Annotated in this window: 109 protein-coding genes and 2 rRNA genes (1 of these 111 running past the window's edge); 69 read left to right on the top strand and 42 right to left on the bottom strand. The window is 57.3% G+C overall.

Features of this window, described 5'->3' with window-relative positions; translation table 11 throughout:
• Positions 1–137: 137 nt before the first annotated feature.
• From H1S06_RS03150 to H1S06_RS03165, 4 genes are all read left to right on the top strand, one after another.
• Positions 138–3,022, top strand: a 23S ribosomal RNA gene (locus H1S06_RS03150).
• Positions 3,023–3,168: 146 nt separating this feature from the next.
• Positions 3,169–3,284, top strand: a 5S ribosomal RNA gene (gene rrf / locus H1S06_RS03155).
• A gap of 138 nt (positions 3,285–3,422) precedes the next feature.
• A complete protein-coding gene (locus H1S06_RS03160) occupies positions 3,423–3,677 on the top strand; it encodes an FAD assembly factor SdhE (RefSeq protein ID WP_181737153.1) in 255 nt (84 codons plus the stop codon).
• Positions 3,655–4,125, top strand: coding sequence for a hypothetical protein (locus tag H1S06_RS03165; RefSeq protein ID WP_181737155.1), 471 nt, complete (start codon positions 3,655–3,657; stop codon positions 4,123–4,125). The genes H1S06_RS03160 and H1S06_RS03165 overlap by 23 nt, the downstream gene beginning before the upstream one ends.
• On the opposite strand, the gene nadB is transcribed toward H1S06_RS03165, so the two are convergent.
• Positions 4,094–5,716 (bottom strand): L-aspartate oxidase, encoded by a 1,623-nt coding sequence (gene nadB, locus H1S06_RS03170; RefSeq protein ID WP_181737157.1) that lies wholly within the window; start codon positions 5,714–5,716, stop codon positions 4,094–4,096. The two genes, H1S06_RS03165 and nadB, sit on opposite strands and share 32 nt — an antisense overlap.
• 244 nt (positions 5,717–5,960) lie before the next feature.
• Here nadB and rpoE point away from each other — a divergent pair, with 244 nt between their 5' ends.
• The 18 genes from rpoE (at position 5,961) to rlmB (ending at position 24,544) form a co-directional block, all read left to right on the top strand.
• Positions 5,961–6,548, top strand: coding sequence for an RNA polymerase sigma factor RpoE (gene rpoE, locus H1S06_RS03175; protein ID WP_181737159.1), 588 nt, complete (start codon positions 5,961–5,963; stop codon positions 6,546–6,548).
• A 46-nt stretch (positions 6,549–6,594) separates the two neighbouring features.
• Positions 6,595–7,419: a MucB/RseB C-terminal domain-containing protein gene (locus H1S06_RS03180; protein WP_181737161.1), complete on the top strand. Its 825-nt coding sequence runs from the start codon at positions 6,595–6,597 to the stop codon at positions 7,417–7,419.
• 2 nt (positions 7,420–7,421) lie between these two features.
• Positions 7,422–7,856, top strand: coding sequence for a SoxR reducing system RseC family protein (locus H1S06_RS03185; protein ID WP_181737163.1), 435 nt, complete (start codon positions 7,422–7,424; stop codon positions 7,854–7,856).
• Positions 7,857–7,875: 19 nt separating this feature from the next.
• Complete coding sequence (locus tag H1S06_RS03190; RefSeq protein WP_181737165.1) at positions 7,876–9,282, top strand: DegQ family serine endoprotease; 1,407 nt, start codon at positions 7,876–7,878, stop codon at positions 9,280–9,282.
• A 136-nt stretch (positions 9,283–9,418) separates the two neighbouring features.
• Positions 9,419–11,218, top strand: coding sequence for a translation elongation factor 4 (gene lepA / locus H1S06_RS03195; RefSeq protein ID WP_181737167.1), 1,800 nt, complete (start codon positions 9,419–9,421; stop codon positions 11,216–11,218).
• Positions 11,219–11,227: 9 nt separating this feature from the next.
• Positions 11,228–12,040: a signal peptidase I gene (gene lepB, locus H1S06_RS03200; RefSeq protein ID WP_181737169.1), complete on the top strand. Its 813-nt coding sequence runs from the start codon at positions 11,228–11,230 to the stop codon at positions 12,038–12,040.
• A 28-nt stretch (positions 12,041–12,068) separates the two neighbouring features.
• Positions 12,069–12,434, top strand: coding sequence for a DUF4845 domain-containing protein (locus H1S06_RS03205; protein WP_255482886.1), 366 nt, complete (start codon positions 12,069–12,071; stop codon positions 12,432–12,434).
• Positions 12,431–13,111, top strand: coding sequence for a ribonuclease III (gene rnc, locus H1S06_RS03210; protein ID WP_181737173.1), 681 nt, complete (start codon positions 12,431–12,433; stop codon positions 13,109–13,111). The genes H1S06_RS03205 and rnc overlap by 4 nt, the downstream gene beginning before the upstream one ends.
• Positions 13,112–13,113: 2 nt before the next feature.
• Entirely contained in the window at positions 13,114–14,016 is a 903-nt protein-coding gene (gene era, locus H1S06_RS03215; protein WP_181737175.1) for a GTPase Era, read from the top strand.
• Positions 14,016–14,708 (top strand): DNA repair protein RecO, encoded by a 693-nt coding sequence (gene recO, locus H1S06_RS03220; RefSeq protein ID WP_181737177.1) that lies wholly within the window; start codon positions 14,016–14,018, stop codon positions 14,706–14,708. Before era ends, recO begins: the two co-directional genes overlap by 1 nt.
• A complete protein-coding gene (gene pdxJ / locus H1S06_RS03225) occupies positions 14,701–15,474 on the top strand; it encodes a pyridoxine 5'-phosphate synthase (protein WP_181737179.1) in 774 nt (257 codons plus the stop codon). The genes recO and pdxJ overlap by 8 nt, the downstream gene beginning before the upstream one ends.
• The gene (gene acpS, locus H1S06_RS03230) at positions 15,471–15,860 is read left to right on the top strand and encodes a holo-ACP synthase (RefSeq protein ID WP_181737181.1); all 390 of its coding nucleotides are present in this window, start codon (positions 15,471–15,473) and stop codon (positions 15,858–15,860) included. Before pdxJ ends, acpS begins: the two co-directional genes overlap by 4 nt.
• An 89-nt stretch (positions 15,861–15,949) precedes the next feature.
• A complete protein-coding gene (cysM, locus tag H1S06_RS03235; protein WP_181737183.1) occupies positions 15,950–16,846 on the top strand; it encodes a cysteine synthase CysM in 897 nt (298 codons plus the stop codon).
• A 161-nt stretch (positions 16,847–17,007) separates the two neighbouring features.
• Complete coding sequence (relA, locus tag H1S06_RS03240; protein ID WP_181737185.1) at positions 17,008–19,275, top strand: GTP diphosphokinase; 2,268 nt, start codon at positions 17,008–17,010, stop codon at positions 19,273–19,275.
• A 2-nt stretch (positions 19,276–19,277) separates the two neighbouring features.
• Positions 19,278–20,081: a nucleoside triphosphate pyrophosphohydrolase gene (gene mazG, locus H1S06_RS03245; RefSeq protein WP_181737187.1), complete on the top strand. Its 804-nt coding sequence runs from the start codon at positions 19,278–19,280 to the stop codon at positions 20,079–20,081.
• Positions 20,082–20,203: 122 nt separating this feature from the next.
• Positions 20,204–22,810: a phosphoenolpyruvate carboxylase gene (gene ppc / locus H1S06_RS03250; protein WP_181737189.1), complete on the top strand. Its 2,607-nt coding sequence runs from the start codon at positions 20,204–20,206 to the stop codon at positions 22,808–22,810.
• Between the two features lie 215 nt (positions 22,811–23,025).
• Complete coding sequence (adk, locus tag H1S06_RS03255) at positions 23,026–23,682, top strand: adenylate kinase (RefSeq protein WP_181737190.1); 657 nt, start codon at positions 23,026–23,028, stop codon at positions 23,680–23,682.
• A 103-nt stretch (positions 23,683–23,785) separates the two neighbouring features.
• The gene (gene rlmB, locus H1S06_RS03260) at positions 23,786–24,544 is read left to right on the top strand and encodes a 23S rRNA (guanosine(2251)-2'-O)-methyltransferase RlmB (protein ID WP_181737192.1); all 759 of its coding nucleotides are present in this window, start codon (positions 23,786–23,788) and stop codon (positions 24,542–24,544) included.
• A 52-nt stretch (positions 24,545–24,596) separates the two neighbouring features.
• On the opposite strand, the gene H1S06_RS03265 is transcribed toward rlmB, so the two are convergent.
• The 20 genes from H1S06_RS03265 to aroQ all read right to left on the bottom strand — a co-directional run bounded on the left by H1S06_RS03265 (position 24,597) and on the right by aroQ (position 46,256).
• Positions 24,597–25,778 (bottom strand): acetate/propionate family kinase, encoded by a 1,182-nt coding sequence (locus tag H1S06_RS03265; RefSeq protein ID WP_181737194.1) that lies wholly within the window; start codon positions 25,776–25,778, stop codon positions 24,597–24,599.
• Positions 25,778–26,740 (bottom strand): bifunctional enoyl-CoA hydratase/phosphate acetyltransferase, encoded by a 963-nt coding sequence (locus tag H1S06_RS03270; protein WP_181737196.1) that lies wholly within the window; start codon positions 26,738–26,740, stop codon positions 25,778–25,780. The genes H1S06_RS03265 and H1S06_RS03270 overlap by 1 nt, the downstream gene beginning before the upstream one ends.
• A 153-nt stretch (positions 26,741–26,893) precedes the next feature.
• Positions 26,894–27,262, bottom strand: coding sequence for a histidine triad nucleotide-binding protein (locus H1S06_RS03275; protein ID WP_181737198.1), 369 nt, complete (start codon positions 27,260–27,262; stop codon positions 26,894–26,896).
• Positions 27,263–27,309: 47 nt separating this feature from the next.
• Positions 27,310–28,848 carry a SpoVR family protein gene (locus H1S06_RS03280; RefSeq protein WP_181737200.1) on the bottom strand — a complete coding sequence of 513 codons (1,539 nt, stop codon included), beginning with the start codon at positions 28,846–28,848 and terminating at the stop codon, positions 27,310–27,312.
• Positions 28,835–30,133, bottom strand: a complete 1,299-nt coding sequence (locus H1S06_RS03285; RefSeq protein WP_181737202.1) for a YeaH/YhbH family protein — start codon at positions 30,131–30,133, stop codon at positions 28,835–28,837. The genes H1S06_RS03280 and H1S06_RS03285 overlap by 14 nt, the downstream gene beginning before the upstream one ends.
• A gap of 89 nt (positions 30,134–30,222) precedes the next feature.
• Complete coding sequence (locus H1S06_RS03290; protein WP_181737204.1) at positions 30,223–32,145, bottom strand: PrkA family serine protein kinase; 1,923 nt, start codon at positions 32,143–32,145, stop codon at positions 30,223–30,225.
• Positions 32,146–32,348: 203 nt separating this feature from the next.
• Complete coding sequence (locus H1S06_RS03295; protein WP_181737207.1) at positions 32,349–33,461, bottom strand: dihydrolipoamide acetyltransferase family protein; 1,113 nt, start codon at positions 33,459–33,461, stop codon at positions 32,349–32,351.
• Positions 33,458–34,450 carry an alpha-ketoacid dehydrogenase subunit beta gene (locus H1S06_RS03300; protein ID WP_181737209.1) on the bottom strand — a complete coding sequence of 331 codons (993 nt, stop codon included), beginning with the start codon at positions 34,448–34,450 and terminating at the stop codon, positions 33,458–33,460. The genes H1S06_RS03295 and H1S06_RS03300 overlap by 4 nt, the downstream gene beginning before the upstream one ends.
• Positions 34,443–35,543 carry a pyruvate dehydrogenase (acetyl-transferring) E1 component subunit alpha gene (pdhA, locus tag H1S06_RS03305; protein WP_181737212.1) on the bottom strand — a complete coding sequence of 367 codons (1,101 nt, stop codon included), beginning with the start codon at positions 35,541–35,543 and terminating at the stop codon, positions 34,443–34,445. Before pdhA ends, H1S06_RS03300 begins: the two co-directional genes overlap by 8 nt.
• A complete protein-coding gene (locus H1S06_RS03310; RefSeq protein ID WP_181737214.1) occupies positions 35,536–36,594 on the bottom strand; it encodes a Leu/Phe/Val dehydrogenase in 1,059 nt (352 codons plus the stop codon). Before H1S06_RS03310 ends, pdhA begins: the two co-directional genes overlap by 8 nt.
• Before the next feature lie 289 nt (positions 36,595–36,883).
• Positions 36,884–37,498, bottom strand: coding sequence for a LysE family transporter (locus tag H1S06_RS03315; RefSeq protein ID WP_181737216.1), 615 nt, complete (start codon positions 37,496–37,498; stop codon positions 36,884–36,886).
• A gap of 61 nt (positions 37,499–37,559) precedes the next feature.
• Complete coding sequence (purD, locus tag H1S06_RS03320) at positions 37,560–38,846, bottom strand: phosphoribosylamine--glycine ligase (RefSeq protein ID WP_181737218.1); 1,287 nt, start codon at positions 38,844–38,846, stop codon at positions 37,560–37,562.
• Between the two features lie 17 nt (positions 38,847–38,863).
• Positions 38,864–40,450 (bottom strand): bifunctional phosphoribosylaminoimidazolecarboxamide formyltransferase/IMP cyclohydrolase, encoded by a 1,587-nt coding sequence (purH, locus tag H1S06_RS03325; RefSeq protein WP_181737221.1) that lies wholly within the window; start codon positions 40,448–40,450, stop codon positions 38,864–38,866.
• Positions 40,451–40,478: 28 nt separating this feature from the next.
• Complete coding sequence (gene fis, locus H1S06_RS03330) at positions 40,479–40,799, bottom strand: DNA-binding transcriptional regulator Fis (protein ID WP_220183745.1); 321 nt, start codon at positions 40,797–40,799, stop codon at positions 40,479–40,481.
• Positions 40,786–41,763 (bottom strand): tRNA dihydrouridine synthase DusB, encoded by a 978-nt coding sequence (dusB, locus tag H1S06_RS03335; RefSeq protein ID WP_181737225.1) that lies wholly within the window; start codon positions 41,761–41,763, stop codon positions 40,786–40,788. The genes fis and dusB overlap by 14 nt, the downstream gene beginning before the upstream one ends.
• 135 nt (positions 41,764–41,898) lie before the next feature.
• The gene (locus tag H1S06_RS15485) at positions 41,899–42,855 is read right to left on the bottom strand and encodes a DUF3426 domain-containing protein (protein WP_255482888.1); all 957 of its coding nucleotides are present in this window, start codon (positions 42,853–42,855) and stop codon (positions 41,899–41,901) included.
• A 3-nt stretch (positions 42,856–42,858) separates the two neighbouring features.
• Positions 42,859–43,764: a 50S ribosomal protein L11 methyltransferase gene (gene prmA, locus H1S06_RS03345; RefSeq protein WP_181737227.1), complete on the bottom strand. Its 906-nt coding sequence runs from the start codon at positions 43,762–43,764 to the stop codon at positions 42,859–42,861.
• A 177-nt stretch (positions 43,765–43,941) separates the two neighbouring features.
• Positions 43,942–45,282, bottom strand: a complete 1,341-nt coding sequence (gene accC, locus H1S06_RS03350) for an acetyl-CoA carboxylase biotin carboxylase subunit (protein WP_181737229.1) — start codon at positions 45,280–45,282, stop codon at positions 43,942–43,944.
• A 22-nt stretch (positions 45,283–45,304) separates the two neighbouring features.
• Positions 45,305–45,757, bottom strand: a complete 453-nt coding sequence (gene accB / locus H1S06_RS03355) for an acetyl-CoA carboxylase biotin carboxyl carrier protein (protein ID WP_181737231.1) — start codon at positions 45,755–45,757, stop codon at positions 45,305–45,307.
• A 49-nt stretch (positions 45,758–45,806) separates the two neighbouring features.
• Positions 45,807–46,256, bottom strand: coding sequence for a type II 3-dehydroquinate dehydratase (gene aroQ / locus H1S06_RS03360; RefSeq protein WP_181737233.1), 450 nt, complete (start codon positions 46,254–46,256; stop codon positions 45,807–45,809).
• Positions 46,257–46,528: 272 nt separating this feature from the next.
• On the opposite strand from aroQ, the gene H1S06_RS03365 reads away from it, so the two are divergent.
• Positions 46,529–47,557 carry a DUF2333 family protein gene (locus tag H1S06_RS03365; protein ID WP_181737235.1) on the top strand — a complete coding sequence of 343 codons (1,029 nt, stop codon included), beginning with the start codon at positions 46,529–46,531 and terminating at the stop codon, positions 47,555–47,557.
• Positions 47,558–47,576: 19 nt separating this feature from the next.
• On the top strand, positions 47,577–48,350 hold the full coding sequence (locus H1S06_RS03370) for a ParA family protein (protein ID WP_181737237.1): 774 nt from the start codon (positions 47,577–47,579) through the stop codon (positions 48,348–48,350).
• A gap of 299 nt (positions 48,351–48,649) precedes the next feature.
• Here the strand turns inward: H1S06_RS03370 and H1S06_RS03375 are convergent, their stop codons facing one another.
• On the bottom strand, positions 48,650–49,210 hold the full coding sequence (locus H1S06_RS03375; RefSeq protein WP_181737239.1) for a hypoxanthine-guanine phosphoribosyltransferase: 561 nt from the start codon (positions 49,208–49,210) through the stop codon (positions 48,650–48,652).
• A gap of 207 nt (positions 49,211–49,417) precedes the next feature.
• On the opposite strand from H1S06_RS03375, the gene upp reads away from it, so the two are divergent.
• Complete coding sequence (gene upp, locus H1S06_RS03380; RefSeq protein WP_181737241.1) at positions 49,418–50,044, top strand: uracil phosphoribosyltransferase; 627 nt, start codon at positions 49,418–49,420, stop codon at positions 50,042–50,044.
• Positions 50,045–50,058: 14 nt separating this feature from the next.
• Complete coding sequence (locus H1S06_RS03385; RefSeq protein WP_181737243.1) at positions 50,059–51,354, top strand: uracil-xanthine permease family protein; 1,296 nt, start codon at positions 50,059–50,061, stop codon at positions 51,352–51,354.
• 20 nt (positions 51,355–51,374) lie between these two features.
• Here H1S06_RS03385 and H1S06_RS03390 read toward each other — a convergent pair whose 3' ends face one another.
• The gene (locus H1S06_RS03390) at positions 51,375–52,265 is read right to left on the bottom strand and encodes a helix-turn-helix transcriptional regulator (protein ID WP_181737245.1); all 891 of its coding nucleotides are present in this window, start codon (positions 52,263–52,265) and stop codon (positions 51,375–51,377) included.
• A 354-nt stretch (positions 52,266–52,619) separates the two neighbouring features.
• Here H1S06_RS03390 and H1S06_RS03395 point away from each other — a divergent pair, with 354 nt between their 5' ends.
• The 14 genes from H1S06_RS03395 (at position 52,620) to H1S06_RS03460 (ending at position 65,611) form a co-directional block, all read left to right on the top strand.
• Positions 52,620–52,829, top strand: a complete 210-nt coding sequence (locus tag H1S06_RS03395) for a Flp family type IVb pilin (RefSeq protein WP_181737247.1) — start codon at positions 52,620–52,622, stop codon at positions 52,827–52,829.
• 42 nt (positions 52,830–52,871) lie between these two features.
• Positions 52,872–53,456, top strand: coding sequence for an A24 family peptidase (locus tag H1S06_RS03400; protein WP_181737250.1), 585 nt, complete (start codon positions 52,872–52,874; stop codon positions 53,454–53,456).
• Positions 53,453–54,844, top strand: a complete 1,392-nt coding sequence (locus H1S06_RS03405) for an AAA family ATPase (RefSeq protein WP_220183746.1) — start codon at positions 53,453–53,455, stop codon at positions 54,842–54,844. The genes H1S06_RS03400 and H1S06_RS03405 overlap by 4 nt, the downstream gene beginning before the upstream one ends.
• Positions 54,837–55,652 (top strand): Flp pilus assembly protein CpaB, encoded by an 816-nt coding sequence (gene cpaB / locus H1S06_RS03410; protein WP_181737252.1) that lies wholly within the window; start codon positions 54,837–54,839, stop codon positions 55,650–55,652. The genes H1S06_RS03405 and cpaB overlap by 8 nt, the downstream gene beginning before the upstream one ends.
• A gap of 39 nt (positions 55,653–55,691) precedes the next feature.
• Positions 55,692–57,242 carry a type II and III secretion system protein family protein gene (locus H1S06_RS03415; RefSeq protein WP_181737254.1) on the top strand — a complete coding sequence of 517 codons (1,551 nt, stop codon included), beginning with the start codon at positions 55,692–55,694 and terminating at the stop codon, positions 57,240–57,242.
• Positions 57,243–57,267: 25 nt separating this feature from the next.
• On the top strand, positions 57,268–57,531 hold the full coding sequence (locus H1S06_RS03420; RefSeq protein ID WP_181737257.1) for a hypothetical protein: 264 nt from the start codon (positions 57,268–57,270) through the stop codon (positions 57,529–57,531).
• 64 nt (positions 57,532–57,595) lie between these two features.
• Positions 57,596–58,948, top strand: a complete 1,353-nt coding sequence (locus tag H1S06_RS03425) for a pilus assembly protein TadG-related protein (protein WP_181737259.1) — start codon at positions 57,596–57,598, stop codon at positions 58,946–58,948.
• Positions 58,948–59,463 carry a TadE/TadG family type IV pilus assembly protein gene (locus H1S06_RS03430; RefSeq protein ID WP_181737262.1) on the top strand — a complete coding sequence of 172 codons (516 nt, stop codon included), beginning with the start codon at positions 58,948–58,950 and terminating at the stop codon, positions 59,461–59,463. The genes H1S06_RS03425 and H1S06_RS03430 overlap by 1 nt, the downstream gene beginning before the upstream one ends.
• Before the next feature lies 1 nt (position 59,464).
• On the top strand, positions 59,465–59,941 hold the full coding sequence (locus tag H1S06_RS03435) for a TadE/TadG family type IV pilus assembly protein (protein ID WP_181737264.1): 477 nt from the start codon (positions 59,465–59,467) through the stop codon (positions 59,939–59,941).
• Positions 59,942–59,951: 10 nt separating this feature from the next.
• On the top strand, positions 59,952–61,193 hold the full coding sequence (locus H1S06_RS03440) for an AAA family ATPase (RefSeq protein ID WP_181737266.1): 1,242 nt from the start codon (positions 59,952–59,954) through the stop codon (positions 61,191–61,193).
• A gap of 3 nt (positions 61,194–61,196) precedes the next feature.
• On the top strand, positions 61,197–62,591 hold the full coding sequence (locus H1S06_RS03445) for a CpaF family protein (RefSeq protein WP_181737268.1): 1,395 nt from the start codon (positions 61,197–61,199) through the stop codon (positions 62,589–62,591).
• Positions 62,592–62,602: 11 nt separating this feature from the next.
• The gene (locus H1S06_RS03450) at positions 62,603–63,592 is read left to right on the top strand and encodes a type II secretion system F family protein (protein ID WP_181737270.1); all 990 of its coding nucleotides are present in this window, start codon (positions 62,603–62,605) and stop codon (positions 63,590–63,592) included.
• A 3-nt stretch (positions 63,593–63,595) separates the two neighbouring features.
• Entirely contained in the window at positions 63,596–64,558 is a 963-nt protein-coding gene (locus tag H1S06_RS03455; protein ID WP_181737272.1) for a type II secretion system F family protein, read from the top strand.
• Between the two features lie 57 nt (positions 64,559–64,615).
• The gene (locus H1S06_RS03460; RefSeq protein WP_181737274.1) at positions 64,616–65,611 is read left to right on the top strand and encodes a tetratricopeptide repeat protein; all 996 of its coding nucleotides are present in this window, start codon (positions 64,616–64,618) and stop codon (positions 65,609–65,611) included.
• A gap of 19 nt (positions 65,612–65,630) precedes the next feature.
• Here the strand turns inward: H1S06_RS03460 and H1S06_RS03465 are convergent, their stop codons facing one another.
• The 4 genes from H1S06_RS03465 to H1S06_RS03480 form a co-directional block, all read right to left on the bottom strand.
• A complete protein-coding gene (locus tag H1S06_RS03465) occupies positions 65,631–66,806 on the bottom strand; it encodes a vWA domain-containing protein (RefSeq protein ID WP_181737277.1) in 1,176 nt (391 codons plus the stop codon).
• Positions 66,806–67,651 carry an AAA family ATPase gene (locus H1S06_RS03470; RefSeq protein WP_181737279.1) on the bottom strand — a complete coding sequence of 282 codons (846 nt, stop codon included), beginning with the start codon at positions 67,649–67,651 and terminating at the stop codon, positions 66,806–66,808. The genes H1S06_RS03465 and H1S06_RS03470 overlap by 1 nt, the downstream gene beginning before the upstream one ends.
• 122 nt (positions 67,652–67,773) lie before the next feature.
• Positions 67,774–68,307, bottom strand: coding sequence for an inorganic diphosphatase (ppa, locus tag H1S06_RS03475; protein ID WP_181737281.1), 534 nt, complete (start codon positions 68,305–68,307; stop codon positions 67,774–67,776).
• A 98-nt stretch (positions 68,308–68,405) separates the two neighbouring features.
• Positions 68,406–69,377 carry a class 1 fructose-bisphosphatase gene (locus tag H1S06_RS03480; protein WP_181737283.1) on the bottom strand — a complete coding sequence of 324 codons (972 nt, stop codon included), beginning with the start codon at positions 69,375–69,377 and terminating at the stop codon, positions 68,406–68,408.
• 149 nt (positions 69,378–69,526) lie between these two features.
• On the opposite strand from H1S06_RS03480, the gene mpl reads away from it, so the two are divergent.
• The 5 genes from mpl to H1S06_RS03505 all read left to right on the top strand — a co-directional run bounded on the left by mpl (position 69,527) and on the right by H1S06_RS03505 (position 73,957).
• Positions 69,527–70,909: a UDP-N-acetylmuramate:L-alanyl-gamma-D-glutamyl-meso-diaminopimelate ligase gene (mpl, locus tag H1S06_RS03485; protein ID WP_181737285.1), complete on the top strand. Its 1,383-nt coding sequence runs from the start codon at positions 69,527–69,529 to the stop codon at positions 70,907–70,909.
• Positions 70,899–71,543, top strand: coding sequence for a flavin prenyltransferase UbiX (locus tag H1S06_RS03490; protein ID WP_181737287.1), 645 nt, complete (start codon positions 70,899–70,901; stop codon positions 71,541–71,543). The genes mpl and H1S06_RS03490 overlap by 11 nt, the downstream gene beginning before the upstream one ends.
• 115 nt (positions 71,544–71,658) lie before the next feature.
• Entirely contained in the window at positions 71,659–72,351 is a 693-nt protein-coding gene (gene tsaB / locus H1S06_RS03495; RefSeq protein ID WP_181737290.1) for a tRNA (adenosine(37)-N6)-threonylcarbamoyltransferase complex dimerization subunit type 1 TsaB, read from the top strand.
• A complete protein-coding gene (locus H1S06_RS03500; protein WP_181737292.1) occupies positions 72,348–73,172 on the top strand; it encodes an undecaprenyl-diphosphate phosphatase in 825 nt (274 codons plus the stop codon). Before tsaB ends, H1S06_RS03500 begins: the two co-directional genes overlap by 4 nt.
• Positions 73,169–73,957 (top strand): class I SAM-dependent methyltransferase, encoded by a 789-nt coding sequence (locus tag H1S06_RS03505; RefSeq protein ID WP_181737294.1) that lies wholly within the window; start codon positions 73,169–73,171, stop codon positions 73,955–73,957. Before H1S06_RS03500 ends, H1S06_RS03505 begins: the two co-directional genes overlap by 4 nt.
• Positions 73,958–73,981: 24 nt before the next feature.
• Here the strand turns inward: H1S06_RS03505 and H1S06_RS03510 are convergent, their stop codons facing one another.
• Positions 73,982–74,188: a SlyX family protein gene (locus H1S06_RS03510; protein ID WP_181737296.1), complete on the bottom strand. Its 207-nt coding sequence runs from the start codon at positions 74,186–74,188 to the stop codon at positions 73,982–73,984.
• Positions 74,189–74,377: 189 nt separating this feature from the next.
• Here H1S06_RS03510 and H1S06_RS15655 point away from each other — a divergent pair, with 189 nt between their 5' ends.
• From H1S06_RS15655 to H1S06_RS03525, 3 genes are all read left to right on the top strand, one after another.
• Positions 74,378–74,833: a cold-shock protein gene (locus H1S06_RS15655; RefSeq protein ID WP_181737298.1), complete on the top strand. Its 456-nt coding sequence runs from the start codon at positions 74,378–74,380 to the stop codon at positions 74,831–74,833.
• A 129-nt stretch (positions 74,834–74,962) separates the two neighbouring features.
• Complete coding sequence (locus tag H1S06_RS03520; RefSeq protein ID WP_181737301.1) at positions 74,963–75,274, top strand: antibiotic biosynthesis monooxygenase family protein; 312 nt, start codon at positions 74,963–74,965, stop codon at positions 75,272–75,274.
• Entirely contained in the window at positions 75,274–77,352 is a 2,079-nt protein-coding gene (locus H1S06_RS03525) for a sensor histidine kinase (protein ID WP_181737303.1), read from the top strand. Before H1S06_RS03520 ends, H1S06_RS03525 begins: the two co-directional genes overlap by 1 nt.
• Here H1S06_RS03525 and hrpB read toward each other — a convergent pair.
• The gene (gene hrpB / locus H1S06_RS03530) at positions 77,343–79,865 is read right to left on the bottom strand and encodes an ATP-dependent helicase HrpB (RefSeq protein WP_181737305.1); all 2,523 of its coding nucleotides are present in this window, start codon (positions 79,863–79,865) and stop codon (positions 77,343–77,345) included. The two genes, H1S06_RS03525 and hrpB, sit on opposite strands and share 10 nt — an antisense overlap.
• 228 nt (positions 79,866–80,093) lie before the next feature.
• Between hrpB and H1S06_RS03535 the strand changes: the two genes are divergently transcribed.
• The 8 genes from H1S06_RS03535 (at position 80,094) to dnaB (ending at position 85,916) form a co-directional block, all read left to right on the top strand.
• The gene (locus tag H1S06_RS03535) at positions 80,094–80,675 is read left to right on the top strand and encodes an anthranilate synthase component II (RefSeq protein WP_181737307.1); all 582 of its coding nucleotides are present in this window, start codon (positions 80,094–80,096) and stop codon (positions 80,673–80,675) included.
• A gap of 24 nt (positions 80,676–80,699) precedes the next feature.
• A complete protein-coding gene (gene trpD, locus H1S06_RS03540; RefSeq protein ID WP_181737309.1) occupies positions 80,700–81,746 on the top strand; it encodes an anthranilate phosphoribosyltransferase in 1,047 nt (348 codons plus the stop codon).
• The gene (trpC, locus tag H1S06_RS03545) at positions 81,739–82,566 is read left to right on the top strand and encodes an indole-3-glycerol phosphate synthase TrpC (protein ID WP_181737311.1); all 828 of its coding nucleotides are present in this window, start codon (positions 81,739–81,741) and stop codon (positions 82,564–82,566) included. The genes trpD and trpC overlap by 8 nt, the downstream gene beginning before the upstream one ends.
• A gap of 26 nt (positions 82,567–82,592) precedes the next feature.
• Entirely contained in the window at positions 82,593–83,000 is a 408-nt protein-coding gene (locus tag H1S06_RS03550) for an OsmC family protein (RefSeq protein WP_181737373.1), read from the top strand.
• 136 nt (positions 83,001–83,136) lie between these two features.
• Positions 83,137–83,547 carry a 30S ribosomal protein S6 gene (gene rpsF / locus H1S06_RS03555; RefSeq protein WP_181737313.1) on the top strand — a complete coding sequence of 137 codons (411 nt, stop codon included), beginning with the start codon at positions 83,137–83,139 and terminating at the stop codon, positions 83,545–83,547.
• 28 nt (positions 83,548–83,575) lie between these two features.
• Entirely contained in the window at positions 83,576–83,806 is a 231-nt protein-coding gene (rpsR, locus tag H1S06_RS03560) for a 30S ribosomal protein S18 (RefSeq protein WP_181737315.1), read from the top strand.
• Positions 83,807–83,938: 132 nt separating this feature from the next.
• Entirely contained in the window at positions 83,939–84,385 is a 447-nt protein-coding gene (rplI, locus tag H1S06_RS03565; protein ID WP_181737317.1) for a 50S ribosomal protein L9, read from the top strand.
• A gap of 142 nt (positions 84,386–84,527) precedes the next feature.
• Positions 84,528–85,916, top strand: coding sequence for a replicative DNA helicase (gene dnaB / locus H1S06_RS03570; protein WP_181737319.1), 1,389 nt, complete (start codon positions 84,528–84,530; stop codon positions 85,914–85,916).
• Positions 85,917–85,929: 13 nt separating this feature from the next.
• On the opposite strand, the gene H1S06_RS03575 is transcribed toward dnaB, so the two are convergent.
• The 9 genes from H1S06_RS03575 to H1S06_RS03615 form a co-directional block, all read right to left on the bottom strand.
• Complete coding sequence (locus tag H1S06_RS03575; protein ID WP_181737321.1) at positions 85,930–86,361, bottom strand: acyl-CoA thioesterase; 432 nt, start codon at positions 86,359–86,361, stop codon at positions 85,930–85,932.
• Between the two features lie 34 nt (positions 86,362–86,395).
• Entirely contained in the window at positions 86,396–87,685 is a 1,290-nt protein-coding gene (bioA, locus tag H1S06_RS03580) for an adenosylmethionine--8-amino-7-oxononanoate transaminase (RefSeq protein ID WP_181737375.1), read from the bottom strand.
• A gap of 73 nt (positions 87,686–87,758) precedes the next feature.
• On the bottom strand, positions 87,759–89,684 hold the full coding sequence (locus tag H1S06_RS03585) for a sensor domain-containing diguanylate cyclase (RefSeq protein ID WP_181737323.1): 1,926 nt from the start codon (positions 89,682–89,684) through the stop codon (positions 87,759–87,761).
• Positions 89,685–89,709: 25 nt separating this feature from the next.
• Entirely contained in the window at positions 89,710–90,693 is a 984-nt protein-coding gene (locus H1S06_RS03590; protein WP_181737325.1) for an SLAC1 anion channel family protein, read from the bottom strand.
• A gap of 62 nt (positions 90,694–90,755) precedes the next feature.
• Positions 90,756–93,803, bottom strand: a complete 3,048-nt coding sequence (locus H1S06_RS03595) for an efflux RND transporter permease subunit (RefSeq protein WP_181737328.1) — start codon at positions 93,801–93,803, stop codon at positions 90,756–90,758.
• A 12-nt stretch (positions 93,804–93,815) separates the two neighbouring features.
• Positions 93,816–94,898 carry an efflux RND transporter periplasmic adaptor subunit gene (locus tag H1S06_RS03600; RefSeq protein WP_181737330.1) on the bottom strand — a complete coding sequence of 361 codons (1,083 nt, stop codon included), beginning with the start codon at positions 94,896–94,898 and terminating at the stop codon, positions 93,816–93,818.
• 21 nt (positions 94,899–94,919) lie between these two features.
• Complete coding sequence (tsaA, locus tag H1S06_RS03605) at positions 94,920–95,684, bottom strand: tRNA (N6-threonylcarbamoyladenosine(37)-N6)-methyltransferase TrmO (protein WP_328515308.1); 765 nt, start codon at positions 95,682–95,684, stop codon at positions 94,920–94,922.
• Positions 95,681–97,342 carry a Na/Pi cotransporter family protein gene (locus H1S06_RS03610; RefSeq protein WP_255482889.1) on the bottom strand — a complete coding sequence of 554 codons (1,662 nt, stop codon included), beginning with the start codon at positions 97,340–97,342 and terminating at the stop codon, positions 95,681–95,683. Before H1S06_RS03610 ends, tsaA begins: the two co-directional genes overlap by 4 nt.
• Before the next feature lie 96 nt (positions 97,343–97,438).
• Positions 97,439–98,146 carry a ComF family protein gene (locus tag H1S06_RS03615; protein ID WP_220183747.1) on the bottom strand — a complete coding sequence of 236 codons (708 nt, stop codon included), beginning with the start codon at positions 98,144–98,146 and terminating at the stop codon, positions 97,439–97,441.
• Between the two features lie 102 nt (positions 98,147–98,248).
• On the opposite strand from H1S06_RS03615, the gene bioB reads away from it, so the two are divergent.
• The 6 genes from bioB (at position 98,249) to H1S06_RS03645 (ending at position 103,062) form a co-directional block, all read left to right on the top strand.
• Positions 98,249–99,304, top strand: a complete 1,056-nt coding sequence (gene bioB, locus H1S06_RS03620) for a biotin synthase BioB (RefSeq protein WP_181737334.1) — start codon at positions 98,249–98,251, stop codon at positions 99,302–99,304.
• Between the two features lie 9 nt (positions 99,305–99,313).
• Entirely contained in the window at positions 99,314–100,483 is a 1,170-nt protein-coding gene (bioF, locus tag H1S06_RS03625; protein ID WP_181737336.1) for an 8-amino-7-oxononanoate synthase, read from the top strand.
• Positions 100,480–101,256, top strand: coding sequence for a pimeloyl-ACP methyl ester esterase BioH (bioH, locus tag H1S06_RS03630; RefSeq protein ID WP_181737338.1), 777 nt, complete (start codon positions 100,480–100,482; stop codon positions 101,254–101,256). Before bioF ends, bioH begins: the two co-directional genes overlap by 4 nt.
• Positions 101,243–102,025, top strand: a complete 783-nt coding sequence (bioC, locus tag H1S06_RS03635; RefSeq protein ID WP_181737340.1) for a malonyl-ACP O-methyltransferase BioC — start codon at positions 101,243–101,245, stop codon at positions 102,023–102,025. The genes bioH and bioC overlap by 14 nt, the downstream gene beginning before the upstream one ends.
• Positions 102,022–102,708: a dethiobiotin synthase gene (bioD, locus tag H1S06_RS03640; RefSeq protein ID WP_181737343.1), complete on the top strand. Its 687-nt coding sequence runs from the start codon at positions 102,022–102,024 to the stop codon at positions 102,706–102,708. The genes bioC and bioD overlap by 4 nt, the downstream gene beginning before the upstream one ends.
• Positions 102,709–102,822: 114 nt before the next feature.
• Complete coding sequence (locus H1S06_RS03645) at positions 102,823–103,062, top strand: hypothetical protein (RefSeq protein ID WP_181737344.1); 240 nt, start codon at positions 102,823–102,825, stop codon at positions 103,060–103,062.
• Positions 103,063–103,074: 12 nt separating this feature from the next.
• Here H1S06_RS03645 and H1S06_RS03650 read toward each other — a convergent pair whose 3' ends face one another.
• The 3 genes from H1S06_RS03650 to xseA all read right to left on the bottom strand — a co-directional run bounded on the left by H1S06_RS03650 (position 103,075) and on the right by xseA (position 105,930).
• On the bottom strand, positions 103,075–103,842 hold the full coding sequence (locus tag H1S06_RS03650; RefSeq protein WP_181737346.1) for an alpha/beta fold hydrolase: 768 nt from the start codon (positions 103,840–103,842) through the stop codon (positions 103,075–103,077).
• A gap of 50 nt (positions 103,843–103,892) precedes the next feature.
• Complete coding sequence (locus H1S06_RS03655) at positions 103,893–104,519, bottom strand: FKBP-type peptidyl-prolyl cis-trans isomerase (protein WP_181737348.1); 627 nt, start codon at positions 104,517–104,519, stop codon at positions 103,893–103,895.
• A 64-nt stretch (positions 104,520–104,583) separates the two neighbouring features.
• Positions 104,584–105,930: an exodeoxyribonuclease VII large subunit gene (xseA, locus tag H1S06_RS03660; RefSeq protein ID WP_181737350.1), complete on the bottom strand. Its 1,347-nt coding sequence runs from the start codon at positions 105,928–105,930 to the stop codon at positions 104,584–104,586.
• A 119-nt stretch (positions 105,931–106,049) separates the two neighbouring features.
• On the opposite strand from xseA, the gene guaB reads away from it, so the two are divergent.
• From guaB to H1S06_RS03680, 4 genes are all read left to right on the top strand, one after another.
• Entirely contained in the window at positions 106,050–107,519 is a 1,470-nt protein-coding gene (guaB, locus tag H1S06_RS03665) for an IMP dehydrogenase (RefSeq protein ID WP_181737352.1), read from the top strand.
• Positions 107,520–107,612: 93 nt separating this feature from the next.
• A complete protein-coding gene (guaA, locus tag H1S06_RS03670) occupies positions 107,613–109,193 on the top strand; it encodes a glutamine-hydrolyzing GMP synthase (protein ID WP_181737353.1) in 1,581 nt (526 codons plus the stop codon).
• Positions 109,194–109,501: 308 nt separating this feature from the next.
• A complete protein-coding gene (locus H1S06_RS03675) occupies positions 109,502–110,710 on the top strand; it encodes a tyrosine-type recombinase/integrase (RefSeq protein ID WP_091853616.1) in 1,209 nt (402 codons plus the stop codon).
• Between the two features lie 101 nt (positions 110,711–110,811).
• The gene (locus H1S06_RS03680) at positions 110,812–112,785 is read left to right on the top strand and encodes a tetratricopeptide repeat protein (RefSeq protein ID WP_181737355.1); all 1,974 of its coding nucleotides are present in this window, start codon (positions 110,812–110,814) and stop codon (positions 112,783–112,785) included.
• A gap of 143 nt (positions 112,786–112,928) precedes the next feature.
• Here H1S06_RS03680 and H1S06_RS03685 read toward each other — a convergent pair whose 3' ends face one another.
• A complete protein-coding gene (locus H1S06_RS03685; protein WP_181737357.1) occupies positions 112,929–113,930 on the bottom strand; it encodes a LuxR family transcriptional regulator in 1,002 nt (333 codons plus the stop codon).
• 137 nt (positions 113,931–114,067) lie between these two features.
• On the opposite strand from H1S06_RS03685, the gene H1S06_RS03690 reads away from it, so the two are divergent.
• The 3 genes in view from H1S06_RS03690 to repC are tightly spaced (at most 4 nt apart) and all read left to right on the top strand, a layout consistent with a single transcriptional unit that may run on beyond the window.
• Positions 114,068–114,247 (top strand): helix-turn-helix transcriptional regulator, encoded by a 180-nt coding sequence (locus H1S06_RS03690; protein ID WP_431739768.1) that lies wholly within the window; start codon positions 114,068–114,070, stop codon positions 114,245–114,247.
• Between the two features lie 4 nt (positions 114,248–114,251).
• On the top strand, positions 114,252–115,106 hold the full coding sequence (locus H1S06_RS03695; protein WP_181737358.1) for a helicase RepA family protein: 855 nt from the start codon (positions 114,252–114,254) through the stop codon (positions 115,104–115,106).
• Positions 115,096–115,343 carry the start of a replication protein C, IncQ-type gene (repC, locus tag H1S06_RS03700; protein WP_181737361.1) on the top strand. It continues 661 nt past the right edge of the window, so the window shows 248 of its 909 coding nt (coding positions 1–248); the start codon lies at positions 115,096–115,098; its stop codon lies off the right edge, out of view. The genes H1S06_RS03695 and repC overlap by 11 nt, the downstream gene beginning before the upstream one ends.

The raw sequence follows: 115,343 nt of genomic DNA on the forward strand, positions 1-115,343 counted from the left end.
ATCTTTTAAAGCTTCTTAGCTTTAAACGCTCTTTAACAAATTGGATCTGAAAGATTGTCTTGTATTGTTTGATACAAGCGCCAACCGGCGATAATCGTTACGAACCATTCATTTGAACAGACGCCTTCGGGTTATATGGTCAAGTGAATAAGCGTGCACGGTGGATGCCTTGGCAGTCAGAGGCGATGAAGGACGTAGTAACCTGCGATAAGCCTCGGGGAGTCGGTAAACAGACTTTGATCCGAGGATTTCCGAATGGGGAAACCCACCCGCTTGCGGGTATCTCTTCACTGAATACATAGGTGTAGAGAGGCGAACCCGGGGAACTGAAACATCTAAGTACCCGGAGGAAAAGAAATCAACCGAGATTCCCTTAGTAGCGGCGAGCGAACGGGGAGCAGCCCTTAAGCTGTCTTGTGGTTAGCAGAACACTCTGGAAAGTGTGGCCATAGTGGGTGATAGCCCCGTATGCGAAAACCTATAGACAGTGAAATCGAGTAGGACGGGACACGTGTTATCCTGTCTGAATATGGGGGGACCATCCTCCAAGGCTAAATACTCCTGACTGACCGATAGTGAACCAGTACCGTGAGGGAAAGGCGAAAAGAACCCCTGTGAGGGGAGTGAAATAGACCCTGAAACCGTGTACGTACAAGCAGTGGGAGCCGTTTTCGGACGGTGACTGCGTACCTTTTGTATAATGGGTCAGCGACTTACTTTCAGTGGCAAGCTTAACCGTTTAGGGGAGGCGTAGGGAAACCGAGTCTTAATAGGGCGCCAAGTCGCTGGGAGTAGACCCGAAACCGGGCGATCTATCCATGGGCAGGTTGAAGGTTGAGTAACATCAACTGGAGGACCGAACCGACTGTCGTTGAAAAGCCAGCGGATGACCTGTGGATCGGAGTGAAAGGCTAATCAAGCCCGGAGATAGCTGGTTCTCCTCGAAAGCTATTTAGGTAGCGCCTCATGTCTCACCTTGGGGGGTAGAGCACTGTTTCGGCTAGGGGGTCATCCCGACTTACCAACCCGATGCAAACTCCGAATACCCAAGAGTGCAATCATGGGAGACACACGGCGGGTGCTAACGTCCGTCGTGGAAAGGGAAACAACCCAGACCGCCAGCTAAGGTCCCAAAGTTCTAGTTAAGTGGGAAACGATGTGGGAAGGCTCAGACAGCTAGGAGGTTGGCTTAGAAGCAGCCATCCTTTAAAGAAAGCGTAATAGCTCACTAGTCGAGTCGGCCTGCGCGGAAGATATAACGGGGCTCAAACTAGACACCGAAGCTGCGGATGCCTTAGGGCATGGTAGAGGAGCGTTCTGTAAGCCGTTGAAGCGGAAGCCGGGAGGCACCGTGGAGGTATCAGAAGTGCGAATGCTGACATGAGTAACGATAAAGGGGGTGAAAAACCCCCTCGCCGGAAGACCAAGGGTTCCTATCCAACGTTAATCGGGGTAGGGTGAGTCGGCCCCTAAGGCGAGGCTGAAAAGCGTAGTCGATGGGAGACAGGTTAATATTCCTGTACCGCGCATAACTGCGACGGGGGGACGGAGAAGGCTAGGCCAGCGCGGCGTTGGTTGTCCGCGTTTAAGGGTGTAGGTTGAGAAGTTAGGCAAATCCGGCTTCTTAAGACTGAGACCTGATGACGAGACTCTTTATGAGTCGAAGTGGTTGATGCCATGCTTCCAGGAAAATCCTCTAAGCTTCAGGTTATGTGTGACCGTACCCCAAACCGACACAGGTGGTCAGGTTGAGAATACCAAGGCGCTTGAGAGAACTCGGGTGAAGGAACTAGGCAAAATGGTGCCGTAACTTCGGGAGAAGGCACGCCGATGTTGGTGATGGACTTTGCGTCCTAAGCTGATGTCGGTCGAAGATACCAGGTGGCTGCGACTGTTTATTAAAAACACAGCACTCTGCAAACACGAAAGTGGACGTATAGGGTGTGACGCCTGCCCGGTGCCGGAAGGTTAATTGATGGGGTTAGCTTCGGCGAAGCTCTTGATCGAAGCCCCGGTAAACGGCGGCCGTAACTATAACGGTCCTAAGGTAGCGAAATTCCTTGTCGGGTAAGTTCCGACCTGCACGAATGGCGTAACGATGGCCACACTGTCTCCACCCGAGACTCAGTGAAATTGAACTCGCTGTGAAGATGCAGCGTCCCCGCGGCTAGACGGAAAGACCCCGTGAACCTTTACTATAGCTTCACAGTGGACTTTGACATTACTTGTGTAGGATAGCTGGGAGGCTTTGAAACCATGACGCCAGTTGTGGTGGAGCCAACCTTGAAATACCAGCCTGGTACTGTTGAGGTTCTAACTCAGGTCCCTTATCGGGATCGAGGACATTGTGTGGTGGGTAGTTTGACTGGGGCGGTCTCCTCCCAAAGAGTAACGGAGGAGCACGAAGGTACCCTCAGGCTGGTCGGAAATCAGCCAATGAGCGCAAGAGTAGAAGGGTGCTTGACTGCGAGACTGACACGTCGAGCAGGTACGAAAGTAGGTTCTAGTGATCCGGTGGTTCTGTATGGAAGGGCCATCGCTCAACGGATAAAAGGTACTCCGGGGATAACAGGCTGATACCGCCCAAGAGTTCACATCGACGGCGGTGTTTGGCACCTCGATGTCGGCTCATCACATCCTGGGGCTGAAGCCGGTCCCAAGGGTATGGCTGTTCGCCATTTAAAGTGGTACGCGAGCTGGGTTTAGAACGTCGTGAGACAGTTCGGTCCCTATCTGCCGTGGGCGTTTGAGATTTGAGAAGAGCTGCTCCTAGTACGAGAGGACCGGAGTGGACGCACCTCTGGTGTTCCGGTTGTCACGCCAGTGGCATTGCCGGGTAGCTACGTGCGGACGGGATAACCGCTGAAAGCATCTAAGCGGGAAGCCTCCTTCAAGATGAGATCTCACTGGACCCTTGAGGTCCCTGTAGAGCCGTCCGAGACCAGGACGTTGATAGGCTGGGTGTGTAAGTGTTGTAAGGCATTGAGCTAACCAGTACTAATTGCTCGTGAGGCTTGACCATATAACGCCCAAGGCGTTTGCAATGAATGGTTAGACTGAAGATCAGTCAAGAATATGATTATCGCAGCTCGCAAGAGCACCGGTTGAACGCTTGTAGCGACAACACAGACAGTCACCGAATTTCAGATCCGATTTGTACCAGTTTTGCTTGGCGACAATAGAGCCGTGGAACCACCTGATCCCATACCGAACTCAGCAGTGAAACGCGGCATCGCCGATGGTAGTGTGGGGCTTCCCCATGTGAGAGTAGGTCATCGCCAAGCATTTATTCAGTGAAAACCCCGGTCTCGTTGAGATCGGGGTTTTTGCGTTTCTGGTGTGGTTATCTTTCAGGGTATGGCTCTTGCCATGGGCAAAGGGTAATATCTGTCGGTTTCTCGTCAACGAGTTTAGGGTAAGTGATGTATTCCGAAGATGATGTTCGTCGCCTGACCTGGCAGTGCCGTCGCGGCATGCTGGAGTTGGATGTGCTTTTGGTTCCTTTTATGCAGGAAGCTTTTTCAGGGCTTGAACCGGAAGATCAGAATCGTTTTGTAAAATTATTGGATTCTGAAGATCAGGACCTCTTCATGTGGTTCATGCAGCGCTCAGTGCCTGAAGATCCGGACATGCGTCGGATTGTGGATATTATCCTTGAACGCGTTCAGCCCGCTTGAAATCCGCTTCAGCGGCAGTAATTGGCTGCCGCGCCTTTTGTATGGAATTACTCCTGTTTTGGGCCTGCTGGCTTTGACGCAGTTGGCTGCCGATCCTGCGCGACATGTTCTGATCCTGATTATCTATACCTTAGTGGGCATTGTCGTGTTTTGGAAGCTGCTGCTCGATGATCGAGCGGATGAAGTACAAGGCCTGAATTGGGATGTCGAGCACCAGATGATGTCGGTACTGACGGCGTCTGCTGAGTGGGTACCTGTGGATAAACTCTATCGGCGGCTGTCTGTGCCGGGATATTTTCAATTGCTGGTATTACAGCGTCGTGATCGAGCCTTGCCGTCCTGGGTGTGGATAACGCCTGACCGTCTGCGCAAGACCGAGGCCAGGCGTTTGCATGTGGCGATTCGCTGGGCCGCCCCTATCGCACAGAATCCGGCCACTGGAAATTGAGAGGGCAGAGAACGGTATCCCGTTTCTCTTTCATTACATCAGGGTAATCAAGGGTATAGTGGAGACCTCGACTTTCCTTACGGTTAATGGCGCTACCGATGATCAACTGGGCAACTGTGGCCAGATTGCGCAGCTCGATCAGGTCGGAACTTACCTTGTAATTGCTGTAATACTCGGCAATTTCCTGTAGCAGAAGTTCAATGCGGTGCTGTGCACGTTGCAGGCGCTTGGTTGTGCGCACAATGCCGACGTAATCCCACATGAAGCGCCTCAATTCATCCCAGTTATGTGAAATGATGACGTCTTCATCCGAATTGGTCACCTGGGATTCGTCCCAGAGAGGAATGTCGGCCTTTTCGTCGGGTATCTGATCGTGTTCGGCATTGATTGAACGGGCTGCCGCGATACCGAAAACGATACATTCCAACAAGGAATTGGAGGCCAGGCGATTGGCACCATGTAGACCGGTGAAAGCGGTCTCGCCGATCGCGTAGAGTCCTTCGAGATCGGTGCGTCCATCCCTGTCTGTCATGACACCGCCACAGGTATAGTGTGCAGCCGGTACGACCGGGATTGGATCTCGGGTCATGTCGATGCCGTAATCCAGGCAGCGTTGATATATGGTCGGGAAGTGTTCCTTGATGAAATCCGCAGGGCGATGGGAAATGTCCAGATAGACACAGTCACAACCCAGTCGTTTCATCTCGTGGTCAATGGCACGAGCCACAATATCACGGGGAGCCAGTTCCGATCGTTCATCGAAAGCAGGCATAAAGCGCGTGCCGTCGGGCAGCAGCAAGCGTCCGCCTTCCCCTCGGACGGCTTCGCTGATCAGAAACGATTTGGCCTGGGGGTGGTACAGGCAGGTTGGGTGGAACTGGTTGAACTCCATATTCGCAATACGGCAGCCGGCACGCCAGGCCATGGCAATGCCATCACCGGTTGAACCGTCACTGTTGCTGGTATAGAGATAGGCCTTGGCAGCTCCGCCTGTCGCCAGTACGACATGACCGGCTCTGAAGGCCTGGACATGCCCGTCACGCTTGTTCAGGACGTAGGCACCGATGCAGCGGTTATGAGGGAGCTTGAGTTTGCGTCGTGTGATCAGGTCAATAGCGACATGGTGGTCGAGCAGGCAGATATTCTCGGCACTGCGGGCACGCTCCAACAGAGTGGTATGTACGGCTCGTCCGGTGGCGTCGGCGGCGTGGATGATGCGGCGGTGAGAATGTCCGCCTTCTCGGGTTAAATGGAAATGATCGCCCTCGCGAGTGAAAGGAACGCCCTGCTCAATCAGCCATTGGATGGCCGAAGGGCCATTGTGGACAATTTGGCTGACGGCATCGAGACGGCCCAGTTCGGCACCTGCGATCAAGGTGTCGTTGATGTGGTCCTCGACACAGTCGCTGTCCTCCAGTACAGCGGCGATGCCGCCCTGTGCCATCCATGTTGACCCGCTTTCAAATTCGGCCTTGCTGAGAACCGCAATTTTGAGGTGAGAAGGAAGGTGCAGGGCGAGAGTTAATCCGGCTGCGCCGCTACCGATGACCAGTACATCGTAATCCAGGGGGGTGCCTTGGCTAGAACTCATATTCACATTCCGTACGTTTGCTGCGATCTATTATGCGGTTCACACCCTTGAGTGTCAGTATAATGACGAACAAATTTTTTTTGGAACTTCATTCTATATTCAGGCTCATAGTTGATGCGTGCCTGCTACAGACATGAGGTTGCAATGCATTAGGTCGGCGTTACATACTGCATCGAAATTTAAATCATCCTTGTGCAGCGTACAGGGATATTAAAGTCGCAGCGACTTAATTTAAGGATACCGAGTGTCTAACGAGAGTCAGGCAGCCAACGATCAGGTACTGGTCAAGCGAGTACAGGCGGGTGACAAGCGCGCTTTTGATCTTCTGGTGAAGCAGTATCAGCATAAGATTATCGGCTTGATAGGGCGCTATGTATATGACCCCCATGAGGCGATGGACGTGGCCCAGGAAGCCTTTATCAAGGCCTATCGTGCCCTGCCGGGGTTTCGTGGCGATAGTGCCTTTTATACATGGTTATATCGAATAGCGATCAATACGGCGAAGAACCACCTGGTATCACGCAGCCGACGTCCACCGGATGTCGATGTTGATGTGGACGATGCCCATTATGTCGATTCGGGGTCTGAGTTACGTGATCTGGAATCCCCGGAGAATGCGCTGTACCGGGACGAGCTGGAACGGGTGGTCAAAACGACATTGGACCGTTTGCCGGAAGACCTGCGAGTGGCCCTGACCCTGCGTGAATTCGAGGGGATGAGCTACGAGGATATCGCCAATGTGATGGATTGTCCCGTCGGGACTGTCCGGTCGCGTATTTTTCGAGCACGAGAGGCTATCGACAAAGAGGTCGCGCCCCTGCTTGCCAATTAGTCGGGTTGAGTGAGAAATGCCGTGTAATGGCACTCGAGGAAAAGCTATGCAAAGAGCAAATGATTCCATATCTGCGTTAATGGATGGCGAAGTCGGCGAGTTTGAACTGCGCCGTACGCTGGAGCAGGTGGCAGAAGACCCGGACATGGCCCGGCAGTGGCACCGTTATCATGTTGCTCGGGCCGGGCTGAAGGGGGAATTACAGGCGGGCCTTCGTTTCGATATCAGCGAAGGGGTCATGGCCGCACTGGAACATGAGCCCACCTATCATCCCTCGGCCTATGAGCGTGAAACGAGCACGGTGAAAGTGAAAAAGCCGGTTTCCAATTGGTGGCGTTCGGTCAGCAGCATGGCTGTTGCCGCTTCGGTAACGGCTGCCGTGATTTTGGGGGCAGGCAACTTTGACACCGCTCCGTCCCAAGCGCCCGGTTTTTATCTGCCCGGCTCCAGTGCAAATGGAGACCTGATGCGGACCAACCTGGGACGCTCCTCGAATGGTGTCGCCGGTTACGAGTCACCCGATGTCATTCGTCTGTCAGACGGGCTGAAGAAGTATATCGATCAACACCAGCATTTGGTCGGCGCTCAGCGGATGCCGCAATGGAGCACCAGGTGGATGCCGGAGGGGTATTCGATCGTACGTCATGAACTCCTGCCGCATGGTGAAGTGATGGTGTTTGCCAATGGTCGGGATGCATTTTCGGTCAGTGTGGAAGAGTTGGGGCATCAGAGCCTGCCGGAAGGTGTGGCTCAGGCGGATGGCTATATCGCGGTGGGCAAACGCCGCGGTGATCATTTCGTGACGGTTGTGGGGGATGTCCCCCTGATGATCGCGGACCGCATCGCCAGTGCCGTTCAGCCCGAGCAGTAGACATGATTGAAGAAGTTACGCTGGTTTCGGCGGTGGAAGCTCGCATGGTCAAGGTGATGGCGGCACGCACCAGTGCATGTGCGCAATGTGCGAGCAAGTCGAACTGTAGCCAGGGCGTGTTGTCCCAGTGGGGGCAGGGAAAAACGGTCGAAATCGAAGTCCAGAACCCCGACGCCCTTCCGGTCAAGCCTGGACAACAGGTCGTGATCGGGTTGGAGGAAGGCAGCCTGGTACGTGCTTCTCTACTGTTGTACATGCTGCCGCTGGCTTTGCTGATTGCAGGGGCCTTGCTGGGGGCAACCCTGGCCCTGGCCGAGTGGCAGCAAATCATCCTGGCGATCGCCCTGATGCTGACCGGCTTTGGTCTGGCGCGCCGACTAAGTTCGGGCAGAGCGGCCCAAAACCGTTATCAGCCGATCTTGCTCAGAATTGTTTGAACAGAAAAGGTGATATTTGATGAAAGCGATCAAGCTCAGTCTTTTTCTCGTTTTTGCGTATGTATGTGCACCGCTGCTGCATGCGGCATCCTTGCCGGATTTTACGGAATTGGTGGAAGATGCTTCACCGGCCGTGGTGAACATCAGTACGGTACAGAAATCGGACTCCCAGACCCTGTCGACTCCGTTCGGGCAGTTTCAGGGGCCCGGTGGTGAAGAGTTGCCGGAGATTTTCCGCCATTTCTTTCGTGACATTCCCCAATTCCGGGATCGACCCAATAAGGCGCCACGCTCGCTGGGGTCGGGGTTTATTATTTCACATGACGGTTACATCCTGACCAATCATCACGTGATCAAGGATGCCGATCAGGTGATGGTCAGGCTGAATGATCGCCGTGAGCTGGAAGCAAGCGTTGTCGGTTCGGATGAACGGACTGATGTAGCCTTGTTGAAGATTGAGGCCGATGACCTTCCTGTCGTACCGCTGGGGCGTTCATCCGAGTTGAAAGTAGGGGAGTGGGTCTTGGCTATCGGCTCTCCGTTCGGGTTTGATCACAGTGTGACCGCTGGCATTGTCAGTGCCACCGAGCGTGCTTTGGCCAATGAAAACTATGTACCGTTTATTCAAACGGATGTGGCGATCAACCCTGGGAACTCGGGTGGTCCTCTGTTTAATCTCGATGGCGAGGTGATAGGCATCAACTCGCAGATTTATACCCGTTCGGGTGGTTTCATGGGACTTTCCTTCGCCATTCCCATCGATATGGCTCTGGAGGTTTCAGAGCAGTTGAAGGGGCAGGGCTTCGTAGAACGTGGTTGGCTGGGCGTGCTGATTCAGGAAGTGAATCGTGACCTGGCTGAGTCCTTTGGCCTGAAAAAACCGGCCGGAGCCCTGGTCGCAAAGGTGGTGCCGGACGGTCCAGCGGCAGCAGCCGGCTTGCAAGAAGGCGATATCATTGTCGGCTTTAACGATCATGACGTCGTACTGGCATCCGATTTGCCGCCTCTGGTTGGTCGTGTCAAGCCGGGGGACGTTGCCGAGCTCGACGTTATCCGAGCCGGGCGCAACAAAACGCTGGACGTGACCATCGGTCACCTGCCGGGTGAAAAGGGCGACAAGCCGGCGAATGTTGAGAAGAAGCCGGTGGAAACCAGCCGCCTGGGATTGGTGGTGGCCCCTCTGCAGGACGAACAGAAAGACAAGTGGAATATCGTGTCCGGTGTCGTTGTTGAGCGTGTAGAGGATGGTGCCGGTGCTCGTGCAGGTCTGGTCCGCGGTGATGTAATCACGATGCTGAATGGTGAGCGGGTGGAAACCCTGGATCAGTTTCAGCGCATTGTGGCGGATTTGCCGAGTGGGCGTTCGGTTCCCCTGCGGATCGTGCGGCGAGGCAACCCCATGTTCATAGCGCTCAAGTCTGAATAAGCCATTGATAAGGGGGCTGCGGCCCCCTTATTGTTTATGGATAAGCAGGGTACTTCTGATGACCTGAGCCCCCTTCTTACGTTAAACTGCGTCCTCTTTTCAATCCTGTTTACAGCTGGAGTCGGGTAGCCCTATCGTGAGTAACCTGGATCATATTCGTAATTTCTCGATCATCGCCCATATTGACCATGGCAAATCCACACTGTCAGACCGCCTGATTCAGACCTGCGGGGGGCTCAGTGACCGTGAAATGGCGGCTCAGGTGCTTGATTCCATGGAGCTGGAGCGCGAGCGCGGGATCACTATCAAGGCTCAGAGCGTCACTCTTGATTACCATGCAAGGGACGGAAAAACCTATCAGCTGAATTTTATCGATACGCCGGGGCATGTGGACTTTTCCTATGAAGTCTCTCGTTCGCTGTATGCCTGTGAAGGGGCCTTGCTGGTAGTAGATGCGGCCCAGGGCGTTGAAGCGCAGTCTGTTGCCAACTGTTATACCGCCATCGAGCAAAGCCTGGAAGTACTGCCGGTTTTGAACAAGATGGACTTGCCTCAGGCCGACCCCGAGCGGGTACGTCAAGAGATCGAAGAAGTGATCGGCATTGATGCAACGGATGCCATTGCCTGTTCTGCCAAGACCGGCATGGGGATTGAAGATGTGCTGGAAGCGCTGGTGCGCGTAATTCCGCCACCCGAAGGTGATGTGGATGCCCCGCTGCAGGCTCTGATCATTGACTCCTGGTTTGATAATTATTTGGGGGTGGTGTCACTGGTACGTGTCAAACAGGGGACACTGAACAAAAAAGACAAGATTCTGATCAAGTCGACCGGTCAGGCGCACCAGGTGGATGCGGTTGGTATCTTTACGCCCAAGCGCAAGGAAACAGGTGTGCTCAAAGCCGGTGAAGTTGGCTTTGTGGTTGCCGGTATCAAGGATATTCACGGTGCCCCGGTAGGGGATACGCTGGTACCCGCCAAAACCCCGGATGTTGACAGCCTGCCGGGCTTCCAGAAGGTGCAGCCCCAGGTTTATGCCGGTCTGTTCCCGGTCAGTGCTGATGATTACGAAGATTTCCGCGATGCGCTGGAAAAGTTGACGCTTAACGACGCCTCTCTTTTCTATGAGCCGGAAAGCTCGGACGCGCTGGGATTCGGCTTCCGTTGTGGTTTCCTGGGCATGTTGCACATGGAAATCATCCAGGAGCGTCTGGAACGCGAATACGACATGGATCTGGTGACAACGGCACCGACCGTGGTGTACGAGATTGAGTTGAACAACGGTGACGTGGTTTATATCGACAGTCCCTCGAAACTGCCGGACCCGGGTTCCATTCGGGAAATGCGCGAGCCCATCGTGCTGGCCAATATTCTGGTGCCGGAGGAGTATCTGGGACAGGTCATCAGTCTTTGTGTCGAAAAGCGCGGTGTACAGAAAAACATGCACTTCGTTGGCAAGCAGGTGCAGGTCACTTATGAGCTGCCGATGGCTGAGGTGGTGTTGGACTTCTTCGATCGTCTTAAATCGGTCAGCCGCGGTTACGCATCGCTGGAATACAATTTTCAGCGTTTCGAGGCGGCCAAGCTGGTACGCATGGATATCCTGATCAACGGCGAGCGCGTGGATGCGCTGGCCGTGATTCTGCACCGTGACAATGCGGAATACCGTGGGCGTCTGTTGTGTGACAAAATGAAAGAGCTGATCCCGCGCCAGATGTTCGATGTTGCCATTCAGGCGGCTCTGGGAGGCAAGGTCATTGCACGTACTACCGTCAAGGCCCTGCGCAAGAACGTAACGGCCAAGTGTTACGGTGGTGATGTCAGCCGCAAGAAAAAGCTGTTGGCAAAACAGAAAGAAGGTAAAAAGCGGATGAAGCAGGTAGGACGTGTCGAAATCCCGCAGGATGCCTTCCTGGCCGTATTGAAAGTCGATAGCTAAGGCAGGGTTATGAATCTGGATTTTTCACTGATTTTGGTACTGATAACGGCAGTGTGCGGTTTGCTGTGGCTGCTGGATGCATTGGTGTTTGCGCCACGCCGCCGAGTGGCGCTGCAGCATGCGGAAATCCAGGCTCAGGGGAGTCTGCCGGATGAGCAGCGTACGGCACTGTTGCGTCAGCCGAGCTGGGCTGATACATCCAAGTCGATGTTCCCGGTGCTGTTGTTCGTGCTGCTGCTGAGGTCCTTTTTGTATGAACCTTTCCAGATTCCATCCGGTTCAATGTTGCCGACGTTGAAGATCGGTGACTTTATCCTGGTTAACAAGTATCACTACGGTTTGCGCCTGCCGGTCGTGAACACCCGCTTTGTCAGCAATAATGATCCTCAACATGGTGATGTCATTGTTTTTCGCTATCCTGAGGACACAGGGATCAACTTCATCAAGCGTGTTGTCGGCGTGCCGGGTGATGTGATTACCTACAGGGACAAGGTTCTGTACGTTAATGGTGTGGCCCAGCAGCAGGAGTTGCTGGCCAAGCTGCCACCCTCACGTCCTGAACAGTTGCTGCTGAACGAGGCCTTGGCGGATACGTCACATCAAATCTACCGTGATATCTACCGTCCGGTGGTGAATGGCGAGTGGACCGTGCCGGACGGCAATTATTTTGTGCTGGGTGATAACCGTGACAACAGCAAGGATAGCCGTTATTGGGGCTTTGTGCCGGAAGAGTTGCTGGTCGGCAAAGCGACTGCGGTATGGATGCACTGGGATGGCGTGTTGAGCCTGCCTGACTTCAGTGATATTCGTCGCATAAACTAGAGGATGCAATAAGATGGAACACGGCATAATGCGTTACCAAAAGGGTGCCTCTTTCCTTTCTACCCTGATTGTCCTGATGGTCGCGGGAATCTTTTTTACCGTTGGCTTCAAGCTGTTTTCGCCTTACTGGGATCACATGACGATAAACTCGATCGTGAAGACAACCAGTGAAGACCCGGACGAACTGGCCAAGCCGCTGCGTCAGCTGCGGGGAGATCTGGACAAGAAACTGTACATTAACCAGGTCAAGTTACCGGCAAAGGATTCGTTGCAGGTAACCCTGAAAGAGGGTGTGTACCATTTTGACCTGGCATACGAAATGCGGGTGCCGATGTTTTTCAACATTGATGCCCTGCTGACATTCAAAGAACATTACGAAGCTGTAAGACCTTGATTAAACCTGCTGCTGAACTGGCCCGAAAACTGGGCAACCCGTGTGCCGATACTGAACTGTTCGAGCTGGCGCTGACCCACCGCAGTTGTGGCAAGCGCAATAATGAACGGTTGGAGTTCCTCGGTGATGCGATTCTGAGTGTCGTTATTGCCGATGATCTGTATCAGCGCTTTCCGGCGGCACGGGAAGGTCAAATGAGCCGGCTGCGCTCGCGTGTGGTAAAGGGAGAAACTCTGGCCAAAATTGCACGTGAAATGCAGTTGGGAGATTATCTTCGGCTGGGCTCCGGCGAGTTGAAAAGCGGTGGCTATCGCCGTGACTCAATTCTGGCTGACAGCGTTGAAGCTATTATCGGTGCCGTCTACCTGGATCAGGGGATTGAAGCGGCCCGCCGTTTCATCCTGCACTGGTTTGCCGGGCATCTGGAACAGCTGGATCTCAACATCTCTCTGAAGGATGCCAAAACACGTCTGCAGGAGTTTTTGCAGTCGCGTCGAGTTGAACTGCCGCGTTACGAGCTGGTATCGGTCGAGGGCGATCCGCATGACCAGACCTTTCATATCCGGTGCGAAGTCGCGCTGCTGGAACAGCCGACTGAAGGGCGTGGCAGCAGTCGTCGGCAGGCCGAGCAAGAAGCGGCTCGTCGTGCCTTGCAAATGCTGGGACAGGAGGCTTGATCGTGGGTGAAGGTATTCTCCGTTGTGGCTATGTGGCCATTGTTGGGCGTCCCAACGTGGGCAAGTCGACCTTGCTCAACCATATTCTCGGACAAAAGCTGAGTATCACTTCGCGCAAGCCGCAGACAACCCGTCATCAGATACTGGGTATTCATACCGAAGGGGATCTGCAGGTTATCTACGTGGACACGCCTGGACTGCACAAGGACGACAAGGGCAAGGCGCTTAACCGATTCATGAATCGTACGGCTTCGGAAGCGTTGCGACATGTGGATCTGGTTGTATTTATTGTGGACCGCACGGCCTGGACCGATGAAGATCAGATCGTACTTGAAAAGCTGGAGCACGTACGGTGTCCGGTAATTCTGGCCGTGAACAAGGTTGACCAGCTCAAGGACAAGGATGCTCTCTTGCCGCAACTGGACTTGCTGGCATCCAAACGTCATTTTGATGCCATTATCCCGATTTCGGCCCAGAAGGGGCACAATGTCGAGCGCCTGCAGCGTGAGGTTGAAGCACGCATGCCGGAAGGCATGCACATGTTCCCGGAAGATCAGATTACGGATCGCAGCTCGCGCTTTGTGGCCGCTGAACTGGTACGTGAAAAGCTGATGCGTAATCTGGGAGACGAAGTGCCCTATGGTACGACCGTTGAAATTGAAGAGTTCAGCCATGATGGTCGTATTCTCAATATCAGCGCATTGATTCTGGTCGAGCGGGAAGGTCAGAAGCGGATTGTTATTGGTGACTCGGGTGCCGTTATCAAAACCATTGGCCGTGATGCACGTCTGGACATGGAAAAAATGTTCGACAGCAAAGTCATGCTGAACCTGTGGGTCAAGGTCAAACGAGGCTGGTCGGATAATGAACGGGCGCTGCAGAGTCTGGGTTACCGACACGAGTGATGGCGCAGCGCGTCGACGCCACTGCAGCCTATGTGCTGCACACACGTCCCTATCGGGAGACCAGCCTGCTGGTTGACCTGCTCACCCTCGAATATGGTGTTGTCAGTGTGGTTGCACGGGGGGCCCGCAAGCCGGGTTCCCGGCTGCGGCTCTGTCTGCAACCCTTTCAACTGTTGCAAGTGGGCTGGCAGGGGCGTACAGAGCTGAAAAACCTGCGCAGTGCCGAAGCCACGGAGGTGGGAGCCCTGTTGCAGGGACGAGCGTTGTTGTGCGGTCTATACCTTAACGAGTTGCTGCAGCGCCTGCTTAGCCCGTTTGACCCCCATCCCAAGCTATTTGTCCTGTTTCGTTACGCACTGAACGAGCTCAAGTCGGCCAGAGATATTGAAGGAGCGCTCAGGACGTTCGAGCGCCAGTTACTGGAACAGATGGGGTTTGCTCTGGACAGTTCGGTTCTGAGGCCTGACCGATGGTATGGCTGGCACCCCGAGTCAGGTTTGCAGCCTGTTGGCATCGGGCAGGGGTTTTCCGGTGCGCACCTGCTGTCCATCGAGCAGGACTGTTATGATGACCCGGCGGTACGGCGTACCGCCAAGCAATTAATGCGCCTGCGGCTGGCAGCCCTGCTGGGTGATCGGCCGCTGCGCAGCCGTGAACTTTTCCTGAAACGCAAAGGAGCTAAGGATGACTGAACCCGATCGTTTGCTGTTGGGCGTTAATATCGACCACATTGCCACCCTGCGACAGGCGCGTGGCACGCGTTATCCTGATCCGGTGCAAGCTGCTGCACTTGCGGAAGAAGCGGGCGCCGACGGTATTACCGTACATCTGCGTGAAGATCGTCGCCATATTCAGGATCGGGATATCGAAGTACTGGCACAGACGCTGCAGACTCGTATGAATCTGGAAATGGCCATTACCGAAGAGATGCTGCAGTTGGCCGAGCGGATTCGTCCCGCTCATGTCTGCCTGGTGCCGGAAAAGCGTGCAGAGCTGACCACCGAAGGCGGGCTTGATGTGCTTGGACAGGAGGCTCAGATCCGAGAGGTCTGTGAGCGCCTGGCGAACATCGACTGCGAGGTATCCCTGTTTATAGACCCCGAACCGGCTCAGATTGACGCTGCGGTGCGTTGCGGAGCTCCGGTTATTGAGCTGCATACCGGCAATTACGCCGACGCCGAAACCCCGGTCGAGCGTAGCGAAGAGCTGGAAAGGCTCAAGCGGGCCTCGCGCCACGCCTGGCAGCAGGGGTTGGTCGTCAATGCCGGTCATGGTCTGCATTATCACAATGTCGAACCGGTTGCCGAAATTCCCGAGATCAATGAACTCAATATCGGTCATGGAATCATTGCACGTGCAGTAATGGTGGGATTGAAGCCTGCTGTACAGGAAATGCGCGATCTGTTAATGCAGGTGCAGCAGCGGGTGCAAGCCCGCCGTGATGCCATTCGTTCATGATTGTTGGCATTGGTACCGACCTGCTGGAAATTGAGCGTATCAGGCAGGCGCTGGCGCGTACGCCACGGCTGCCTGAACGTATTCTGACGCTGCAGGAGCGGGCCGCTTTTCACCGGCACACCCGCCCGGAAATCTTTCTGGCGAAGCGGTTTGCGGCCAAGGAAGCGGCGGTCAAGGCGCTGGGGACCGGGATTGGCCGAGGTATCAGCTGGCAACATTTTGAAATATCTCATGACCCTCTGGGCAGGCCGCTTCTGTCCCTGTCCGGTGAGGCTGCGCTGGAGGCGGCCCGGCGCGGCATTCAGCGCTGGCATCTCAGTTATTCTGATGAGCGAGCCTACATCTCGGCTTTCGTAATTGCCGAAAGCGATCATGATTGTTCATGACTGGCGAGGCTGATATGATTCCATCTATGCTTATCAGGAATAAATAATCCTTTTCTTATACTCCAATGCAGAACCCTTGCGGAGCCTCCATGTCCATTGAATACCCCACTATCGCCGACTATGTCGGTCATACCCCTCTGGTCCGTTTACAGCGTCTACCGGTTGCCAACGGCAATACGGTGTTATGTAAGCTTGAGGGCAATAACCCGGCGGGTTCGGTAAAGGATCGGCCGGCATTGAGCATGATCAGTCTGGCCGAAGCGCGTGGCGATATTCAGCCGGGTGACTGCCTGATTGAAGCAACATCGGGCAATACCGGTATTGCATTGGCAATGGCGGCGGCGATCAAGGGCTACCGCATGAAATTGATCATGCCAGCGAATATGAGTGCCGAACGCAAGGCCGCGATGACGGCTTATGGAGCCGAGCTGATCGAGGTGACTCGCGAAGAAGGTATGGAGTACGCGCGGGACCTGGCGTTGGCGATGCAAAAGGCCGGAGAAGGTAAGGTACTGGATCAGTTTTCCAACCCGGACAACCCGTCTGCTCACTACACGGGCACGGGTCCTGAGATCTGGCAGCAGACCCAGGGTACGATTACCCACTTTGTCAGCTCGATGGGAACGACCGGTACCATTATGGGGGTATCGCGTTACCTGAAAGAGCAGAACCCGGATGTGCGCATTGTGGGATTGCAGCCGCAGGAAGGGTCGCAGATTCCGGGGATTCGGCGCTGGCCGGAAGCCTATTTACCGCAGATTTTTGAGCGCAGCCGAGTGGATGAAGTGATCGATATCAGCCAGACTGATGCGGAACAATGCATGCGAGCGCTGGCGAGAGAGGAAGGCATTTTCTGTGGTGTTTCCTCCGGTGGAGCCGTCGCGGGCGCCTTGCAGCTGGCACAAACTGTTGAGCAGGCAACCATCGTTTGCATCATCTGCGACCGGGGCGATCGGTACTTGTCCACAGGGGTATTCAACGACTAAATCGCCGTGTGCGGCGGGGCCTTCCGGGAACCTGCTCTCGCACTGAGCGGTCTTACCGATTAAAATATGCCTCCATCTTTGAAGGAGCGGGCCGTATCAGACCGGCTGACGCCCGTTTTTTCGTAATCGTCGCCGGGGGCAAGACAGGAGTGGCTCAGGCCATGGTGAAGGTTCGAGAAGATCACCCGATACGGGAAGATGGCACAGTCGATTTGGACCTCTGGTTGCTGCGGCTGCAGCAGCAGGTCGAAATCAGCGATATTGAGCAGATCAGGCAGGCTTGCCTGCTGGCCAAGGAGGCCAGGGCTGCCGTTGCCGATATGGATGACGATTGGGCACAGAATACGGGCGGCAGCTATTATACCGGCCTGGAAATGACTCAGATACTGGCCGAGTTGCAGCAGGATCAGGAGACGCTGGTTGCTGCCATCCTCTACCGCTCCGTACGAGAGCGAAAGCTGGCGCTTGATGTTGTACGTGAGCGTTTCGGCAATACCATCGCCGGTCTGATAGACGGCGTATTGCAGATGGCTGCCATCGGTAGCCGCAAGAACCCACGCTCTGATGATGCCGTGCTGGGAACCGGCGTTGCGCAGGTCGACAATGTGCGCAAGATGCTGGTGGCCATGATTGATGACGTGCGTGTAGCGCTGATCAAGATTGCCGAACGCACCTGTGCCATCCGTGGCGTCAAGAACGGAGACCGCAAGAAACGCTACCTGGTCGCACGGGAAGTGTTTGATATCTACGCGCCCCTGGCACACCGTTTGGGCATCGGCCATATCAAATGGGAACTGGAAGACCTTTCCTTCCGCTATCTGAAACCCAATGATTACAAGCATATCGCCCGTCTGCTGGATGAGAAAAGGCTCGACCGCCAGTTGTTCATCAACCAGGTTGTCGAGCTGTTGCGCAGCCGCCTGGAGGATGCTGCCATCGATGGCGAGGTCATGGGGCGGGCCAAGCATATCTATAGCATCTGGCGAAAAATGCAGCGCAAGAACATCGACTTCAGCCAGGTCTACGATGTGCGCGCCGTCCGTATTCTGGTGCCGGAAATTCGCGACTGCTACACCGTTCTGGGAATCGTGCACGGCCTTTGGCGCAATATTCCACATGAGTTTGATGATTATATCGCCTCTCCCAAACCGAACGGTTACCGCTCGCTGCATACGGCGGTATTTGGTCCGGAAGGCAAGGTGCTTGAAGTCCAGATCCGTACCTTTGCCATGCATGACGAGGCTGAACTGGGCGTTTGTGCCCATCATCTGTACAAGGGAACGGATACCCAGTCGCGAGGTGACGGCTACGAAGAAAAAATTGCCTGGTTGCGGCAGGTGCTGGAATGGCATGACGAGCTGGGTGATACCGAGGCACTGGGTGACATGCTGCGTGGCGATGTCATCCAGGACAGGGTCTATGTCTTCACACCGGATGGCCATGTAATTGATTTGCCGAAGGGCGCGACAGCAGTTGATTTTGCCTACCGTGTACATACAGAGGTTGGGCATCGCTGTCGTGGTGCCAAAGTGAACGGGCGCATTATTCCACTGAACAAGTCGTTGAAAACCGGGGACCAGGTCGAAATCATGACCTCTCGGGAAGAGGCGCCGCGCCGCGACTGGCTCAACAGCAATTACGGTTTTGTCACCACTTCTCGGGCACGGGCGAAGGTGGCGCACTGGTTCAAACTGCAAGCCAAGGAGCAAAACGCCGACGCGGGCCGCGACATCATTTTGCGCGAATTCAGGCGGCTGGCGCTGGACCCGAATGCTATTGATCTGGACAAGATCGCCAAGGCCCTGAATTACAAGGTGGCCGAAGATCTGTGCGCCGCGCTGGGCGCGGGGGACTTGCGCCTGTCCCAAATTATTCACGAGGCACAGCGTCAGGTTGAACCGGAGCGTTCCGCACCCCAGATGGACCTGGAACTGCCCGCCAGCCGCTCGACTTCATGTCCGCGCAAAGGTGGCAGCGGTATCAATATCCAGGGGATCGGCAACCTGCTGACTACGTTGGCGACCTGTTGTAAGCCGGTTCCCGGTGATCCGATTATGGGGTACATCACTCAGGGACGCGGTATTTCGATCCATCACGAGGATTGCCTCAACCTGATGACGCTGCGTGAAAACGAACCGGACCGGGTGATCAGTGTGGACTGGGGGGATGAGCATGAACAGACCTACCCGGTAGACATGACCATCGAAGCCTTTGATCGTCCGGGGCTGTTGCGGGATGTGATGATGGTACTGAGCAATGAAAAAATGAACATTTTGGCAGCCAACACCCTGACCGATCGCAAAAACAACATGGCGAGGCTCACTCTGACAGTTGAAATACCGCGCCTGGAGCGGCTTGGGCGTTTGATGGACAAAATCAATCAGGTTCCCAATGTGCTGGATGTACATCGAGAGCGCACCGGAGCCTGAGTATGGACTATACCCTTGATGATCTGATCCGGTTGATGGATGCGCTGAGAACCCCGGATTCCGGTTGCCCTTGGGATCTGGAGCAGACATTCGCCAGTATCGTGCCACACACACTGGAAGAAGCCTATGAAGTGGCCGACTGTATCGAGCGTGAGGACTGGCTTCACCTGAAGGATGAGCTGGGAGATCTGCTGTTTCAAGTGGTGTTCTATGCGCGCATGGCTGATGAGCGAGGCTGGTTTGATCTGCGCGCAATCATCGCTCAGCTGGTTGCCAAGCTGATCCGGCGCCATCCCCACGTGTTTCCCGATGGCACTCTGGACGGCAAGGGCGCCAATGCGCTTGCCGTGGAGCAGGTCGATAGCAATTGGGAAGCGATCAAGCAGCAGGAACGCAATGCCAAATCTCGCACCGGGGTGCTGGATGATGTCCCGCTGAACCTGCCGGGTTTGAGCCGAGCCGCCAAGTTGCAGCGCCGCGCCGCCCGGGTCGGGTTTGACTGGCCCGAAATTGGCGGGGTTATTGATAAGATCGAAGAAGAAATTGCTGAACTGCGCGCGGCTCTGGAGGCCGGAGATCGAGATAATGAGCGGGAAGAGATTGGTGACCTGCTGTTTGCTCAGGTGAATCTGGCACGCCACCTGGAGATCGATCCCGAGCAGGCTCTACGCAATACCAACGGCAAGTTCGAGCGCCGTTTCGGCCATGTTGAACAACAGGTTAGAAGCGGTGGTCACGACTGGAAACAGCTGGAGCTGAGCCAGCTGGATCAGTGGTGGGACGAGGCCAAGGCCAAAGGGCTCTAGTCACTATCGGGGCCTCGGCGACCACTCTGCTCCTGTCTTGAATTTCATACCAAGTGTTGCTACCGGTCAGGCCGCCTGATCGGTTAGCATCAGTGTCTATGGAATCGGATGGAGAGGATGGCATGAGTGACCTGCATGAAGCGTTGCGTGATGATGTCCGTGTTCTGGGCGAAAGCCTGGGACGTACCATGGAAACCCACCTGGGCTCGTCGTTTCTGGCGCGGGTTGAGCATGTTCGCAAGCTGGCCAAATCGGCGCGCCTGCACGAAGATGCCAGTCAGGACCAGCTGCGTCAGGCACTGGATGATCTGAATGAAGATGAAGTCCTGCCGATCGCACGGGCGTTTACCCAGTTTCTGAACCTGGCCAATATTGCTGAAGAGCACCACCGGGTGCGCCGGCATCTGGAAACGGCCGGGGATGAAGAGATTGATCTACTGGATCAGCTGTTTGCCGAATTCAAGACCGAAGGCCGAAGCGAGGAAGAGGTCTTGTCCTGTATTCAGTCGCTCAGTATTGATCTGGTGCTGACCGCCCACCCGACCGAGGTCAATCGCCGTACCCTGATTCAGAAGTATGATGCCATCGCCGAAACGCTGAAGCAGCGTGACCGAGGCGAACCGGTGCAAACACGTCTGGATCGTCTGATCAGCCAGATTTGGCACACCAATGAAATACGACAGCATCGCCCGACACCGGTTGAAGAGGCCAAGTGGGGCTTTGCCGTGATCGAAAACTCCTTGTGGAGCGCGATGCCGCAGTTCCTGCGCTTGCTGGATGCTCGGCTGCGGGACGAGCTGGGGGTTAGCCTGCCCTTGACGTGCAGCCCGGTACACTTCTCCTCCTGGATGGGAGGGGATCGTGATGGCAATCCCAATGTGACGGCGGAAGTGACCTCAGAAGTACTGTTGCTGGCACGCTGGATGGCCGCTGATCTTTATGCTCGCGATGTTGATCAACTGCGTGCCGAGCTCTCCATGCATGAAGCGAATGCGGAATTGCGGCAATTGACCGACGGCCACCCCGAACCCTATCGGGAACTGCTGAGTCGAGTCCGCAGCCGTCTGTTGGAAACCCGTAACGGCATTGAGGACTACCTGAAAGGCCGCCCCGGCAACCCCGAACGCTGGATCAGTGACCTGGATGAACTGCTGGAGCCGCTGCTGGTGTGTCATCGTTCTCTGCTTGAGTCCGGCATGTCCTGTATCGCGTCGGGCGCGTTGGAAGATGTACTGCGCCGTATTGCCTGTTTCGGCCTGACCCTGGTGCGTGTGGATGTGCGGCAGAATGCGGACCGTCACACCGAGGTCCTGGATGCCTTGAGCGAGTTTTACCAGCTGGGGCGTTACAGCGAGTGGGATGAAGCCCGCAAGCAGGCGTTTTTACTGCAGGAACTGAGGACACGCCGGCCATTGCTGCCGCACCGCTGGCAGCCTGGTGAAAGCGTGATGGAAGTGATCAACACCTGTCGCGTGATCGCCGCCAACCCTGAATACAGCCTGGGCTCCTATGTCATCTCCATGGCCAGTAAGCCTTCCGATGTGCTGGCCGTCAATCTTCTGTTGCAGGAGGTAGGTGTTGAGCACAACATGCGGGTGGTGCCGCTGTTTGAAACGCTGGACGATCTGGACAATGCGCCCGATTGCATTGCGGCTCTGCTGTCGATCGACTGGTACCGGGACTACATCGACGGCCATCAGGAAGTGATGATCGGCTATTCCGACTCTTCCAAGGATGCAGGACAGCTGGCCGCAGCCTGGGGGCAGTACCGGGCTCAGGAAGCACTGACTCGATTGTGTCACCGGGAAGGTGTTCGATTGACTCTGTTTCATGGTCGTGGCGGTACTGTCGGGCGCGGTGGCGGTCCCAGTCATACGGCCATTCTGGCCCAGCCACCGGGTTCGGTGGGCGGCAGTCTGAGGGTGACCGAGCAGGGGGAGATGATACGCTTCAAGTTCGGTATTCCCGAAATTGCCGTACGCAACCTGACCCTGTATACCGCCGCTGTCCTGAAGGCAACGCTGAGCCCCGGGCCTGAAGCACGGTCGTCCTGGCGTACCCTGATGGATGATATGGCGGCCTGCGGGATGACGATTTACCGTTCACTGGTACGCGATGAGCCGCAGTTCGTTCCCTATTTTCGTGCGCTGACGCCGGAGCAGGAGCTGGCCAAGCTGCCACTGGGGTCGCGTCCGGCCAAGCGCCGTGCGGATGGGGGAGTTGAAAGCCTCAGAGCCATTCCCTGGATTTTTGCCTGGACGCAGACGCGTTTGATGCTGCCGGCGTGGCTGGGGTCGGGGGCCGCGCTCAAAATGGCCATTACGGACGAACAATTGCCGCTGTTGCACGAAATGTACAGGGAGTGGCCTTTTTTCCAGTCCTGGATCGACATGCTGGAAATGGTGTTGGCCAAGAGTGACGTGAACATCTCGGCGTACTATGAACGACGTTTGGTATCACCCGAGTTGCAATCGTTGGGCTCCAGCCTGCGCCTGCGGTTGGAACAGGCGGTTGAACAGGTCAAACTGATCAAGCGGGAGCCGCGGCTGCTGGAAGGGAATAGCGTGATTCGACAATCCATCGAGGTGCGTAACCCCTATATCGATCCCTTGCATGTTCTGCAGGCCGAATTGTTATTCAGGGATCGTAACCAGCCTGACCAGCGTCTGGAGCAGGCATTGATGATTACCATGGCGGGAATTTCGGCGGGTATGCGCAATACCGGCTGACAAATTCCCGTTCCAAGAGGGTTGAATCACCTACAGGCTTTGCGTAATCTCGATGACCTTGTCAACAATCGACCCCTGTTAGATCTAATGTCGAATTGTATTCAAGGGGCCCTGGCGGATAGCCTGAAGAGACCCCTGTAGCCAAATTTCAGCGCGGTGGCATGGCAACCGCGCTCAGCTTTACCGATTACTATAACGTTCAGGAGACATGATACATGCGCATTATTCTGCTTGGAGCACCCGGTGCGGGTAAGGGCACGCAAGCCCAGTTCATTACTGAAAAATACGGTATCCCCCAGATCTCCACCGGCGACATGCTGCGTGCAGCGGTCAAGGCGGGTACCCCGCTGGGCAAGCAGGCCAAGGAAGTGATGGATGCCGGTGGTCTGGTATCCGATGACATCATTATCGGCCTGGTGAAGGAGCGTATCACCGAAGCGGATTGCGCCAAGGGTTTCCTGTTCGACGGTTTCCCGCGTACGATTCCTCAGGCTGATGCCTTGAAGGATGCCGGTGTTGATATCGATGCCGTGGTTGAGATCGATGTGGCCGATGAAGAAATTATCAAGCGCATGAGTGGTCGTCGTGTACACCCGGCGTCTGGCCGTACCTACCATGTGGTGTTCAATCCGCCGAAAACCGAAGGTCAGGATGACGTTACCGGTGAGGAACTGGTACAGCGTGAAGACGACAAGGAAGAGACCGTGCGTCAGCGTTTGAATGTATACCATGAGCAGACCGAGCCCCTGATCAGCTATTACCGTGGCTGGAACGAGCGAGGCGAAGCCAAGGCACCTGCATATGTGTACGTTGAAGGTGTTGGCAGCGTTGACGATATCCGCAACAAGGTTTTTGCCGGTCTGGAAGGCTGATCGCGGACTCCCTCGTTGAGAAAACCGCCTCAGGGCGGTTTTTTTGTGTCTTTTGCCGCATAATAGATGGTCGTTATTCCTTCTCTTGCACATTGGGAGTCCCATGAGCCAAACCGATATCTTTGGTCTGCATGCTGTTACCAGCCTGTTGAACCGTAACCCCGGCCGTGTGCGTCGTTTGCTGGTGCAGCAGGGACGTGGTGATGAGCGTCTGCAGCGTTTGCTGGACAAGGCGGAGGCTCAGCGGATCAAGGTCGTTGAAGAACCTCGGGCTCAACTGGATCAGCGTGCCGGTGGGGGGCGCCATCAGGGCGTTATCGCGGAATGTGAGCCGATCAAGGCGTTGTCGGAAAAGGCGCTGGGCGCATTGTTGGATAATGCCGGGAGCGCACCGCTGATACTGGTGTTGGACGGGGTGACCGACCCGCATAACCTGGGGGCCTGCCTGCGCACGGCCGATGCGGCAGGAGTTGCTCTGGTCATTGCGCCCAAGGATAAATCGGCGCCGCTGAATGCCACGGTGGCCAAGGTGGCGTGTGGAGCAGCCGAAGTCGTGCCCTATATTCAGGTCACCAATCTGGCGCGTACCCTGCAGGCGTTGCAAGAGCGCGGTATCTGGATTACCGGTACTGCAGGGGAAGCGGACGGTGAGTTGTATGCGGTAGACCTGACAGGCCCTCAGGCGCTGGTCATGGGTGCTGAAGGCAAGGGGATGCGTCGTCTGACTCGTGAGAACTGTGACCAGCTGGTCAGTATTCCCATGGCGGGCGAGGTGAGCAGTCTCAACGTATCAGTGGCGACTGGCGTATGCCTGTTCGAAATGGTGCGGCAGCGTCAGGCCAAGGTCGCTGCCCAGAAGTGAAAGAAGGACAGGCCGACGGATGTCGGCCTGTCGGTAACGGCTGGAATATCGTTCAGTGCAGCAGCTCGTGCACATGAGTGGCGATCATCAGCTCTTCGTTGGTGGGCATGACGCGTACCCTGATGGCCGAGTCGTTCGTGCTGATGACCCTGTCGTTACGTTGGTTGGCGGCTTCATCCAGGGTGATGCCCAGCCAGCTGCAGCGTTTGAGCACGCGGGCGCGGACATCGGCGTCATTTTCACCGACGCCGCCGGAGAAGACGATCTGCTCGACGCCTTCCAGCGCGGCTGTCAGCCGGCCCATTTCCAGGGCAATGCGGTAACAGAACAGCTCTATCGCTTCTTCGGCGGCTGGAGCATCGGCCTGATGCAGCGTTTTCATGTCAGAGCTGATGCCCGAAATGCCCAGCCAGCCGCTTTCCTTGTATAGCAGATGCTCCAAAGCATCGACATCCATGCCTTCCTCGCGCATCAGGTACAGCAGTACCCCCGGATCCAGGTTGCCGGTGCGGCTGCCCATGGGCAGGCCTTCTACAGCGGTAAACCCCATGCTGGACGCGATCGAGTGTCCGTTACGAATCGCACACATGCTGGCGCCGGCTCCCAGGTGGCAAGCGATGGTATTCAGCTGTCCCTTGCCCGTCAGAGTCAGCTGACGTTGGATATATTCGTAGGACAGACCGTGAAACCCGTATCGATGTACGCCCTTTTCGGCCAGACGGCGGGGCAGTGCATACAGGCGCTCAAGCCGTGGTTGAGAAGCATGAAACATGGTATCGAAGCAGGCGATGACCGGCAGCTCCGGAGCCAGTTCGCGGCAGGCCTGCACCAGTTTCAGGTTAAAGGGTTGATGCAGGGGCGCCAGTGGAATCAGCGTGCTCAGATCAGCCAGTTTGGCGTCGTCCAGCAGAACGGGGGTCGAGTAGCGATCGCCGCCATGAACTACTCGGTGACCGGTTGCAATCAATCGCGCCTCGGGTTGGTGTGTTTCGACCCAGCGCAGAACCGTCTGCAGGGCGAACTGGTGCCGCTGGTCATCAGGGATTGATTGGCACTCCAGCTCGCTGGAGTCCAGTACCCGGTTCTGCTCGTCACGGACCTTGAACAGGGTTGGGCACCCTGACAGGTTTTCCACTTTCAGGTGAATCAGGCAACGCAGTGCACCTTCGTGCAAGGTATAGAGGCCGCATTTAAGACTGGAGGAACCGCCATTGACCGTCAGGATGGTATCCATTATTTCCCTCCCTTGGCATGGTGAACCATATGTGAGGCCAATGCGCAGGAGGCCAGGCGGCCCAGAGTGCCTTCGGCACGGCTGGTCAGAATAATGGGTACGCGTGCGCCTACGGCCAGGCCAGCTGACTTGGCATCTGCCAGATAGATCAACTGCTTGGCGATCATGTTCGCCGCTTCAAGGTCGGGCGCCAGAAGAATATCGGCATCACCGGAAACCGGTGACTTGATATGCTTGTCGATGGCGGCCTGCAAGGAAATGGCGTTATCAAACGCCAGGGGGCCATCAATGATACCTCCATTGATCTGTCCACGATCCGCCATCTTGCACAGGGCAGCGGCATCGATGGTGCTTTGCATGCCGGGCTTGACCTTTTCGACCGCCGCCAGAATGGCAACCTTGGGCTGGCTGTTCCCCAGTGACTGACAAAAATCGATGGCGTTCTGGACGATGTCGCGTTTGATGCTCAGGTCGGGCGAGACATTGATGGCCGCATCGGTGATGACCAGGGGCTTGTGGTAGTTGGGCACGTCGAAGACAAATACGTGGCTCAGACGGCGTTCGGTGCGGATGCCCTTGGTCTTGTGGATTACGGCGCTGAGCAACTCCGATGTTCCCAGGCTGCCTTTCATCAGTGCGTCGGCCTTGGCTTGCCGGACCAGAGAGCAGGCGCATTCTGCGGCTTCATGGCTGTGTTCGGTCGGAATGATGTGGTAGGGCGCCAGGTCGATATTGTCGGCCTCGGCAGCCGCACGAATTTTGGCTTCCGGTCCGATCAGCAAGGGTTCGATAAGCCCTCGTTCGGCAGCCTCAATGGCACCGAGCAGGCTATTGTGATCGACCGGATGGACAACAGCCGTACGAATGGGGCCACTCTTGCATGCCTGCTCGATGAAAAACTCAAGCTGGTCATGCATGGGAGGTGTTTCGGTAGACGCGGGTGAATCGGCAGTAATCGACATGAACAATCCCTCTGTTTAACAAGCCATCAAACTAATGATCCATAGTGAATCCATTATGACGCGGTGCAACATAAAGTGGTAACGAAAAGCGACAGGGGTTGATCGAAGACAACAGGGGGACAGGCCGAGCATGAAACCCGGCCGTGGAGGCGGTTATTCCACCGGTGTTTTCAGCGTGTCCTGATAGGGAGGCCAGCCCAACGGTTTGCCGCCCAGCAGGTGCAGGTGAATGTGGTAGACCGTTTGCCCACCGTGCGTATTGCAGTTGAACACGGTCCGGTAGCCGCTTTCATCAAAACCCTGTTGCTTGGCAATTACGCCAGCCGCCTGGATCATGTGCCCCACCAGTGCCTGATCTTCGTCCGCGATGTCGTTCAGCGTGGCAATATGCTTGCGCGGGATAATCAGGCAGTGAAAGGGAGCCTGCGGGTTGATATCACGAAATGCCAGTACCTGATCATCTTCGTAGACAACCTCGGCCGGAATGTCGCCGGCGAGGATTTTACAAAACAGACAGTCCATAACACGCTCTTGTTATCGTTGAAAGTAGTAGCCACCAGTATAACGGCCTAGCCAATACTCTCAACAGCCAGCTCCTGTGCCTGCGGCGGACAGGCATAGGCCTGGACAACAGCGCCGTCTGTGGTCACGGACTCCAGTCGAATATCGAATCCCCAGAGCCGGTGCAGGTGCTTGAGCACTTCATTGGTTGAGTCGCCCAAAGGCTGTCCATTATGCATGTAATGTCGCAGTGTCAGGGCGCGATCGCCCCGTACATTGACATTGTAGACCTGTATATTGGGCTCGCGATTGCCCAGGTTGTACTGCGCCGCCAGCGCTTCGCGAATGGCTCGGTAGCCGCGCTCGTTATGAATGGCGTCGACTCTCAGAGTCGGGCGACTGCTGTCGTCCATAATCGAGAACAGCTTGAGTTCACGGATCAGGCGTGGCGACAAAAACTGCAGAATAAAGCTTTCATCCTTGTAGTTGTGCATGGCGTCCATCAGTGTTTCACGCCAGTGACTGCCGGCAATATCCGGAAACCATTCGTGATCTTCAGCGGTGGGGTTTTCACAGATGCGGCGGATATCCTGCATCATGTTGTAGCCCAGGGTGTAAGGGTTGATCCCGTTGAAGTGAGGACTGTTGAAGGGAGGCTGGTAGATCACGCTGGAGTGAGAGTGCAGAAACTCCATCATGAAGCCTTCGGTCACCAGGCCTTCGTCATACAGCTGGTGCAGCAGGGTGTAGTGCCAGAAGCAGGCCCAGCCTTCGTTCATCACCTGGGTTTGTTTCTGTGGATAAAAGTACTGTGCAACCTTGCGCACAATGCGGATCACTTCGCGTTGCCAGGGCTCGAGCAGGGGGGCGTTTTTCTCGATAAAGTAGAGGATGTTTTCCTCGGGCTCTGTCGGGAAGTGGGGGTGTTGAGCGGCGTCGTCCTCGCCACGCTGGGGAATGGTTGTGTTCCACAGATCATTCAGGTGGCGCTGGATGTACTCTTCGCGGGCACACTGGCGTTCACGCTCCTCGGCTGCCGTCAGAGGGCGCGGACGCTTATAGCGGTTGACTCCATAATTCATCAGTGCGTGGCATGAATCGAGCAGCTGTTCGACTTCATCGACACCGTGCCGCTCTTCACAGCGGCGAATAAAGTTCTTGGCAAACAGCAGGTAGTCGATAATGGCGCTGGCGTCGGTCCAGGTTCGAAACAGGTAGTTTCCTTTGAAAAAGGAGTTGTGCCCGTAACAGGCATGGGCAATGACCAGAGCCTGCATGGTGATGGTGTTTTCTTCCATCAGGTAGGCAATACAGGGGTCGGAGTTGATGACGATCTCGTAGGCCAGTCCCATGCGACCGCGCTTGTAGTTCTGTTCGGTCTCGACGAACTGTTTGCCGAACGACCAGTGATTGTAGTTCAAGGGCATGCCGACTGAAGAATAGGCGTCCATCATCTGTTCCGAGGTGATGACCTCGATCTGGTTGGGGTAGGTGTCCAGGCCGAAGTCGGCGGCGATGCGGCCAATCTCGCGGTCATAGGTTTCTATCAACTCAAAGGTCCAGTCCGATCCGGTGGAGATCGGTTGGCGGGCTTTAGGACGATTCATGGGCACCCTCCGTGCGCTTTTCGAACAGGCGGCGGAATACCGGATAGATTTCACCGGCATCGGTAATCTGCTGCATGGCAAACTGTTCCTTGAAGGCTTCCTGGACATGTTCGTATTCGTGCCACAGATTTTGATGCGGCCCACTGGTGATCTCGACATAGGCGTAGTACTGGGTCTTGGGCAGGATTCGCTCGGTCAATATCTTGCTGCAGGTAGCCGAGTCGCCATCCCAGTTATCGCCATCGGAGGCTTGAGCGATATAGATATTCCAGTCCACCGGCGGGTAGCGGGCTTCAATGATGTCGGCACTTAATGCCAGCGCGCTGGAGACGATGGTGCCGCCGGTTTCGCGGGAGTAGAAAAACTCCTGTTCATCGACTTCCTTGGCGTGCGTATGGTGACGTACGAATACGACTTCAATCTGCTTGTAGTTGCGGTTCAGAAACAGGTAAAGCAGGATGAAAAAGCGTTTGGCGATATCCTTGATGCTTTGCGTCATGGAGCCGGAGACGTCCATGACGCAGAACATGACAGCCTTGCTGGAAGGCATGGGCACGCGGACCAGGTTGGTGTAGCGCAGGTCAAAGTCATCCAGAAATGGCAGCTTGCTTGAAGTTTTCTCCAGTTCCCGGATGCGCAGGCGCAAAGCATCGAGTTTTTCATTGCGTTCGAGCGAAGGTGGGGCTTCTTCCAGAGCCCACAGTTCCTTGCGCAGAGCTCGAATCTGCTGCCGTGTTTCCTTGTCGGTGAGCGCGATTCGGCGTGCGTGGGCCGCTCTGAGGGAGCGCACGATGTGCAGCTTTTCAGGAGAGCCCGAACTGGTAAAACCGGCGCGGCGCGTTTCGAATGAAGTGGCGTCTTTCAGCTGCTTGCGTACCATCCAGGGCAGCTCCAGGTCTTCAAACATGAAATCCAGAAACTCTTCCTGGCTGATATTGAAGGTAAAGTCGTCTTCGCCTTCTCCCTGATTACTGGCCTTGCCCTGGCCAGAACCCGCGCCGCCTCCGCTTTCCGGGCGGCGGAATTCGTCCCCCTCAATGAATTCCTGGTTACCGGGAAAGATCTTGTGACGAATACCGCCTTCCCCATGATGAAAGGCGGGTTCGGAAATATCGCGCTTGGGAATGGTCACCTGTCCGCCCTGGTCGATATCCCTGATCGAACGGTCGTGTATCGCCTCTTCCACAGCCTTTTTAATATGCTGCTTGTAGCGACGCAAAAAGCGCTGGCGGTTGACCGTGCTTTTTTTCTTCGCGTTCTCTCGGCGATCGATGATATAGCTCATATATCGGGCTCCCGGAGGGCAGCGCCGGCAATGCCTGCCGGGCTGCTCGGTTCAGTTCCTTCCTTTGTGTACAACTCCCTGTTGTGGGCTTACTGCGATTTGCGTACGCGGATATACCATTCGGACAGCAAACGGACCTGTTTCTCGGTATAGCCACGCTGGATCATGCGTTTAACAAATTCGCCGTGCTTTTTCTGATCATCGGAGGACGCTTTCGGATTGAATGAAATGACCGGCAACAGGTCCTCGGTGTTGGCGAACATTTTCTTCTCGATGACCGAACGCATTTTTTCATAGCTGTTCCAGGCCGGGTTCTTGCCATTATTGCTGGCTCTGGCGCGCAGCACAAAATTGACGATTTCGTGGCGAAAGTCCTTGGGATTACTGATACCGGCCGGTTTCTCGATTTTCTCCAGTTCCTCGTTAATTGCCTGACGGTCCAGAATGTCGCCGGTTTCCGGGTCGCGATATTCCTGATCCTGAATCCAGAAATCGGCATAGGTTACATAACGGTCGAAAATATTCTGTCCGTACTCGGAGTAAGACTCCAGATACGCGGTTTGAATCTCTTTGCCGAGAAAGTCGATATACTGGGGTGCGATGTATTCCTTCAAGTGGCCCAGATAGCGATCCTGAATGTCGTTCGGGAACTGCTGTTGGCTGATTTCCCGTTCCAGCACGTACATCAGATGTACCGGGTTGGCAGCTACTTCGGTGGGGTCAAAGTTGAACACCTTGGACAGAATCTTGAACGCGAAGCGGGTCGACAGACCATCCATGCCTTCGTTGACGCCGGCGGCATCCTTGTATTCCTGCATGGATTTGGCACGCGGATCGGTATCTTTCAGGTTTTCACCGTCGTAGATGCGCATTTTCGAGTAGACACTGGAGTTTTCCGGTTCCTTGACGCGTGACAAAACCGTGAACTGGGCCAGCATACTCAGGGTATCCGGCGCACAGGGCGCTTCGTTCAAGGAGCTGTTCTCCAGCAGTTTCTCGTAGATATGCACTTCTTCGGTGACACGTGTGCAATAGGGCACCTTGACGATATAGACACGGTCAATGAACGCTTCATTGGTCTTGTTGTTCTTGAAACTCTGCCACTCGGATTCGTTGGAGTGGGCGAGCAGAATACCGTCATAGGGAATGGCGCCCATACCTTCGGTGCTGTTGTAGTTGCCTTCCTGGGTGGCGGTCAGCAGCGGGTGCAGTACCTTGATTGGGGCCTTGAACATCTCGACGAATTCCATCATCCCCTGGTTGGCGCGGCAGAGTGCCCCCGAGAAGCTGTAGGCATCCGGGTCGTGCTGTGGATATTCTTCCAGTTTGCGGATATCAACCTTGCCGACCAGGCTGGAAATATCCTGGTTGTTTTCATCCCCCGGCTCGGTCTTGGCGATGCCGATCTGGTCCAGGATGGAGGGGTAGAGCTTGACCACCCTGAATTGAGTGATATCGCCGCCATACTCGTGCAGACGCTTCACGGCCCAGGGCGACATGATACCGTTCAGGTAACGACGGGGAATGCCGTACTCCTGCTCCAGAATATTGGCATCCTCTTCGGGGTTGAACAGGCCGAGAGCTGATTCGAAAACCGGCGAGCCCTTGATGGCATAAAAGGGGATATGTTCCATCAGGTGCTTCAGCCGTTCAGCCAGTGAGGACTTACCGCCGCCAACCGGGCCGAGCAGGTACAGAATCTGTTTCTTTTCTTCCAGTCCCTGGGCGGCGTGCCGGAAGTAGGACACGATATTCTCGATCGCCTCTTCCATGCCGTAAAACTCGTTGAAAGCGGGGTAGCGCTTGATGACCTTGTTGGAAAAAATGCGGCTGAGACGTGGATCGCGTGCGGTATCCACCACCTCGGGTTCACCAATGGCCTTGAGCATGCGCTCGGCCGCATTGGCGTAGACTTCAGGGGTCTCCTTGCACAGGTTGAGGTATTCCTGCAGGCTCATCTCTTCCTGCTGGATCGATGAATAACGGGCCTTGTAGTGGTCAAAGATGCTCATGCTCACCTTCCTGTTATTTGCGCTAGCCTCTGGGAATTCAAATGCTTATAAACCGGCAGCCAGCGTTCTTCGCTGTTTTCAGTGTAGTCCAGATTGGGCAGAGTCAAGGCGGTAAGTGAGGGTAAAAAAGTATAGAAGCGGATCTGTATGCTTGTGCCGGCAGGGGGTAGCGAAGGGGAGGGCGGCTTCCCCTTCGCCCGGAGTTATTCGGCCAGCGACTGCAGCAGCGCGTGCATGAAATGAGCCGCCTCTCCTCCGGTGGCTGCTCGATGGTCGAACGTCAGTGACAACGGCAGAATGCGGTGTATGCACAGGCTGCCATCAGCGGCTACCGGCATGGGGCGAATAACGCCTGCGCCCACAATGGCGACTTGCGGAGGCAGTACGACCGGACTGGCATAGCGGCCTGCCAGTGTACCGAAATTGCTTAGTGTAATGGTTGCGCCCTGCATCTCGGACGGTGGAATGGCACGGGCCTTGACGTCCTTCCTGAGCTGATTGAGGCCATTGCGCAGATCATTGCTCGAGCGTCGGGCAATATCGCGCAGCACGGGTACGAACAACCCCTGGTCGGTGTTGACGGCAACGCCCAAGTCGACCCGGTCGTGCAAACGTCGCGTCAGTTGTCGACCATCGAACCAGGCATTCAGGTCGGGTGCCTGCTGGCAGGCCGCCGCAATCGCCTGTACCAGACGCATGGTGATATCCGTCCCTTCGGGCCAGTGATCGATATCGGCATCTTCGTACAGGCTAACCGGCACGACTTCTGCGTGAGACATCGCCATGGCTCGGGCCATCTGCTTGCGTACGCCTTTCAGAGGTTCGGCGGTCCCGAATGACTGGTCGATTTCAGCCGCTCGCTCGACATCTCGGCTGGTGACGCGGCCCTCGGGACCACTACCGCTTACGGTGTCCAGGTTAACGCCCAGCCGCAATGCCAGGGCGCGTACGGCGGGGGTACTGGAGTACCGGGCGGCCTGGAGACTGCTGGGGGCCGCACCGATAATAAAGCTTTCCTGTTGGTTGTCGTGGGTCGTTGACTGGTTCAATTGGCCGACCACGGTGCCACTGTCGGTTTCCTGTTCACCGGCAAACTCCACCAAAGGCTCACCGGTATGTACGGTCTCGCCGGCACGGCCAAAAGTGTGAGCGATCACTCCGGCTTGAGGCGAAGGAATTTCGACGATCGCCTTGGCGGTTTCGACCGAGAGCAGAATCTGGTCTACTTCAACCCGGTCGCCCTCCTGTACATGCCATTCAACGATTTCGGCTTCGGGCAGGCCTTCGCCCAGGTCGGGCAGTTTGAAATATTTCATCCTGAATACTCCATGGTCTCTTTGACCGCCATGATGATGTCGTCAACATCGGGCAGATACAGCTGTTCATTGCGGTAATAGGGCATGATGGTGTCATCACCGGTGACCCGCCTGGGCGGAGCTTGCAGGGATGTGAGTACTTGCTCGCAAAGGGTGGCCGATATTTCGGCACCCAGACCGCCATGATGAGGTGCTTCGTGGATGATGACGCAACGGCCGGTTTTTTTGACTGAGGCGATCAGTGTGGCATGGTCGATGGGATTGAGTGTAGCGACATCAATTACTTCGCACAGGATGTCGTCTTCCTGCTCCAGTCGGTGAGCCGCCGCAAGGGTCTCCTGAATCATGGCACCCCAGCTGATCAGGGTGATATCCCGGCCTTCTCGCAGGGTGAAACAGGTGTCCAGCGGCAAAGCGTTACCGTCATCTTCCACCAGCGTTTTACTGGCACGGTAAATTCGCTTGGGTTCCAGAAAAATGACCGGATCGTCGCAGCGTATGGCAGCCAGCAGCAGGCCATAGGCGCGCACCGGAGACGAGGGGATGACGACTCGTAACCCCGGTATGTGCGCCAGCAGCGCTTCGGTACTTTCGGAATGGTGCTCAGGCGCATGGATGCCGCCACCAAAGGGCGCCCGCAGCACCATCGGGCAGCTCAGACGTCCCCGGGTACGGTTGCGCATGCGGGCTGCGTGGGCGATCAGATGCTCGAGGGCCGGAAAAATGAACCCCATGAACTGAATTTCCGCAACAGTACGAATCCCCTGCGTCGACAGGCCGACACTCAGGCCGGCAATCATGGTTTCCGCCAGCGGCGTATCAATAACACGGCGTTCGCCAAAGCGGGCCTGAAGTCCATCGGTCGCGCGGAAAACGCCGCCATTGGCGCCAATGTCTTCGCCCATCAGCACCACATCGGAGTCGTCCTCAAGGGCACGAGCCAGGGCCAGGTTGACAGCTTCCAGCAGGGTGATGGCATGGTTATTCATGGTCGGCCCCTCCCTGTTGACGGCGTTGCTGCCGGGTCTGCGCCTGTTCGCGCTGCTCGGCCAGCTCCGCCGGACATTCGGCGTACAGATGGTTATACAGTTCATCCACGCCCTGTGGTGGCGTTGCTTGATACACGGTGATTGCGGCCTCAACCAGCTGGCGTGCTTCCGCCAGCCAGGATTGCTCTCGCACCTCGTCCCAGAGTGCTTGCCGGTGTAGCCAGTTGCGCAGCCGAGCGACGGGGTCTCGGGTCCAGGCGGCTTTCAGCTCGTCGGCGGGGCGGTAGCGGGTCGCATCGTCGGCAGTTGTATGATCAGACAGGCGGTAGCTGAGGGCTTCGATCAGAGTGGGGCCCTTGCCCGCTCGCGCCCGCTCCAGTGCCTGGCCGACCACATCATGCAGAGCGACGGCGTCGTTGCCGTCGACCTGTTCGCCACGAATACCGGCCCCCAGGGCTTTCTGAGCCAGGGTGGGAGCAATACACTGCTTACTGCGCGGGACCGAGATGGCCCACTGGTTGTTGTTGATAATAAAGACAACCGGCAGTTGCCAGGCACCGGCCACGTTGATGGCTTCCAAAAAGTCGCCCTTGGATGTGCCGCCATCACCGATCATGGTCAGGACAGCCTGATGTTCATTGCGCAGCTTGAGAGCCGTGGCGACACCACAGGCGTGCAGGCATTGGGTGGCAATCGGCACCGCATTGGGCAGGTCTCGGTGCATTTCCGGCGCGGCGCTGCCGCGTTCGTCCCCGCCCCAGTAAAGCAACAGCTGGGCCATGGGTGTGCCGCGTATCATCTGCATGGCATGATTGCGATAGTAGGGTACCAGTACGTCTTCCGCTTGCATCAAGGATGCGCAGACCACGTCAATGGCTTCGGCTCCTAACAGGGAGGCATAGGTTCCCAGCTGGCCGGTGCGTTGCAGGCTGATGGCCCGTGTATCGAACTGGCGCGCCAGCACCATCTGCTGGTAGTAGCCGACCCAGGGCGTCTCGCCGCAGGCCCAGGCGGGCATGTCGGCCAGCGGATTGCCCGCGTCATCCAGATAGCGGGTCAGGCGGATTTCGCCTTGATAGCTGACTTCATGCATGGCGATGCTCCTGTTCAGAAAGGGGAGTGGTTGCGGCTTTGAGCAGCGCTTCTGCATGCAGGTCGGCCACATGATGGACTGACTGGCGGGTACGGTCGGCCTCATTGAACAGGTGTGTCAGGGTGTCGCCAATGGCGCGAATTTTGGCATCGCGCTGCTCGCCGTCAATACCGGCATGATGCAGAGCCACGTGGATAAGTCCGCCTGCATTGATGACATAGTCCGGCGCGTAGAGGATATTTCGTGCCCGCAGGCGGTTGCCGTCCTCATCTTCGGCCAGCTGGTTATTGGCGCTGCCGGCGACCAGCGCGCAGTTGAGTTGCGGGATGGTGGTGGCATTGAGAATGGCACCCAGACCGCAGGGGCAGAACACATCTGCCTCGACCGCATAAATGGCATCGGCTGCCACCGCTTTGGCGTCAAACTGGTCGACACACAGGCGGACCTTGTCCGGGTCGATATCGGAAACGATCAGGCGGGCTCCGGCCGCGTGTAATCGCGCGGCGATGGCGTGGCCGACATGCCCCAGCCCCTGAATGCTGACGGTCAGTCCCTCGAGTGTGGTACGTCCCAGACGATGTCGAACTGCCGCCTGAATACCTGCAAAAACGCCCAAAGCCGTATGTGGCGAAGGGTCGCCGCTGGCGCTGGTACAGCTGACAAAACGGGTTGTGGTGGCAATGCTGTCCATGTCGCTGACCTCGGTACCGCTGTCCATGGCCGTGATATAACGCCCGCCGAGCTGCTCAACAAAGCGACCGAAGGCGGCCATCAGGTGGTGACGGTCATAGGGTTGTTCGGGTTCGATGATGACAGCCTTGCCACCGCCATGGGGCAGACCGGCCAGGGCTGCCTTGTAGCTCATGCCATGGGCCAGTCGCAGGGCATCGGTGACGGCATCCTGCTCACGGGCATAGTGGATACAGCGACAACCGCCGATGGCGGCACCTCGAGCGGTCGAATGAATGGCAATAATGGCCTTCAAGCCGCTGGCCGGATCCAGACCGAAGTGAAGGTCGGTCAGACCGGCGTGTTCCATCTGCTTGAACATAACGGGGTCCTCCGCTGGTTAGGTCAAGCCGGAATACGGATATGAAAATCGGCGTTGTCGAATCTTGTGGATCGCTACGCCGTTATATTTGGAATAGCACAGCTGTGCCCAAAGTACAGTTTCAGGATCAAAGATTTACGGTGAACGGCATTGGCTTGTGCAGGCGCACCAAAACGGCAGGTTGAGCACGGATCCACGCTTTGAGGCAGCCAGACATTTAATTGTTGCGCTGCAGCCAAAACGCCGGACCAGCGAGCGGGGGAACAGAAGTCCCCCCGCGCAACGGATATCAGAGTGTGGTTGCGGACAGAACCAGTGCGGCCGCGATCAGGGCAGATCCGGTCAGGCGTTGTTGCCACATTAGCGCGGCGGGATCGGCAAAGCGACGACGCAGCCCAGAGGCCAAGCCGCTGTATCCGGTCATGATGCAGGCTTCACTGGCCATCAATGTGGCGCTGATGATCAGCAACTGCAGCCATTGCGGATGGATGGGATCGATAAATTGTGGAATCAGAGCGAGTAAAAACATCAGTCCCTTGGGGTTGGTCATATTGACCATAAGGGCCTGCAGAAAGCGCTTGTGGGGTGGGGCAAAAGCATGTGATTCGATATCGGCGGACTTACACCGGCGCCAGAACTGCAGTCCCAGCCAAGTGAGATAGGCGACGCCGACCCACTTGAGTATCGTAAACCACTCGGGGGCCGTTGCCAGCAGTTTGCCAAGGCTGAAACAGACCACCAGAATCTGGACACCATATCCGCAGACCAGGCCGAGGGTATTCCAGCCAGCCCCCCGGATACCATAGGTCAGGCCCGCACCCATGGCGGTTGCGGCGCTGGCGCCGGGAGACAGACTGATTAAAATAGCGGTGCCCAACAGGGCCAGCCAGATTTCCACATTCATTCAGGATTCCTCAGGAACGCAAACAGCCGCCCGAAGGCGGCTGTTTCAACACTCGAAAGGCTTAGCCATTCTCGCGTGCGATGGCGCGGTAGGCGATATCGGTACGGAAGTATGCATCCTTCCAGCTGACGTCCTTCAGCAACTCGTAGGCACGCTGTTGGGCTTCGGTTACGCTTTCGCCCAAGGCCGTGATACAGAGCACGCGACCACCGGCGGTGACCACGTTGCCGTTGTCATCCAGCTTGGTGCCGGCGTGGAAGATCTTGCTGCCTTCCGGACAACTTTCCGGCAGGCTGATGACGTCACCCTTGGTGTAATCGCCGGGATAGCCACCGGCAGCCATGACAACACCGACGGACTTGCGCTCATCCCAGTCGGCGGTGGTCTGGTCCAGTTTTCTGTCCAGCGCCGCCAGGCAGAGCTCAACCAGAGAGGACTTCAGGCGCAGCATGATCGGCTGGGTTTCCGGGTCACCGAAGCGGCAGTTGTACTCGATCACTTTCGGCGTACCATCGGCCATGATCATCAGGCCTGCATACAGAAAGCCGGTGTACTCGTTGCCTTCCGCTTTCATGCCGTTCACGGTCGGCATGATCACTTCGTCCATCACGCGCTGATCAATCTCGGCCGTGACAACGGGGGCCGGGGAGTAGGCGCCCATGCCGCCGGTGTTCAGGCCAGTGTCGCCGTTGCCGACGCGCTTGTGGTCCTGGCTGGTGGCCATCGGCAGAACATTGTCACCGTCGACCATCACAATGTAGGAGGCTTCCTCACCGTCGAGGAACTCCTCGATCACTACGCGGCTGCCTGCATCACCGAAGGCATTGCCGGCCAGCATGTCACGGATCGCTTCTTCGGCTTCTTCCAGCGTCATCGCCACAATAACACCCTTGCCTGCCGCCAGGCCGTCGGCCTTGACCACAATCGGAGCACCTTTCTCACGCACATAGGCCAGTGCCGGCTCCACTTCGGTGAAGTTCTGGTACTCGGCAGTGGGAATCTGCTGGCGTGCCAGGAAGTCCTTGGTGAACGCTTTGGAGCCTTCCAGCTGGGCAGCGCCGGCAGTCGGGCCGAAGATTGCCAGACCCGCCTCGCGGAAACGGTCGACTATACCCGCCACCAGCGGAGCTTCAGGACCGACGATAGTCAGGGCGACGCTGTTATCGCGGGCGAAAGCGACCAACGCCTCCAGATCCATCACGTCAATGGCCACGTTTTCCAGCTTGGGCTCGGTTGCCGTACCCGCATTGCCCGGAGCGACGAAAACACGTTCAACGGCTGCATCCCGTGCTGCCGTCCATGCCAGGGCGTGCTCACGGCCGCCGGAACCAATAACCAGAATATTCATCTTGCAGATCCCTTCTATTAGTGACGGAAATGGCGCATGCCGGTGAAGACCATTGCCAGACCATGCTCATCGGCGGCGTCGATCACTTCCTGATCGCGCATGGAGCCGCCCGGTTGAATGACTGCCGAGATACCGGCTTCCGCCGCGGCATCAATACCGTCGCGGAACGGGAAGAAAGCATCGGATGCCATGACGGAGCCCGGTACTTCCAGACCCTCGTCGGCAGCCTTGATACCGGCGATCTTGGCAGAGTAGACGCGGCTCATCTGGCCGGCACCGATACCGATGGTCTGGCCGTTTTTGGCGTAGACAATGGCGTTGGACTTAACGTATTTGGCCACTTCCCAGCAGAACAGCAAATCGCGGATTTCCTGTTCGGTCGGCTGGCGCTGAGTCACGATTTTCAGCTGGGACGCATCGATCATGCCCAAGTCGCGGTCCTGAACCAGCAAACCACCGTTGACGCGCTTGTAGTCGAGGCCCTGTACGCGTTCCCGGGTCCACTCGCCGCAGGCCAGCAGACGCACGTTTGGCTTGGCGGCGACGATGTCGGACGCTTCCTGGGACACGGTTGGTGCGATGATCACTTCAACGAACTGACGGTCGACTATCGCCTGCGCGGTCTTGCCGTCCAGCTCGCGGTTGAATGCGATGATGCCGCCGAACGCGGAGGTCGGGTCGGTCTGGAAGGCACGGTTGTAGGCTTCCAGAATATCGCTGCCAACTGCAACGCCACAGGGGTTGGCGTGTTTGACGATCACACAGGCCGGTTCCTGGAACGGTTTGACGCACTCCAGCGCCGCATCAGTGTCGGCGACGTTGTTGTAAGACAGAGCCTTGCCCTGCAGCTGACGAGCAGTAGCTACGCTGGCTTCGGACGGGTTGGCTTCGACGTAGAAGGCCGCACGCTGGTGCGGGTTTTCACCGTAGCGCATGTCCTGCGCCTTGATGAACTGGGTGTTGAAGGTACGCGGGAAGTCGGCCGGCACTTCTTCATCGTCGCTTTCCACGATGGCGCCCAGGTAGTTGGCGATCATGCCATCATAAGCGGCAGTGTGTTCGAATGCTTTGACTGCCAGGTCGAAACGGGTCTTGTGTACCAGACCGCCGCTGCTTTTCAGTTCGGCAATGATATTGTCATAGTCGGAGGCGTTAACGACGATGGCGACATCCTTGTGGTTCTTGGCGGCTGAACGCACCATGGTCGGACCACCGATATCGATGTTCTCGATTGCCATCGGCAGGTCGCAATCCGGGCGAGCGATGGTCGCCGCGAACGGGTAAAGGTTGACTACAACCATGTCGATCGGCTGGATATCGTGCTCGTCCATGACGGCATCATCGGTGCCGCGACGGCCCAGAATACCGCCATGCACTTTGGGGTGCAGGGTCTTGACGCGGCCGTCCATCATTTCCGGGAAACCGGTATAGTCAGAGACTTCAACCGCCGGGACGTTGTTGTCGCACAGCAGCTTATAGGTACCGCCGGTGGAGAGAATCTCGACACCCTCGGCGCTCAGGGCCTGCGCGAATTCGACGATGCCGGTTTTGTCCGACACGCTGATCAGCGCGCGGCGGACAGAGGTAATATTCTGTTCAGACATGGTATAGCTTCCCGTTCAGATGAATTCGTTACAGCAGGCCGTACTGCTTCAATTTCTTGCGCAGCGTGCCACGGTTCAGGCCGAGTACCTCGGATGCCTTGGTCTGGTTGTCCTTGGTATAGGCCATCACGCTTTCAAACAGCGGGGCCTCGATTTCGGACAGAACCATCTGATAGACATCGGTAACAGGCTGACCATCCAGCTGCTTAAAGTAGCTGCTCAGTGACTGATGCACGGTATCACGCAGGGTCTGCTGCGGGATCTGTGCCTGTGCGCTGCTGTTTGTCTGTTTCAAGTCTTTGGTATCCACTGTACTTCTGTACCCAATCCAGGGATCAGGCGGCCTCATGCCGGGCCGCAAAAAAAGCGACGATGGCGCTCACCTGATCTGATGCTGTTTCAAGTTGATTAAATCGTTGCCGAAAGTCCCTGTTGTCGCTGCTGTTTTGCAGGTACCAGCCCACATGCTTGCGTGCGATGCGCACGCCAAGATAGTCCCCGTAGAAATCGTGCAGGGCCTGCAGGTGCTCAAGGAGGATCTCTTGCTGTTTGGCCAGAGCCGGTTCGGGCAGGAGTTCGCCGGTGCTTAGATAATGGGCAATCTGACCCAGCAGCCAGGGGCGTCCCTGGGCCGCACGGCCGATCATCACTGCATCGGCACCGGTATGTTCCAGAACGCGAGCGGCCTTTTGGGGAGAGTCAATGTCTCCGTTGGCAAACAGGGGAATACTGATCGCTTCGCGAATGCGGGCGATGGTGTCGTATTCGGCCTGTCCCTGGTAGCGGTCGGCGCGGGTACGTCCATGTACGGCCAGTGCGGCGATACCGGCGGCTTGCGCCATCTCGGCGATACGGACACCGTTGCGGGTGTCCGGGCACCAGCCGGTGCGGATCTTCAGGGTGACCGGAACATCCACGGCAGTGACGACTGCCTGCAGAATGTCATTGACCAGCTCTTCGTCACGCAACAGGGCGGAACCGGCAGCCTTGTTGCAGACCTTTTTGGCCGGGCAGCCCATGTTGATATCGATGATCTGGGCACCATTGGCCACATTGAGTCGGGCCGCCTCGGCCATCATCTCGGGATCGCCACCGGCGATCTGGATTGAACGGGGTTCGGCTTCACCGGTGTGGTCCAGGCGAAAACTGGACTTTCGGGTATGCCAGAGTCGGCTGTCGGACGTGACCATTTCGGAGACGACCAGTCCGGCGCCCATGCGGCGACACAGCTGCCGGAACGGGCGATCGGTCACCCCGGCCATGGGGGCCAGAATCACCCGATTATCAATGCTGTATGGGCCGATCCTGAACATGCCGCATCCTGTCAAAAGGGTAAAAGAAACTCCATTCGCTGCATCACTGCAACAAATTCAGGGTTAACTTTCGGAAGGTGGGCAATGATACTCTTTCGGCCCCTTAGGGCCAACCATTTCTGATGAAAAATTAACCTATCGTGTCGCCGGCGGGGCTGCAGGTGTCAGCTTGAGTTCATAGCTGACGCCACGACGGCCGGGTGAGGCCAGTTCCAGCTCGATCTGCATTGGCTGGCCGGTAGGCATGCGCATCCGATCGACAGAACGGGTATCGAGATACTCTTCGGGCTGGAAGGTGCGCTGAGCAACCAGGCGGCCCTTGAGGTCGGTGAAGCGGAGCTGCAATCCAGGCCAGGGCTGACTGAATGCGGCCCTGTTCTCCAGCAGAATGGTGGCGCTGAGCGCATCGGCATACTGCGGGTGGGGTTGCAGGTGCAGCCCCTGGTTATTGATCAGAGCCAGAGCGTTCTGTTGCAGCGAGCAATCGACCTGTTCGCAGAGCAGGGCATACAGGCTTTTCAGTTCGGCATATTGCGCCAGGTGGGCGCGTTCGAACCAGAGCAGTTGCGCCGTCAATGCCAGTGCGGCGACCAGACTGAGCAATAGCCACCCGGTTGTGGCGACGGGGTTGCCGTCACGGTCGGGCGTGGGACGAGTGATGTCGCCGCTACCGGCTCGCAGGCGCAGGGTATCGAGAGCGGGCACTCCTGTCGGCGTGCTGGCCGATGCCGCCGCGTCACGGCTGGCACGAGGGCCCAGGGGGATCGCATTGCCGGTGGCTGCGGCTGTGCTGAGAGGGGGGGCGGAAACGGTATTGGTGGCTGGATCGGCCGATATTTCCGTGACAGGGGACGAGTCTGACTGTGTCACGGGTGTTGGTGTGCCGGTTTGCTCCGCAGCCGGTTTATTGACCGGAGGCGGGGGGATGCGCGTATCGGCCGGCTCGACACGTTCGGCTTCCGGCAGGGCATGAAGCCTGGCGTCGAACACGCACAGACAGGCACCACAGCGCACCTGCCCCCGGGCCAGCTTGAGCTGGCCTGCGGTCACACGAAAACGGGCATGACAATCGGGGCAGCGCGTTATAACCAAGTATCAGCTCTCCTGCTTCCGGGTACCGCTGATGCGGATCCAGCCTTCACGTTCACCGGGGGCATCCATCTCGAACCATTGACTATAGGTGGATACTATCTCATCCGCCTGTTGGGACAAGAGCCCGGAGAGCAAAATGCGGCCATTCGGCTTGACGCGTGCGGCCAGAGTCGGAGCCAGTTGGCACAGGGGGCCGGCGAGAATGTTGGCAACGAGCAAATCCGCTTCAATCAGCGGGGCGTCCAGCGGCAGGAAGGTATCCAGCGTTGCGGCCGGTAGCCGGTTGCGTTCCAGGTTGTCGCGGGTGGCGGTCAGAGCCTGGGGATCGATATCGATTGCCTGCACATGACGGGCGCCCAGCAGCAGAGCGGCGATTCCCAGAATGCCGCTGCCACAGCCGTAGTCAACCACCTGCCTGTCATCCAGTGTTTGGGCATCCAGCCACTCCAGGCACAGGGCCGTGGTCGGGTGGGTGCCGGTACCGAAGGCCAGACCGGGGTCCAGCATCAGGTTGACGGCACCGGGTTCGGGCGCTTCGCGCCAGCTGGGGCAGACCCACAGGCGGCGACCGAACTGCATCGGGTGGTAATGATCCATCCACTCCCGCTCCCAGTCCTTGTCTTCCAGAATCTCGGCCTTGAACTCGGGCAGCGGGTTCAGGTCTGCGCTCAGTGACTGTTGGGCGTTGTGCAGCAGGTCCAAGGTTTCACGCAGGTCATGCTCGGCAGCAAAGAGGCCGGTGACGACGGTCGAGTTCCATAGCGGTGTGGTACCCAGGTCCGGTTCGAAAATCGGCTGGTCGGCAGCATCCTGATAGGTGACGGCGGCACAGCCCGCGGCCAGCAGCAGGTCTTCGTATGTGTCGGCCTGTTCCGGAGGAATGGAAACTTTGATCTGTAGCCAGGGCATGGCTCGGCTCCTATTGCGTGTTGGACCAATTATGTAACAAATGTTTGATGTGGGGAATCCGGTGTACGCTACCCAGTGTTCTGGTTGAAAGTCTTTGATCGGGTCGGCAGAACATCGGCATGGTGTTACGGAGAGGGAAAACAGCCCGGTTGTCCGGGCTGTTGTCGGTCACCTCATTCAGAGGCCAAGCTTTTTCTCGAGATAATGGATGTTGACGCCACCGTGCGCGAAATTGGTATCGCGCACGATATCCTGATGCAAGGGAATATTGGTTTTGATCCCTTCGATCAGCATCTCGTCCAGTGCACTTTCCATGCGTGCCAGTGCTGTCTCGCGATCATCGGCAAAAGTGATCAGCTTGGCGATCAGCGAGTCATAATGCGGTGGTACGCTGTAGCCGCTGTACAGGTGAGAATCGACACGAATGCCGTTGCCGCCTGCCGCGTGGAAATGCGTCACCGTACCCGGGCTCGGCATGAACGTTGTCGGGTCTTCCGCGTTCAGACGGCATTCGATGGAATGACCGCGCAGCTTGATGTCGTCCTGAGAGTAGGACAGCGGCAGGCCGGAGGCGATGCGCAACTGTTCCTTGACGATATCCACACCGGTGACCATTTCGGTGACCGGGTGTTCGACCTGCACACGGGTATTCATCTCGATAAAGAAGAATTCACCGTCTTCGTACAGAAATTCGAACGTACCGGCACCACGGTAGCCGATCTCGATGCAGGCATCGACACAGGACTGCAGAACCTTGGCACGGGCGGCTTCGTCAATCATCGGAGCCGGGGCTTCTTCGACCACCTTCTGGTGACGGCGCTGCAGCGAGCAATCGCGGTCGTACAGATGAATGGCGTTGCCCTGCCCATCCGCCAGCACCTGCACTTCAACGTGGCGCGGCTTTTCAAGGAATTTTTCCATGTAAACGGTGGCATCACCGAAAGCGGCAGCCGCCTCGGATTTGGTCACCTGAACGGCACTGGCCAGATGTGCTTCGGTATGGACCACGCGCATGCCGCGACCACCGCCACCGGCAGCGGCCTTGATGATTACCGGGTAGCCGATGCGGCGAGCGATCTTGTAAACGGCTTCGCTATCTTCCGGCAGCGGGCCGTCCGATCCTGGCACGGTGGGTACACCGGCTTTTTTCATCGCCTCGATAGCCGATACCTTGTCACCCATCAGGCGGATGGTATCGGCGCGCGGGCCGATAAAGGTAAAGCCCGAGCGCTCGACCTGCTCGGCGAAATCGGCGTTTTCCGCCAGGAAACCGTATCCCGGGTGAATACCGACAGAGTCGGTGACTTCAGCGGCACTGATAATGGCCGGGATGTTCAGGTAGCTCTGCGGTGAAGGCGCGGGGCCGATGCATACCGCTTCGTCGGCCAGACGAACGTGCATCAGGTCCCGGTCGGGCACAGAGTGAACCGCCACGGTCTTGATACCCAGCTCCTTGCAGGCGCGGAGGATACGCAATGCGATCTCGCCACGGTTTGCAATCAGCACTTTATCCAGCATAGTGAAAATCCTTGGTCAGCAATCAGGCGATGGTGATCAGCGGGTGGTCGAACTCGACCGGCTGGCCATCTTCGACCAGGATGCTTTCGATCACGCCTGTTTTGTCCGCTTCGATTTGGTTCATCATTTTCATTGCTTCCACGATGCAGATTACATCGCCGGCCTTGACGCTCTGGCCCACTTCCACGAAGGGTGCGGAGGTCGGGGAGGGGGAGCGGTAGAAGGTGCCGACCATCGGGGAGCGAACGGCATGCCCGGCCGGTTCGTCTGCAGCCGGTGCTTCAGCGGCTGGAGCGGCAACCGGAGCGGGTGCGGCAACCGGAGCTGCAACAAGCTGTGCCGGTGCAGGAGCTGCTGCTACAACACTGCCGCCGCGGCTGATACGGACAGACTCTTCGCCTTCCTTGATCTCGATTTCATTGATGTTGGATTCTTCCAGCAGCTCGATCAGCTTTTTGACTTTGCGAATATCCATACTAAGACGGCTTCTCTGATTCTGATGTTTTTGGGGTAGCTCTATCGAATCAAGCCGACGCCAGCGTCAGGCGCTGGTGAGCGGCTTCCAGTGCAAACTGGTACCCGGCCGGGCCGAGACCACAGATGACACCCACGGCCTTGTCCGACAGATAGGAGTGCTGACGGAAAGGTTCACGGGCATGCACATTCGACAGATGAACTTCGATAAAGGGTATACCGACGCCCAGCAGGGCATCGCGTATGGCAACGCTGGTATGAGTAAAGGCGGCCGGGTTGATAATAATGAACTCGGTACCTTGAGCGGGCGCCTGATGGATGCGCTCAATCAATTCAGACTCGGCGTTGCTCTGGAAGCATTCGGCCGAATGCCCCAGCGACCCGGCACGGAACAGAATCTGCTGCTCGATATCGGCAAGTGTGGTAGACCCGTAAATGCCGGGCTCACGGGTTCCGAGCAGGTTCAGATTAGGACCGTTCAAAACCAGAATATGAGCCATTCAGGTGCTCCGCAGATCGTGTGTGCCAGGGGGTTAAATCAAGGTTGACTAGTGTGCATGAAAGTCAAAACTCTGTCTATGCCGTTGCAATAATTTCGGTCGTTAGCGGCCAGTTTGGCGAAGATAGCTGACATAGACTGGCATCCTGTTGATTAACGGGGTCTGTATAGGATTTTGGTGCGATTGACCGGTTTACAGAATTTCGCCATAGTGCGATGCAGCATTCATGACTGCCGAATACGGTGGGCCACAATATTATCAAGGAGAACTGGGTGGAGCGTTTAGAACGGTTCTGGTTAACCCTATGGGACGGTTTCAATTCCGGCCGCAAACTCAAACTTTTTCTGGCCGCGATTCTGGCCTGGTTGCTGGTAGCGGCGGCAGTAGGAGTGTACTGGAGCTTTGAGCCCGACCGCTTTGATGTCGGTGAGCAAGCGCGGCTGCAAACGGCAACAGAACAGCCGGTGACCGGTGCCTATACGGTAACAACCCTGATTCACCAGATCGAGATGCTGCTGGAGAAACCCGGCGGCTATATCAGTAACGACATCCTGCCGCCGGGCATCTGGCTGGACAATATGCCGGCCTGGGAATTTGGCGTACTGGTACAGGTGCGCGACATGAGCCGTGCGCTGCGCAAGAGCTTCAGCCGCTCGCAATCCCAGTCGACCGAAGACCCGGCACTGGCCAAGGCGGAACCGCTGCTGCATTTTGATCACCGCAACTGGATCCTGCCGTCCAGCGAAAGCGAATATCGCAAGGCCCTGAAACATCTGCGTGACTACCGCACTCGACTGGTGGACACGGACAAGCAGGACGCCCAGTTCTATGCTCGTGCCGACAATCTGCGCGACTGGCTGGATGATGTGTCGACCCGTTTGGGCAGTCTGTCACAGCGCTTGAGTGCGAGTGTAGGACAGCGTCGCATCAATACGGATCTGGCCGGCGACAGTGCCGGGCGTCAGGCTACCGTCTCCAGTGACGAGCTGGAAATCAAAACGCCCCGACTGCAGGTAGACAACGTGTTTTATGAGGCGCGTGGTACGGCCTGGGCACTGATTCACATGCTGGAAGCGGTGGAAAGGGACTTTGGCGATGCGCTGGATAAGAAAAATGCACGTGCCAGCGTGCGTCAGATCATCCGTGAACTGGAAGCAACCCAGTCGACAGTTTGGAGCCCGGTGATTCTGAACGGTACCGAGTTCGGCTTCCTGGCCAACCATTCACTGGTGATGGCGTCCTATATTTCGCGCGCCAATGCGGCGATTATCGATTTGCGTGACCTCCTGTCTCAGGGGTAAATGCGGAGAGTAAGCGACTATGCGCAGAGTGGTATTCAATCAAAAGGGTGGGGTCGGCAAATCCAGCATCGCGGTCAATCTGGCCGCGATCAGCGCCAGTCGCGGAATACGCACGCTGGTGGTTGATCTGGACCCGCAGTGCAACTCGACTCATTATCTGCTGGGGGATGCGTCGAACCAGCCGCAGACCGATGCCTACGGTTTTTTTGAGCAGGCGCTGAGCTTTCAGCTCAAACCACGCTCAGCAAGCGAGTTTGTACATGAGACGCCATTCGAACACTTGGCGATTCTGCCTTCTCATCCTGAATTGGGCGACCTGCAGTCCAAGCTGGAGAGCAAGCACAAAATCTACAAACTGCGGGACGCGATTGATCAGCTGGCGGACGAGTACGAGGCGATCTATATCGACACGCCGCCGGCGTTCAACTTTTTCACCCTGTCGGCACTGGTGGCGGCCGAGCGCTGTCTGATTCCTTTTGACTGTGACGAGTTTGCCCGTCAGGCGCTGTATAACCTGCTTAACAATGTACGGGAAACCCGAGCCGATCATAACGCTCTTCTTGAGGTAGAAGGTATTGTGGTGAACCAGTATCAGCCGCGAGCCTCCCTGCCACAGAAGATTGTAGCCGGTCTGGAGGCCGAGGGGTTGCCGGTGCTGACCACGCGGCTGTCGTCTTCGGTGAAAATGAAAGAATCGCACAACGAGGCGCGTCCCCTGATCCACATGGCTCCGGCGCACAAGTTGACACAGGAATTTGTGCAGCTGTTCGAGGAGCTGACAGCGGGTCATTGAACCCTTGCTCTGAGGCATAAAAAAACGGAGCCATCAGGCTCCGTTTTTGTCTATATCGCCAGGGGAAAGGCCCGAATACTACTGCTTATCCGGTGCGATTACCCGACCATCACTCATAAACACGCAGTCGCGTTGAGCGGCACTTTCCCGTGCGGCGAGCGATTTGCGTCTCAAGCGGATCAACCAGAGGGCAAGAGCCGAGGCTGATAGCGCGAGAATGACCACTTCCGTCATGCAAACCCTGTCAATTTCTAAGGACACCTGCATTGTAACCGGACGGTCATTAATGGCAAGCGCGTTTACATGCCCTTAACGGCAAAAATTCCGGGGGCGTTGCGCCAGTAGCCCTTATAGTCCATTCCATAGCCGAAAATGTATCGGTCTTCGATCTCGATACCGGTGAAATCGGCTTTCAGTCCGGGTGTTGCTTTGCGGTCGTGTCGCTTGTCGACCAGTACGGCACACTGGACGGAAGCGGCGCCTTCTGCTTTCAGGGCTGCCATGACTTCAATCAGCGTATGGCCTTCATCCAGGATGTCATCGACAACCAGAACCGGGCGGTCCTTGAAATCGACCATCGGCGGAACCTTCCATTCCAGGCTCTGCCCGGTTGTTTCGCCGCGGTAACGGGTAGCGTGCAGGTAGCTGGCAGTCAGCGGGAAGTTCAGGCGGGTCAACAGCTGTCCGGCGATTACCAGACCGCCATTCATCACGGCGAACACGACCGGGTCTTTATCATGCAGATCATCGGTAATAGCCGCGGCCATACGGCTGATGGCAGCGTCGACTTCGCTCTGGCTGTACAGAAGGTCGGCCTCGATGTAGACCTTTTTGATTTCGTCAGCAGTGATGTTGCTCATGGAACGGGCTCCGCAATGCGTGCTTAACGACCGTGAGGGACGGTCGAGTGTAAAAAAAGTGAGCAGATTACTCAGCTTTGCCCCTCTGAGCAACCTGTGGATTGTTCGGATGACAGATGCGAGATCATTCGTTAGTCTTGCCGAGAATTTTTATTGTCAAGTCGGGCACCGCTCCAAGATGTCCGCGCACGAATGAGGTTGCCCGCGATGAGCGTCCATGAAATCAAGCATCCCCTGGTTCAACATAAACTGGGTTTGATGCGCTCCAGTGAGAAAAGTACCCGCAGTTTTCGCCAGCTGGCGGCTGAAGTCGGCTGTCTCCTGACCTATGAAGCGACCAAGGATCTGGAGCTGGAGCCCTATACCATGCAGGGCTGGTGTGGCGAGATTGAAGCGCAGCGCATCAAGGGCAAAAAAATCACGGTGGTACCGATTCTGCGTGCCGGACTGGGAATGCTGGATGGCGTACTGGACCTGGTGCCCAGTGCGAAAATTTCGGTTGTGGGGCTATACCGGGATGAAGAAACGCTGGAGCCGGTCACCTATTTCGAGAAGCTGGCCAGCGATATTGAGTCGCGTATGGCGCTGGTGGTTGATCCCATGCTGGCCACCGGCGGTTCCATGATCGCCACGATTGACCTGTTGAAAAACGCAGGCTGCACCAGTATTCGAGCACTGGTGCTGGTGGCGGCGCCTGAAGGCATCGCCAAGGTACAGGCGGCTCACCCCGATGTGGATATCTTTACCGCTTCAGTTGATCAGAAACTGAATGAACAGGGGTATATCATTCCGGGCCTGGGCGATGCCGGAGACAAAATCTTCGGCACCAAATAAAGGGGGCTGGATCGATGCAGAATCTGCAACAGGGGGCCTTCCACTGGCGCACGGCGCTGGCCGGAGCCCAGATGCTGTTTGTCGCTTTTGGTGCCTTGGTACTGATGCCGTTGCTGACCGGACTGGACCCCAGTGTGGCGCTCTTTACCGCAGGCATCGGCACGCTGCTGTTTCATCTGGTGACCGGCTTGAGTGTGCCGATTTTTCTGGCGTCCTCCTTCGTGTTCATCGCGCCCATTACCTTTTCGGTACAAAATTGGGGCATCGCAGCCACCATGGGTGGCCTGATGGCGGCAGGGATCGTCTATATGCTGCTGGCGCTGGCCGTTCGACTCAAGGGCGTCGGCTTTTTACATCGCCTGATGCCACCGGTCGTGACGGGCCCGGTAATCATGATTATCGGGCTGGGGCTGGCGCCGCTGGCGGTCAATATGGCCATGGGGAAAAGCGGCGACGGCTCTGCCGAGCTCTTTCCCTATGATCAGGCCATGCTGGTGTCGATGAGTGCGCTGGCGACAACTCTGATCGTGGCGGTGTTTGCACGCGGCATTGTGCGCTTGCTGCCGATTCTTTCGGGTGTGCTGGTCGGTTATACCCTGGCACACTTCAACGGCATGGTGGATTACACGCCGATTCAGCAGGCGGACTGGTTGGCGCTGCCCGCCTTCGTCATGCCCGAGTTTCATTGGCAGGCCATTCTGTTCATGGTGCCGGTCGCGCTGGCGCCGGCCATTGAGCACGTGGGGGATGTGCTGGCCATTGCCAACGTGACCGGCAAGGATTATATCCGCAAACCGGGGCTGCACCGTACGCTGTTCGGGGACGGTCTGGCGACAACGGCGGCGGCCTGCTTCGGAGGACCACCCAATACGACCTATTCGGAAGTGACGGGGGCCGTCATGCTGACCAAGGCTTTCAACCCGGTCATCATGGTGTGGGCCGCTCTGGTCGCGATTGTGCTGGCGTTCATTGCCAAATTCGGCATGGTTCTGCAGACCATCCCGGCCCCGGTTATGGGCGGCATTCTGATTCTGCTGTTCGGTTCCATTGCCGCCGTGGGCATGAACACCCTGATCAAGGCGCGAGTGGACCTGGCGGAGCAGCGCAACCTGGTGATTGTGGCTACGACCCTTGTCTTCGGGATCGGCGGCATGGCCGTGGGTGCCGGTGATCTCAGCCTGCAGGGCGTGAGTCTCTGTGGTGCGGTTGCCATTGTGCTGAACCTGATTCTGCCTGCCGCTCGGCCGCTCGATAACGACCTGCATGAAGAGCAGGAAGTGGTCGAAGACCTGCTGGACCATACCCACTGATCAAGCCGGGCCATCCGCCGTCAGCATGAACGGCGGATGGCCCGAGTGGAAGGCGGTGTCGTAGGCTGATTGAGGCCCGCAACCGCCTGCAGCTTAACGGCAATAAATTGCTGTTGTTCCTGCTCGCTTTGCCACTGTCGCTGCTCCTGGAAGGTTTTGGGAGTAACGCCCAGATACTTTTTGAACACCCGGCAGAAATAGGAATGGTCGCGATACCCGACGGCCAAGGCCACATCCAGAATCGGCAGGTCGGGATTCTCCAGCAGGCGCGTAGCCTCCTGTATCCGCAGCTGTTGCAGCAACTCCTGAAAGCCGACACCGAATGCCTTTTTGAATTGACGGCTGAACTGCAGAGGACGCAGGTTGCACAGTTGTGCCAGCTGTTCCTCATTAATCCGTTCACCCAGATGCAGCTGCATGTAGGACAGGGCCGGATGGACCGTTCGGGCCTCGGTACTGCTGCCGTGAAAGCGGGACTCCTCCGGTAATCTCAGCATCGGGCTGACATCATCCAGCCGGTCGGGGGTCTGGCTGGCCTGCTCCAGCCGCTGATAGAGTTCATTCACCTGATATTCCGCGGCGGATGCCTGCATCGGCTTCAGCAGAATATCCCAGATGCGGGCCCGCAGCGCCCAGACCATCAACGACTCGGAATGTTGCTCCGTCATCATGATGATGGGCAGGTGGTAGCGTTCGTGCAGGTCGCGTACCAGCATCAACCCGTGCATGTCGGGGTAGTCAAAATCGACACAAATGGCCGTGGGTGTCAGGTGTTGCCGGTCATAGACGGGGTTGTGCAGATCCAGGCGCTCGATTTCAAACCGCTTGTCGAACAGTTCATAAAAGGTAGCGGACCGATCAAAGCTGCGCAGGTCCAGCCACAGCAGTGTAAGCGTGCCGGATTGAGACATGATCCAAAGTCTCCCACTGAATTGTAATCGTTATAGACAGATGTGGGGGCGACCGGTCAGTCCGTGAGCCGGAGTCTGTTCAGTATAGTGAACAATTGACACAAGAGTGTCGCATTAACCTGTACATTTTTTATGCAAAATCGACTTTTCTGTTACAGGTTTGATATAGGCCATCGCTGTATCAAATCTGGAACAGTGCCGCTCAGAATTGTCCTATTTTTTTTGCAAATTTGTTTCAACACCCTCCGTTTCGCTTGCCTATAGTCAGTACAAACCCGGTACACACCCCTGCTGGTGAGCGCAGTTGTATCGGCTTTCGGCCCAAGGGGGCACTTTAAAAATGAGGGCGGACTCATGAACGTTATAACTCGGAAACTGGTGGACTTCATCAAGGAAGAGGAAGGATTGACCACGGTGGAATATGCCGTAGCGGGCAGCCTGGTGGCGGCCGCAGTGATTGTGGCCTTTACCGATTTGGGTTGTGAAGTTGGACTGACAATCCAATATCTGGCCGATGTGATTCAGAACGGTGCCGCTGGAGGCGCTACCCGAGGAACCTGCTGAGCAGGTCTTTACTGGCATTTCATTGGCAAGCAGGGGGTTAACATGTTGCAACTTTATACATATGACTTGTCGACGCTCCTGTTGCTGTTGGTGCTGATACAGGCGGTGCTCATGGACTGGCGCCGCAACCGTATTCCCAATTGGTTGACCTTTGGTGCGCTGGCTCTGGGGCTGGTGCTGCACACGATATTTTTGCCCAGCCCGGAATGGTACGCCGGATTACAGGGTGCCGGAGTCGGGCTGGCCGTGTTGCTGCCGTTTTATCTGACCGGAGGCATGGGGGCCGGAGACGTGAAGCTGATGGCTGCCGTGGGCAGCCTGATCGGCCCTTCCGCCGTATTGACGGCAGGATGCTTTGCGCTGGTAATCGGTGGCTGCGTGGCTTTTTACATGGTGCTGCGCAGTGGTGAACTGGGCAATCAGTATCGCCGCTACCTGGTGATGATTTCGGCACGCACGCTGTTGCCGGCGGAGGCCGGATCGGTGGCGCGGCGTCGCTTTCCGTTTGCGATCTCCATTGCCGGCGGCGTCCTGATTCAACAGGGGCTGTTCGACAACAATCTGGAGTTTTACCACCTGACCACCGAACTGGGTTACCAACTGCAGGCGCTGGGGGTAATGCAATGAATGATGTAACCAACATCGGAGCCCCGCAGGGCCTCGACAACGACCTGTCCGTGCCGACGGCGGAGCTGCAGGCTCTGGTCGCCAGGCCTCTGGCTCTGGCCGACACGGGACTGAGCCGTCACTTCCTCACTGAACTGATGCTCAAGCATCTTTACGATGCCGGTTTACTGACGGCCAGGCAATTGATGCAGCGTCTGGCGCTGGCGGGGCCGGTACTGGAAGAGCTGATCGAGTTTCTGCGCAAGGAAGTGATGATTGATGTGCATGGGCAAGGCTTTGACAAGCGTGAGCTCAGCTATGGTCTGACGCAACGTGGCCGTGACACGGCCATTGATGCCTATGCCCGCAGCGGCTACCTGGGGCCGGCTCCGGTGCCGATCCAGCGGTATCGCGAGGTGGTGGCGGCTCAGACCGTACATCACACGCAGGTCACGGCCGGTACGCTGAACCGGGTCTTCTCCGGGGTGGTTCTCAAGGATGCCCTGAAGCAGCAACTGGGTCCGGCAATGAATTCCGGGCGTGCCATCTTTATCTATGGTCCTGCCGGGACCGGCAAGACCTATATCACGCAAAAGCTGACCGGACTGTTTACGGATACCTGTCTGATTCCCTACGCGATTTCGGTCAATGAGCAGGTCATCGCTCTGTTTGATCCCTTGCTGCACCAGCCGGTCGACAGCGCCGAACCCTCACCGAACCTGATGTTGAACCAGGGGCATGATCCGCGCTTTGTGCGCTGCAAGCGCCCTGAGGTGGTGACCGGCGGCGAACTGGGCATGGATATGCTGGAAGTGCATTTCAACCCGGTGACCAAGGAGTATCAGGCTCCCCTGCAGCTGAAGGCCAACAACGGCATCTTCATCATTGACGACATGGGGCGCCAGCGTGCGACGCCGATGGAGATATTCAACCGCTGGATCGTACCGATGGAAGAAAAGCAGGACTACCTGACACTGGGGGCCGGACGTCATTTCCAGACGCCTTTCGACCAGATACTGGTGTTCTCCTCCAACATCAATCCTCTGGATCTGGCCGACGAGGCGTTTCTGCGTCGTATTGGCTACAAGATCTATTTCGGCTTTCTGCAAGCCGACGAATATGGCCGGATCTGGCAACAGGTCTGCGCCGAGAAGGGAATTCGCTTTGATCCCGCCCTGCTGGAGTTTGCACTGACTCAGCTGCATGCCGGGCATCAGGTGGGGCTGCGTCCCTGCCACCCTAGGGATCTGCTGGGCATGGCGCAGGATCGCGTGCGTTACATGGACGGCGATGCCGCCGTTCTGGATATCGAGTCTCTGACCTGGGCCTGGGACAGCTACTTCGTCAGCTTGAATGCCGAAGTGGAAATGTCCTCGACCACCCTGAACAGGAGGAATGACCATGTTTAAGGGCAGAACACTGCTACTGCTGACCCTGTCGGTGCTGTTGGCCGCCGGGGCTGCCGTTTATACCAATGCCTGGCTGAAGCAGCAATTGCCGGGCAGTACCGCCGTCGCCGCCGAGGGAACCCCCGTCGTGTATGCGGCGATGGATATTCCCTATGGCCAGCCGATCGAGCGCCGGCATCTGAAAATCAAGGCGATGCCGGATGATCTGGTGCCCGCCAACAGTATTGCCGACCCGGCGGAAGTGGAAGGCATGGTGTCGCTGCAGGACATTCTGGCCGGTGATGCGCTGCGCCGAGAGCGTCTCAGTGATCATAAAGAAGGTGCGACATTGGCCGCCCTGATCGACCCGGAAAAACGCGCCTTTACCGTACGCGTGAATGATGTGGTCGGTGTCGCCGGTTTCCTGTTGCCGGGCAACCATGTCGATATCATCGCCACGAAAAACGAGGGCAAGACGGTCAAGGCCAAAACCGTGCTGCGGGATATCAAGGTGCTGGCAGTCGACCAGAAGGCGCGTACGGACAAGAACGATCCGGTTGTGGTGCGGGCAGTTACGCTGGAACTGACCCCGCAGGAGTCGGAAGAGCTGGCGCGGGCCCGAGAAGAAGGGCGCATCCAGCTGACGCTGAGAAACCCGGTGACGGAAGAGTTGCCGCTGCAGGTCGCTGAAGAAGCGCCGGTCAGTGAGCCGGTACCTGTTCCGGCACCGGTGCCGACGAAAAAGCCCCAGGCTCCGCGTTACAGTGCGCCGCCTTCGGTGATCGTGATCAAGGGTGTGGACTGGGAGCGCAAGCGGGTGCCCATGTAGTCGGGGTGCTCACCGCCAGGTGATTGAGGAGATCGGATTATGGCTAAACAACAAGAACACTACACAGCCGACAGTCGTCAGAATGTCGGGGCACGAGAAGGGACCTTGCCGGTCCTGCTGCTGGCCCTGCTGATGCTGGTACTGATGTTGATGAGCGGTCTCGCCGGGGCTGCCACTGTGCAGGCCGGTGCGGATACCACCATTGAGCGTCTGACCGTGCCCTTGTTCAAGTCCCGCATCGTGCAGTTGAAGGGACCGGTACACAAGGTATCGATTGGCAATGAAGAGATTGCCGATATTCTGGTGATGCGTTCCCAGCAGATTTACGTGTTGGGCAAGGGGGTGGGTACCACCAATGTGCTGCTTTGGGACAAGCGCAACCAGTTGACGGCCTCTATCGATGTGGAAGTTACCCCGGATGTGAACAGTCTGAAAGCCAAACTGTATGAAATGGCACCGGGGGAAAATATTCGCGTCAACTCGGCCCAAAATTCCATTCTGCTGAGTGGCGAGGTGTCCAACGTGGGCACCATGGATATGGCGGTTCGACTGGCGGACAGCTTCCTGCCGAATTCCGATGGCGAGGGTGCCAGGGGCGGGGAAGTGGTTAATCTGCTCAAGGTGGGCGGCTCGCAGCAGGTCATGCTTAAAGTGACCGTGGCAGAAATGTCACGCAGCGTGATGAAGCGACTGGGCGTCAAGTTTCACGCGCTGGATACCCGTGATGATCACTGGAGCCTGGGCGGCACCTCGACCGGTGGCCAGTTCGGGTTGACGTCGGATGCCTCTCTCAATCCGATCACGGCGGCGGGCAAGGCGATTTTTGCCCAGTACGTCGACAGTAACCTGCTGTTCCAGCTGGCCTTTGATGCTGCCAAGGAAAACGGCAGTGCCAAGGTGCTGGCGGAACCGACACTGACCACACTCACCGGTCAGGAAGCCGAGTTTCTGTCAGGGGGCGAATTTCCCATCCCGGTTCCGAATGAAAACGGCATCACCATCGAGTTCAAGGAATTCGGGGTCGGGCTGAAGTTTCTGCCCGTGGTGCTGGACTCGGGCACCATCAACCTCAGCTTGAACGTAAGCGTCAGTGAGCTGACCGGCATGAATTCGGTCAGTAATACCGTCGGCTCGGGCAGTGCCTATTTTGTTCCGGCCCTGACCCGACGCAGCGCCCGCTCTACGGTGGAGCTGGGGGACGGCCAGACCATCGGCATCGCCGGTTTGATCAACGAGAGTACGCGTGAAGCGGTCAACAAGTTTCCGGGCCTTGGTGATGTACCTGTATTGGGCCAGCTGTTTCGCAGCTCCGAGTTTGAAAAAGGGGAATCGGAACTGGTGATTCTGGTAACGCCGACCCTGGCTCAGCCTTTCAAGAATGAAGGGTTGAAACTGCCCGGTGACGGTTTTGTTGAGCCGACCGATGCGGAGTTCTATCTGCTGGGGCGTACACGAGGTACATCTCGAACTGTGGCCGGAACACAGTTGACGGCTGCCGAGGCTATGGCGGCCGAACCCGAGGCCGACAGCGTCAGAGTATTCCCGATGAACGATGGCAGTGAGTCGACTTTCGGCCACAGCATCGAATAACCCGGACCCGAGAGGAGAAGCTGTCATGAACACTCAATACTGGATTCTGATCACTCTGGCGACCGGGCTGCTGGTTTCAGGCTGCAACATTAACCCGCCACACCCGCCGCAAGGGCAGGCCGTCGACGCCATGATGCAGGTGCAGACACACAACCCGAATGCCGCCGATCAGCATGGTCCTTTGCGGCTGGATGGAGAGAAGGCTCACAAGGTGATTACCGGTTATCGCGGCCAGGCGGAAAGCGCCTCTGGTGTGGCCGGTGATATTGAAATCAACATCGGCAACTAGGCAGTCAAAAGCCGTACAAAACCATTCGGAGCCGGATTCAGGCCGGCTTTGAAAGGAGGCGAATATGCAACGCCGAATCGAACAGTTGAAGCGCTACAACCGGCAGCAGGGTGCCGTCATGGTACTGGTTGTCGTGGCGCTGCTGGCCCTGATTGCGATGGCCGGTCTGGCCATGGATGGCGGACATCTGCTGCTGAACAAGACCCGGTTGCAAAATGCGGTGGATGCGGCGGCACTGAGTGCGGCGAGAACAGTGGCCGACTTTCCGGAAGATACATCCCTGGCAACCATTCACGCCGCAGCTGAAACCTCGGCGCTGGCAACGTTCTTGAGCAACCTGGGACTGGCTGACAATCATGAGTTGCAGCAGGCCTATGGCGAAGGGGAAACACCGTTAAAGGTGGAGTTTTCGACGACATTGAATCCCTTCACGGATGCGGCGGACGGTTCTCCTTATGTGCGTGTTACCGCACTGAATCTGCCGTTGGAGGTCTGGCTGTTGCAAGTTGTGGGCTTTGCGGACAAGGAGGTCAGCGCCAGTGCCGTGGCCGGACCGATCGGTCTGAATGCCAACACCTGTGATCTGTTGCCGATACTGGCCTGTGGCTGTGACAGCAATGGGACGGCTACACCGGATAATCCGGCGGATGACTGCGGGCCGGATGACGGCAACTATTTTGGCTATGTCGATAACGGCAATAACGATATCAGTAGCCTGGACGATGTCAGTGTCATCAAGCTGGCCGGTGGCAGCGGTACGGATGTGGGGCCGGGCAACTTTCGGTTACTGCGCCTGGATGGCACCGGGGGCGGTGATCTGCGTGAGGCGCTGGCCGGGACCGCCAACCAGTGCAGCAGCATTGGTGACGACCAGGCAGCGGATACCGAACCGGGTAACAAATCGGGCCCGGTCGGGCAGGGGCTGAATACCCGCCTGGGGATTTACAGCGGTCCTATCGGGCCGGATCAGGCCCCGGCCGATGTGGTGGTCGACTATGACGGCGATAACCGGCTGGTACTGGACGGGCTGGATGGCAATGGTCGTCCCATTGTGCACCGTGCCGATGGCAGTACCAGCACGGAAGGGTTGTTCGACTATCAGGATTACCTGGACAGTCCTGCCTATGCTGACGGCTGCCTGGATGGTGAAGCCTGTGGGCGGCGTGAGCTGGTGCTGCCTATCGGTGATTGCACGGGGACAACGACCGGGACCAGTCAGGACGTATATATCTACACCGTAGGCTGTTTCTTCCTGATGCAGGATGTTGGGGTCGGGGGCGACGCTGAAGTATTTGGACAGTTCTATTCCGAGTCGGAAGGCTGTGACGCCATAGGAACCTTCACCAGTACACCGGCCGATCCCAATACGGTTTTCAAAATAGTGCTCTTTCGAGACACCGATAGTGGAGATTCGTGATGATGCCGCTATCCGATGCCATTGCCATGCGACACCAGAAAGGTCTGGCGGTTGTTGAAATCACGCTGGTGTTGCCCCTGTTGCTGTTGCTGATGCTGGCGACGGCCGAGATTGGCCGCATGCTGTATCAGTACAACACCCTGACCCAGGCGCAGCGTAGTGGTGCTCGCCTGCTGGCAACCCAACTGAACTACGGCCAGCAGCTGGTGTTGAACGTCTGTCCCGTAACGACAGCCTCAGGGACGCCCTTGCCGGACAATCTGGAGACCCGTGCTCGTAATCTGATCGTGTACGGTGCCGAGCCGGGCGGTGACGAACCTGTGTTGCCCGGGTTGACTGCGGCGGACGTCAGCTTTTGCGCCGTGCCGGGCCTGAGTGAGGTACAGGTGCATGTTCAGTACGATTATTCACCCATGCTGTTCAGCCAGTTGCCGACCTTCGGCCTGAGCGACCCTGTCGATATCGACTTTACGCTACACAGTTCGATCAGCATGCGTGTATTGGGGGGGAGCTGAGATGGTCAGACAAGCCATGTTGAAGCGACAACAGGGTCTCACAAGCGTTGAGTTTGCGCTGGCGGGAACGGTGCTGTTTATCGTGCTGTTTGGCCTGATTGAACTGGGACGACTGCTGTTTACCTGGAATGTGCTGGATGAAGCGACCCGCCGGGCGGCACGCCTGGCCGTGGTGTGTCCGGTGACGACAGAAGGGCAGTTATTTGCCCGTGAACAGGGCGCCTTTGGCGGCACTTTACTGCCGCAGTTCACGGCGGCGAACGTCGCCATTCGCTATCTGCAGGAGGACGGCAGCACACCGGCAACCTCGACCTCCAATACCTACTACGTACAGTCTGCCATTGTCGGTTACAGCCACCAGATGCTGATTCCCTTTTTCGATATTTCGTTGGATGCGCTGGATTTTGTCACCACCTTGCCGGCGGAAAGCCTGGGGGTGCATCCGGTAGCGGCCGGAGCCCCTCCCTGTGGGAGCTAGGAGAACGACCATGTTGAAACAAAACCATCTGTATGAAGTGAAAACGCCACCAAGCGTCAGCCATGAAAAGGCGTTCTCGATTTTGATTGCCAGCCGTTCGGCGGAGGCATTAACACAGCTGAAGTCTGCTCTGAGCCTGATGCCCGCCGGAGTGAAAATCAACTGCCGCCTGATCAGTAATGGCCATTCCGATCCCTTACATGGGCTGGAAAAATTGCCGGACTTGCTGATTTTTCGAGTGGGTGACTGCTGGCAGGCCGAGCTGGAGTCGCTGTGCGCCCGCCCACCGGAGACGCGGGTACCGATGCTGGTGGTCAGTACGGAAGCTCAGTCATCGGCTATGCGGTTGTCGATGAAGGCAGGTGCTCGCGACTTCTTTCCCGAGCCGCTGGAAGACGGCGAGCTGCTGCGGGTTGTCGACCAGTTGTATCGCGAAAACCGGGATCAGCTCAGTTCGCTCAACACTCATCTGACCGTTGTCATGAACGCCAAGGGCGGATCGGGAGCCAGCCTGATCGCCACCAATCTGGCGCATCAGTTGGCGTCGGCGGGCAAGCGCAAGGTCGTGCTGGTCGATCTGGATCTGCAATTCGGCTCACTGTCGCATTACCTGGATCTCAAGCCGCAACGCGGCATCAAGCAGGCGCTGGATAATGTGGAAGACCTGGATGGCCTGGCGTTGGAGGGGTATCTGACGCGTCATGTCAGCGGGCTCAAAATACTGAGCTCCGAGTCGGACCGTCTGCTGCTGAGCGATGAAGTGTCCAGCGATCAATTGATGCAGCTGTTCCGGCTGCTGGCCAAGGAACATCAGCATCTGGTAGTGGACCTGCCGCGCCAGATTGATCTGGTCACCTCCACGGTTCTGGAACAGGCGGATCAGATTGTGCTGACGCTGCAGCAGGGTATTACCTACTTGCGTGACGCAGCCCGGCTGATCGAAGTGATGCGCCGGGATCTGGATATTCCCGACCACCGGATTCTGGTGGTGGTGAACCGCTACGACAAGGCTTCACCGATCACGCTGGCGGAAGTGTCCAAGGCGCTCAAGCATCAGCCAATCGTGACCGTGCCCAACGACTACAAGCACGTCAGTGAAGCGCTGAACAACGGTATGCCGTTACTGGATATCGCCCGCCGGGCTCCGATCAGCCGGGCTCTGCACGGGCTCAGCGAGGAGGTCACCGGGGGCAGGAGCCCGGCGCGTCCGGGGCTGCTGGGGAAACTGTTCCATCTGGTCAAGGGGGACTGAATCATGTCACTGCTGAGTAATCGATTGAATCGTCTGCGGGTTGCCGAAGTGGTTGAACTGAAACAGACAGCCGAAGCCGAGGAGGCTACACAGGAGTCGGCACCGGAGCGCCCGCCACTGATGATTGAAACCCTGTCCACGGCGGAGCTGGATTGCAAGCAGCAGTTGCACCGGGAACTGCTCAAGCGCATGGATCTGTCGCTGATCGACAGCCTGGATGAGGCCGAGGCGCGGCGTCAGATCGGTGATCTCTGTCGCCAGCTGATGGAGGAGCTGGCGGTTCCGTTCAGTACCCAGTCGCGTCAGAAAATCATGAAGCTGATCGAAGACGAGATCATGGGACTGGGGCCGCTGGAGCCGCTGCTGGATGACAAGACCATTTCCGATATTCTGGTCAATGGGCCCGACTCCATCTATGTGGAGCGTTTCGGCAAGCTGGAACACTGCCCGGTCAGTTTCAGCAGTCAGGGGCATCTGATGAATACCATCGACCGTATCGTGTCCAGTGTCGGACGGCATATCGATGAGTCGTCTCCGATGGTGGATGCCCGGCTCAAGGACGGATCTCGTGTCAACGTGATCATTCCGCCGCTGGCACTGGACGGGCCGCAGATCTCGATTCGCCGTTTTATGGTGGAGCTGCTGTCGATGCAGAATCTGGTTGAGCTGGGATCGGTCGACGCCAAGGTCGCCCCGGTACTGGAGGGGATCGTCAAGGCTCGGTTGAATATCCTGATTTCGGGCGGGACCGGCTCAGGCAAAACCACCATGCTCAATATTCTGTCCGGCTACATTCCGCACGACGAGCGTATTGTCACCATTGAAGACTCGGCCGAGCTGCAGCTGCAGCAGCCTCATGTGGTACGCCTTGAAACCCGGCCTCCTAACATTGAAGGGCGAGGCGAGGTGACCCAGCGTGAGCTGGTCAAGAACAGTCTGAGGATGCGTCCGGATCGAATCGTACTGGGCGAAGTGCGTGGCGGTGAAACACTCGACATGCTGCAGGCGATGAATACCGGCCATGACGGTTCACTGACCACTATCCACGCCAACAGTGCCCGTGATGCGCTGGGACGTATTGAAAACATGGTGGCGATGACCGGTATCAGCTTTCCTACCAAGGCGTTGCGGGCACAGATCGCCTCGGCGATCGATGTGGTATTGCAGGTGACGCGTCTGGAGGATGGACGCCGCAAGCTGGTCAGTATTCAGGAGATCAACGGCATGGAGGGCGACATTATCACCATGTCCGAGCTGTTTACCTTCGAGCGTCAGGGGGTGGACGAGAAGGGCAATGTTCTGGGGCGGTTCAAGGCCACAGGCATCGTACCGGGCTTTCACAAGCGCTTGGCTCAGCGCGGTATTGAAATACCGACCGCGCTGTTCGAGCCCGAATAGGAGGCAAGACAATGAACCTGCAACTGGAATCCACGGAAATTGTTGTCATTCTGGCGCTGGTGTTCATCTCGGTCTTTATTCTGCTGGCCAGTCTGTCCATTCCTGTGTTCGGTGAACAGAAAAAGGTGCGCAGGCGGTTGCAGCAGCGTCTGGGTGAAATCACGCCCGAGTCGGGGCAGCCCTCAATCGGCAGCCTGTTGCGTGCGCGCTACCTGAAAAAACTGAACCCTCTGGAGCGGCAGCTTGAGTCGCTGCCGGGCATGGAGTCCCTGGCTCGTCTGATCGAGCAGTCAGGCAGCAAGGTGATGGCGTACAAAGTGGTGGTGCTGTCCTTGTTGCTGAGCGCCGCAGGCTTCGCCCTGTTGCTGTTTGTAACGAAATACTGGCCGGTGGCATTGGCTGTGGCGGCTGTGCTGATTGTGGCTCCTTACCTGCGCCTGCTGTACCTGCGCCAGAAGCGGATGCTGGAGTTCGAGGCTCAGTTGCCGGAAGCGATCGACATTATCAAGCGCGCGCTGCTGACCGGACACCCGTTCAGTGAATCTCTGAACCTGGTTGCCGAGGGGCTGGAAGGTCCCGTTTCACTGGAGTTCGGCATCACTTATTCCGACTTGAGTTACGGCTCCGACCTGCGTCGGGCGATGCTGGGATTGCTGGAGCGAGTGCCCAGTGTGACGCTGATGGCGTTTGTGACGGCAGTGCTGGTGCAAAAGGAAACCGGGGGGAATCTGGCCGAGATACTGAGCAATATCGGCTCGGTGATTCGCGGGCGTTTTCGTTTCCAGCGCCGCGTGAAAACCCTGTCTGCCGAGGGGCGCCTGTCGGCCTGGATTCTGATGCTGGTGCCCTTTGGTCTGTTTGGCCTGATCTATTTCACTACGCCGGGGTATATGGAAACGCTGGTGCGATCCGAGCGCGGCCATCAGCTGATCATGATCAGTTTTGTCCTGATGCTAGTGGGGGCGCTCTGGATCCGACGCCTGCTGAGAATCGAGGTGTGAACGATGGAAATTCTACTGGAACTGATTAATGAACATATCGGCAATGCGGTCTATGTCCGTTATATCGTGATCGGACTGGTCGCGGCGGCAGCACTGGTGTTCGGGCTGAGTCTTACGGTCTTGGTCAGCGGTATGGCCGCTCCGTTCCGTCATCGGGTACGGGCGCTGACGGCCGAGCCGGGGCATCGCCATGACAGTGGCGGCGGTACCCGGGTGTTGTCATCGCTGGACCCGCTGACACGGCACCTGTTGCCGGGCAAGGACTGGGACAAAAGCCGGTTGCACGCCAAGCTGGTCCATGCCGGATTCCGTGCGCCCAACGCCATGAGTTCGCTGTATGCCCTGAAAGTGCTGCTGGCCATTAGCCTGCTAATGTTGACTTGGCTGGCAACCAGCTTCAATCCGAAGCTTGCCGTGGACAAGGTGCTGATGATCTGTGCGGGGGCGACCTATGTCGGCTATATCCTGCCCAACATGGTGCTGGATCATCTGGCCGGGCGGCGCAAGCGGGCGATCCGTAACGGTTTTCCTGATGCGCTGGACCTGTTGGTGGTGTGTGTGGAATCGGGGCTCGGGTTGACCGCTGCTCTTCAGCGCGTGGGGCAGGAGCTTGACGTCAGTCATCCCGAATTGTCCCAGGAGCTGCATCTGGTCAACGTGGAAATACGGGCCGGGGTCAATCGTATCGAAGCCTTGAAGGGGATGGCACAGCGTACCGGTGTCGAGGATATTCGTGGCCTGGTCGCACTGCTGGACCAAAGCGTCCGCTTCGGCAGCAGTATTGCCGAGACGCTCAGGGTGTATTCGGAGGAGTTTCGCGACAAGCGTATGCAGGCGGCGGAGGAGCAGGCTGCGAAGATTGGTACAAAAATGATTTTTCCACTGACCTTCTGCATTTGGCCCGGTTTTTTTGTAGTCGCTGTAGGGCCGGCTATTTTGAAAGTGCTTGAGGTGTTTGGTCGTTAAACGTCGATAAGGTGGCGCGCCATGCTCACGAGAGCGACCGCCACGGGAGGAGCTATCATGAGTACACGAACAGGAGATCGTTTCATCGGAGCTGGCGTACTGGTGCTGCTGTTGCTGCTTGGCGGCTGTGCCGGTCAGTCCACCATGGATGCCGACATGGCCGATGGCGGAAACGAGGCGTTTTACGAGGGCAAACCTGTCGCCGTGTATGCGGGGCTGCCCCGCGCCGATACAGCCCGGCAGGGCGTCATCATGGGAGATCAGGCGCTGGCGCGGGGCGATACGGATGAAGCCCTGTATCACTATGTACAGGCGCTGGAGTTGAACGATGAGAGTGCCATGGCATATTTCCGTATTGGCCAGATCCATTTGGGGCGGGACAACGAGCAGCTGGCATCTCTGGCGCTGCGCAGTGTGTTACGTATCGATCCCGAGCATATCGGCGCTCTGACGGCGTTGGGGGTGTTGCACCTGAAGCATAACCGCTATGCCGACGCCACAGATGATCTGAACCGGGCGGTGGCGCTGGACCGACAGCGTTTCGATGCTGATGAGGAGCAGAACTTCGATGCGCGCTCTCCCGCCAGAGCCTATAACGGGTTGGGGGTATTGGCCGATTTGGACGGCAACACCACTGAAGCACAGCGACTGTATCGGATCTCCCTGAGCATTCGACCGGCTGCAGCGGACACGCTGAACAATCTGGGTTACTCCTATTATCTGGATTCGCGCTGGCAGGAGGCCGGGGTGGAGTTTCGCAAGGCACTGGAAGTCACGTCCGATTTTGAACAGGCATGGCGCAATCTGGGGTTGGTTTACACCCGGCAGCAGCGCTATCTGGCGGCGTTGAACGCTCTGGAGCAGGTTATGGATACGGCCCAGGCACACAATGATATTGGCTATGTCTGCATGCTGGATGGCCGTTATGCGTTGGCGAAGCAGTACTTCGAGAAGGCGCTGACCCTGTCGCCGACCTTCTACCCGAAAGCGCAGGCCAACCTGACCTATGTGGAACGCCTGGAGGAATCGGCACGGCAACAGGCCGTCCGTTGATATCGGGGCCGGTCTCCGCTCAGCGTGACAGGTAGCGGATGCCGGCTTCTATACCTTCCAGTGTCAGCGGATACATGTGGTTGTCCAGCTGCTGTTGAATCATCTGAGTGCTGTGTGTGTAGTTCCAGTAGCGCTCGGAAGCGGGGTTGAGCCAGATGACCTTGTCCCAGGTATCCAGAATGCGCTGCAACCAAAGCTGCCCCGGTTCTTCGTTCATGTGCTCGACACTGCCGTAACGGTCAATCAGCTCATAGGGTGACATGGCGGCATCACCGATGAAGATTACGCGGTAGTCACGTCCATAGGTGTGTAGTACATCCAGCGTTGGGATCGCCTCATCATAACGGCGGCGGTTGTCGCGCCAGACCTTTTCGTACACGCAGTTGTGAAAGTAAAAATACTCCAGGTGCTTGAATTCGGTGCGAGCGGCGGAGAACAGCTCTTCGCAGGTGCGGATGAACGGATCCATGGAGCCGCCCACATCGAGAAACAGAAGAACTTTGGCGGCGTTGTGACGTTCGGGCACCATTTTCAGATCCAGCAGTCCCGCATTGCGGGCGGTGGAGCGGATGGTGTCATCCAGGTCCAGCTGGTCGGCGGCGCCGGTACGAGCGAATTTGCGCAGCTTGCGCAGGGCGACCTTGATGTTGCGGGTGCCCAACTCCACACTGTCGTCCAGATTGCGAAACTCCCGCTTCTCCCAGACTTTTACCGCGCGTTTGTGTTTGCTTTCGCCGCCGATACGAATCCCTTCCGGGTTGTAGCCGCTGTGACCGAAGGGAGAGGTACCGCCGGTCCCCACCCATTTGTTGCCGCCGGAGTGGCGTTCCTGCTGCTCTTCCAGACGCTGTTTCAGCGTATCCAGCAGTTTGTCCAGCCCTCCCAGTGCTTCGATCTGTGCCTTTTCCTCGTCACTGAGCTGTTTGAGAAAGTCGCTGTCGAGCCAGTGTGATGGAATCAGGGCATCGGTGATGTCGCCCTGGGCCTGCAGACCTTCGAAATACTGGCCGAAGGCGCGGTCGAAGCGATCATAGTATTTTTCATCCTTGACCATGCAGGCACGAGCAAGCAGGTAGAAGTCGTTCACATCCAGGCAGGCTACGCGCTGCTCCAGTGCGCCGATCAGGTCGAGCAGCTCGCGCAGCGACACCGGAACCTGTCCCTGGCGCAGATGGGTGAACAGGTTGATCAGCATTAGCGTGCTCCGCGGCGGGTCATGAAGGCCAGGCGCTGCAACATGTGTACATCCTGCTCGTTTTTCAGCAGCGCGCCGTACAGCGGCGGCATGGCGCTGGCCGGGTCCCGGTTTGCCAGCACATCGGTGGGAATGCGGTCGGCCAGCAGCAGTTTGAGCCAGTCGATCAGCTCGGATGTGGACGGTTTCTTTTTCAGCCCCGGCACGTCACGCAGACGGAAGAAAATCTCCAGTGCCTCGCGCACCAGTTTCTGCTCGATCTGCGGGAAGTGAACGTCGACGATGGACTTCAGGGTATCCGAGTCAGGGAAGGCGATGTAATGGAAGAAGCAACGGCGCAGGAAGGCGTCCGGCAGCTCTTTCTCGTTGTTACTGGTGATGATCACGATGGGGCGTTTTCTGGCGGCAATGCGTTCGCCGGTCTCGTAGACATCGAACTCCATCTTGTCGAGTTCGGTCAGCAGATCGTTGGGGAACTCGATATCGGCCTTGTCGATTTCGTCGATCAGCAGTACGACCTGTTCGTCGGCGTCGAATGCTTGCCAGAGCATGCCCTTGCGGATGTAGTTGGCGATATCATGAACGCGATCGTCACCCAGCTGGGAATCACGCAGGCGCGAAACGGCATCGTACTCGTACAGTCCCTGCTGGGCCTTGGTGGTGGATTTGACGTGCCAGCGCAGCAGCGGTTTGCCCAGCGCGGCGGCCAGCTCCTCGGCCAACATGGTTTTGCCGGTGCCGGGTTCACCCTTGACCAGCAGCGGGCGTTGCAGGGTGATGGCGGCATTGACGGCCATCTGCAGATCATCGGTGGCAACGTAACGGTCGGTACCTGAGAACTTCATCGGTTTCCCTGTCTGTTTTTATAGGACAGAGGGCAGTGTATCAGATCGGGCAGGGCAAAAAAGGGAGGTCGGGAGAGGGGAGCAGGGAGATGCGAGCGGGCGCATCTCCCCGACGAGCAGCCTTACTTGGCCGCTTCGTACGCAGCAGCGGATTTTACGATCTCGGCACGGGCAGCGTCAGCGTTGGCCCAGCCTTCGACCTTGACCCACTTGCCTTTTTCGAGCGTTTTGTAGTTCTCGAAGAAGTGTGAGATCTGGTCTTTGGTCAGCTGCGGGATATCGTCAACATCCTGGATGTCGTTGTATGCCTGGCTCAGCTTTTCGTGCGGAACGGCAACCAGCTTGGCGTCGCCACCGGCTTCGTCGGTCATGTTCAAGACACCAACCGGACGGCAACGGATAACGGAACCGGTCATGATCGGATGCGGCGTCAGAACCAGCACGTCCAGGGGATCGCCATCGTCTGCCAGAGTGTTGTTGATGTAGCCGTAGTTGGCCGGGTAGAACATCGGCGCAGCCATGAAGCGGTCAACGAAGATCGCGTCAGCGTCTTTGTCGATTTCGTACTTGACCGGGGAGCTCTCCGCCGGAATTTCGATGATCACATAGAGGTCATTCGGCAGTTCTTTGCCGGCAGGGACTTTCTCAAAGCTCATGAGCTGTTTTCCTGTTATCGGTTACAAGGACAGATCGGATAGCGGACCGCAGTATAAACGTCACTGCCATCCGCTGGAATACGACTTACCGCTGAAAATCAGCAGTTGCAATGGTACTCGAGAAGCGATTCCACTTCCTCTTTGGAGCCCAGGGCAACGGATACGCGCTGGTGAATATGGTCCGGCTCCACATCGAGAATGTCATGGTAGCAGGTGGTGGAAAGGCCGCCGGCCTGCTCGATCAGAAGGCTCATCGGGTTACCTTCGTACATCAGGCGCAGCTTGCCCGGCTTGGATGGATCACGCGAATCCCAGGGATAGCTGAACAGACCGCCACGGGTCAGGACACGGTGTACTTCCGCGACCATGGAAGCGATCCAGCGCATGTTGTAGTTCTTGCCACGGGGACCTTCTTCCCCTTTGAGCAGGTCGCCGATGTAGTTGCGCATCTGCGGCTCCCAGAAGCGGTGGTTCGACATGTTGATGGCGAACTCGCGGGTCTGGTTCGGAATCTGCACCTGTTCACGGGTCAGCAGGAAATCACCGGTGTGTGCCAGCGTAAACATGTTCACGCCCTTGCCGGTGGTCAGTGCCAGCACGGCGGACGGACCATACAGCACGTAACCGGCGGCAACCTGTTTGCGACCGGCCTGAAGGAAGATATCCACGGACTGCTCGGGCGTATCGGCCGGCGCTTCCAGAATGGAAAAGATGGTGCCGACCGAAACGTTAATATCGATGTTGGAGGAACCGTCCAGCGGATCGAAGGTCACCAGGAAGCGGCCGTCGGGGTTGCCGAAGACGGGCTCGTCCTCTTCTTCGGATGCGATGCCGCGTACCAGCGGGTTGTCCAGCAGAACCTTCTTCAGGACATCGTTGGAGATAACATCCAGTTTTTTCTGGGTTTCTCCCTGCACATTGGTGTCTTCGGTCGTGCCCAGTACACCGGCCAGAGCGCCTTCACGCAGTTGCAGGGCGATCTCCTTACAGGCGATCATCAGGGTGTCGATCAGTTCGACGAGTTCGGAATCGGTGTTGTTGTGTTTCAGGTGGTTGCTGAGCAGCTGCATGGGTGAATTCGGCCTTTGGTTTGATCCGCTGAAAAAGACAATTGGATTGTACGCCATTGAGGGGTGTTTTGCATGACCCGCAGTGGTGCGGTTTTCGTGTCAATGACCTGATATGATGGATCAATCCCCAAACAGAAAGGAGTACCGAGGTGCACATCCATATTCTCGGAATCTGTGGAACCTTCATGGGCTCTCTGGCCGTGCTGGCCAAACAGCTGGGTCATCGGGTGACGGGTTCGGATGCCAATGTCTACCCGCCCATGAGTACCCAGCTGGAACAGCAGGGCATCGAGCTGATCGAAGGCTACGATCCGAAGCAGCTGGAACCACAGCCGGACTTGATCGTGGTCGGCAATGCCATGTCTCGCGGCAACCCCTGTGTCGAATATATGTTGCAGCGCAACATGCGCTATACATCCGGCCCGCAGTGGCTGCATGACCACTTGCTGGCGGACCGCTGGGTGCTGGCGGTGGCGGGTACGCACGGCAAAACCACGACCGCGACCATGCTGGCCTGGATTCTGGAACAGGCCGGCATGGCCCCCGGTTATCTGATCGGGGGGATTCCGCTGGGGTTTGACACCTCGGCCCGCCTGGGAGAAACACCTTTCTTTGTCATCGAAGCCGATGAGTATGACACGGCCTTTTTCGACAAGCGCTCCAAATTTGTGCATTACAACCCGCGCACTCTGGTACTGAACAATCTTGAATTTGACCATGCCGATATTTTCCCGGACCTGGCAGCCATTCAGCGTCAGTTTCATCATCTGGTTCGGCTGGTTCCGGACAATGGCCAGGTCATCATGCCGGCGGATTCCGAAGCGCTGGACGAGGTGATTGAGGCGGGGTGCTGGAGTGAACAGGTTCTGACCGGTTTTGACCGGCGAGCGGCCTGGTCGGCGCAACTGCTCAGTGAAGACGGCAGTCACTTTGCCGTACAGCATGAAGGGGAAAAACTGGGCGAAGTGTGCTGGCCCCTGACCGGGCTGCATAATGTCAGTAACGGCATCAATGCACTGGTGGCGGCCCGTCATGTCGGGGTGCGGCCCGAGCATGCCATTGAGGCCCTGAGCTGTTTCGGTGGCGTCAAAAGACGCATGGAGCGGTTGGGAGAGGTCGCGGGCATTACCGTATATGATGACTTTGCCCATCATCCCACGGCGATACAGACCACGCTGGAAGGTATCAAGGCGAGGGTAGGGGAGCGGGCGGAAGTGGTTGCCGTGATCGAGCCTCGCTCCAACACCATGCGTCTGGGGGCTCACAAGTCGGCTCTGGCCGCGGCGACCGAATCGGCTGATCGGGTGTACTGGTATCAGCCGGAAGGCATGGACTGGTCTCTGGATGAGGTTGTCGCCCAGAGCCCGGTGCCGGCGCGGCTGGAAACGCGTATCGATGCTCTGGTCAATCGTCTGGTCGGCGAGGTTCCTTGCGGAGCGCAGATCGTGGTAATGAGCAATGGCGGATTTGGCGGCATCCATCAGAAATTGTTGAAAGCGCTGGAGCAGCGGGAATCGATCCATGTCCTTTGAGTCTGATGCGCGTGAAGCGGGCTTTTCACGCCGGGTAACCCTGGCGATTACGGGGGCGTCCGGGGTTCAGTACGGGCTGCGCTTGCTGCAGTGTCTGGTGCAGCTGGAGGTGCAGGTTCTGCTGATGGTGTCTCGGGCCGCCCAGGTGGTGATCGCGACAGAGACCGATTTGAAGCTGCCGGGCGCACCGGAGGCGATGGAAAGGTTTCTGAGCGAGCACCTTGATGCCCGTTCGGGACAGATCAAGGTCTATGGCCGCGAGCAATGGATGGCACCGGTTGCTTCCGGGTCCGGTGCGCCCGGTGCCATGGTGGTGTGTCCCTGCAGCACCGGCACTCTGTCGGCCATTGCCTGTGGTGCCAGCAATAATCTGATTGAGCGGGCTGCCGATGTTGCGCTCAAGGAGCGGCGTCAGCTGCTGCTGGTACCGCGTGAGGCTCCCTACTCCGAGATTCACCTGGAACATATGCTGAAACTGACGCGAATGGGAGCGGTGGTGGTGCCGGCGAGCCCGGGCTTTTATCAGCGTCCCCAGTCGGTGGAAGCAATGGTGGATTTTATTGTTGCCCGATTATTGTCTCAACTGGGCTTCGAGCAGACATTGCTGCCGCGCTGGGGAGAAGCGCTGCTGTAATCGGCTGTCTGGATCGCCGCGATCGATGGCGTCCCAAGGGCGTGTCGATCAGGCGGATGCATTGTCACCTCACTGTTATTACAATAGCTGCGTTTTCATACTGACCGAGAGTCCCATGTCCAATATTCTCGCCCTGGATACGTCCACCGATGCCTGTTCAGCGGCTCTGCTGCTTAACGGGCGCATGTTGCAGCGTTTCACGATTGAGCCGCGTCGCCACACTCACCTGTTGTTACCGATGGTCGAAGCGTTACTGGCGGAGGCTGATATTGCGCTGAATACACTGGATGCCATTGCATTTGGGCGCGGTCCGGGCTCTTTTGCCGGCATTCGCATTGCGACTGGTGCGGCACAGGGGCTGGCACTGGCAGCGGATGTGCCGGTCGTGCCGGTATCCACTCTGGAAGCGATGGCCTTTGCTGCCGATGTGGCAGAGGGTAGTTGTCTGCTGACTGCGCTGGATGCTCGCATGGATGAGGTTTACTGGAGCGCCTGGCGGCGTGAGGGAGACCGTGTCGAAGCGTTATTGGAAGAGCAGGTATCCGCGCCTGCTGCAGTTGTGTTACCAGATGCCTGCTCGGCTGAAGGTTTTACCGCGCTGGGCAGTGGCTGGCGCTATCGTGAACACATGTCGGATCAGCTGACCGGTCGTATCCTGACCTGCATGACTGATGTGTATCCGCAGGCCGAGGCGATGGCACGCTTGGCCGTTACGGCGGTGGAGCGGGGCGAGGCTATGGCTCCGGATGATGCGCAGCCGGTTTACCTGCGTGATCAAGTCGCCTGGAAGAAAAAGGATCAACAGTGAACTTCAGTGAATGGATCCAGACGTTCTTTCTGGCGATTATTCAGGGACTGACCGAGTTTCTGCCCATCTCCAGTTCGGCGCATCTGATTCTGCCGTCCCAGCTGATGGGGTGGGACGATCAGGGGCTGGCATTTGATGTCGGCGTGCATGTTGGTACGTTGGGCGCGGTGATTTTCTATTTCCGTCATGAGCTGCTGACACTGGCGAAGGCCTGGAAGCGCTCATTGAGCGGCAACATGGATGCGGAGGGGCGTCTGTCCTGGCTGGTCATATTGGCAACGCTGCCGGCGCTGGCGGCGGGGTTTCTGATGGGCGGGCTGGTTGACCTCTATGGTCGCTCGATCCTGGTGATTGCGGGCACCACGCTGATTTTTGGTGTCCTTCTGGCCTGGGCCGACCTGCGGCGAACCGAGCAGCGTACGACCGAGTCTTTGGGGGTGCGCGATGCCTGCATGATCGGTCTGGCGCAGGCGCTGGCACTGATTCCGGGGACATCGCGTTCGGGTATCACCATCACGGCTGCGTTGATGCTCGGCTTTGACCGCCAGAGTGCGGCCCGGTTTTCGTTTCTGCTGTCGATACCGGTCATTCTGGGTGCCGGCTCATTGAAAGGGCTTGAACTCTATCAGGAAGGCAACAGTGCTCACTGGCTGCATGTGGGGGTCGGTACACTGATTGCGGCCCTGAGCGCCGTGGCCTGTATTCACCTGTTCCTCAAGTGGCTGGACCGCGTCGGTATGAAGCCGTTTGTGATTTATCGTCTGCTGCTGGGCGTTTTGCTGCTGGCCGTCTACTTCGCCGTGCCGGGGAGTGCATCATGAATCTGGCGGTGGGGTGGGCGAGCCCGAGTGACGAAGCTCAGGCCGCAGCGCTGGCACAGAGGCTGGAGTTGCCTCTGCTGGCGCAGCCGGATCTGAGCCGGGCGGAACTCCGGGGGCAGGTTCTGTTGGTGTCGGCTGGCGAAGTTTCCCTGTGTGCGACCGGCCCCAAGCGTCCGGGACCAGTCAAGGCCGATTTCACTGGCGGAGCGGTGGCGCACCGGCGCCAGTTCGGTGGTGGTACCGGGCAGTTGATCGCCAAGGCCTGCGGACTCAAAGCCGGTATCCGGCCATCTATTCTGGATGCGACAGCCGGGCTGGGGCGAGATGCCTTTGTGCTGGCAACGCTGGGGTGTCGCGTGCACATGCTGGAGCGCTCTCCGGTCGTTCATGCACTGTTGGAGTCAGGACTGGGGCAGGCTGCGGGTAATCCGGAGCTGGTCGATATTCTGACGCGGATGACGCTGGAGCAGGCCGATGCGCAACAGTGGCTGCAGCATTGTGCCGAAGCCGAGGTGCCGGACCTGATCTACCTGGACCCGATGTTTCCGCATACGGACAAGAAAGCGCAGGTGAAAAAGGAGATGCTGGCCTTTCGTGAACTGGTGGGGTACGACAGTGATGATCAGGCGCTGTTGGCGGCGGCGCTGGCGGTGGCTCGCTGTCGTGTTGTGGTCAAGCGGGCGCGCAAGGCCCCGACGATCGCAGGCCCGGCACCGAGTTATACGGTGGAGGGCAAGTCCAGTCGCTATGATATTTATGCCCTCAAGGCGCTGGACAGCGACTGAGGCGACTGTCGGGTGCCGACCGGTTTAATAATGAGGCGGGGCAACGTCGGCTGCGGGAGCATCGCCCTGGGGGCCCAGTTCGCGCAGCTGAGCATTCAGAATCTTGACCATGCGGGTCAGGCGTTCGATATCCATTTCCTGACGGGCAACCATATCGCTGAGCTTGTCAATGGCATCTTCCTGAAAGGCGATACGGGATTCCAGCCCGGCAAGGGTCTCATGGTTGGGCATGTCGGTTTCAGTCCTGTCGCTAGAGGTGGGTCCGAAGCATAGACGATAGCGACGTTGACGAAAAGCCGCCTCTCGCCGAGCCATTGAAAAAAAACGGTGAATACAGTATACCTGCTGAGCTAGTGCGCGGTTGATCGACCATTTGCGCACCTTCATGATCAATACCTTAGTCAATTACAGAGAATATCAATGATTGGTAACCAGTTAATCAAGAGTGTACTGGCCAGTGTGCTGGCCGCCTTTGTTATTCCTTTTCTACTGCAAAAAACGGCGTCCATCGATATCGGTTTTACCCTGCCGGTGCTGGCAGTGATCGCTGCAGTTGTTTTCATTGTTACCCTGGCGGCAGCCTGGCCGTCAAACGCAGCCCGTCCGGCGGCCCGACCTGCAGCGGTTCCGTCTGCAGCAGAGGTCGAGCAGGATGATGCCAACGACACCCGGGAATTGGGAGTCGTCAAATGGTTCAACGTCTCCAAGGGGTTTGGTTTTATCACCCGTGACAACGGGGATGACGTGTTTGTACATTTCCGCAATATCCGCGGTCGTGGTCACCGCTCCCTGAACGAAGGGCAGCAGGTGCGCTTCAGTGTGCGTGAAAGCGACAAAGGACTCCAGGCCGAGGACGTATCCATCGTTCACGGCTGATGCCTCCGACCGGCACGTTCTGTGCCGGTCTTTATTCCCCCCTCTCCTTGCTGTTTCTTCGACCCCTCCTGAGCGGTTTTCCCCGAATCTTTGATAGACTGATCAATAGTCAGTCAGCGGGAGATCGATATGTTCGTTGTAGCTAACAGAATCATGGTCAACAGCGGGTATGAAGAGGCCTTTGCCGAGCGTTTTCGTCAACGTGCCGGGCAGGTTGAACAGCAGCCCGGCTTTGTGCGTCTTGAAGTTATGCGCCCAGCCAACGAAGGTTGTCCATGGGTGGTGATGACGCACTGGCGTGACAAGGGGGCCTTTGAGGCCTGGGTATCGTCGGAAGACTTCAAGCGTGCCCACCGGGAGCAGTCGCTGCCGAAGGAGGCCTTCGGAGCCGGTGGCGGACTGGAAATGCATGAAGTGGAGCTGTGTGCCGGGGACGCTTGATGTCGAAAGTGTCGACCGGGCTCGCCGCAACGGGGTTGTTGAGTACCCAGCGCTGGATGTGGCGGGCGCTGGTGCGCTCCGCTCTGATTCCTCTGTTGCTGGTGGAAACTCTGCTGGTCGGTGTGTATCTGATCTCCAGCGGTTATATCCGTGAGGCCAATATCGATCTGCTGCGCGACCAGGCGGACGCGCAGTTGCTCAACACGGCACGGCTTGAAGTCAATGTGATCAACGGCATGGTGGAAAGTGCCACCGGTCTGGTCGATCTTTATCGGCAGGCGACCTTGCGAGCGCTGATGGCTCCGGCCCCGGAGCAGGGGCTGGGACGTTATGTGCGTAACGAATCGGGAGTGCTGTTCAGCCCGGAGAATGATGGTCGGGCGGCATCTTTTTACTCGACCGTGACGCCGCCGCAGCAGCAGGACATGGACAAGGTATATCGGCTGGAGTCGCTGGACCCGTTGATGCTGGATCTGATGCGTATCCAGCCGATGATCAATGCGGTTTATTTCAACAGCTGGGACGGTTACAACCGCATCTACCCCTGGTTCGACACTTCCACGCGGTATGATGCCGACAGCTGGGCTGCGGATTACCCTTTTTACTACGCAGCGGACTCTACCCATAACCCTGATCGTTCGGTCATGTGGACCGATGTCTATATCGACCCCGCAGGTCTGGGCTGGATGACTTCGGCTGTCGCGCCGGTGTATCGGGGTGACTTCCTGGAGGGCGTGGTCGGTGTGGATGTCACCGTGGCAACGGTGGTGCGACAGATTCAGCAGCTGGATATTCCCTGGGGCGGTTATGCGGTGCTGATCAACCGTGAAGGTATCATCATGGCGTTGCCGCCGCGGGGCGAGCGCGATTTCGGGTTGGAGGAGCTAACGGTCGTGCCTCATTATGGCGCCATGCCCAAAAAGCGCTTCAAGCCCGAGCCGTTCAATTTTCGCCTGCGACCGGATACGGCGGATCTGGCCGAAAGGATGCAGGACGCCCCTGAAGGACAGGGCATAGTGGTTCTCAATGGGCAGTCCAAGCGTGTCGCCTGGAGTGAAGTAAATATTGCGGGCTGGCAATTGCTGACCATTGTGGACGAGGCCTCCATTTACCGTTCGGTGGATGAACTGGCGCAGCACTTTCGCATGGTGGGCTACCTGCTGATCGTCGGGCTGGTGTTCTTTTACCTGCTGTTTTTCGGTTACACCTGGCGTCGTTCAGTTTGGCTGAGTCGAGCGGTTTCGGCCCCTCTGGCGACGCTGAATCGGGTGCTGTCGGAAATTGCGCAGGAACGCTACGAACAGCCGCGTCTGCATTTCGAGCTGAGGGAACTGCAGCAGAGCGCTGATGCCGTGGTGCGTATGGGGGCGACGCTGGGACGTGCCAGCGCGGCTCGCAACAGTTTTCTGTCCAGTGTCAGCCATGAGTTACGCACGCCGCTTTCGTCGGTGATCGGTTTCGCGCAATTGCTTCGGGCCAGTGATCAGCCGGGAGAGGATGAGCAGGCCTGTGTGGATGAAATTCTGCGTGCGTCCGAGCACCTGTTGCGACTGATTAATGATGTACTCGACCTGGCACAGGTACAGTCCGAACAGATTCGCGTACACCCTGAGCCGGTGTACCTGGCCGATGTGGTGGATGCCTGCCTGCGGATGCTTGAACCGATGGCGGCAGAGAGTCGGGTTCAGCTGCTGGCGTTCAAGAAGGGGCGGGAGCTGTATGTGCAGGCGGATACCAACCGGTTGAGCCAGGTATTGTTGAACCTGTTGTCCAATGCCATCAAGTACAACCATCCGGGTGGACAGGTGTGGGTGGAGGGTGTATCGCTGGAAGGGCGGATACGTCTAAATGTCATCGATACAGGAACCGGCATCGAGCCGGACCGGCAGGCGGAGCTGTTCCGCCCCTTCAGCCGTCTGGGATATGAGAACAGCGCCATACCGGGCACCGGTATCGGACTCAGTATCAGCAAGCAGCTGGTCGAGCTGATGCAGGGCGGTCTGGGGTACCAGAGTACCCCTGGAGCTGGCAGCACCTTCTGGATTGAGCTGCCGAAGGCCGAATCGGTTCAGGAGTGAGTGGCGCGCTTGGTGCGAGCCGTTGGCAGCGCCTGCGCGGGGTCTTCCGGCCAGGGATGTTTGGGGTAGCGCCCCTTCATCTCCTTGCGTACGTCGGCATAGCTGCCCTGCCAGAAACCGGCCAGATCTCGGGTGACTTGAAGGGGGCGCTGTGCCGGTGACAGCAGGTGCAGGAGTACCGGCACCTTGAAGCCCAGCGTCGGAGTATCGGTACAACCGAACATCTCTTGCAGCTTGACCGCCAATACCGGATGAGGCTTGCTGTAATCGATCCGGATGCTGGAGCCTGACGGCACTTGCATGCGCTCGGGCGCCAGTGTGTCCAGTTCCTGTTGCAGCGACCAGTCCAGCCGGCTGCGCAGGATCGTTGCCAGACTCAGGCGCGCAAAATCACTGCCCTTGCTGATGCCTTCCAGCCAGGGAGGCAGCCATTCCTCCAGAGTCTCCAGCAGTGCCGTGTCGGACCAATCGGGCCAGCGCTTCGGCTCGGGGTCGTGACAGCGCACGAAGCTGACTCGCTGCCGAAGGCGCTCGCAGGCTTCATCCCTGTGCAACAGTGACAGTCCCTGTTGTCGCACCCGGTTCACCAGTGCGGCCGTGCGCTGATCCGGATCAGGGTGCGGGTTTGGCTCGTAGCGCACTGTCAGTCGACCGACCCGAGTATGTTGTCCGGCAATCAGGCGATCCTGCCGAGTATCCCATTCAATGACCTGCTCGCGTTGCTGCAGGTCGGCCAGACAGGTATCGAACAAGGCCGGATTCAGTGCCACGGCCAAACGAATCGTGTCGGTGGCACTGTCCTGGCGGCTGCTCAGGGCTGCAATGGCCAGCCAGTCGTGGCGACCGAGGCGATCTTGTGTACCCAACTGTGCGCCGCGCCCCTGGCTCAGGCGATACTGGTTAGAATGCTGTTCGCGCTGGCGCGCAATGCGATCGGGATAGGCACAGGCAATTAGAAACCCCGGTACATCCTGCTGGGCGAGTCCTGGGGTGACGTCAGTCTTGGAGCGCGGGCAGAGTGCCCGGAACTGGTGCGCCATACGGCGCAGGCGCTGGTTGGTGCCGGAGTGCCCGGCCGCGTTCAGCCATTCCAGGCGCAGCTGCAGGTCGGCCTGAGATGTCTTGAGCGGATCGCGCTCTGACAGCAGAGCGGCGATATCGGCAGCCAGATCGATTTGCCCATAGCGGGCACCGCACAACAGAAGGTGAGCCAGGCGAGGATGCGTGGGCAGTTCCGCCATTCGTTCGCCGTGGGTCGTCAATCGAAATCGGCCGGCGGCCAGTGATTCGACTGCACCGAGTTGGTGTAGCAGGTCCAGAGCCTGATGGTAGGGAGCTTGCGGTGGGGGGGTAATCCAGCACAGTTCATCCGGGCTGTTGACGCCCCAGCGCAGGAGTTGCAGCGCCAAAGGGGCCAGATCGGCATGCAGAATCTCGGCAGGAGGTTGGGGCTCCAGCAATTCCTGCTGCTGCTCTGACCAGAGGCGGTAGCAGGTTCCAGGGCCCAGACGCCCGGCCCGCCCGGCTCGCTGAATGGCGGTGGCGGCGGAAACGCGGGTCGTCAGCAGCCGAGTCATGCCGCTGCCGGGATCGAAGCGGGCCTGGCGACTGAGCCCCGAGTCGATGACTGCCTCCACTCCTTCAATGGTCAGACTGGTCTCCGCAATAGCCGTGGCCAGTACAACCTTGCGCAGGCCCGGTTCCGGTACATCAATGGCCTGTTGTTGTTCCTGCAGCGACAGATCGCCATACAGCGGGGTAATCTGGCGGTCAGGGTCTGTTGGCAGGGTGCTATCCAACAGTGTCATTACTCGACGAATTTCACCCTGACCAGGAAGGAATACGAGCAGGCTTCCCTTGTGCTGCTCCAGTGCATGGGCGATGCAGCGTGCAACGCGCTCTTCGATCGGGCTGTCGGTGCGGTTGGGGCGGGAGTAGATCAGTTCGACCGGGTGGGCTCGACCTTCGCTGCGCACGACGGGAGCGTTGCCCAGAATCACGGACAGACTCTCGCCATCCAGCGTTGCGGACATCAGCAGCAGCTTCAAGGGGGGGCCTTCACGCAGCAGTTCGCGTCCCTGCAGTGCCAGCGCCAGAGCGGTATCGCCGTCCAGGCTGCGTTCATGGAATTCATCAAAAATGATCAGGCCCACGCCTGCGAGCCCCGGATCATCCTGCAGCATGCGAGACAGAATGCCTTCGGTAATGACCTCAATGCGAGTGGCGGCACTGACTTTGCTTTCCAGGCGGATGCGGTAGCCAACGGTCTGGCCCAAGGATTCGCCGAGCTGTTCGGACAGCCTTTGTGCGGCGGCCTTGGCTGCCAGTCGCCGGGGTTCCAGCATGATGATTTTCTGGTCGCCCAGCCAGGGCTGGTTCAGCAGGGCCAGGGGCACACGAGTGGTTTTGCCGGCACCGGGAGGCGCTTCGAGAATCAGTTCGTCATGTTGGCTCAAGGTCTGACGAATAGGGTCCAGAAGAGCGTCGATGGGCAAGGATTGAGGTTGGGTCATGGCGGGTCTTGAGGGGATGTTAAACGGTTTACTCTAGCAGAAACATCGAGGTGTCGTCGTGCCGCAGGCGGTGATAAAATCCATTACGTGTATCAGTTCGCTATTACATTCGCTTGCTGTATGATGATCCGGACGGTCTGTGCGGGCCTTGAGTGTTGGCACGGCGACTGGGGTAGCGAAAGGTACGAGCAATGAAGACACAATTACATCGAACAGCGGGGCGTCAACGTGCTGCTGCTGATTGATAATTTCGACAGTTTTACCTGGAACCTGGAGCGTTACTTTCAGGAGCTGGGGATGCCGGTGCAGGTGTATCGCAATAATGCGATAACGGTGGAACAGATTGCCGCACTAAAGCCCTCTCATCTGGTGATATCGCCCGGCCCCTGTACGCCCGACGAGGCCGGGGTTTCGATTTCAGCCATTCAGCACTTTGCCGGTCAACTGCCGATTCTCGGGGTATGCCTGGGCCATCAGAGCATTGGTCAGGCGTTTGGGGCCGAGGTCGTGCGGGCTCGCCAGGTGATGCACGGTAAAACTTCCCTGATTGAGCATGTGGAGAGCGGCGTGTTTCAGGGGCTCGACCAGCCATTGGAAGTGACCCGTTATCACTCGCTGTTGCTGAATCCGGAAACGTTGCCGGACTGTCTGGAAGTGACGGCCTGGACCACCGGCCAGCAGGGACAGCCGGATGAAATCATGGCGATTCGGCATCGAGAGCTACCCATACAGGGGGTTCAGTTTCACCCCGAGTCTGTGCTGACTCGGCAGGGCCATCAGCTGCTGGACAACTTTCTGCAGCAAGTCTAACCCGTTATCAACAGGAGACACGGAATGAATATTCAGCAAGCGTTGGCCCGCGTGGTCGACCATATCGACCTCAGCCGTGAAGAGATGGTTGAGGTCATGCGGCAAGTGATGACAGGGCAGTGTACCGAATCCCAGGTGACGGGCTTTTTGGTAGGGCTGCGGATGAAGAGTGAATCGATCGAGGAAATTACCGGCGCTGCGCAGGTCATGCGTGAACTGGCGACACCAGTGTGCCCGAGCCGAGGACCTCTGGTGGATATTGTGGGCACGGGGGGAGATGGTGCCAACCTGTTCAATGTGTCATCCGCCAGTGCCTTTGTCGCAGCAGCTTGTGGCGTGTATATCGCCAAGCACGGCAATCGCGGTGTGTCTTCCAAAAGCGGCAGTGCGGATCTGCTGGAAAAGGCTGGTATCAACCTGGATCTGAGTGCTGAAGGGGTGGCGCGCTGCATCGATGAAGTGGGGGTCGGTTTCATGTTTGCCCCCGGTTACCACGGTGCCATGAAGCATGCGATCGGTGCCCGGCGCGCACTGGGTTTGAGGACCCTGTTCAATATCCTTGGTCCGATGACCAACCCGGCAGGTGCCAAGCGTGAAGTGATCGGCGTTTTTACCAAAAAGCTCTGTCGTCCCATGGCGGAAGTGATGCAGCAGCTGGGCGCCGAGCACATCATGGTGGTGCATGCCGATGATGGCCTGGATGAAATCAGCCTGGCGACTCATACCCATGTGGCCGAGCTGAAAGACGGTGAAATTCGCGAATACAGTATTACCCCCGAGGCATTGGGTGTGGACAGCCAGAGTCTGATCGGGCTGGATGTCGATAGCTCCGACGAATCTTTGGCGCTGATCAGGGCAGCCCTTGGTAACAGCGATGAATTGGCCGCACGCAAGGCAGCGGCCATGATCGCCCTGAATGCAGGGGCGGCAATCTACCTCGGAGGTCAGGTGGACAGTCACAAGGAAGGTGTTGAGCGGGCGCTGCAGGCCATCGCTTCGGGAGCGGCGCTGAAGAAAATGGAACAACTGGCTGCATTCAGCCAACAGCAGGAGTCGGCACAAGATGAGTAATACCCCGACCATTCTGAAAAAGATCATTGCGCGCAAACATGAAGAAGTGGCTGAGCGGCAGGCGCAAGTGTCTCTGGAAACTCTCAAACAGCGTATTGCCGAGCAGCAGGGCGGCTCGACCGACCCGCGCGGTTTTGTTGCCAGCCTGGAGCGGGCACTGGACGAAGGGCGTGCAGCGGTGATCGCCGAAATCAAAAAGGCCAGCCCGTCCAAAGGCGTGATCCGTGACCCCTTTGTGCCGGCCGAGATCGCGCCCGGTTACGAGGCCGGGGGCGCCAGCTGCCTGTCCGTGCTCACGGATGTGGACTTTTTTCAGGGCAGTGACGCCTATCTGCAGCAGGCGCGAGCCGCCTGTTCGCTGCCGGTCATTCGCAAGGACTTTATAGTTGATCCCTACCAAGTGTATGAAGCGCGTGTTTTGGGTGCGGATTGCATCTTGCTGATCGTGGCTGCACTGGATGACAGGGCGCTGGCCGAGCTGACGGCCTTGACGCACGAGCTGGGTATGGATGTACTGATTGAAGTACATAATGAAGAGGAACTGCAACGCATTCTGCCGCTTGGAACACGCCTGATCGGCATCAATAACCGTGATTTGCATACCTTTGAAGTCAGCCTGGATAACACGTTTAACCTGCTGGATCAGATTCCGGAAGACCGCATTGTGGTCACTGAAAGTGGTATTCTAACCAGCGCCGATGTTGCTGCCATGCAGGCGCGTCAGGTGAATGCCTTCCTGATAGGAGAGGCGTTCATGCGTGCCGAGGATCCGGGTAAAACGCTGGCCGAGTTCTTTGCCGCAGCGCAAACAGTCAACTAACCTGATTAGAGATACAGCGAATGAGTATGAGTGTCAGCGTCAACTGGGATGGTGATGATCGCTTCAAGGCGACGACCGGTTCCGGCTTTGACATTGTTATCGATAAGGACCTCGAACAGGGCCCGCGTCCGATGGAACTGATGCTGGCCGGCCTGGGGGGGTGTACCAGTGTTGATGTGGTTGGCATCCTGCGCAAGGCACGCCAGGACGTGGTCAGCTGTGTGGCCGAAATACAGGCCGAACGCTCGACGGATGTGCCGTCGGTATTTACCGATATTCACGTCAAGTTTGTCGTCAGCGGTCGTGGTCTGCGTGAAGCGGCCGTCGCTCGGGCGGTACGTCTGTCGGCGGAGCAGTACTGTTCGGCATCGCTGATGCTTGAGCGTGGCGGTGTGAAAATCAGTCACAGTTTCGAAATTGTGGAAGTCGAATAAAAAACGACGGCCGCGACTTGTATTTGAAGGGGCGCACAATTATAATTTTGCGTCCTTTTTATTTATTCAACTCCTTGCTTTCAATCACCGGCATTCGGCGGGTGATTTGGGGGCTGTGAAACCGTAAGGAGCAAAAATGCGTCATTACGAAATCGTATTCCTGGTTCACCCGAACCAGAGCGAACAGGTTCCGGCAATGATCGAGCGCTACAAGGCGCTGATCGAAGGTGCTGAGGGTACTATCCACCGCCTGGAAGATTGGGGCCGTCGTCAGCTTGCTTACCCGATCAACAACGCGCACAAGGCACACTACGTGCTGATGAACGTTGAAGCGACTCAGGAAGTGATGGACGAACTGTCCAGCATGTTCCGCTACAACGATGCTGTTCTGCGTAACATGGTGATCCGTTGCAACGAAGCGGTCACTGAAGATTCTCCGATCAAGGCAGCCGAAGCACGCGAAGAGCGCAAGCCGCGTCGCGAAGAGCGTTCAGAGCAGAAGCAGGAAAAACCTGCTGAAGAAAATACTGAAGCAGCTGCAGAGTAATCACTAACTTATTTTTGGAGAAGTTCAGATGGCACGTTTTTTCCGTCGTCGCAAGTTCTGCCGTTTCACCGCTGAAGGTGTAAAACAGATCGATTACAAGGATCTGGAAACCCTGAAAGGCTACGTTACTGAAACCGGCAAAATCGTTCCGAGCCGTATCACCGGTACCAAGGCACGTTACCAGCGTCAGCTGGCGACCGCTATCAAGCGCGCTCGCTACCTGGCTCTGCTGCCGTACACCGACAGCCACGACGTTTAAGCGTCGGCTGATGCAGCCGGAGGCCGGGCATCGAGAGTGCCTGGCCCTACAAGATTAACGCTGTGAATATCCTGTGGATATGCACAGCCAGGATTCAAACTGCAGCCTTTGCAGAACAAGAGGTTTTACGAGATGGAAGTTATTCTGCTCGAAAATATCGGTAAGCTGGGTCAGCTGGGCGACAAAGTATCTGTTAAGTCAGGCTTTGGTCGTAACTACCTGATCCCTCAGGGTAAAGCCGTACCGGCAACCGCTATCAATGTTGCACAGTTCGAAGAGCGTCGTGCTGAGCTGGAAAAAGCTGCTGCTGAGAAGCTGGCTAACGCTGAAGCGCGTGCCGAGCAGCTGAACGAACTGGAACTGTCTCTGGTCACCAAAGCGGGTGATGAAGGCAAACTGTTCGGTTCTATCGGTACTCGCGATATCGCTGAAGCGCTGACTTCTGCCGGTATTGAAGTTGACAAGAGCGAAGTTCGTCTGCCGGAAGGCGCTATCCGCCACATCGGTGAGTTCGACGTTGACATCCAGGTTCACCCGGAAGTTACCGCTACTATCAAACTGGTCATCGCTGGCGAATAATCTCCGCCTGCAACCGGTTAAGAAAAAGCACCGCGTGGTATATACTGCGCGGTGCTTTTTTGTATACGGCGTATGGCGGTACAGACCGCCTGGCCGCATGACGCAGCACCTTTCCACCACCCGCCAATGAGGTAGTCCCGCGATGGATATGGTCGACTTGAATGATGATGCCCTGGATGCGATCAAGCAGCCGCCGCACTCGATCGAGGCCGAGCAGTCGGTGCTGGGCGGGTTGATGCTGGATAACAACGCCTGGGATACCGTGTCCGAAGTGTTGTTGGAGGATCAGTTTTATCGTCCCACGCATCGTATGATCTTCCGCACCATGCAGAAGCTGATCGATGATGCGCGGCCGATAGACGTAGTGACGCTGTCGGAAGAGCTGGATCGTACCGCAGAACTGGAGCAGGCGGGCGGGCTGGAATATCTGGTATCACTGGCGCGCAACACGCCCAGTACGTCTAATATTCGGGCGTACTCGGAAATCGTGCGTGACCGCTCCTTGCTGCGCCAAATGATTGGCGTGGCCAATGAGATTGCCGACAGCGCTTTTCATCCGGGTGGTCGTGCATCGGATGAAATTCTTAATGAAGCCGAACAGAAGATCTTTCAGATCGCTGAGAATCGGCCCAATCAGGGCGGTCCCGAGCCGGTTAACCCGTTGCTCAAGCGTGCCGTGGATCGTATCGATGAGCTGTTCAATAACGCCGATGCCTTGACCGGCGTGACCACCGGTTTTGATGACCTGGATGATCGCACCGGAGGCCTGCAGAAAGCGGACCTGGTGATTGTGGCGGCGCGTCCTTCCATGGGTAAGACGACCTTTGCCATGAACCTGGTGGAAAATGCCCTGATGGCAACTGAGCGACCGGTGCTGGTGTTCTCGCTGGAAATGCCTGCCGACCAGCTGGTCACGCGTATGCTGTCGTCACTGGGACGGATCAACCAGACCAAGGTGCGTAACGGTCAGCTGGAAGAGGATGACTGGCCCAAATTGACCACGGCGGTCAACATGCTCAAGAACAAGCCGCTGTTCATTGATGATCAGCCGGGCATCAGTCCCAATGAGATGCGCACCCGAGCTCGCCGTATTGTTCGTGAGCATGGTGATCTGGGCATGATCATGGTCGACTACCTGCAGTTGATGACATTGAAAACCGGCAAAAGCGAGGGGCGTACCCAGGAAATTTCCGAAATCTCGCGCTCACTGAAAGCGCTGGCCAAGGAGATGAACTGTCCGGTGGTGGCGCTTTCGCAGTTGAACCGAAGCCTTGAGCAGCGCCCCAACAAGCGGCCGGTCAACTCTGACTTGCGTGAATCGGGCGCCATTGAGCAGGACGCCGACGTGATCATGTTTATCTATCGTGACGAGGTGTATAACGAGGACAGTCCGGACAAGGGGGTGGCCGAAATCATCATCGGCAAACAGCGTAACGGCCCTATCGGTTCGGTGCGGCTGGCCTTCATCGGCAAGTATACCCGTTTCGAAAATCTGGCCCATGGTGCATACGACTATGGGCCGGATGAATAAACCGGAATGATGCTCAGGGTTCTCTGAGCACCTTGTTGCGGAAGGGCTCGGGTACGGTCAGAACCTTGCGTTCCTGATAATCAAAGAACACGATGCCGGTTTTGGCATGGGCGATCTCCACGGCGGTTTCCTTGTTGCTCAGCAGGTAGTAGAGGTCACAGCCATACTTGTTGAAGTCGGTGACGGTTACATCGACCTGCACGCGATCACCGTAAAAACCTTCCGCCTTATACACGATGGCCGAATCGGTCATGATGATGCTGGCACCTTCCACATCCATTTCGGTGTAGTGGTAGTGTTTCAGAAAGCGCAGTCGCGCTTCGTGCACCATGGACAGTACGGCATCGTTGCCCAGGTGGCCGCCGTAGTTGATATCGCCGATGCGAACCGCCAGCTCGGTGCTGAACAGGTAGTTGTCCGGCATTTCCAGTTTTATGCGTGCCATTGTACAGCTCCTTCAGGGGGACTTGTATCCGGTTTCAGTCCAGGGCCTTGATAACATCAACCATGGCGCCGGTCAGTGTCGCCAGGTCCTCATCGCTCATGACGTAGGACGGCATGACGTAGATCAGCTTGCCGAAGGGACGCACCCAGACCCCGCGTTCGACAAACAGGGGTTGTACTTCAGCCAGATCAACGGGCTGATGGCGCTCAATGACGCCGATGGCGCCGAGCACACGAACATCGGCCACCGATGGCAGTGATCGTGCCGGTTCCAGCCCCTGTTTCAGACCCGCTTCCAGGCGTATCACCTGGCTGCGCCAGTCCATCTCTTCCAGCAGTGTCAGGCTTTCCAGCGCCACGGCGCAGGCCAGTGGGTTGGCCATGAAGGTAGGGCCGTGCATAAAGCAGCCGGCACCGCCGGAAGAGATGGTATCGGCGATATCGGCTGTGGCCAGAGTGGCGGCCAGTGTCATGTAACCACCGGTCAATGCCTTGCCGACGCAGAGGATATCCGGGCTGATCCCGGCGTGCTGGCAGGCGAACAGCTCGCCGCTGCGACCGAAGCCGGTTGCTACCTCGTCGGCGATCAACAGAACCTCGTACTGATCGCAGAGTGCTCGGGCCCGGCGCAGCCATTCCGGTGAGTAGAAGCGCATGCCGCCGGCTCCCTGTACAACCGGTTCCAGAATCAGGGCTGCCAGTTCGTGCCGGTGGGTGCTTAAAAGACGCTCCAGCTCGGCAATGTCCCGGTCATCAAACACGCCGTCGAAGGGGGTTTCCGGGCGCGGCGCAAAGAGCTGTTGGCTCAGGACGCCGCTGAACAGCTCGTGCATACCGTTGACCGGATCACAGACTGACATGGCTCCCAGCGTGTCACCATGGTAGCCGTTGCGGATGCTAAGCATGCGTTGCTTGCCGGGCTTGCCGCGCGCCTGCCAGTACTGAATCGCCATTTTCAGTGCGACTTCGACGGATACGGAACCGGAGTCGGCAATAAAGACCCGTTGTAATGGTGCCGGCGTCATCGCGACCAGTTTGCGCGACAGTTCGATGGCGGGAGTATGAGTCAGGCCGCCAAACATCACATGGGCCATGCGATCAATCTGTTCCTTGGCTGCCGTATTCAGGCGTGGGTGGTTGTAACCGTGTACGGCTGACCACCAGGATGCCATGCCATCGATCAGTTCGCGACCATCGCTCAGCTTGATGCGTACACCGGAGGCGGACTCGACCGGGAACATGCTCGGCGGGTTGATCATTGAAGAGTAAGGGTGCCAGATATGCCGGGAATCAAAGGCCAGTTGCTCGGCGTTGGGGCCCTTCATCATGCTATAGACTCCTCATGGTATAGGTGAGGGGCCTCATTAGAGCGGTCTTTGCGGATGGACGCAAGTCGTATCAGGCGCTCTCCACGCAGTTGCGGCCTCGGTGCTTGGCCTGGTACAGGGCTTGGTCGGCTCGGCTCAGCGCGGTTGATGTGTCGGTGTCATCTTCGTGCAGCAGCGTGACGCCGATCGACAGGGTCATGGGGACGAGACCGTTTTCAGTTTGGGTGGGATGTTGTTCCAGGCGCTGACGGATGCGTTCGGCCAGATGAAGAGCCCCCCGCAGGTCGGTGCCGGGCAGGAGCAGGGCAAATTCCTCTCCACCCAAACGTCCCAGCAGATCGGTTTCGCGCAGGCCCTCGGGGGCCAGGCGGGCAAAATGTTTGAGGACTTCATCCCCGGTGTGGTGGCCGTACTCATCGTTGATTCGTTTAAAGTGGTCGAAATCGATCATCAGCAGGGCACTTTCGTGATGTAAACGTCGGTTCAGGCGCTGTTCCTTGTGCAGGCGTTCGATAAAGGCGCGGCGGTTACACAGCCCTGTCAACGGGTCGGTCGTGGCCAGCAATTCCAGCTTGTGTTCGTTCTCCTTGCGCTCGGAAATATCCCGGAAAACGGTCACGACCCCGGTAATGGCACCCTGCTCAATCATCGGCAAACTGGTCACTACAACCGGGAGCAGCTCACCGGTACGGGTGTTGAACAGTTCGTCTCCCTCATAGCTGTCTCCGTTCAGGGCAGTGGCAAAGATCGGGCATTGGGAAAAAGGAAGGGCGGCATTGCCGCCGTGCGAGTGGACCAACTGATGGAAGTTGCCCTGATAGAGCTTCTCGGCATTGAAGCCGGTCATGCGGCTGGCAGCAGGGTTGACGTACAGCGTACGGCCTTCCAGGTCGAGGACATAGATGCCTTCACCGACGGCCTGGCCGATAGCGTCCAGGCGTTGTTTCTGCTGCAGCACTTGCTGACGCTGTTGGTGCAGACTCAGTAGCAGACGTCCCAGCAGTAAGATGGCCAGCAGGCTGATGCCGAGAGAGCTGTAAAATGCCCATTGAATGCTGGTTAGCAGAGGCTCGGGGTACAGCGCCAGAATATACCCTCCCAGAGCATTGTCGAAACTGTAAACCGGGATGAACGAAGTGCTGTAGCCCTGGCCTTGATAATAGATAGCCACCGAAAAGGGGGCTCCTGATGCCAGTCGAGGAGCAAGTTCGTGGCGGGTGAGTTCGGTCAGCAGGGTATCGACCGGCAGGTCGGGGGCCGCTTGAATCTGGTTGAGTTCGTCCAGCAGGAAGTCGTCGCTGATCGGTGCCGGGCGCAACTGACGGCGCAGGTCGCTGAAGCTGATATCGTCTACGGTTTTGCGGTTCAGCAGGAACAGAAAGGCCTGGTCGCTCCCCAATTCGGTGAGTGTCTGGCTGATTTGTCGAAAGGATACGGCTGTTTCCATACTGCCAATCAGCTCGTTTTGGCTGAACAGCGGATGGATAAAACGGAAACCGATAAACAGGCGGCCGACCTCAAAGCCATATTGGGGCGCTGGTGTCGTTTGCATGTGTTGCAGGGACGGCCGTACCTGAAGCAGGTTGTCGCCATAAATACTGGGAGCATGGAAGCGCAGGTAACTGGTCCCGTCCGCCTGCAGGTATTGCCATTGCTGAATGCCCTGAGCCTGGAGGTCACGGTAGTCGGGTAGCAGAGTCTGGTAGAGGGTCTCATGCAGAATCTGCTGTTCCAGGCCCTTGGCATGAAAGCCCGCCTGCAGCAGCGAGAAAACGTCGGGACGTCGCTGTAATCCGTTATGAAAGGTTTCCATAGCCAGTGCATAGCGGTCCAGGCTGGCATGGTACATGGTGTCGAGCAGGGTCAATCGGTGATGCAGGTACTGCTGTTCCCTGTCCTGGTACGTGTTGTTCAGAAACAATGCCACCCCCAGAAAAAGCCCGGCCAGCAACAGAATGTAACCGGCTTGTCGAAGTCTGGGGCTTTCTTTGGGCATGGGTTGCTCCAGAGGGGGCGGGCGATTAGTCAGGTTTAAACAGCTGGCGGCTGATGAGGGCACGGGCTGTCTTGATTAATAGCAGCATAACCACAAAGGTGACAACAATCAGGGAGATCCAGCTCAGCAGCAGGAAAAAATCATTGCGTGTGTTGAGCCACATGCTTTGGGTTGCAATGGAAAAGGCGGCAAGGGGAAAACTGTAGGCCCACCAAGACAGGTAAAACTGAATGCGCGAAAAGCGCGGCAGCTGAGAGAACAGCAGCAGGGTGATGAACAGTGCAATGTAATACAGGATGCGGGCAAAATTGTCGACGATGCCGTTATTGAGCTGCAGGTAGGAAATAAACCCGATGGCAGGCGGCGCAATCATGATAAACAGGGTGGGCAGCAGCTTTTCCGGCAGCGGGTCGTGAAACAGGATGCGGTTGAAAATCAGCGTCTTGAGTACCAGCCAATAGACCACTCCGATGGCAAAGAAAAACCAGCTGGCTTCGATATAGCCGTGTTGAACCCCGGCAATCGGCGCGATGATGTTGCCCACGACGGGGATGAACCAGGCGGGCGTGCTGTGCTGAATCTTGAACCGGGAGTGATGAATCCACTGTGTCATGACATTCAGCGTCAACAGCAGGTGCAGACCGGCGCCGCAGATCCAGAGGTAGTGTGAAAGGGGCAGGGATATTTCCAGTGTCGCAACGGACAGCAGCAACAGGCTAATGGAGAAGGCCGGGAAGAAGCTGATCTGGATGGGGTGATTGAATTCGGCCAGAACCTGTTCGCGGTAGCGCAGGGTTTTGATGAGATAGACGCAGGTCAGACTGAGTAGAACGCAGGCTGTAAAAATCAGTAAAACACGACTGAACAGCGGTTCAAGGCCCAGGCTGTGTACGGCCTTTTGCCAGCTCAGGGTCAGCCCGGTCAGGCCCATGGTGCTGGCGAAAAAGGCCACGGGAAAATAGGGGAGCCAGGTGGTGGCTCCGGCTGTGTCAGGGATGCGGTCCGACATGTTGCAATCCTTAAATTAGAACTATCTTATATATTATGCTGCCGGAACCGCTCTACTGACAACTAGTATTTGACCCGGTAGATCAAGGCATAAAGGACAGGTACCACTACCAGTGTCAGCAGGGTGGCGAAGCCCAAGCCGAACATGATGGTGACAGCCAGCGGTCGGAAAAAGGCGTCCGGCAGCAGCGGCAGCATGCCCAGAATGGTGGTCAGGGCTGCCATGGATACGGGGCGCAGACGGCTGACAGTGGCATACAAAATGGCGTCATGCCAGTTGTAGTCCTCTTCGTCATACAGACGCTTGATCTCTTCTACCAGTACGATGCTGTTTTTGATCAGCATGCCGCTCAGGCTGAGAATCCCCAGCAGGGCCGTGAAGGCGAAGGGAGTCTGTGTACTGAGCAGGCCGATAGTGACCCCGATAATGGCCATGGGCACGGTCAGCCAGACAACCAGCGTCTGACGCAGCGAGCCGAACAGCAGCACGGTGATCACGACCATGACCAGCAGTCCCAGGGGGACAAAGGCGAACAGGGCCTTGTTGGCGTCATCCTGGGCTTCATACTCGCCACCCCAGCTGAGACTGTAACCGGGCGGCAGAGGCATCTGCTCGGCGCGTGGACGGATATCGGCAAAGAGTGCGGCCGCCGTCAGGTCTCCGGCAGGGTCGGGGTCGGCCAGTACTGTCAATGTCCGCTTGCGGTCGCGGCGCATGATCAGCGGGTCTTCCCAGTCCAGGGTGGTATCCTGCATAACCTGTCCGGCATCAATCCACTGCTGCAGGGTTTGGCTGAAAATGGGCAGGGATTCCAGCTGTTCCAGGCGTTGGCGCTGCTCTTCCGGTGGCCGCAGAATGACCGGCAACAGTTGGCTGCCGTCCCTGATCAGGCCGCTGTATTCCCCTTCCACGTTGCGGGCGATGGCACGGGACAGATCAGCCTGAGTGATTCCCAGGCGGCGTCCTTCCGCTTCATCGAAATGGGGCACGATAACCGGCGTACGTTCACGCCAGTCATGGCGTATATTGATCGCGCCTGCTGTCGGATCAAAGACTTCGGTGATCATCTGCTGGCCGAGTTTACGCAGGACATCCGCATCAGGCCCGCTGATCCGGGCTTCAATCTTGGACTTGGTACTGGGACCGATCGAGATGCGGGTCAGCTTGCTCTGCGCCTGAGGATAGTGGCTGCTCAGATATTGTTTCAATGTCGGCAGCAGCCGTTCCATCTCATCCAGCGTGGCAGTCTCGACCAAGAGTTGGGCATAGCTGGCATATTGGCGCTCAGGGGCGTAGGTCAGCATGAAGCGTTCGGCCCCGCGGCCGATGGTGCTGGTGACTCTGTGGACACCTTTCATGTCGAGCAGAGCCTGCTCGATTTCGGCAATATCAGCTTCGGTTGTACGAATGTCGCTGCCCTGCGGTAGCCAGTAGTCGACCTGTACCAGCGGCAGGGTAGCCTCGGGGAAAAAGCCCTGGCGGACATGCTTGAAGCTGGCCAGAGACCCTATCAGCAGACTCGCTGCCAGCAGCAGAGTAAGCCAGCGCCAGCGCAGGGCCAGATGCAGCAGTTGCTGAAACAGGCGATAGAAGAGGCTCTGATAGGGTTCGCTGGTGGCGGAGCCGGCCGGCTGTTCTCGAAACAGAATGGAAGCCAGAAAAGGCGTCAGGGTAATCGCCAGTATCCAGCTGAGCAGCAGTGAAATGAACAGGACCCAGAACAGGCTGCCGGTGAACTCACCGGTAGCATCCGGAGACAGGCCGATAGGCGCAAAGGCCGTGATCGAGATCAGTGTTGCACCGAGCAGTGGCCAGCGGGTGTGGCCGACAATGCGCACTGCGGCTTCCAGTCGTGAACAGCCACGCTGCAGGTTGATCAATATGCCTTCGGTAATGACGATGGCGTTGTCGACCAGCATGCCAAGGGCAATAATCAGCGCCCCCAGCGATACGCGGTGCAGGCTGATGGAGACGACATTCATGACGATGAAAGTGCCCAGAATGGTGAGCAGCAATACCAGGCTCATCAGCAGGCCCGAGCGCGCACCCATGGTCAGCAGAAGGACCACGACCACAATACTGACGGCCTGCGCCAGGCTGATCAGGAAATCGCTGACCGAGGTGGCGACCTGGCGCGGCTGGTCGTAGATGATATCCAGAGTCATGCCGACCGGTCGGCGGTAGTCGAGATCATCCAGCCGGGCCTGAACGGCCTGGCCCGCATCGACTACATTGATGCCGGGCGTGAACGAAATGCCCAGAGTCAGAGCGGACTGACCATTGAAGCGATACAGGTGAGAAGGCGGTTCAGCATAGTCCAGATAAATATCAGCCACATCGCCCAGATAAACCAGGCGACCGCCGGTTTGGCCGAGCAACAGGTTTTGGAGCTGTTCGGCCGACGTGGCGGTCCCTTCGGGAGCAATGCGCAGGCGGTCGCCGTTAAGGCGGATGCTGCCGGCGTTGCTGATCAGACTCTGTGAGTTGATCGCCATCTGAATCATCTGGGGCGAAACCTGCATGGCAGCCATGCGATTGCGATCGACTTCGACAATAACCTGCTGCTGACGACGGCCACCGATGCTGACCTTGCTGATACCATCGACCAGCACCAGATCACGGCGCAGGAAGTCGGCGTAGTCAGCCAGAGCGCGATAGTCGTAGTCTTCTCCGGTCAGTGCCATGAAAATGCCATAGACATCGCCAAAGTCATCGTTGATCTGCAGGGGGCCCACACCCGGAGGCAGGCGTGGTTGCAGATCATTCAGCTTGCGCCGCATTTCATCCCAGATCTGGCGCAGCTCCTGCTCGCGGTAGGTGCTTTTCATGGTGACCTGAATCTGGGCCAGCCCGGCGGACGAGATGGAATGAACCGTATCGACCTGAGACAATTGCTGCAGTGCCATCTCAACCGGCAAGGTGACTTCTTCCTCCACTTCCTGTGCCGAGGCGCCGGGGTAGGAGGCCGCAATCAATGCTTCCTTGACGGTGTATTCAGGGTCTTCCAGCTGACCCAGTCCGAAAAATGAAAGAGTGCCACCGACCAGTAGCAGCAGCACACACATCCAGCTCACGACCCGCTGGCGAATTGCATATTCAGTAAGGTTCATCCCTGTCTCCGCCTAGAGTCCGCGTTCCTGAATAATCGGATGCAGTTTCATCCCTTCCCGTACCTGACTGACGCCGGCAGCGACCAGATGATCGCCCGTCTTCAGGTCGCCCTTGACCAGCATCTGGCTGCCTCGAATCTGCAGCGGTGTGACACTGAGGCGGCGGGCTCGTTGTTCTTCGTCCAGGCGCCAGACCCAGTGTTTCTGATCGCGCATGAAAACCGCTCCAACCGGGACGGACGTGCCTTCTTCCGAATGAGCTACCAGCAGTGGTGCCATATCGACGGTGAATTCCACACTCATGCCGGTATGCGTGGGGAATACATCCGGTTGCGGCATGCGAAAGACCACTTCATAGGTTCGGGTACGGGTGTCGGACACGGATTCGTGTTCGACATAGCAGGCCGTAAATTCGTGTGTCGGATGAGCGGTGAAACGCACCTGGCCACAAATGGAATCGTTGGGTTCAAGGTCGGGGCGCAATCGGCTGACGATGGATTCGGGAACGCCGAAACGGATATCCAGCTGGCTTTCATCCTGCAACAGCAGTACCGGCTGTTGTGCCTGAACCTGCTGGAAGTTTTCCGTTTGCAGTAGTGCCACGGTGCCGCTGAAGGGAGCCTGCAGCCGGGTGTAGCTGAGATTGTCTCGAGCGATTTCCAGTGCGGCTCGGGCAGCCTTGAGTTCGGCACGTGCCTCGTCCAGGTTGACCTCGGACGTGTAATTGCGTGACAACAGTTTTTGCTGCTGGTTGAAGCGAATTTGCGCCAGTTCAAAGCGTGCTTCTCGTTCAGCCTGAATGCGGCGGTAATCAGTACTGTCCAATTGCGCCAGAAGATCGCCGGTACTCACTACCAGTCCTGGCTGGGCCGGCAATTGTTCCAGCGTCCCCGGTACGCGGAAGGCCAGAGTCGCGCTGCGCCAGGCCTTGACCGTGGCCGGGAAACGGCGCTGCAGACCGGCCCCGGGGGCGGGAATTTCGTACAGACTGGCCGGACGTGCCTGGTCCGGTGCGGCTTGAGTCTCAGGCGGCGTCGGTTCACAGCCGCTGAGCAGAAGCGCTGTCAGGCCGAGCAGGCCAATAGATGGGGACAAGCAATTCCGTATGCGCATGGGTCAAGACTCCGGATTGGGTTCGATACTGAGTACATCGATTTGAGCATCGCTGATGGTAAAGCGAATGTTTTGGCCGTACAGGCTGATGCCGTAGATGCGTTCGCTGTCACCCTTTTGGTAAGCGGGGCGTGGATCACAGCAGAGAATTTCGGTTATCTGCCGAACCAGAGGCTGGTTGAGGCGCTGGCCCAGAGTGTGGCAGGCCCGTTCGGCTTCGGGACTGAATATCACCGGAAGCTGCAGCCGCTCGATATGTGTTGCCAGGGCGAATTCGGCGTCCGGCAGGCTGTCCGAATAGGGCAGGTAGGGTTTGATATCCAGCACGGGGGTGCCGTTGAGTAGGTCGGCACCTTCAACTTCCAGGCGGACGCTGTCCCCCTTGCAATGAATGCCGGTCAGGCGAACGCAGGACAGCCCGATAGGGTTGGGACGGAAGGGGGAGCGTGTTGCAAATACTCCCAGGCGCTGATTGCCGCCCAGTCGTGGCGGCCGGACAGTCGGGCTCCAGCCCTTGTCGGCGGTTGCGCTGAACAGAAAGACCAGCCAGATATGAGTGCAATGTTCCAGACCTCGTACTGCATCGGCATTGGCATAGGGTGGCACCAGCTCGATGCTGGCGCGCACGGAGGCCAGGCCAGGCTGGCGCGGGATGCCGAATTTTTCGTCGAAAGGGCTGTGGATATAACCGATGGCCTGCATCGGGAACTGGCTGAAGTGACTCATCTGTTGCTCCGATAGTCCGTTGTCGCCGGTATATCCTATCATTCATGCTCCAGTAGTGATGCCCTCTGTTGTACCGGTGTGGTGCTGCTCCAGTAACGGGATGCTTTTTCAGCCTGCTCGGCCAGTCGATGAACATGGCTGAGTGCATCCAGCAATGTCACCGATTCGGCCGGTGTCAGTTGGCTGGAGATGGTGCGGTTCAACAGGCCGCTTTTGAGGTGTTGGTACTCACGCTCCATCTCGCGTTTCATCTGATGGGTTTCATAGCCTTGCGTAGCGCTGTCGGCGCGGATTTCACAGGCATCCAACAGGTGAATGACCGCCTGCTGGAAATCATGAACGCTGGATCGAATGCCGGAGTCCTGCAGCTGTTCGAATACCGGATAGTATTCGGGCAACCGTGCGGCCAGGCGGGCCATTTCGTTGAAATAGCGGGTTACGCGCAGGGAAACAGGCAGGGTTTCACTGATTTCCACACTCAGATTCTGGCGTGCCAGCTCCTGGTTGAATTCGACAATGCGGTTGCTGAGCTGGTTCAGGCTTTCGTATTGTTGCTGCAGGCGGCTGCCGGCCCCCTGTTCGGCGCTGATCGCCTCGCGCGACATGCGGCTGCAGATACGGCTGACTCGAGCCAGCTCCATATTGATGGCTTCAACGGCCAGTGATGGTGTCATCAGGATATTGTTATCCAGGTAGCGGGGTTTGGCCTCGCTTTCTTCCAGTGTGAGGAAGCGTTTCTGCAGGAAGCGTACCATGCGGTCGGTCAGCGGCCACATCAGTATGACCCCGGCAATATTGAACAGGGTATGGAACAGGGCGAGCAGGAAGACCAGGTCGAACGCTGTCGGGTCCAGGCGGTCCAGCAGGCCGCCCAGCAAGATGAGCAGTACCAGTCCGACCAGGCCGGTCAGAAGGTTGAACAGTACATGGGCGGCGGATATGCGCTTGGCGTTGGGAGTCGCGCCGATGGAAGCCAGCAGGGCGGTCGTTGTGGTCCCGACATTGGCACCAATGACCAGTGCCGCAGCGGCCGTGAGGTGGATGGTTTCGGCGTGTACCAGTGACAGGGCGATGGCAATGACGGCAGCTGAAGCCTGCATCAGGAAGGTCAGCAGGATGCCGGCCATGACAAACAGTGCCAGCGCCAGCGGGCCGGTGCCCAGCTCGGCCAGAGGAATGGTACTGCCCAGGTCATCGAATCCGGCGCGCAGAAAGTCCAGGCCAATGAAAAAAATACCGAACCCGGCAAGGGCCGAGCCGATATGGGCTCGCTTGTTGTTGCCGCCACTGATTTGCAGCACCATGCCTGCCCCGATCAGAGGCAGGGCAAAGGCGCTGATCTTGAACTTGAAGCCGATCAGGGCGACCAGCCAGCCGACCATGGTCGTGCCGATATTACTGCCGTAGATAATGGAAACGGACTGGGTCAGGGAGAGCAGGCCGGCGTTAACGAAGCCGAGTGTGGCTACTGTTACAGCACTGGAAGACTGTACCAGCGCGGTGATGAGCGTACCGGAAATCACGCCCTTCAGGCGCGAGCCGGTGGCGTGTTCTAGCGTTGCCTTGAGCGAGCGTCCGGCGGCCTGCTTGAGGCCGTTGGTGAGCAACTGCATACCGAGCAGAAACAGCCCGAGACCGCCGAACAGCTGCCCCAACATTTCCAGCGTCATTCCCTGAATATCTCCCCACAAGTGTGACATGAAATTAACAGAGCCCCAGGAGCAGGTCGAGCCTATGCGTGTCCCCGGGGCGACACTAGTATATGCGGGTACCTGGAGAGAGCCAATGCGCGCCAATCAGCGCATTTCCGGCGTTCTGGCCAGAACCCAGATATCGACCCGTTCGGCACCGGCAGACTTGAGCACTTGGGCCAGAGTATTGACGGTGGTTCCAGTCGTCATGATGTCGTCGATAAGTGCCAGATGGCGAGGCGGCTGTTCGGTGACAGCGAAGGCATGGTGCAGATTACCTCTGCGTGCGTTCAGCCCCAGCTCGGCCTGGTGCGGGGTGCGTCGGGTTTTGCGCAGGCTGTCATTCAATGGCAACTGCAGTTGCTGTGATAGCCTGGCCGCCAGTAGCTGGGCCTGATTGAAGCCGCGCTTCAGCTCGCTGAACGGATGCATGGGTACGGCCATCAGTGCATCGGGCCAGTCATCCTCATAGTGCTGTTGCAGGTAGGCGGCCAGCACACGCGCCAGCCAGCCAAGGTGTGCCGGTTGACGTTGATATTTGATGTTGGGCAGCAACTGGCTGATCGGGAAGTCGTAATTAAAGGCTGCCAGGGTGCGCTCGAATGCGGGTGGCGTTTGCACACAATGTGCACAGAGGCCGCCAGGCGCAAGGGTGCGTGGCAGTGGCAGGGCGCAGCAGCGGCAAGGATTCAGTAGCCAGGGCAGATCAGCGTGGCAGCTGGAGCAGATACCATGTGCATCGGGGGCGGAGGCATCGCAGAGTGCGCATTTCTGTGCACTTATTAAGCAGTTGTGTATTTTTTTGTAAAGCATAAGTTGACAGCTCCTTCTGTCGCTTTATGATCAGCAGCATAACTGCCGGCACCCGGTCCTTCGGGTGCGCACCACCGATTATGTCACAAGGGGATTGAGGCCATGCAAAACCAGGCTGAAGTGCGTCACGACTGGAGTGAACAGGAAGTCCGGGCGCTGTTTGAATTGCCGATGAACGATCTGCTGTTCCAGGCACAGACGGTGCATCGTCAGCATTTCAATCCCAATGAGGTGCAGGTCAGTACCTTGTTGTCGATCAAAACCGGCTCCTGCCCGGAAGACTGCAAGTACTGTCCGCAGAGTGCTCATTACAACACCGGTCTGGAAAAACAGCGCCTGATGGAAGTGGAAGCGGTGCTGAACAAGGCGAAACAGGCCAAGGCATCCGGCTCTACCCGTTTCTGTATGGGCGCAGCCTGGAAGCACCCGACCGAGCGTGATATGCCCTATGTGCTCGAAATGATCAAGGGCGTGAAGGCGATGGGGCTGGAAACCTGCATGACGCTGGGCATGTTGAAGGAATCCCAGGCCGAGCAGCTGTCCGAGGCGGGACTGGACTACTACAACCACAATCTGGATACCTCGCCGGAGTTCTACGACAAGATCATCACCACGCGTACCTACGAAGATCGTCTCAATACCCTGCAGCACGTACGTGATTCCGGCATGAAGATCTGCAGCGGCGGTATCCTCGGCATGGGCGAGACCGCCAAGGACCGTTATGGTTTGCTGATGCAGCTGGCCAACCTGCCGCAGCAGCCGGAATCCGTGCCGATCAACATGCTGGTGAAGGTGCAGGGCACACCGCTGGAAAACGTCGACGATCTGGACCCGCTGGAATTCATCCGCACCATCGCCGTGGCGCGCATCATGATGCCGAAGTCCCATGTGCGCCTGTCCGCCGGTCGCGAGCAGATGTCCGATGAGCTGCAGTCGATGGCGTTCTTCGCCGGTGCCAATTCCATTTTTTACGGCGAGTGCCTGCTGACCACACCGAACCCGGAAACCAACCGTGATCTGCAGTTGTTCAAGCGTTTGGGTATTCGCCCGGAGCAGCGCATTGAGGACTCCGATGCGGACCAGGAGCAGCAGCTGTCGGTTCGAATTCAGGCGCAACAGGACGCCGATCTGTTCGTCGACGCCACCGCGACCCACTGAGGCGCGCTCATGTCCTTTAACGATTTGGCTGCCGCGCTTGAGTCGCGGCGGCACGACAACCTCTATCGCCAGCGTCGGGTGCTGGAATCGGCTCAGGGGCCGGAGGTCAGCGTCGATGGCAAGCGCTATCTGGCGTTTTGCTCCAACGACTATCTGGGGCTGGCCAATCACCCGGAGGTGGTCGCCGCGCTCCAACAGGGTGCCGATACCTATGGCGTGGGTGGCGGTGCTTCTCATCTGGTGAACGGTCACTCCAGGGCGCATCATGCGCTGGAAGAGGAGCTGGCCGCGTTCACCGGCCGTGAGCGGGTGTTGCTGTTTTCCACCGGCTACATGGCCAACATCGGTGCCATCAACGCGCTGATCGACAAGCAGGATGCGGTATTTCAGGACCGTCTCAACCATGCTTCGCTGTTGGATGCCGGTCTGCTCAGCGGGGCCCGTTTTCAGCGCTATCTGCACAATGACTCTACCAGTCTGGCCCAGCGCATGAGCCGTTCCGAGGCCCGCCGCAAGCTGGTGGTCACCGATGGCGTGTTCAGCATGGATGGCGATATCGCCGAGCTGCCGGAGCTGAGTCGTGTCACTCGAGAGCAGGGCGGCTGGCTGATGGTCGATGACGCCCACGGTTTTGGTTGTCTGGGAGCGACCGGTGCGGGTTGTATCGAGCATTTTGGCCTCAGTAACGATGAGGTACCGGTGCTGATCGGTACTCTGGGCAAGGGGTTTGGCACAGCGGGGGCTTTTGTTGCCGGCTCCGAGGTATTGATTGAAACCCTGATTCAGTTTGCCCGCACTTATATTTATACCACCAGCATGTCGCCGGCAGTGGCGCAGGCCACTCGTGCCAGTCTCAAGCTGGTACAGGCCGAAAGCTGGCGGCGCGACAAGCTGGCGCAGCTGATCAATCAGTTCCGCAGCGGCTGCGAGCAGCTGGGCTATGAGTTGATGGACTCGCCGACGCCGATCCAGCCGATCCTGATCGGCGATGCCGGGGAGGCGATGCGCATCAGCGCCGAGCTGGAAGCGCGTGGCATCTTCATCAGCGCTATCCGTCCACCCACCGTACCGGCAGGCAGCTCGCGCCTGCGCGTGACCCTCAGCGCGGCCCACAGCGAAGAGCAGGTCGATCGCCTGCTGGATGCACTGGATGCCGTGCGGGCTGGAGGTGCTGTGTGAGCCTGTGGCGTGAAACACGCGGCAGCGGTCCTGATCTGGTGCTGCTGCACGGCTGGGGGCTGAGCTCTGGAATCTGGGGCGCATTTGCGGAGCGTTTGACGGCACACTACCGAGTGACGTTGATCGATCTGCCTGGGTTGGGGCGCTCCGCGCCTGCAGGCGATATGTCGCTGATGGCGGTTGTGGATGCATTGCTGGACAGGGCCCCCGAAGCGGCGCACTGGCTGGGCTGGTCCCTCGGTGGTCAGTTGGCGCTGGCGGTGGCCGAGCGGGCACCGGAGCGGGTGAGAAGCCTGAGCCTGATTGCAGCTAACCCCTGCTTCGTGGCCCGGGATGACTGGCCTTGCGCCATGGTGCCCGAGGTGTATGACGCCTTCGTTGCATCGCTGGACGGCAATGAAACCAGGACGCTGCAGCGCTTTACAGCTCTGCAGACACGCGGTTCGACCACGGCGCGTGATGAACTCAAGCGCCTCAAATCCGTGCTTGCTGCGGCCGAGCCTCAGGCGCTGGCGCCTGCATTGAGGCTGCTGGAGTCTGATCTGCGTCCGGCCTTGGCCGGTTTGAATATTCCGCTTCAGTTGATCCTGGGGGCTGCAGACCAGCTGGTCCCCGTCGAGCTGGCGACACGGGCAGAGGGCGTGAATTCACGTCTGGTTGTGCACATTCTGGAACAGAGTGCGCACCTGCCTTTTGTCAGTCATTCCGAGGATGTCCTGATCATGTTAAATGCATTGATATCTGAAGTGGATAGCGTTGATGCAGCGAGATAAGCGCAGGGTCGCTCAGGCGTTCAGCCGTGCAGCCGCGAGTTACGACTCCGTGGCCCAGCTGCAGCGCGATATCGCCGATCGCCTGATGGAGTGGCTGCCGCATCAGGTGGACGGCAATCTGCTTGATTTGGGGTGTGGCACCGGCTATGCCGCGCCTTATCTGCGTGAGCATTATCCACAGGCTCCGCTGCTGCATCTGGATCTGGCCCATGGCATGCTGACCTTTGCTCGCGATCAGCGTTCGGTGAGTGATGCTCACTATCTATGTGGTGACGCCGAACAGCTGCCTCTGGCGGATGGTAGCGTCGGTTTGATCTGGTCCAGTCTGGCTGTGCAGTGGTGTGAACAGCCAGCGCTGTTGTTGGCCGAATTGGCGCGGGTCCTCAGGCCCGGTGGCCGCTGCCTGTTGGCCACGCTGGGGCCAGGTACCCTGCATGAGCTCAAGCGTGCCTGGGCGGCAGTGGATGACGATGTGCATGTGAACAACTTTATTCCGTTACCGCAGCTACTGGCACACAATACCGCTTTGCAGGTGTTGCGTTGCGAGACCGAAGATAAGGTATTGCGGTATCGCCGCCTGCAGGATCTGATGCACGAGTTGAAGGCGCTTGGGGCGCATAACGTCAACAGCCGTCAAGAGCAGGGTCTGAGCAGTCGTCAGCGTCTGGTTCGTTTGCTGGAAGCCTACGAGCTGCAGCGCCAGACCGATGGCAGTCTACCTGCCAGTTACGAAGTCTATTACCTGGAATTGCTCAAGGAGCCTCAGTGAAAAAGTGTTTCTTTATCGCGGGTACCGATACCGATGTCGGCAAGACTCTGGTCACGGCCGGGCTGTTGAGTGCCGCCAATCGCCAGGGACTGAGAACCATCGGCCTCAAACCGGTGGCTGCCGGCTGTAAACAGACCCCGGATGGGCTGCGTAACGACGATGCTCTGCAACTGCAGCAGGCTGCCAGTATCAAACTGAGCTACGACCAGGTAAACCCGATCGCCCTAGAGCCGCCAATCGCGCCGCATATTGCCGCCGAGCGGGAAGGGCGCAATCTCAGTGCCGATCGTCTGGCCGCTTACTGCCGTGGTGCCATGATGCAACCGGCTGACCTGGTGCTGGTGGAAGGCGCGGGGGGGTGGCGTGTGCCCTTGAGTCGGCGCGAAAGTCTGGCACGGCTGCCGAAGTTGCTGGAGCTGGATGTGATTCTGGTGGTGGGCATGAAACTGGGTTGTATCAATCATGCGCTGTTGACAGCCGAAGCCATTGCTCGTGATGGACTGCGGCTGGCAGGCTGGGTTGCGAATCATGTTGATTCCGGTATGAGTTGTCCTGACGAAAATCTGGCTACGCTGGAGCAGCTGTTCCGAGCGCCTTTGCTCGGGCGAGTCCCTTGGCTTGAGGTGCCAGAGGCCGAAAGAGTCGCTGATTATCTTGATGTGAGTCCTTTGCTGGGTGAGTGAAAAGTGATCTCTTTGGCAGGGTGCTCTATACTGATGCCTACTGGATTGACACCGAACAAAGAGCCTCCTCGGTGTCGGGATTAAACGGCTCCACGCGGCAAAGGAAGGTGTTGCATGAATATAACCACTGCCAACAGCCTGTTGAATGTCACTCGGACGTTGGACAATGTGCCCAAAGCATCAGGCGATGCTCAGGGCAGCGGTCATGTGGAGAATGCGGAGCTGGCATCGGGGCGTGCGTTGCCCACGGCGGTGTCCGAAACCGCTGTTGACCGTACAACCGAGGCGGCGGCCACCAAAGTGGTTAATCAGGCGGACGAGGTATTGGGGAATCTGATCGATACTCGCGCTTGAATAGGCTCTACGTCAGGTCTGCTGCTCCAGAAATTGGTCGACCAGTCGGGTAAAACTGGCGGCCTTTTCAACATGGGGCAGGTGACCCGCACCGGCGATGATCTTGAAACTTGCTTGAGGAAACAGCTGTTGTATCGGCTGCTGGTGTTCCGCCAGCAGGTAATTTGAATCCCCGCCCTTGATGAACAGCACCGGGCCTGTATAGGGTGCCCCTTCGGGGGAAGCGCTGATATTGGCGTATTCCCGTTCCAGCACCGGCAGGTTCATGCGCCAGGCGAATCGTTTGTGCTCGTCGCGGTAGAGGTTCTTCAGCAGGAAGGCACGGGTGGCAGCGGAATCAACGTACTCGCTCAGTGTCTGGTCCGCTTGGGTGCGGCTTTTCAGCTCTGCCAGATCTATCCGATTCAGGCCCTTAATGACGTCATTGTGGTTGGGCGCATAACGGACCGGGGCGATATCAACCACGATCAGGCGCTTGACTCGTTCAGGGTGGTCCAGTGCAAACTGCATGGCGGCTTTGCCGCCCATGGAGTGTCCCATCAGATTGATGCGCTCCAGCTGCAAGTGGTCCAGCAGCGTTAGCAGATCCTCACTCATGGCTTTATAGCTCATGATTTCAGCGTGTGGCGAGCGGCCGTGATTGCGCAGGTCGGCAGCCACAACATCAAAGCGTTCGCTCAGGGTCTTGATCTGCGCGCCCCAGTTTTCAAGGGTGCCGAACAGGCCGTGCAGGATGACCAGCGGTTCGCCCTGGCCGTGACGTTGAAAGTGCAGCAGCATGATCACATGTCCTTGGTCAGCAGACGGGGCGCCTGGGCGCCCCGGATGGATCAGAGAATATCGATCAGCTCGACATCAAAGACCAACGTCGAGTAAGGCGGGATGCCGCCCGGAGAACCCTGGGCACCGTAAGCCAGCCCGTAGGGAACATACAGGCGCCATTTGGCACCTTTGGTCATCAGCTGCAGTGCTTCGGTCCAGCCTGCGATTACGCCGCCGACCGGGAATTCTGCCGGTTGGCCACGCTCGTAGGAGCTGTCGAATACCTTGCCGTCAATGAATGTGCCGTGGTAATGGGTGCGCACTTTGCTCTGAGCGGTCGGCTGGGCACCGCCTTCTTCTCCGGCGGTAACGATTTCGTACTGCAGGCCTGATTCCAGTGTGATAACACCGTCGCGCTTGGCATTGTCGGCCAGGAAGGCTTCGCCGGCAGCGGCGGCTTCCTTGGCGTGAGCTTCCTGCTCGGCACGCATGCGCTGGGTGATTTCGTTGAAAGCGGCCTGAATTTGCTCGGCTGGCACACGCAGGGCTTCACCCTGGTATGCGTCGCGCAGGCCGGCAACGACGGCTTCGACATCGACACCGTCGAAGCCGCCCTGAGCCAGTTGGTCGCCCATTTGACGGCCGATGCCGTAGCTGGCGCGTTGTTCTGTGGTTTCAAAAACCTGTTCTGACATAGCGTTTGCCTGTTTGGTTGGGTTGTTCGCGGGGGCGAGATCCTATCACAGCCTTGGCCCGGGATCAGTCGTCATAACCCTCGACTGTACAGGTCAGCGTGCCCTGATGCAGACGTGCGCTGACACGGTCACCGGGGCTGACCTGCTCCTGGCGGGTGATGGCCTGGCCGTTCTGGTCCTGGATGATGGCATAGCCGCGTTCCAGGGTTGCCAGAGGGCTGACACCATGCAGTTGGCGAGCCTGAAATTGCAGCTGCTGTTGGCGCTGGCGCAGCAACAGTTCCATGCCGTGTTGCAGGCGCTGGTGCAGGGGGGTGAGCCGCTCCCGTTTACGCCTTAACAGTCGTTCGGGCGAGCTGCGTTGCAGTCTTTGATAAAGCTGATCCAGACCACGGGAGCGCTGCTGCAACTGTAATGTCAGTGCCCGCTGAAGACGAATTTCAAGCTGATCGAGACGTTGTGATTGCTCGCGCAGGCGTTCGCCGGGGTGGCGCAGGCGAGCGCGCATATGTTCCAGGCGGGTGTGGTGTCGGTGCAGGTTTTGCGCAATCTGCCGAGTCAGGCGCTGACGCAGCATGTTTACCTGCTGCAGTCGCTGGGTCTGATCTGAACTGAGCAGTTCGGCGGCGGCAGAGGGCGTGGGCGCGCGCAGGTCAGCCACCAGGTCGCTGATCGAAATGTCGACCTCATGTCCGACCGCCGACACAACGGGGATGCGGGAAGCCGCTATGGCGCGCGCCACGCGCTCCTCGTTGAAAGGCCAGAGGTCCTCCAGAGAGCCGCCGCCACGTCCGACGATCAATACGTCACAGCGGTTGTCCCGGTTGGCGAGTTCGATGGCGCGAACAATCTGGGCGGTGGCTTCGGCCCCTTGCACGGCGGTGGGATACAGCGCGACGGGCAGGGTGGGACAACGACGCTCCAGTACCTGGAGAATATCGTGAATGGCTGCTCCGGTTGGTGAGGTGATAACACCGACATGGCGTGCCGGAACAGGCAGCGCCCGCTTGCGAGACTGATCAAACAGTCCTTCCTGGTCGAGCTGCATTTTCAGGCGTTCGAAGGCCTGTTGCAGGCGGCCCCGACCGCTTTCCTGCATCTGCTCGCAGATCAGCTGAAAGTCTCCACGGCCTTCGTACAGACTGACTTTCGCCATAACGACCACCTGGTCACCCTCTTTAGGGCGGAAGCGGACCTGCAGGTTGCGGCCTCGGAACATGGCGCAGCGCACCTGAGCCTTGTCATCCTTGAGGGTGAAGTACCAGTGCCCGGATGAGGGGCGTGCCAAATTGCTGATCTCACCCTCGATCTGCAGGGTCATAAAGGAGTGTTCCAGCAGGGATTTGACCTGGCGGTTGAGTTCGCTCACGCTGATCGCGCTGCTGTTACGAGAGGGTATGCTTTTATTCATGCCGCCATCTTAAACGACCCCGCCCGTGAAGGCACCAATCGTCATTCCTGATTGTTGTTCGGGTGGTTTTGGTATATAATTTCTCGTTTAATTTTCACGGAAATACGGGCTGGTTCAGTATGTTGCGAATCGTTGAAGAAGCGCTTACTTTTGATGATGTTTTGCTGGTTCCGGGATACTCTGAAGTACTCCCGAAAGACGTCTCGCTGAAAACCCGTCTGACCAAGGGTATCGAGTTGAATATTCCGCTGGTCTCGGCGGCGATGGATACGGTAACCGAATCCCGTCTGGCAATCGCCATGGCGCAGGAAGGCGGTATCGGCATCATCCATAAAAACCTCACCATCGAACAGCAGGCCAATGAAGTGCGCCGGGTGAAGAAGTTCGAGGCGGGTGTAGTTACCGATCCGGTGACCTGTAGCTCTGATACGACTGTGCGCGAAATCATTGAACTGTCCAGCGGCCTGAATTTCTCCGGTTTCCCGGTTGTGGATAATGGCGATTTGGTCGGTATTGTAACCAGCCGTGATGTGCGCTTCGAGCACGATCTAGACGCCAAGGTGTCAACCATCATGACGCCCAAGGATCGTCTGGTTACTGCCAAAGAAGGCGAAGATCCCGAAGTTATCCGTGATCTTCTGCGTCGTCACCGTATCGAAAAAATCCTGCTGGTTGACGATAACTTCGCGCTGCGCGGCATGATGACCGTAAAAGACATGAACAAGGCGCAGGCTTTTCCACATGCGGCGAAAGACAGTCAGGGTCGTCTGATCGTCGGTGCGGCTGTGGGTACCGGCGCTGAAACGCCTGATCGTGTTTCCGCTCTGGTTGCTGCTGGCGTTGATCTGATTGTGGTTGATACCGCTCACGGTCACTCTCGCGGAGTTATCGAACGGGTGCGCTGGGTTAAGCAGAATTTTCCGCAGGTACAGGTTGTTGGCGGTAACATCGCTACGGCTGAGGCAGCTGTTGCGCTGGCGGAAGCCGGTGCGGACGGCGTCAAGGTTGGTATCGGCCCCGGCTCCATCTGTACAACACGTATCGTCGCCGGTGTCGGTGTGCCGCAGATTTCGGCTGTTGCCAATGTTGCCGCGGCGCTGCGTGAACACGGCGTTCCGTTGATTGCCGATGGTGGCGTACGCTTCTCCGGTGACCTGGCCAAGGCCGTTGCTGCCGGCGCCTCTGCGGTTATGGTCGGCTCCATGCTGGCCGGTACTGATGAAGCTCCGGGCGAGGTTGAACTGTTCCAGGGCCGTGCGTTCAAATCCTACCGTGGTATGGGATCGCTGGGTGCCATGTCTGGCCTGACCGGTTCGTCCGACCGCTACTTCCAGGATGCCAAAGAGGGTGCCGAGAAGCTGGTACCGGAAGGCATTGAAGGTCGTGTGCCCTGCAAGGGTCCTATGGGCGGCGTTCTGCACCAGTTGATGGGCGGTCTGCGTGCCTCCATGGGATACACCGGTTGTGCCACGGTTGAAGAGATGCGTAACAAGCCCAAGTTTGTGCGTATCACCAATGCCGGCATCACGGAAAGCCACGTGCATGACGTTAGCATTACCAAGGAAGCGCCCAACTATCGTGTGGGCTGAATCGATTAAACACTAACCAGTAAGTGGGGCGTTATACGGCCCCACTTTTTGTTTGTGCCGCCTGGCGGCCAGCATTCGGTGGAGTCACTGAGTATGAGCAAAGACATTCACGCGCAACGCATCCTGATTCTGGACTTCGGTTCCCAGTACACTCAATTGATCGCACGTCGAGTGCGTGAAATCGGGGTTTACTGCGAGATCCATGCATTTGATATGGATGAAGCGGCGATTCGTGAATTTGCCCCCAAGGGTATCATTCTGGCCGGCGGCCCCGAGTCCGTTACTGAACTGGATTCTCCGCGCGCGCCCGAGTGTGTCTTCGACATGGGGCTGCCTGTTCTGGGTATCTGCTATGGCATGCAGACCATGGCAGAGCAGCTGGGCGGCAAGGTCGCCAGTTCTGACAAGCGCGAGTTCGGTTATGCCCGCGTACGTCTGGCCGATAGCCCCAGCCGTCTGCTGGAAGGCATTGAAGATCATATTGCCAATAATGGCAGTTTGTCACTGGATGTCTGGATGAGCCATGGTGACAAGGTATCCGAACTGCCGGAAGGCTTTCATGTGATTGCCGGTACCGATTCGGCTCCCATCGCGGCGATGTGTGATCCGCAGCGCAACCTGTACGGGGTTCAGTTCCATCCGGAAGTAACGCATACCAAGCAGGGATTGCGTATTCTGGAGCGCTTTGTCCGTGAAATCTGCGGTACCGAAGCACTGTGGACAGCGGCCAACATCATCCAGGATCTGGTTGAAAAGGTTCAGCAGCAGGTGGGTGATTCCAAAGTGCTGCTGGGTTTGTCCGGCGGTGTAGACTCCTCCGTTGTTGCGGCCTTGTTGCACAAGGCGATCGGCGACAAGCTGACCTGCGTATTTGTGGATAATGGCCTGCTGCGCAAGGGTGAGGGCGATCAGGTAATGGACATGTTCGCCAGCAATATGGGCGTTAATGTCATTCGTGCCAATGCCGAAGAGAAGTTCCTGGGTCGACTGAAAAGCGAAGCGGATCCTGAAGCCAAGCGCAAGATCATCGGCAACACCTTTATCGAAGTCTTTGATGAAGAAGCCGAAAAACTCCAGGACTGCGGTTTCCTGGCGCAGGGTACCATCTACCCTGACGTGATCGAATCTGCCGCTTCCAAAACCGGCAAGGCGCATGTAATCAAGTCACACCACAACGTGGGTGGCCTGCCGGAAGACATGAAGTTCGAACTGGTCGAGCCGCTGCGTGAGCTGTTCAAGGATGAAGTGCGCAAGATCGGTCTGGAGCTGGGCCTGCCGTATGACATGGTCTACCGCCACCCGTTCCCGGGCCCAGGTCTGGGCGTGCGTATCCTCGGTGAAGTGAAGAAGGAATACGCGGACATCCTGCGTGAAGCCGACGCCATCTTCATTGAAGAGCTGCACAACGCTGATTGGTACCACAAGACCAGCCAGGCGTTCGCCGTCTTCCTGCCGGTGAAATCCGTCGGTGTGGTGGGTGATGGCCGTCGCTACGAATACGTGATCGCATTGCGTGCGGTGGAAACCATCGACTTCATGACCGCTCGCTGGGCGCACCTGCCGTACGAACTGCTGGAGAAAGTATCGGGTCGCATCATCAATGAAATCGCTCAGGTTTCGCGCGTGACCTACGATGTATCCAGCAAGCCGCCGGCTACGATCGAGTGGGAATGATCACACGTTAGGCATTAGCTGGTACTAACTGGCATTAAATGATACTTAAGCCCATGTTTTCATGGGCTTTTTTATATTTATGTCTGGCAGTGTTTGGCAACTGATGGCAGCGGGAAGCACCGCTTGAGCGTGGTATCCAAGGTGGTATTATCGAGGCATGATGCCATGAGTGATAGCCGATACCATGCTGCTTGATCTTGTGTGTTCATGGTATCGAAATTATTTAACTAACTGTTTTTATTGGTTTTATGGCCTGATTTTCGGGTGATCTTCCAGCATGGTATTGGAATCGAAGAAGGATAAGACTCTTGCTGACCGATACCAAGCTGCGCAACCTCAAGCCGAGGGATAAACTCTACAAAGTGAATGACCGGGATGGCCTCTACGTGGCCGTCACTCCTGCCGGTTCTATCTCATTCCGTTACAACTACTCGATCAATGGCAGGCAAGAGACAATCACCTTTGGCCGCTATGGCGTTGGGGGTATCACTCTGGCAGAAGCCCGTGAGCGGCTTGGTGAAGCCAAGCGGATGGTCGCGGATGGAAAGTCGCCAGCGAAGGAGAAGGCCCGAGACAAGGCGCGTGTTAAAGGGGCTGAAACCTTTGGTGCCTGGGCGGAAAAGTGGCTACGTGGCTATCAGATGGCCGATTCTACCCGTGATATGCGCCGCTCGGTTTATACGAGAGAGCTAGAAACGAAATTCGGCAATCAGAAGCTGACCGAAATCACCCACGAGGACTTGCGAGCATTAACCGACGCCATCGTAGAGCGCGGTGCACCTGCTACGGCGGTTCATGCGCGTGAGATTGTACTCCAGGTATACCGCTGGGCGACTGAGCGAGGCCAGAAGGTTGAGAACCCGGCAGACCTGGTGAGGCCCGCAAGCATTGCCAGGTTTGAGCCGAGAGATCGAACCCTGACGCCCGAAGAAATCAGGATCATGTACCAGTACATGGGGCGTATTGGTACATCACCATCGATCCGGGCAGCGGTAAAGCTACTGTTGTTGACGATGGTGCGTAAAAGCGAGCTGACGAATGCCACTTGGAGTGAGATCAACTTCAGCGAAGCGCTCTGGACGATCCCCAAAGAACGGATGAAGCGTCGAAACCCTCACCTGGTGTTTCTATCCAGGCAGGCCATGGACATCCTCATCGCTTTGAAGACGTTCTCCGGAGGATCGGAGTATGTTCTGCCGTCACGCTACGATTCTGACGTCCCTATGAGTAGTGCCACGCTGAACCGGGTAATGACGATGACTTACAAGCTGGCTCAGAAAGAGGGGCAACCGCTTGCCAAATTCGGCCCGCACGACCTGAGACGAACAGCCAGTACCTTGCTCCATGAAGCCGGTTACAACACCGATTGGATAGAGAAATGCCTGGCACATGAGCAAAAAGGTGTGAGGGCGATATATAACAAAGCCGAGTATCGTGATCAGCGTACATCTATGTTGCAGGACTGGGCTGATATGATTGACGAATGGACTGCTAAAGATGCTTGCGGACCTATTTAGCTAAACGCATAGGCATTCGGGCACATGCTTAAATAAATTGACGAAGGTAATTGGCAACTTACAGCATGGAATTTTTACCTCATTGAGGACAATAAACAGAAATGGCTGACGATATGGAATGCTTTGATGACCTTCCAGAGCGAGCCTCCAATCATGTCACGGAGGAGAAGGCAGAGACGGCATTTCAGAAATGCCTAACAGAGAGTGGTCTTTTTATCCTTCAGCGTGCTGACCGAAAGGACTATGGTACAGACTGCGAGATCGAAGTTGTCGAGGATGGGAGAGCCACCAACATTAGGATTCACGTTCAGCTTAAGGGCACTGAGCGTGCACTGAATGCGGACGGCTCTCTAAGCGTTGAAATTAGTCGCACAAACCTGAATTATCTACTGATGCATCCGCATAGTTTTTATGCTGCCTACCACGTCCCAACGGCGACGCTACGCATCTGCCTCGCTGAGACCGTTCTCCGTAAATATGAGCATGCTGGAAAGAACTGGACCCAGCAGCAATCACTTACAGTTAACTTCACGGAAGATCTGACGACAGAGCGGTTGGGCCGACTTGCTGAATTGTCCAGTTCTGCAACTCGAGCGGCACGTAATCGTCGCGTCGAACAGTCCCGGGCAGCACCAGGAGATTTGATTGGTCTCCTTCGCCGAGCTGTACCGGAGGTTCATGTTCCTGATGATCCAGACTCAGCTCGACAACTCTTGGAACACTTATATGACCAAGATGCTGATGAGGAAATTAGTGCCGCCTTTGACCGATTCATGGCCGTGCTTGGACCAGAAGACGATGCCATGGGCTGCGCTTATATGTCAGAAATTAACTTGGGCATGTCTGAGAGAAGCCGGTTTCCTGATCGGATCGAAGCAGCAGTGATCCATTTTAAGAGGCAGCTTAGTAGTGGGCGCTACGAGCAGGGAAGCCTGCATTACACAATCGGTAATGCCTACTCGGCGCTCGGCCGGGAGGATTGCGCCACAGAGGCTTATAAGGCAGCGTTGCTAGAACCTGCATTCGCAAATTCGTCAAGTCTGGCATCCCAAGGCCATAAGAATCTCGGGACGAGCTTTGAGCGGCTCGGAGATGAGGTGCGAGCAGTTAACCACTATCGTGAAGCCTTGCGAATGAATCCTCTCCTTCCTGAAGCCCACTATGCCTTAGCCCAATTCTACGTGCGTAAGGGCGAGTGGAAGAGCGCTCTTGAGCATCTGGATCAGGCCGTCTTCACAGATCCTATATATGCTAAAGCAGCTGGAGTTGCGGGTTGGCGAGCTAACGTTCTTTTCAACATGGGTGAGGGGATTGCTGCGTTCCGCGAAATTAACAATGTTCTTGCCCAGGCCGACCGCGAGCCATGGGTTTGGCCGTTTTTTGCGCGGCTGGTAGCTAGTTTCGGTCGGGCTACGGCTGAAAATGCGCGTCAGGCGCAAGGGTTCTGGCATCGCTATGTAGACGCTCATCCTGATACATCTGGAGGTCGTCGCGAGATGTTATTGGCTACCTTATATTTACGGGCGGAAGGCCAAGATATAGGCCAAACCTACATGGAGTTTCTGGATAAGTTTGTTAGGCATATAAAGCACATTGATAATACGGAAGAAGCCGCGTTTTTGTGGGATCGCCTTGGACACTGGGCACAGGATGAGGGCAACTGGCTAGAAGCGGAACGCTGTTTTCGGATGGCCTACGATCTCGCAGGAGGGCACTACGGATACTGTCTAGGAACCGCTCTTAACTTTCTTGGAAGGTTTGAAGATAGTTTGCCGATCCTGCTTGAACAGGCAGAGCATATCCAGCCTGATGCAATGAGCTGGTTTCAGCTTGGTGCAGCGTACGGTGACCTTGGCCAATCAGAGCAAGCTATTAAATCCTATGAGAAAGCGTTAAATCTTGATCCAGAATACGACTTGGCGATGTTCAATCTAGGTGGTGTCTATTGGAATAGAGGGAGCATAGTCGAGGCTTTGGATATTTGGAGAAGGGCGATTGAGCGTTTTCCAGATCATGAGCTTACTGCCAAACTTCAACGGGATTTTCCGCAGTTCTTTCCTCGGGATATCGACTAGCAGCATGAAAACCTGATTTTGATGTTGTTGGTTTACCTGTTTAGCATTAGGAATTTGGTGTCGTAAGTCGGGTATGGTAATGGAGTCGGTTTCAAGCCCCGCATTTTAGCGGCTAAAATTTCTCTTGATAGCTTTCTAGGTTCTTAGGTTCCTAGCAGGAACTCCTTTCGAACTGACGCCAACGCTTTAGACACGGCTTGGCGTGTCATTGGCTGCTGCTTGGCGTTCAGTATTTGCTTTCCGATTTCTGTCTGGTTAAATCCGTCTCGCTTGAGTACCAGCATTTTTTTCTTGGTATCTGATAGCTTAGAGTCCACCATCCTTCGGGCTAGATTGCGTAATTCGGCCTTGTCTGCTGGTTGTAAAGTTTTGCCTAGCATCAAGTAAAGGAAGTATTGATCGACCAGTGTATCGCCAGACATTAAAGGTCTAGAGCGATTGGCGCATTGCTTGTTTATTCTTTCTAATTCAATGTCAAACTGCGCGATAGAGCGTGTTGCCTGCTTATATAAAGGATTCCAAGATCCATTTGGTAATTTTGGTTGGTGATTTGTGCAGTACAAGTTGCTTAGACGTAGAACGTCATTGCTACCACGCAATTGGGATTTGTTATCCGAGAATGATGTTAGCGTAGTCGGAGAACCACAGAAACGACAAAAGCTGTGGCGGCGCTTGTCATTTAGCCCTCTAGATGTTCCGTTGATGCATCGCATTGAAGACTTTACCGGTTGCTTGCATGCACAGTCCTGAACTAATTCAATCAGTGATTCATGTGTTGCGATAAACCTTTGATCTGTCTTGGTCTGTTGGTCTTTTGTTTTTATGAACGCTCTTAGCAGGTGGCGTTGTAGGCGGACCGCTGCATCAAACCCGACCAGTTGAGCCATCTCGCTGAAAGATACCTCTGTTGAACCTGGCATGTGTACCAGGTAGTCAAGCGGGAGTGTTTCCCTGTATGCGGTTACAGCAGGGTCTATCAGCTCATGTATTAGCCGATGAATGGGGTAGCGCCGGGATGCTGCGGAATATGGTTTCCAGCTATCTCGGAACTGGCGGATGGCGCTGGCAATATCTGGATCACAACCATTCCAGATAGCTATATAGTAATTGCCAAGTCGCTTCTTTGCTTGCTCTTCACTTTCCATGTCAACCATTTTATCCAATTTATAGGCTTAATCAAGTGGCATTGCTGGGCACCATAGAGCTTTCATAAGTAAGTGGAGGCACAAGTATGCAAGCAATGGCAAACAAGACACTGATCAATCGAAAAGTGCTATTGGAGATGATTCCGCTCTCCTCACGGACAATTTATAACTTGGAGAAGCGGGGTGAGTTCCCTCGCCGAATTGCACTTACCAGCAGAAACGTCGCGTGGGACCTGTCGGAAGTAGAGCAGTGGATTGAGGAGCGTAAGTCTTCAGGAAACCAGGCTACTCGGCCTGGCAACACCATAGGGGCCTAACATTATGGCCCTTGATCTTATGGCGGCCTTTTCGGAAACGCCGCCGCCTCTTGATTATGTTTTACCTAACATGGTTTCCGGTACGGTAGGGGCCTTGGTTTCACCAGGTGGTGCCGGAAAATCCATGCTGGCCTTACAGCTTGCCACGCAGATCGCTGGAGGCCCAGACTTGCTGGAAGTCGGAGAATTTCCTGTTGGGCCAGTTATCTATCTTCCCGCAGAAGATCCTCCCGCTGCTATCCATCACCGATTACATGCGCTTGGAGCGCATCTCACCGCCGAGCAGCGGCAAGCTGTTGCTGAAGGCTTGCTGATTGAGCCGCTGATAGGAAGGTGCCCCAACATTATGTGTCTCGATTGGTTCGATGGCCTTAAGCGAGCGGCTGCGGGTCGCCGCCTTATGATCCTGGACACCTTACGTCGTTTCCACATCGAAGATGAAAACGTTAGCGGTCCTATGGCGCAAGTGATCGGACGTATGGAAGCCATCGCCGCCGATACAGGGTGCTCTATCGTATATTTGCACCATGCCAGTAAGAGCGCCGCCATGATTGGTGCGGGTGACCAGCAACAGGCCAGCCGTGGGTCGTCTGTTCTGGTCGATAACATTCGCTGGCAATCGTACATGTCTGGCATGACGCAAACCGAGGCTGAGGAATGGGGTGTTGATGATAGTCAGCGTGGGTACTTCGTTCGCTATGGCGTGAGCAAGGCGAATTATGGCTCTCCTTTCGCAGAGCGTTGGTTCCGGCGTCACGAGGGCGGTGTGCTCAAACCTGCCGTGCTGGAGAGGCAGCGTGTAGCCAATGGCGTGCTGCCATTCAAGAAATCTAAGGTGAGGTCACGTGATGAGCTTTGATCTTACCCATGTTCGACATGATCCAGCTCACTGCCTGGCTCCTGGCTTGTTCCGTAGTCTGAAGCGTGGAGAGCGAAAGCGGCTCAAGCTGGACGTAACCTATACCCATGGCGAGGATTCGATACGTTTCTGGGGGCCTGAGCCTCTAGGTGTTGATGATCTTCGCATCCTACAAGGGCTTGTGGCTATGGCCGCAATTTCTGGTGATGGGGGACGCGGGATTGTACTGCGAAACGA

This window comes from Marinobacterium marinum (genome assembly GCF_013868415.1).
In the GTDB taxonomy this organism is placed as follows: Bacteria; Pseudomonadota; Gammaproteobacteria; order Pseudomonadales; family Balneatricaceae; genus Marinobacterium; species Marinobacterium marinum.

Coding starts and splice junctions, on each gene's coding strand:
- H1S06_RS03450 (WP_181737270.1), top strand. CDS start 62,603: ATGAACCTGCAACTGGAATCCACGGAAATTGTTGTCATTCTGGCGCTG.
- H1S06_RS03190 (WP_181737165.1), top strand. CDS start 7,876: ATGAAAGCGATCAAGCTCAGTCTTTTTCTCGTTTTTGCGTATGTATGT.
- H1S06_RS03695 (WP_181737358.1), top strand. CDS start 114,252: ATGGCCCTTGATCTTATGGCGGCCTTTTCGGAAACGCCGCCGCCTCTT.
- H1S06_RS03400 (WP_181737250.1), top strand. CDS start 52,872: ATGTTGCAACTTTATACATATGACTTGTCGACGCTCCTGTTGCTGTTG.
- H1S06_RS03390 (WP_181737245.1), bottom strand. CDS start 52,265: ATGTCTCAATCCGGCACGCTTACACTGCTGTGGCTGGACCTGCGCAGC.
- aroQ (WP_181737233.1), bottom strand. CDS start 46,256: ATGGCTCATATTCTGGTTTTGAACGGTCCTAATCTGAACCTGCTCGGA.
- H1S06_RS03420 (WP_181737257.1), top strand. CDS start 57,268: ATGAACACTCAATACTGGATTCTGATCACTCTGGCGACCGGGCTGCTG.
- H1S06_RS03470 (WP_181737279.1), bottom strand. CDS start 67,651: ATGAAGTTCTCAGGTACCGACCGTTACGTTGCCACCGATGATCTGCAG.
- dusB (WP_181737225.1), bottom strand. CDS start 41,763: ATGTTCAGGATCGGCCCATACAGCATTGATAATCGGGTGATTCTGGCC.
- H1S06_RS03680 (WP_181737355.1), top strand. CDS start 110,812: ATGGCTGACGATATGGAATGCTTTGATGACCTTCCAGAGCGAGCCTCC.
- accB (WP_181737231.1), bottom strand. CDS start 45,757: ATGGATATTCGCAAAGTCAAAAAGCTGATCGAGCTGCTGGAAGAATCC.
- H1S06_RS03615 (WP_220183747.1), bottom strand. CDS start 98,146: ATGCTTTACAAAAAAATACACAACTGCTTAATAAGTGCACAGAAATGC.
- H1S06_RS03405 (WP_220183746.1), top strand. CDS start 53,453: ATGAATGATGTAACCAACATCGGAGCCCCGCAGGGCCTCGACAACGAC.
- cysM (WP_181737183.1), top strand. CDS start 15,950: ATGTCCATTGAATACCCCACTATCGCCGACTATGTCGGTCATACCCCT.
- bioC (WP_181737340.1), top strand. CDS start 101,243: ATGCAGCGAGATAAGCGCAGGGTCGCTCAGGCGTTCAGCCGTGCAGCC.
- hrpB (WP_181737305.1), bottom strand. CDS start 79,865: ATGACCCAACCTCAATCCTTGCCCATCGACGCTCTTCTGGACCCTATT.
- dnaB (WP_181737319.1), top strand. CDS start 84,528: ATGGATATGGTCGACTTGAATGATGATGCCCTGGATGCGATCAAGCAG.
- H1S06_RS03265 (WP_181737194.1), bottom strand. CDS start 25,778: ATGGATACCATCCTGACGGTCAATGGCGGTTCCTCCAGTCTTAAATGC.
- H1S06_RS03445 (WP_181737268.1), top strand. CDS start 61,197: ATGTCACTGCTGAGTAATCGATTGAATCGTCTGCGGGTTGCCGAAGTG.
- H1S06_RS03310 (WP_181737214.1), bottom strand. CDS start 36,594: ATGTTCAAGCAGATGGAACACGCCGGTCTGACCGACCTTCACTTCGGT.
- H1S06_RS03185 (WP_181737163.1), top strand. CDS start 7,422: ATGATTGAAGAAGTTACGCTGGTTTCGGCGGTGGAAGCTCGCATGGTC.
- rplI (WP_181737317.1), top strand. CDS start 83,939: ATGGAAGTTATTCTGCTCGAAAATATCGGTAAGCTGGGTCAGCTGGGC.
- pdhA (WP_181737212.1), bottom strand. CDS start 35,543: ATGCATGAAGTCAGCTATCAAGGCGAAATCCGCCTGACCCGCTATCTG.
- H1S06_RS15655 (WP_181737298.1), top strand. CDS start 74,378: ATGATTGGTAACCAGTTAATCAAGAGTGTACTGGCCAGTGTGCTGGCC.
- H1S06_RS03180 (WP_181737161.1), top strand. CDS start 6,595: ATGCAAAGAGCAAATGATTCCATATCTGCGTTAATGGATGGCGAAGTC.
- mazG (WP_181737187.1), top strand. CDS start 19,278: ATGGACTATACCCTTGATGATCTGATCCGGTTGATGGATGCGCTGAGA.
- acpS (WP_181737181.1), top strand. CDS start 15,471: ATGATTGTTGGCATTGGTACCGACCTGCTGGAAATTGAGCGTATCAGG.
- bioF (WP_181737336.1), top strand. CDS start 99,314: ATGTCCTTTAACGATTTGGCTGCCGCGCTTGAGTCGCGGCGGCACGAC.
- H1S06_RS03205 (WP_255482886.1), top strand. CDS start 12,069: ATGCGTTACCAAAAGGGTGCCTCTTTCCTTTCTACCCTGATTGTCCTG.
- H1S06_RS03505 (WP_181737294.1), top strand. CDS start 73,169: ATGAATCTGGCGGTGGGGTGGGCGAGCCCGAGTGACGAAGCTCAGGCC.
- H1S06_RS03290 (WP_181737204.1), bottom strand. CDS start 32,145: ATGAGCATCTTTGACCACTACAAGGCCCGTTATTCATCGATCCAGCAG.
- relA (WP_181737185.1), top strand. CDS start 17,008: ATGGTGAAGGTTCGAGAAGATCACCCGATACGGGAAGATGGCACAGTC.
- H1S06_RS03315 (WP_181737216.1), bottom strand. CDS start 37,498: ATGAATGTGGAAATCTGGCTGGCCCTGTTGGGCACCGCTATTTTAATC.
- accC (WP_181737229.1), bottom strand. CDS start 45,282: ATGCTGGATAAAGTGCTGATTGCAAACCGTGGCGAGATCGCATTGCGT.
- xseA (WP_181737350.1), bottom strand. CDS start 105,930: ATGAATAAAAGCATACCCTCTCGTAACAGCAGCGCGATCAGCGTGAGC.
- nadB (WP_181737157.1), bottom strand. CDS start 5,716: ATGAGTTCTAGCCAAGGCACCCCCCTGGATTACGATGTACTGGTCATC.
- H1S06_RS03440 (WP_181737266.1), top strand. CDS start 59,952: ATGTTGAAACAAAACCATCTGTATGAAGTGAAAACGCCACCAAGCGTC.
- H1S06_RS03375 (WP_181737239.1), bottom strand. CDS start 49,210: ATGAGCAACATCACTGCTGACGAAATCAAAAAGGTCTACATCGAGGCC.
- H1S06_RS03655 (WP_181737348.1), bottom strand. CDS start 104,519: ATGTCAGAACAGGTTTTTGAAACCACAGAACAACGCGCCAGCTACGGC.
- H1S06_RS03395 (WP_181737247.1), top strand. CDS start 52,620: ATGAACGTTATAACTCGGAAACTGGTGGACTTCATCAAGGAAGAGGAA.
- purH (WP_181737221.1), bottom strand. CDS start 40,450: ATGTCTGAACAGAATATTACCTCTGTCCGCCGCGCGCTGATCAGCGTG.
- H1S06_RS03295 (WP_181737207.1), bottom strand. CDS start 33,461: ATGAAATATTTCAAACTGCCCGACCTGGGCGAAGGCCTGCCCGAAGCC.
- H1S06_RS03160 (WP_181737153.1), top strand. CDS start 3,423: ATGTATTCCGAAGATGATGTTCGTCGCCTGACCTGGCAGTGCCGTCGC.
- H1S06_RS03650 (WP_181737346.1), bottom strand. CDS start 103,842: ATGCTGCTGCACTTTCAACGTCACGGCCAGGGCGAACCGCTGGTCATC.
- upp (WP_181737241.1), top strand. CDS start 49,418: ATGAGCGTCCATGAAATCAAGCATCCCCTGGTTCAACATAAACTGGGT.
- purD (WP_181737218.1), bottom strand. CDS start 38,846: ATGAATATTCTGGTTATTGGTTCCGGCGGCCGTGAGCACGCCCTGGCA.
- guaA (WP_181737353.1), top strand. CDS start 107,613: ATGAGCAAAGACATTCACGCGCAACGCATCCTGATTCTGGACTTCGGT.
- bioA (WP_181737375.1), bottom strand. CDS start 87,685: ATGAAGGGCCCCAACGCCGAGCAACTGGCCTTTGATTCCCGGCATATC.
- cpaB (WP_181737252.1), top strand. CDS start 54,837: ATGTTTAAGGGCAGAACACTGCTACTGCTGACCCTGTCGGTGCTGTTG.
- H1S06_RS03415 (WP_181737254.1), top strand. CDS start 55,692: ATGGCTAAACAACAAGAACACTACACAGCCGACAGTCGTCAGAATGTC.
- H1S06_RS03550 (WP_181737373.1), top strand. CDS start 82,593: ATGAGTGTCAGCGTCAACTGGGATGGTGATGATCGCTTCAAGGCGACG.
- H1S06_RS03690 (WP_431739768.1), top strand. CDS start 114,068: ATGATTCCGCTCTCCTCACGGACAATTTATAACTTGGAGAAGCGGGGT.
- rpsR (WP_181737315.1), top strand. CDS start 83,576: ATGGCACGTTTTTTCCGTCGTCGCAAGTTCTGCCGTTTCACCGCTGAA.
- H1S06_RS03490 (WP_181737287.1), top strand. CDS start 70,899: ATGTCCTTTGAGTCTGATGCGCGTGAAGCGGGCTTTTCACGCCGGGTA.
- H1S06_RS03685 (WP_181737357.1), bottom strand. CDS start 113,930: ATGGAAAGTGAAGAGCAAGCAAAGAAGCGACTTGGCAATTACTATATA.
- prmA (WP_181737227.1), bottom strand. CDS start 43,764: ATGCCCTGGCTACAGATCAAAGTTTCCATTCCTCCGGAACAGGCCGAC.
- trpC (WP_181737311.1), top strand. CDS start 81,739: ATGAGTAATACCCCGACCATTCTGAAAAAGATCATTGCGCGCAAACAT.
- lepB (WP_181737169.1), top strand. CDS start 11,228: ATGAATCTGGATTTTTCACTGATTTTGGTACTGATAACGGCAGTGTGC.
- H1S06_RS03370 (WP_181737237.1), top strand. CDS start 47,577: ATGCGCAGAGTGGTATTCAATCAAAAGGGTGGGGTCGGCAAATCCAGC.
- tsaB (WP_181737290.1), top strand. CDS start 71,659: ATGTCCAATATTCTCGCCCTGGATACGTCCACCGATGCCTGTTCAGCG.
- H1S06_RS03480 (WP_181737283.1), bottom strand. CDS start 69,377: ATGCAGCTGCTCAGCAACCACCTGAAACACAACAACACCGATTCCGAA.
- rlmB (WP_181737192.1), top strand. CDS start 23,786: ATGAGCCAAACCGATATCTTTGGTCTGCATGCTGTTACCAGCCTGTTG.
- H1S06_RS03525 (WP_181737303.1), top strand. CDS start 75,274: ATGTCGAAAGTGTCGACCGGGCTCGCCGCAACGGGGTTGTTGAGTACC.
- rpsF (WP_181737313.1), top strand. CDS start 83,137: ATGCGTCATTACGAAATCGTATTCCTGGTTCACCCGAACCAGAGCGAA.
- H1S06_RS03385 (WP_181737243.1), top strand. CDS start 50,059: ATGCAGAATCTGCAACAGGGGGCCTTCCACTGGCGCACGGCGCTGGCC.
- H1S06_RS03585 (WP_181737323.1), bottom strand. CDS start 89,684: ATGCCCAAAGAAAGCCCCAGACTTCGACAAGCCGGTTACATTCTGTTG.
- bioB (WP_181737334.1), top strand. CDS start 98,249: ATGCAAAACCAGGCTGAAGTGCGTCACGACTGGAGTGAACAGGAAGTC.
- fis (WP_220183745.1), bottom strand. CDS start 40,799: ATGAGGCCGCCTGATCCCTGGATTGGGTACAGAAGTACAGTGGATACC.
- ppc (WP_181737189.1), top strand. CDS start 20,204: ATGAGTGACCTGCATGAAGCGTTGCGTGATGATGTCCGTGTTCTGGGC.
- H1S06_RS03300 (WP_181737209.1), bottom strand. CDS start 34,450: ATGAATAACCATGCCATCACCCTGCTGGAAGCTGTCAACCTGGCCCTG.
- adk (WP_181737190.1), top strand. CDS start 23,026: ATGCGCATTATTCTGCTTGGAGCACCCGGTGCGGGTAAGGGCACGCAA.
- H1S06_RS03465 (WP_181737277.1), bottom strand. CDS start 66,806: ATGCTGATCAACCTGTTCACCCATCTGCGCCAGGGACAGGTTCCGGTG.
- pdxJ (WP_181737179.1), top strand. CDS start 14,701: ATGACTGAACCCGATCGTTTGCTGTTGGGCGTTAATATCGACCACATT.
- H1S06_RS03275 (WP_181737198.1), bottom strand. CDS start 27,262: ATGGACTGTCTGTTTTGTAAAATCCTCGCCGGCGACATTCCGGCCGAG.
- guaB (WP_181737352.1), top strand. CDS start 106,050: ATGTTGCGAATCGTTGAAGAAGCGCTTACTTTTGATGATGTTTTGCTG.
- H1S06_RS03595 (WP_181737328.1), bottom strand. CDS start 93,803: ATGAACCTTACTGAATATGCAATTCGCCAGCGGGTCGTGAGCTGGATG.
- H1S06_RS03520 (WP_181737301.1), top strand. CDS start 74,963: ATGTTCGTTGTAGCTAACAGAATCATGGTCAACAGCGGGTATGAAGAG.
- H1S06_RS03425 (WP_181737259.1), top strand. CDS start 57,596: ATGCAACGCCGAATCGAACAGTTGAAGCGCTACAACCGGCAGCAGGGT.
- H1S06_RS03435 (WP_181737264.1), top strand. CDS start 59,465: ATGGTCAGACAAGCCATGTTGAAGCGACAACAGGGTCTCACAAGCGTT.
- H1S06_RS03510 (WP_181737296.1), bottom strand. CDS start 74,188: ATGCCCAACCATGAGACCCTTGCCGGGCTGGAATCCCGTATCGCCTTT.
- H1S06_RS03575 (WP_181737321.1), bottom strand. CDS start 86,361: ATGGCACGCATAAAACTGGAAATGCCGGACAACTACCTGTTCAGCACC.
- H1S06_RS03285 (WP_181737202.1), bottom strand. CDS start 30,133: ATGAGCTATATCATCGATCGCCGAGAGAACGCGAAGAAAAAAAGCACG.
- H1S06_RS03280 (WP_181737200.1), bottom strand. CDS start 28,848: ATGAATCGTCCTAAAGCCCGCCAACCGATCTCCACCGGATCGGACTGG.
- trpD (WP_181737309.1), top strand. CDS start 80,700: ATGAATATTCAGCAAGCGTTGGCCCGCGTGGTCGACCATATCGACCTC.
- H1S06_RS03455 (WP_181737272.1), top strand. CDS start 63,596: ATGGAAATTCTACTGGAACTGATTAATGAACATATCGGCAATGCGGTC.
- recO (WP_181737177.1), top strand. CDS start 14,016: ATGGCGCAGCGCGTCGACGCCACTGCAGCCTATGTGCTGCACACACGT.
- H1S06_RS03430 (WP_181737262.1), top strand. CDS start 58,948: ATGATGCCGCTATCCGATGCCATTGCCATGCGACACCAGAAAGGTCTG.
- H1S06_RS03270 (WP_181737196.1), bottom strand. CDS start 26,740: ATGTCGATTACTGCCGATTCACCCGCGTCTACCGAAACACCTCCCATG.
- ppa (WP_181737281.1), bottom strand. CDS start 68,307: ATGAGCTTTGAGAAAGTCCCTGCCGGCAAAGAACTGCCGAATGACCTC.
- H1S06_RS03610 (WP_255482889.1), bottom strand. CDS start 97,342: ATGTCACACTTGTGGGGAGATATTCAGGGAATGACGCTGGAAATGTTG.
- H1S06_RS03645 (WP_181737344.1), top strand. CDS start 102,823: ATGAATATAACCACTGCCAACAGCCTGTTGAATGTCACTCGGACGTTG.
- H1S06_RS03460 (WP_181737274.1), top strand. CDS start 64,616: ATGAGTACACGAACAGGAGATCGTTTCATCGGAGCTGGCGTACTGGTG.
- H1S06_RS03590 (WP_181737325.1), bottom strand. CDS start 90,693: ATGTCGGACCGCATCCCTGACACAGCCGGAGCCACCACCTGGCTCCCC.
- tsaA (WP_328515308.1), bottom strand. CDS start 95,684: ATGATAGGATATACCGGCGACAACGGACTATCGGAGCAACAGATGAGT.